Annotated in this window: 104 protein-coding genes and 5 pseudogenes (2 of these 109 only partly in view); 91 read left to right on the forward strand and 18 right to left on the reverse strand. The window is 48.8% G+C overall.

Annotation, left to right across the window (positions count from 1 at the left end):
• Positions 1-865, reverse strand: partial view of a M81 family metallopeptidase gene (locus tag J4772_RS12615; RefSeq protein WP_209075463.1) — the 5' portion only. 614 nt of this gene lie to the left of the window's left edge; 865 of the gene's 1,479 nt are visible here — the first part of the coding sequence; the start codon lies at positions 863-865; its stop codon lies beyond the left edge, outside the window.
• A complete protein-coding gene (locus J4772_RS12620) occupies positions 865-1,257 on the reverse strand; it encodes a RidA family protein (protein ID WP_209075464.1) in 393 nt (130 codons plus the stop codon). The genes J4772_RS12615 and J4772_RS12620 overlap by 1 nt, the downstream gene beginning before the upstream one ends.
• A 317-nt stretch (positions 1,258-1,574) precedes the next feature.
• Between J4772_RS12620 and J4772_RS12625 the strand changes: the two genes are divergently transcribed.
• From J4772_RS12625 to J4772_RS12700, 16 genes are all read left to right on the forward strand, one after another.
• A complete protein-coding gene (locus J4772_RS12625; RefSeq protein WP_209075465.1) occupies positions 1,575-1,904 on the forward strand; it encodes an ArsR/SmtB family transcription factor in 330 nt (109 codons plus the stop codon).
• The gene (locus J4772_RS12630) at positions 1,901-2,299 is read left to right on the forward strand and encodes an SRPBCC family protein (RefSeq protein WP_116061177.1); all 399 of its coding nucleotides are present in this window, start codon (positions 1,901-1,903) and stop codon (positions 2,297-2,299) included. The genes J4772_RS12625 and J4772_RS12630 overlap by 4 nt, the downstream gene beginning before the upstream one ends.
• Positions 2,300-2,426: 127 nt before the next feature.
• Positions 2,427-4,682 carry an ATP-binding cassette domain-containing protein gene (locus tag J4772_RS12635; RefSeq protein WP_209075466.1) on the forward strand — a complete coding sequence of 752 codons (2,256 nt, stop codon included), beginning with the start codon at positions 2,427-2,429 and terminating at the stop codon, positions 4,680-4,682.
• Between the two features lie 16 nt (positions 4,683-4,698).
• The gene (locus J4772_RS12640) at positions 4,699-5,406 is read left to right on the forward strand and encodes an FAD-dependent oxidoreductase (protein WP_209075467.1); all 708 of its coding nucleotides are present in this window, start codon (positions 4,699-4,701) and stop codon (positions 5,404-5,406) included.
• A gap of 50 nt (positions 5,407-5,456) precedes the next feature.
• Positions 5,457-6,599, forward strand: a complete 1,143-nt coding sequence (locus J4772_RS12645) for a cysteine desulfurase family protein (protein WP_247741078.1) — start codon at positions 5,457-5,459, stop codon at positions 6,597-6,599.
• A gap of 161 nt (positions 6,600-6,760) precedes the next feature.
• Positions 6,761-10,330, forward strand: a complete 3,570-nt coding sequence (locus tag J4772_RS12650) for an S-layer homology domain-containing protein (protein WP_209075469.1) — start codon at positions 6,761-6,763, stop codon at positions 10,328-10,330.
• 385 nt (positions 10,331-10,715) lie between these two features.
• Positions 10,716-12,542, forward strand: a complete 1,827-nt coding sequence (locus J4772_RS12655; RefSeq protein ID WP_209075470.1) for an APC family permease — start codon at positions 10,716-10,718, stop codon at positions 12,540-12,542.
• Between the two features lie 113 nt (positions 12,543-12,655).
• Entirely contained in the window at positions 12,656-13,246 is a 591-nt protein-coding gene (locus J4772_RS12660) for a YdeI/OmpD-associated family protein (RefSeq protein ID WP_209075471.1), read from the forward strand.
• Between the two features lie 146 nt (positions 13,247-13,392).
• Positions 13,393-14,040 carry a hypothetical protein gene (locus tag J4772_RS12665; protein ID WP_209075472.1) on the forward strand — a complete coding sequence of 216 codons (648 nt, stop codon included), beginning with the start codon at positions 13,393-13,395 and terminating at the stop codon, positions 14,038-14,040.
• 213 nt (positions 14,041-14,253) lie between these two features.
• Complete coding sequence (locus J4772_RS12670; RefSeq protein WP_116061185.1) at positions 14,254-14,478, forward strand: glutaredoxin family protein; 225 nt, start codon at positions 14,254-14,256, stop codon at positions 14,476-14,478.
• Positions 14,475-14,870: a class Ib ribonucleoside-diphosphate reductase assembly flavoprotein NrdI gene (nrdI, locus tag J4772_RS12675; RefSeq protein WP_116061186.1), complete on the forward strand. Its 396-nt coding sequence runs from the start codon at positions 14,475-14,477 to the stop codon at positions 14,868-14,870. Before J4772_RS12670 ends, nrdI begins: the two co-directional genes overlap by 4 nt.
• Positions 14,845-16,938 (forward strand): class 1b ribonucleoside-diphosphate reductase subunit alpha, encoded by a 2,094-nt coding sequence (gene nrdE, locus J4772_RS12680; RefSeq protein WP_116061187.1) that lies wholly within the window; start codon positions 14,845-14,847, stop codon positions 16,936-16,938. Before nrdI ends, nrdE begins: the two co-directional genes overlap by 26 nt.
• Positions 16,926-17,891: a class 1b ribonucleoside-diphosphate reductase subunit beta gene (nrdF, locus tag J4772_RS12685; RefSeq protein WP_181917681.1), complete on the forward strand. Its 966-nt coding sequence runs from the start codon at positions 16,926-16,928 to the stop codon at positions 17,889-17,891. Before nrdE ends, nrdF begins: the two co-directional genes overlap by 13 nt.
• A 145-nt stretch (positions 17,892-18,036) precedes the next feature.
• Positions 18,037-18,891: an ABC transporter ATP-binding protein gene (locus tag J4772_RS12690; RefSeq protein ID WP_209075473.1), complete on the forward strand. Its 855-nt coding sequence runs from the start codon at positions 18,037-18,039 to the stop codon at positions 18,889-18,891.
• Positions 18,884-19,540, forward strand: coding sequence for an ABC-2 transporter permease (locus J4772_RS12695; protein WP_209075474.1), 657 nt, complete (start codon positions 18,884-18,886; stop codon positions 19,538-19,540). The genes J4772_RS12690 and J4772_RS12695 overlap by 8 nt, the downstream gene beginning before the upstream one ends.
• Positions 19,537-19,902 carry a GntR family transcriptional regulator gene (locus J4772_RS12700; protein ID WP_209075475.1) on the forward strand — a complete coding sequence of 122 codons (366 nt, stop codon included), beginning with the start codon at positions 19,537-19,539 and terminating at the stop codon, positions 19,900-19,902. The genes J4772_RS12695 and J4772_RS12700 overlap by 4 nt, the downstream gene beginning before the upstream one ends.
• 236 nt (positions 19,903-20,138) lie before the next feature.
• Here J4772_RS12700 and J4772_RS12705 read toward each other — a convergent pair whose 3' ends face one another.
• Positions 20,139-21,482 carry a lytic polysaccharide monooxygenase gene (locus J4772_RS12705; RefSeq protein ID WP_247741079.1) on the reverse strand — a complete coding sequence of 448 codons (1,344 nt, stop codon included), beginning with the start codon at positions 21,480-21,482 and terminating at the stop codon, positions 20,139-20,141.
• 302 nt (positions 21,483-21,784) lie between these two features.
• On the opposite strand from J4772_RS12705, the gene J4772_RS12710 reads away from it, so the two are divergent.
• Together J4772_RS12710 and J4772_RS36980 are read left to right on the forward strand one after the other, a co-directional pair.
• Positions 21,785-22,987 carry an MFS transporter gene (locus J4772_RS12710; protein ID WP_209075477.1) on the forward strand — a complete coding sequence of 401 codons (1,203 nt, stop codon included), beginning with the start codon at positions 21,785-21,787 and terminating at the stop codon, positions 22,985-22,987.
• Between the two features lie 39 nt (positions 22,988-23,026).
• A pseudogene (locus J4772_RS36980) lies at positions 23,027-23,137 on the forward strand (glycosyltransferase); the annotation flags it as partial.
• Between the two features lie 55 nt (positions 23,138-23,192).
• On the opposite strand, the gene J4772_RS12715 reads toward J4772_RS36980, so the two are convergent.
• The gene (locus J4772_RS12715) at positions 23,193-23,951 is read right to left on the reverse strand and encodes an EcsC family protein (RefSeq protein WP_209075478.1); all 759 of its coding nucleotides are present in this window, start codon (positions 23,949-23,951) and stop codon (positions 23,193-23,195) included.
• 222 nt (positions 23,952-24,173) lie between these two features.
• Here J4772_RS12715 and J4772_RS12720 point away from each other — a divergent pair, with 222 nt between their 5' ends.
• The 10 genes and pseudogenes from J4772_RS12720 (at position 24,174) to J4772_RS12765 (ending at position 29,860) form a co-directional block, all read left to right on the forward strand.
• Positions 24,174-24,686, forward strand: coding sequence for a DUF3231 family protein (locus J4772_RS12720; protein ID WP_209075479.1), 513 nt, complete (start codon positions 24,174-24,176; stop codon positions 24,684-24,686).
• A gap of 151 nt (positions 24,687-24,837) precedes the next feature.
• The gene (locus tag J4772_RS12725; protein WP_209075480.1) at positions 24,838-25,254 is read left to right on the forward strand and encodes a MerR family transcriptional regulator; all 417 of its coding nucleotides are present in this window, start codon (positions 24,838-24,840) and stop codon (positions 25,252-25,254) included.
• The gene (locus J4772_RS12730; RefSeq protein WP_209075481.1) at positions 25,251-25,784 is read left to right on the forward strand and encodes a hypothetical protein; all 534 of its coding nucleotides are present in this window, start codon (positions 25,251-25,253) and stop codon (positions 25,782-25,784) included. Before J4772_RS12725 ends, J4772_RS12730 begins: the two co-directional genes overlap by 4 nt.
• 24 nt (positions 25,785-25,808) lie before the next feature.
• Positions 25,809-25,988, forward strand: coding sequence for a hypothetical protein (locus tag J4772_RS12735; protein ID WP_209075482.1), 180 nt, complete (start codon positions 25,809-25,811; stop codon positions 25,986-25,988).
• A gap of 174 nt (positions 25,989-26,162) precedes the next feature.
• Positions 26,163-27,038, forward strand: a complete 876-nt coding sequence (locus tag J4772_RS12740; protein WP_209075483.1) for a hypothetical protein — start codon at positions 26,163-26,165, stop codon at positions 27,036-27,038.
• Positions 27,039-27,069: 31 nt separating this feature from the next.
• A complete protein-coding gene (locus J4772_RS12745) occupies positions 27,070-27,726 on the forward strand; it encodes an NAD(P)/FAD-dependent oxidoreductase (protein WP_209075484.1) in 657 nt (218 codons plus the stop codon).
• Positions 27,710-27,949 (forward strand): glutaredoxin family protein, encoded by a 240-nt coding sequence (locus tag J4772_RS12750; RefSeq protein ID WP_209075485.1) that lies wholly within the window; start codon positions 27,710-27,712, stop codon positions 27,947-27,949. The genes J4772_RS12745 and J4772_RS12750 overlap by 17 nt, the downstream gene beginning before the upstream one ends.
• A 30-nt stretch (positions 27,950-27,979) precedes the next feature.
• Positions 27,980-28,120: pseudogene (locus tag J4772_RS12755) on the forward strand (RCC1 domain-containing protein); the annotation flags it as partial.
• A 182-nt stretch (positions 28,121-28,302) separates the two neighbouring features.
• Positions 28,303-29,178 carry a cation diffusion facilitator family transporter gene (locus J4772_RS12760; RefSeq protein WP_209075486.1) on the forward strand — a complete coding sequence of 292 codons (876 nt, stop codon included), beginning with the start codon at positions 28,303-28,305 and terminating at the stop codon, positions 29,176-29,178.
• A gap of 31 nt (positions 29,179-29,209) precedes the next feature.
• Positions 29,210-29,860 (forward strand): TVP38/TMEM64 family protein, encoded by a 651-nt coding sequence (locus J4772_RS12765; RefSeq protein ID WP_209075487.1) that lies wholly within the window; start codon positions 29,210-29,212, stop codon positions 29,858-29,860.
• A gap of 80 nt (positions 29,861-29,940) precedes the next feature.
• Here J4772_RS12765 and J4772_RS12770 read toward each other — a convergent pair whose 3' ends face one another.
• Complete coding sequence (locus J4772_RS12770) at positions 29,941-31,200, reverse strand: Nramp family divalent metal transporter (RefSeq protein ID WP_247741080.1); 1,260 nt, start codon at positions 31,198-31,200, stop codon at positions 29,941-29,943.
• A gap of 232 nt (positions 31,201-31,432) precedes the next feature.
• On the opposite strand from J4772_RS12770, the gene J4772_RS12775 reads away from it, so the two are divergent.
• From J4772_RS12775 to J4772_RS12810, 8 genes are all read left to right on the forward strand, one after another.
• Entirely contained in the window at positions 31,433-32,008 is a 576-nt protein-coding gene (locus J4772_RS12775; protein ID WP_209075489.1) for a sigma-70 family RNA polymerase sigma factor, read from the forward strand.
• Positions 31,998-32,822 (forward strand): hypothetical protein, encoded by an 825-nt coding sequence (locus tag J4772_RS12780; protein ID WP_209075490.1) that lies wholly within the window; start codon positions 31,998-32,000, stop codon positions 32,820-32,822. Before J4772_RS12775 ends, J4772_RS12780 begins: the two co-directional genes overlap by 11 nt.
• A complete protein-coding gene (locus J4772_RS12785; RefSeq protein ID WP_209075491.1) occupies positions 32,819-33,691 on the forward strand; it encodes a carbohydrate ABC transporter permease in 873 nt (290 codons plus the stop codon). Before J4772_RS12780 ends, J4772_RS12785 begins: the two co-directional genes overlap by 4 nt.
• 13 nt (positions 33,692-33,704) lie before the next feature.
• Complete coding sequence (locus J4772_RS12790) at positions 33,705-34,580, forward strand: carbohydrate ABC transporter permease (protein WP_209075492.1); 876 nt, start codon at positions 33,705-33,707, stop codon at positions 34,578-34,580.
• Positions 34,581-34,773: 193 nt separating this feature from the next.
• Positions 34,774-35,772 (forward strand): efflux RND transporter periplasmic adaptor subunit, encoded by a 999-nt coding sequence (locus J4772_RS12795; RefSeq protein ID WP_247741081.1) that lies wholly within the window; start codon positions 34,774-34,776, stop codon positions 35,770-35,772.
• 41 nt (positions 35,773-35,813) lie between these two features.
• Positions 35,814-36,836 (forward strand): ABC transporter substrate-binding protein, encoded by a 1,023-nt coding sequence (locus J4772_RS12800; RefSeq protein ID WP_247741082.1) that lies wholly within the window; start codon positions 35,814-35,816, stop codon positions 36,834-36,836.
• 3 nt (positions 36,837-36,839) lie between these two features.
• Positions 36,840-37,133, forward strand: coding sequence for a hypothetical protein (locus J4772_RS36985; protein ID WP_247741083.1), 294 nt, complete (start codon positions 36,840-36,842; stop codon positions 37,131-37,133).
• 815 nt (positions 37,134-37,948) lie between these two features.
• Positions 37,949-38,560, forward strand: a complete 612-nt coding sequence (locus tag J4772_RS12810) for an FMN-binding negative transcriptional regulator (RefSeq protein WP_209075493.1) — start codon at positions 37,949-37,951, stop codon at positions 38,558-38,560.
• Positions 38,561-38,645: 85 nt separating this feature from the next.
• Here the strand turns inward: J4772_RS12810 and J4772_RS12815 are convergent, their stop codons facing one another.
• Positions 38,646-39,536, reverse strand: coding sequence for a helix-turn-helix transcriptional regulator (locus tag J4772_RS12815; protein ID WP_209075494.1), 891 nt, complete (start codon positions 39,534-39,536; stop codon positions 38,646-38,648).
• A gap of 23 nt (positions 39,537-39,559) precedes the next feature.
• On the opposite strand from J4772_RS12815, the gene J4772_RS12820 reads away from it, so the two are divergent.
• From J4772_RS12820 to J4772_RS12845, 6 genes are all read left to right on the forward strand, one after another.
• Positions 39,560-41,482, forward strand: a complete 1,923-nt coding sequence (locus J4772_RS12820) for a glycoside hydrolase family 127 protein (RefSeq protein ID WP_209077127.1) — start codon at positions 39,560-39,562, stop codon at positions 41,480-41,482.
• A gap of 144 nt (positions 41,483-41,626) precedes the next feature.
• Positions 41,627-42,286: a CatB-related O-acetyltransferase gene (locus J4772_RS12825; protein ID WP_209075495.1), complete on the forward strand. Its 660-nt coding sequence runs from the start codon at positions 41,627-41,629 to the stop codon at positions 42,284-42,286.
• 296 nt (positions 42,287-42,582) lie between these two features.
• The gene (locus tag J4772_RS12830; protein ID WP_209075496.1) at positions 42,583-45,648 is read left to right on the forward strand and encodes an FAD-dependent oxidoreductase; all 3,066 of its coding nucleotides are present in this window, start codon (positions 42,583-42,585) and stop codon (positions 45,646-45,648) included.
• 291 nt (positions 45,649-45,939) lie between these two features.
• The gene (locus J4772_RS12835) at positions 45,940-47,385 is read left to right on the forward strand and encodes an MFS transporter (protein WP_209075497.1); all 1,446 of its coding nucleotides are present in this window, start codon (positions 45,940-45,942) and stop codon (positions 47,383-47,385) included.
• Between the two features lie 619 nt (positions 47,386-48,004).
• Positions 48,005-48,448: a cell wall hydrolase gene (locus tag J4772_RS12840; protein ID WP_116061233.1), complete on the forward strand. Its 444-nt coding sequence runs from the start codon at positions 48,005-48,007 to the stop codon at positions 48,446-48,448.
• Positions 48,449-48,625: 177 nt separating this feature from the next.
• The gene (locus J4772_RS12845) at positions 48,626-49,135 is read left to right on the forward strand and encodes a DinB family protein (RefSeq protein ID WP_209075498.1); all 510 of its coding nucleotides are present in this window, start codon (positions 48,626-48,628) and stop codon (positions 49,133-49,135) included.
• Between the two features lie 596 nt (positions 49,136-49,731).
• On the opposite strand, the gene J4772_RS12850 is transcribed toward J4772_RS12845, so the two are convergent.
• Entirely contained in the window at positions 49,732-50,160 is a 429-nt protein-coding gene (locus J4772_RS12850) for an SRPBCC family protein (protein ID WP_209075499.1), read from the reverse strand.
• A gap of 325 nt (positions 50,161-50,485) precedes the next feature.
• On the opposite strand from J4772_RS12850, the gene J4772_RS12855 reads away from it, so the two are divergent.
• The 11 genes and pseudogenes from J4772_RS12855 (at position 50,486) to J4772_RS12900 (ending at position 65,179) form a co-directional block, all read left to right on the forward strand.
• Positions 50,486-52,708, forward strand: a complete 2,223-nt coding sequence (locus tag J4772_RS12855) for an AraC family transcriptional regulator (RefSeq protein WP_209075500.1) — start codon at positions 50,486-50,488, stop codon at positions 52,706-52,708.
• 170 nt (positions 52,709-52,878) lie between these two features.
• Positions 52,879-53,814, forward strand: coding sequence for an ABC transporter permease (locus J4772_RS12860; RefSeq protein WP_209075501.1), 936 nt, complete (start codon positions 52,879-52,881; stop codon positions 53,812-53,814).
• A gap of 21 nt (positions 53,815-53,835) precedes the next feature.
• Positions 53,836-54,702 (forward strand): carbohydrate ABC transporter permease, encoded by an 867-nt coding sequence (locus tag J4772_RS12865; protein WP_209075502.1) that lies wholly within the window; start codon positions 53,836-53,838, stop codon positions 54,700-54,702.
• Positions 54,703-54,729: 27 nt separating this feature from the next.
• The gene (locus J4772_RS12870; RefSeq protein ID WP_209075503.1) at positions 54,730-56,286 is read left to right on the forward strand and encodes an extracellular solute-binding protein; all 1,557 of its coding nucleotides are present in this window, start codon (positions 54,730-54,732) and stop codon (positions 56,284-56,286) included.
• Between the two features lie 617 nt (positions 56,287-56,903).
• Positions 56,904-57,931, forward strand: a pseudogene (locus tag J4772_RS37530) (DUF4855 domain-containing protein); the annotation flags it as partial.
• 108 nt (positions 57,932-58,039) lie between these two features.
• Positions 58,040-58,834, forward strand: coding sequence for a discoidin domain-containing protein (locus tag J4772_RS37535; RefSeq protein ID WP_371822896.1), 795 nt, complete (start codon positions 58,040-58,042; stop codon positions 58,832-58,834).
• 182 nt (positions 58,835-59,016) lie between these two features.
• Entirely contained in the window at positions 59,017-59,682 is a 666-nt protein-coding gene (locus J4772_RS12880; RefSeq protein WP_209075504.1) for a GntR family transcriptional regulator, read from the forward strand.
• Positions 59,683-59,706: 24 nt separating this feature from the next.
• Complete coding sequence (gene ilvD, locus J4772_RS12885; protein WP_209075505.1) at positions 59,707-61,398, forward strand: dihydroxy-acid dehydratase; 1,692 nt, start codon at positions 59,707-59,709, stop codon at positions 61,396-61,398.
• Positions 61,399-61,868: 470 nt separating this feature from the next.
• Positions 61,869-62,756: a fructose bisphosphate aldolase gene (locus J4772_RS12890; RefSeq protein ID WP_209075506.1), complete on the forward strand. Its 888-nt coding sequence runs from the start codon at positions 61,869-61,871 to the stop codon at positions 62,754-62,756.
• Between the two features lie 337 nt (positions 62,757-63,093).
• Positions 63,094-63,303: a DUF6199 family natural product biosynthesis protein gene (locus tag J4772_RS12895; RefSeq protein WP_246016619.1), complete on the forward strand. Its 210-nt coding sequence runs from the start codon at positions 63,094-63,096 to the stop codon at positions 63,301-63,303.
• A gap of 1,435 nt (positions 63,304-64,738) precedes the next feature.
• Positions 64,739-65,179: a hypothetical protein gene (locus J4772_RS12900; protein WP_209075507.1), complete on the forward strand. Its 441-nt coding sequence runs from the start codon at positions 64,739-64,741 to the stop codon at positions 65,177-65,179.
• A gap of 88 nt (positions 65,180-65,267) precedes the next feature.
• On the opposite strand, the gene J4772_RS12905 is transcribed toward J4772_RS12900, so the two are convergent.
• Positions 65,268-66,878 (reverse strand): ABC transporter permease, encoded by a 1,611-nt coding sequence (locus J4772_RS12905; RefSeq protein WP_209075508.1) that lies wholly within the window; start codon positions 66,876-66,878, stop codon positions 65,268-65,270.
• Complete coding sequence (locus J4772_RS12910) at positions 66,875-67,795, reverse strand: ABC transporter ATP-binding protein (protein ID WP_209075509.1); 921 nt, start codon at positions 67,793-67,795, stop codon at positions 66,875-66,877. Before J4772_RS12910 ends, J4772_RS12905 begins: the two co-directional genes overlap by 4 nt.
• A gap of 186 nt (positions 67,796-67,981) precedes the next feature.
• Between J4772_RS12910 and J4772_RS12915 the strand changes: the two genes are divergently transcribed.
• Entirely contained in the window at positions 67,982-68,569 is a 588-nt protein-coding gene (locus tag J4772_RS12915; RefSeq protein WP_116062469.1) for a TetR/AcrR family transcriptional regulator, read from the forward strand.
• Positions 68,570-68,661: 92 nt separating this feature from the next.
• Here the strand turns inward: J4772_RS12915 and J4772_RS12920 are convergent, their stop codons facing one another.
• From J4772_RS12920 to J4772_RS12930, 3 genes are read right to left on the reverse strand one after another with little or no spacing between them, the layout of a single operon-like run.
• Positions 68,662-69,807, reverse strand: coding sequence for a Ger(x)C family spore germination protein (locus tag J4772_RS12920; protein ID WP_209075510.1), 1,146 nt, complete (start codon positions 69,805-69,807; stop codon positions 68,662-68,664).
• Position 69,808: 1 nt separating this feature from the next.
• Positions 69,809-71,290, reverse strand: a complete 1,482-nt coding sequence (locus tag J4772_RS12925) for a spore germination protein (RefSeq protein WP_209075511.1) — start codon at positions 71,288-71,290, stop codon at positions 69,809-69,811.
• Complete coding sequence (locus J4772_RS12930) at positions 71,287-72,375, reverse strand: GerAB/ArcD/ProY family transporter (protein ID WP_209075512.1); 1,089 nt, start codon at positions 72,373-72,375, stop codon at positions 71,287-71,289. Before J4772_RS12930 ends, J4772_RS12925 begins: the two co-directional genes overlap by 4 nt.
• A gap of 63 nt (positions 72,376-72,438) precedes the next feature.
• Between J4772_RS12930 and J4772_RS37540 the strand changes: the two are divergent.
• Positions 72,439-72,783: pseudogene (locus J4772_RS37540) on the forward strand (patatin-like phospholipase family protein); the annotation flags it as partial.
• A gap of 78 nt (positions 72,784-72,861) precedes the next feature.
• Positions 72,862-74,850, forward strand: a complete 1,989-nt coding sequence (locus J4772_RS12935; protein ID WP_371822897.1) for a patatin-like phospholipase family protein — start codon at positions 72,862-72,864, stop codon at positions 74,848-74,850.
• Between the two features lie 465 nt (positions 74,851-75,315).
• On the opposite strand, the gene J4772_RS12940 is transcribed toward J4772_RS12935, so the two are convergent.
• Complete coding sequence (locus tag J4772_RS12940) at positions 75,316-75,477, reverse strand: hypothetical protein (protein WP_181917820.1); 162 nt, start codon at positions 75,475-75,477, stop codon at positions 75,316-75,318.
• Positions 75,478-75,756: 279 nt separating this feature from the next.
• On the opposite strand from J4772_RS12940, the gene ppsA reads away from it, so the two are divergent.
• The 5 genes from ppsA (at position 75,757) to J4772_RS12965 (ending at position 82,631) form a co-directional block, all read left to right on the forward strand.
• Positions 75,757-78,351 (forward strand): phosphoenolpyruvate synthase, encoded by a 2,595-nt coding sequence (gene ppsA, locus J4772_RS12945; protein ID WP_209075514.1) that lies wholly within the window; start codon positions 75,757-75,759, stop codon positions 78,349-78,351.
• A 130-nt stretch (positions 78,352-78,481) separates the two neighbouring features.
• Positions 78,482-79,156, forward strand: coding sequence for a response regulator transcription factor (locus J4772_RS12950; RefSeq protein ID WP_209075515.1), 675 nt, complete (start codon positions 78,482-78,484; stop codon positions 79,154-79,156).
• Positions 79,153-80,520 carry a sensor histidine kinase gene (locus J4772_RS12955; RefSeq protein ID WP_209075516.1) on the forward strand — a complete coding sequence of 456 codons (1,368 nt, stop codon included), beginning with the start codon at positions 79,153-79,155 and terminating at the stop codon, positions 80,518-80,520. Before J4772_RS12950 ends, J4772_RS12955 begins: the two co-directional genes overlap by 4 nt.
• 180 nt (positions 80,521-80,700) lie before the next feature.
• Positions 80,701-81,672, forward strand: a complete 972-nt coding sequence (locus tag J4772_RS12960) for an alpha/beta hydrolase (protein ID WP_209075517.1) — start codon at positions 80,701-80,703, stop codon at positions 81,670-81,672.
• A 29-nt stretch (positions 81,673-81,701) separates the two neighbouring features.
• Positions 81,702-82,631, forward strand: a complete 930-nt coding sequence (locus J4772_RS12965) for a GNAT family N-acetyltransferase (RefSeq protein WP_209075518.1) — start codon at positions 81,702-81,704, stop codon at positions 82,629-82,631.
• A gap of 338 nt (positions 82,632-82,969) precedes the next feature.
• On the opposite strand, the gene J4772_RS12970 is transcribed toward J4772_RS12965, so the two are convergent.
• On the reverse strand, positions 82,970-83,431 hold the full coding sequence (locus J4772_RS12970) for an SDR family NAD(P)-dependent oxidoreductase (RefSeq protein ID WP_371822853.1): 462 nt from the start codon (positions 83,429-83,431) through the stop codon (positions 82,970-82,972).
• Here J4772_RS12970 and J4772_RS12975 point away from each other — a divergent pair.
• The 4 genes from J4772_RS12975 (at position 83,364) to J4772_RS12990 (ending at position 86,787) form a co-directional block, all read left to right on the forward strand.
• Complete coding sequence (locus tag J4772_RS12975) at positions 83,364-84,134, forward strand: Gmad2 immunoglobulin-like domain-containing protein (protein ID WP_209075519.1); 771 nt, start codon at positions 83,364-83,366, stop codon at positions 84,132-84,134. The two genes, J4772_RS12970 and J4772_RS12975, sit on opposite strands and share 68 nt — an antisense overlap.
• Before the next feature lie 106 nt (positions 84,135-84,240).
• Positions 84,241-84,759 (forward strand): sigma-70 family RNA polymerase sigma factor, encoded by a 519-nt coding sequence (locus J4772_RS12980; protein ID WP_209075520.1) that lies wholly within the window; start codon positions 84,241-84,243, stop codon positions 84,757-84,759.
• 13 nt (positions 84,760-84,772) lie between these two features.
• The gene (locus tag J4772_RS12985; RefSeq protein ID WP_247741084.1) at positions 84,773-85,699 is read left to right on the forward strand and encodes a DUF4179 domain-containing protein; all 927 of its coding nucleotides are present in this window, start codon (positions 84,773-84,775) and stop codon (positions 85,697-85,699) included.
• A gap of 440 nt (positions 85,700-86,139) precedes the next feature.
• Positions 86,140-86,787 (forward strand): DUF6630 family protein, encoded by a 648-nt coding sequence (locus tag J4772_RS12990; protein WP_209075522.1) that lies wholly within the window; start codon positions 86,140-86,142, stop codon positions 86,785-86,787.
• 30 nt (positions 86,788-86,817) lie between these two features.
• Here J4772_RS12990 and J4772_RS12995 read toward each other — a convergent pair whose 3' ends face one another.
• Positions 86,818-86,994: a hypothetical protein gene (locus J4772_RS12995; RefSeq protein WP_209075523.1), complete on the reverse strand. Its 177-nt coding sequence runs from the start codon at positions 86,992-86,994 to the stop codon at positions 86,818-86,820.
• A 230-nt stretch (positions 86,995-87,224) separates the two neighbouring features.
• On the opposite strand from J4772_RS12995, the gene J4772_RS13000 reads away from it, so the two are divergent.
• From J4772_RS13000 to J4772_RS13050, 11 genes are all read left to right on the forward strand, one after another.
• Positions 87,225-88,793, forward strand: coding sequence for a hypothetical protein (locus tag J4772_RS13000; RefSeq protein WP_209075524.1), 1,569 nt, complete (start codon positions 87,225-87,227; stop codon positions 88,791-88,793).
• A gap of 165 nt (positions 88,794-88,958) precedes the next feature.
• On the forward strand, positions 88,959-89,558 hold the full coding sequence (locus J4772_RS13005; RefSeq protein WP_209075525.1) for a TetR/AcrR family transcriptional regulator: 600 nt from the start codon (positions 88,959-88,961) through the stop codon (positions 89,556-89,558).
• Between the two features lie 21 nt (positions 89,559-89,579).
• The gene (locus J4772_RS13010) at positions 89,580-89,918 is read left to right on the forward strand and encodes a DUF1801 domain-containing protein (RefSeq protein ID WP_209077131.1); all 339 of its coding nucleotides are present in this window, start codon (positions 89,580-89,582) and stop codon (positions 89,916-89,918) included.
• Positions 89,919-89,976: 58 nt separating this feature from the next.
• Complete coding sequence (locus J4772_RS13015) at positions 89,977-90,489, forward strand: SRPBCC family protein (protein ID WP_209075526.1); 513 nt, start codon at positions 89,977-89,979, stop codon at positions 90,487-90,489.
• A 264-nt stretch (positions 90,490-90,753) separates the two neighbouring features.
• The gene (locus tag J4772_RS13020) at positions 90,754-91,113 is read left to right on the forward strand and encodes a HesB/IscA family protein (protein WP_342772501.1); all 360 of its coding nucleotides are present in this window, start codon (positions 90,754-90,756) and stop codon (positions 91,111-91,113) included.
• Positions 91,114-91,208: 95 nt separating this feature from the next.
• On the forward strand, positions 91,209-91,460 hold the full coding sequence (locus J4772_RS13025; protein WP_116062496.1) for a 4Fe-4S dicluster domain-containing protein: 252 nt from the start codon (positions 91,209-91,211) through the stop codon (positions 91,458-91,460).
• A gap of 37 nt (positions 91,461-91,497) precedes the next feature.
• Positions 91,498-91,776, forward strand: a complete 279-nt coding sequence (locus J4772_RS13030) for a HesB/YadR/YfhF family protein (RefSeq protein ID WP_209075527.1) — start codon at positions 91,498-91,500, stop codon at positions 91,774-91,776.
• Between the two features lie 97 nt (positions 91,777-91,873).
• Positions 91,874-92,503, forward strand: coding sequence for a copper resistance CopC family protein (locus J4772_RS13035; RefSeq protein WP_209075528.1), 630 nt, complete (start codon positions 91,874-91,876; stop codon positions 92,501-92,503).
• A 615-nt stretch (positions 92,504-93,118) separates the two neighbouring features.
• The gene (locus J4772_RS13040; RefSeq protein ID WP_247741085.1) at positions 93,119-93,340 is read left to right on the forward strand and encodes a ribbon-helix-helix domain-containing protein; all 222 of its coding nucleotides are present in this window, start codon (positions 93,119-93,121) and stop codon (positions 93,338-93,340) included.
• A 33-nt stretch (positions 93,341-93,373) separates the two neighbouring features.
• Positions 93,374-94,906 (forward strand): MutS-related protein, encoded by a 1,533-nt coding sequence (locus tag J4772_RS13045; RefSeq protein WP_209075530.1) that lies wholly within the window; start codon positions 93,374-93,376, stop codon positions 94,904-94,906.
• Positions 94,903-96,393, forward strand: coding sequence for a MutS-related protein (locus tag J4772_RS13050; RefSeq protein ID WP_209075531.1), 1,491 nt, complete (start codon positions 94,903-94,905; stop codon positions 96,391-96,393). The genes J4772_RS13045 and J4772_RS13050 overlap by 4 nt, the downstream gene beginning before the upstream one ends.
• Positions 96,394-97,006: 613 nt before the next feature.
• On the opposite strand, the gene map is transcribed toward J4772_RS13050, so the two are convergent.
• Together map and J4772_RS13060 are read right to left on the reverse strand one after the other, a co-directional pair.
• On the reverse strand, positions 97,007-97,753 hold the full coding sequence (map, locus tag J4772_RS13055; protein ID WP_209075532.1) for a type I methionyl aminopeptidase: 747 nt from the start codon (positions 97,751-97,753) through the stop codon (positions 97,007-97,009).
• A gap of 7 nt (positions 97,754-97,760) precedes the next feature.
• Positions 97,761-98,339: a TetR/AcrR family transcriptional regulator gene (locus J4772_RS13060; RefSeq protein ID WP_209075533.1), complete on the reverse strand. Its 579-nt coding sequence runs from the start codon at positions 98,337-98,339 to the stop codon at positions 97,761-97,763.
• Between the two features lie 252 nt (positions 98,340-98,591).
• Here J4772_RS13060 and J4772_RS13065 point away from each other — a divergent pair.
• Positions 98,592-99,083, forward strand: a pseudogene (locus tag J4772_RS13065) (DNA alkylation repair protein); the annotation flags it as partial.
• Positions 99,084-99,184: 101 nt separating this feature from the next.
• Here J4772_RS13065 and J4772_RS13070 read toward each other — a convergent pair.
• Positions 99,185-99,343 (reverse strand): hypothetical protein, encoded by a 159-nt coding sequence (locus tag J4772_RS13070; RefSeq protein WP_209075534.1) that lies wholly within the window; start codon positions 99,341-99,343, stop codon positions 99,185-99,187.
• Positions 99,344-99,484: 141 nt separating this feature from the next.
• Between J4772_RS13070 and J4772_RS13075 the strand changes: the two genes are divergently transcribed.
• The 14 genes from J4772_RS13075 to J4772_RS13140 form a co-directional block, all read left to right on the forward strand.
• Positions 99,485-99,634: a hypothetical protein gene (locus J4772_RS13075; RefSeq protein ID WP_209075535.1), complete on the forward strand. Its 150-nt coding sequence runs from the start codon at positions 99,485-99,487 to the stop codon at positions 99,632-99,634.
• 100 nt (positions 99,635-99,734) lie between these two features.
• On the forward strand, positions 99,735-99,986 hold the full coding sequence (locus J4772_RS13080; RefSeq protein WP_209075536.1) for a hypothetical protein: 252 nt from the start codon (positions 99,735-99,737) through the stop codon (positions 99,984-99,986).
• Positions 99,955-100,557: a malectin domain-containing carbohydrate-binding protein gene (locus J4772_RS13085; protein ID WP_209075537.1), complete on the forward strand. Its 603-nt coding sequence runs from the start codon at positions 99,955-99,957 to the stop codon at positions 100,555-100,557. The genes J4772_RS13080 and J4772_RS13085 overlap by 32 nt, the downstream gene beginning before the upstream one ends.
• Positions 100,558-100,697: 140 nt before the next feature.
• Positions 100,698-101,546: a VOC family protein gene (locus tag J4772_RS13090; protein ID WP_209075538.1), complete on the forward strand. Its 849-nt coding sequence runs from the start codon at positions 100,698-100,700 to the stop codon at positions 101,544-101,546.
• Positions 101,547-101,609: 63 nt separating this feature from the next.
• Positions 101,610-102,203, forward strand: coding sequence for an NADPH-dependent FMN reductase (locus J4772_RS13095; RefSeq protein WP_209075539.1), 594 nt, complete (start codon positions 101,610-101,612; stop codon positions 102,201-102,203).
• 156 nt (positions 102,204-102,359) lie between these two features.
• Positions 102,360-102,932, forward strand: a complete 573-nt coding sequence (locus J4772_RS13100; RefSeq protein ID WP_209075540.1) for a TetR/AcrR family transcriptional regulator — start codon at positions 102,360-102,362, stop codon at positions 102,930-102,932.
• Between the two features lie 62 nt (positions 102,933-102,994).
• The gene (locus J4772_RS13105) at positions 102,995-104,374 is read left to right on the forward strand and encodes an MFS transporter (RefSeq protein ID WP_209075541.1); all 1,380 of its coding nucleotides are present in this window, start codon (positions 102,995-102,997) and stop codon (positions 104,372-104,374) included.
• A gap of 163 nt (positions 104,375-104,537) precedes the next feature.
• Entirely contained in the window at positions 104,538-105,161 is a 624-nt protein-coding gene (locus tag J4772_RS13110) for a 2OG-Fe(II) oxygenase (protein ID WP_209075542.1), read from the forward strand.
• Positions 105,162-105,384: 223 nt separating this feature from the next.
• Positions 105,385-107,352: an AraC family transcriptional regulator gene (locus J4772_RS13115; RefSeq protein WP_209075543.1), complete on the forward strand. Its 1,968-nt coding sequence runs from the start codon at positions 105,385-105,387 to the stop codon at positions 107,350-107,352.
• Positions 107,353-107,719: 367 nt separating this feature from the next.
• On the forward strand, positions 107,720-109,360 hold the full coding sequence (locus J4772_RS13120; protein ID WP_209075544.1) for a P-loop domain-containing protein: 1,641 nt from the start codon (positions 107,720-107,722) through the stop codon (positions 109,358-109,360).
• A 62-nt stretch (positions 109,361-109,422) separates the two neighbouring features.
• Entirely contained in the window at positions 109,423-109,731 is a 309-nt protein-coding gene (locus J4772_RS13125) for a hypothetical protein (RefSeq protein WP_209075545.1), read from the forward strand.
• Between the two features lie 108 nt (positions 109,732-109,839).
• Positions 109,840-110,721 (forward strand): phosphotransferase family protein, encoded by an 882-nt coding sequence (locus tag J4772_RS13130; protein WP_209075546.1) that lies wholly within the window; start codon positions 109,840-109,842, stop codon positions 110,719-110,721.
• A 123-nt stretch (positions 110,722-110,844) separates the two neighbouring features.
• Complete coding sequence (locus tag J4772_RS13135; protein WP_209075547.1) at positions 110,845-113,964, forward strand: apiosidase-like domain-containing protein; 3,120 nt, start codon at positions 110,845-110,847, stop codon at positions 113,962-113,964.
• 31 nt (positions 113,965-113,995) lie between these two features.
• Positions 113,996-115,343, forward strand: partial view of an apiosidase-like domain-containing protein gene (locus J4772_RS13140; protein WP_209075548.1) — the 5' portion only. It continues 1,127 nt past the right edge of the window; only the first 1,348 of its 2,475 coding nucleotides appear in the window; its start codon is at positions 113,996-113,998; the stop codon falls past the right edge of the window.

Below are 115,343 nucleotides of genomic sequence, written 5' to 3' on the forward strand. Positions count from 1 at the left end.
CCGCGACCGCTTCCTTGGGCGGCAATTGCTCGATTGCAAAAGATTCTTTTCTATCTACAGCCATCCGTGCAAGCTCTGCCGCAAGTTGGTCCGCAAGCCGCTGATCGTTGTTCGTGGTCACGATAAAGGTCATGCCGGCATCGGCCACATCGCTATAGGGGAATCCGCCTATGACCGTTACGTTTAGAACGCGAGGGTCTTCCTCCAGCTTGAAAGCGCGCTCCATAATCAGCTTCATGCTGCCTTCCTCAGTCATCATCGCCTGCGGCACAATCAGCATGCCCGTATGTTTGCTGCTGCGAGTCGGGGTTATTTGGCCTCCGATCGTATCCGCAAGCAGGCCGAACGCTTCCACAGCTCTTTCGTACATATCGACATGCGGATAGGTATCGTAGCCCACGATAATATCTGCCAGGCGCGTCATATCTTCGCTGACATTAGCGTGCAGATCAAGCGTCATGGCAATCGGGAAGCGATCGCCGACCTTGGCGCGTAAGCGTCGAAGACATTCGCCTTCGAAGTCCGGGTACTGCTCGGAGACCATCGCTCCATGCATAATCAACACTAATCCGTCTATTTCTTGCGGCAGCGTTCGCAGCAAATCGTCGATTAATTTATCCGCTGTTTCCGCTTCAATCATGCCGCTAGGAGTTGTGGATGTATAGAGTCCGACTTTAAGCTCTGCGCCATGCTGCACCGCAGCGTCTATAACGCCGCCCATAGAAGTACGGGTATGCAAATAGCGTCGTTCGAACTCCTCGTTTGTCACGCTTCGCTCATTGTTGAAATGCTCAAGAAGAGTCAGTCCCGGGGCAAATGTATTCGTTTCATGCAAAAGTCCGGAGACGGCGATGCGTAATGCCATTAAGCTTCACCCCGTATGGATGGCGCAAAAGCAACGGCCTCGATTTCAACCAAGTATTGACCGATTCCGCATTGAATCGAGGAGCGGGCAGGGTAGGGTTGTTTGAACATTTCGGAGTAGATGCGGTTATAGCCGGCGAAATCCTCCGGCCTGCTTACAAAAGCATTCACTTTGATAACATGATCCAAAGTCAGTCCCGCCGCCTGCAAAATGATCTCGATGTTGCGCAAACATTGCGCGGTCTGTTCTTCAATCGTATCTCCGACGATCTCGCGCGTCTGCGGATCGACGCCAACTTGTCCGGACACATAAACGAAATCGCCTGCGCGCAGAGCTTGCGAGAAAGGAAGCGGAAATAATGGTGCTTGATCCGTATGAATTTGTTGGGACATGGGTCATAGACTCCTTTACGAATGGGATGAATGCTGTCGACTAATAGCTTGCAACAGGTCGTTTCGATGAATAAAACCTTGGTTTCATTTAATGTAGCATGATGGTTTAAACTTGTAAATGCTTTAATTGTAAGAAGCTGTCCAGAGGCGTATCGTAAGGTACATGTATGAAGAATGGACAGCCGTAGGAAAATACGTTGACACGACACCAAACGGTGTCCTATAATCAAAACGTCACCATAAGGTGTCCAATCAGTCAGGTCCAGTCGGAGAAATTGACGGCTGTTCCTTGGGAATACTGCGTAGGAGAGGGTGTTGTGAACGAGAACAATCCGCTGCGAGACGTATTCGACGCGATTGCAGACCCGACCAGAAGACGACTGATTCGTATGCTGGCAGAAGCTGAAGAGAAACCTCTTCACGAGCTGACTTCACAGTTCGATATGGGCCGGACGGCGGTATCCAAACACTTGACGATTCTCAAAGTGGCCGGACTGGTGCTTGATCGCAAAGTCGGCAGAGAAACGAGATATAGACTAAACGCAGCTCCGCTCAGAGAAGTTCACGATTGGCTGGATTTCTACAGGAAGTTCTGGAACATGAATATGTTTAACTTGAATCTGCTATTAGAGGAGGAAGAAGAATGAGTCTATCCTTATCCCTGGATTTTCAATATACGACGACGATCGAGAAGCTTTGGTCCGCCCTGACCGACTCCAAGCAGCTTGCCAAGTGGGTGTTGGAAAACGATTTTAAGCCCGTCGTAGGCCATCAATTTCAGTTTCGCGCCCAGCCGAACGAGTATTGGGACGGCATTATCGAGGGCGAAGTGCTTATCGTAGAACCGCCAAGCCGTTTATCCTATTCTTGGGCCAGCGGAGGGGAGAAGCATACGGTCGTCTGGACGCTGGAGGAGTTAAGCGACGGGAAGGTGAATCTCCATCTCGATCAAACCGGTTTCTCGAATCCGTATGGCGTACAAGGAGCAAAGCAGGGCTGGAGCGCATGGTGCGGAGAATTGGAGAAGCTGTTATCGCAATAATCGCAACGGGCAATTGCGGCGAAAGAACCAGGAATCATTCACAGGGGCGAGATGAACCGGCTGCGCGACGTAAGCAGCCGGTTCATCTCGGTTCGGACAATCCAACAGTAATGGAAGGGTGTTGCACATGAGCGAAATTAATCAGGAGTATATCGTCATATCCGGAGCCAGGGAAAACAATCTGAAGAACGTTTCTTTGCGGATTCCCAAGCGGAAGATCACGATCTTCACCGGGGTATCCGGATCCGGCAAATCTTCGATCGTCTTCGATACGATCGCCGCAGAATCCACGCGATTGCTGAACGAGAACTTCAGCATGTTTGTACGAACTTTCCTGCCCCGCGTTCCGCAGCCGGATACGGATGCGATCGAGAATCTGAGCATGGCCGTTATCGTCGATCAGAAGCGTCTAGGGGGCGGTTCGCATTCCACCATGGGGACGATTACCGATATCTCTCCCATTTTGCGTCTGCTATTCTCTCGAGTGGGCCAGCCTTATGTCGGTCATGTCAATATGTTCTCGTTCAACGATCCGCAAGGCATGTGTCCGGAATGCAACGGGATCGGCCGCAAGCTGGGCGTCGACATGAGCAAGGCAGTGGATATGTCGAAGTCGCTTAATGAAGGAGCTCTTATGCTGCCCGACTATTCGATAGGCGGCTGGGAATGGAACATGATCGTGCAGTCGGGAAATTTCGATTTCGATAAGAAGCTTAGCGATTACTCGGAGGAAGAGCTGGAACAGCTGCTGTACGCCAAGGCCAGGAAAGTCCAGATGGATTTCGCGGGCAAAGCTATGAATATTACGGTAGAAGGCGTCCTTGAGAAGTTCACTAACAAATATATTAAACAGGACTTGAAGGCGAAATCGGAGCGCACGCAAAAAACCGTTGCACCGTACATTTCCGAGGGACCTTGTCCTGGGTGCCGCGGGGCAAGGCTCAGCCCGGCTACGCTTAGCTGCAGAATCAACGGATTTAACATCGCGGAGCTGTCCGCCATGGAGGTCGGTCAGCTGATTCGAGTCGCCCGAGAGATCGACGATCCGGTCGCTGCGCCCATCGTCAAATCGCTGACGGACCGGTTGCAGCATCTGGTGGATATCGGACTTGACTACTTAACGCTGAATCGCGAGACGGATACGTTGTCCGGCGGAGAGTCGCAGCGGGTCAAGATGGTGAAGCATCTGAGCGGCAGCTTGGTGGACGTCACTTATATTTTCGATGAGCCCAGCGTCGGCTTACACCCCCGCGATGTACACCGGCTAAACGAATTGCTTCAAAAGCTGCGCGACAAGGGCAATACCGTCATTGTCGTCGAGCACGATCCCGATGTGATCAAGGTGGCGGATCATATCGTCGACGTAGGCCCTCATGCCGGCAGCCGAGGCGGCAACATCGTATACGAAGGTAGCTTCCAGGGCTTGCTGGAGGCGGCTACGTTAACCGGTACTCATATGAAGCGGCCGCTCCACCTGAAGCAAGAGAACAGGCAGCCAAGCGGCAAGCTTTCGATCAAAAACGCCGCTCTGCACAACTTGCGGAACGTAAGCGTAGATATTCCAACCGGGGTGCTGACGGTCGTTACGGGTGTGGCAGGCTCCGGCAAGAGCACGTTAATAAACGACGTATTCCTCAGCCAGCATCCCGACGCGATCGTTATCGACCAATCGGCGGTAGGCGTGTCCACGCGTTCGAATCCTGCGACCTACACGGGCATAATGGACGATGTGCGCAAAGCATTCGCATCCGCGAACAAGGTCAATCAGGGCTTGTTCAGCTTTAACTCCAAGGGAGCCTGCGAGAACTGCCAAGGCCAGGGCGTCGTGTCTATCGATCTTTCTTTCCTGGACAGTGTGGACCTGCCGTGCGAAGTTTGCGGAGGAAGACGCTTCAAGGAAGAGGTGCTTGCGTACAAGCTGAACGAGAAGTCGATCGCAGACGTGCTGGAGATGACCGTCGAGCAGGCATTGCAATTTTTCCAGCAAAAAGAAGTTGTGCGCAAGCTTCAGGCAATGAGCGACGTGGGTCTGAACTATATTACATTGGGGCAGCCGCTTAGCACGCTTTCGGGCGGAGAATGCCAGCGCATTAAATTGGCTAGCGAGCTGCATAAGAAGGGCAGTATCTACGTGATGGACGAGCCGACAACCGGCTTGCACATGTCCGATATCGGCCAACTCATGGGAATCATGAACAGCTTGGTAGATGCCGGCAATACAGTGATCGTAATCGAGCACAACCTCGAAGTGATCAGCCAAGCGGATTGGATCATCGATATGGGACCGGACGGCGGCAGCAAGGGAGGAGAAGTCGTATTCGAGGGTACGCCTTTGCAGGTCGTACATGCAGAGCAGTCGATTACAGGAAAATATTTGAAATAGAAAGGAGAAGACGGGAATGGGCTTTTTCGCGGATTTTATAGCCGTGCTAAAAAAGAGAGAATTAGTATTTATTGAAAACCGGAAGGAAACGGACGAGGTGTATTCGTTTCTGTTTGAAAAAGGGAAAGATTTGACCTGGAACCCGGGGCAGTACGGCTTGTTCAGCATTACCCACAAGAACGTTAAGAAGGCTACGCGACCATTCAGTCTGGCATCTGCTCCCGTTGAGGATGTCGTCAGAATAACAACGGTCATCCGTGACAATCCAAGCGAATTCAAGCAAGCTTTGCTGGAATTGACTCCGGGAATGAAAGTTAAAATGAGCGGGCCCTTAGGGGCTTTTTCTCTCCGGGATAACAGCCCTTCGCTCCTCATTGCCGGCGGTATCGGAATTACGCCTTTTCGGTCGATCCTCAAACAAATAGAGGCGGAAGGGAATAAAGGCGGGAACCAAATTCATCTGCTCTATATAGACAGCGGAAAATCGTATGTATTTAAAGATGAGCTTGACCGGGCAGCGAACAACGCTTCGATAAGCGTAACTTATCTGGATTCAAGAGACGACTTGCGTCAGGAGACGAATAAGTTTATCGGCTTGCACAAGAACAACGGTAAATATTTGATTGCCGGATCCAAGTCATTTGTAGATTCCACTACGACTTATTTGAAGAATAATGAGATTTCCAAACAGAACATTATGAAGGATTCCTTTTTCGGATATTAATTGGATTTAACATTCGCGCTACCGCATATCGGATGGAGGAGGAAATAGGAGTGGGGGGAGTATCATGCGATACATCAGTAAAACGATTATATTTGGACTACAATGCCAGTACACCCTTAGCCGCTGAAGCGTTTGAAGAAATGCTGCCCTATTTGCAGCAATTCTACGGCAATCCTTCTTCATCGCATTGGGCCTCGGAATCGCTCAAACCGGCAATCGAGCTGGCAAGATCCCGGGTAGCAGCCTCTTTGGGAGCCTCATCTGACGAAATTGTATTTACGAGCGGGGGAACGGAAGCCAACAACCACGCTCTAAAAGGGGTTTTCTATGCGTCCCCGCATCGAGGCCGTCATATCGTCACGACTGCCATAGAGCATCCGGCGATTCTGAACCCTTGCGCTTTTCTTCATACGGTTGGAGCGGAGGTCACTTACGTTCCGGTCGACGAAGTGGGCAGGGTATCGCCCGAAGCAATAGAACAGGCCATCCGAGAAGATACGATCCTAATATCCGTCATGCATGCCAATAGCGAAGTCGGCACGATTCAACCGATTAAAAAAATCTCCGATATCGCCAGACGTTACGGCATTCCTCTGCATACCGATGCTGCGCAGTCCTTTGGCAAAATTCGCGTGAATGTGGAGGAGCTGGGCGTCGATTTATTGTCTATTGCCGGCCACAAGCTGTATGCGCCCAAAGGCGTCGGAGCGCTGTACATTCGGGCAGGAACGAAAATCGAACCCTTCATGCATGGAGCAGGACATGAATCCGGTAGACGTGCGGGAACGGAAAACGTGCCCTATTTGGTTGGACTGGGCAAAGCTGCCGAACTGGCTGCGGAACAGGCGTTTTCCTCGGAGGTTCGCGTACTTAAAGAAATTTTAAGAGAAGGCTTACAAGATGTTTTCGGAGAGAAGATTCGCTTTAACGGCGATCCCGAACACAGTCTGCCCAATACGTTAAACGCGAGTTTTCTAGGCCGGAACGGTCAAGACATTTTAAGACAATTTCCGGAGATCGCCGCTTCCACCGGATCGGCTTGCCATTCCGGAAGCGCGACTCTTTCTCCCGTGTTGAGGGCAATGGGGATAAGCGAATATGAAGGGTTGGGAGCCATTCGGATTAGTTTAGGCCGCTATACGACGAAGGAAGAAATCCAGAGCGTAATTGCATTGTTCCGCCAGCGACTTTGAATAGGCGCCGCCCCGAGAAAATAGAAGTGTTGGAGGAAGCCGCGAAGCCTTGTGCTTTGCGGCTTTTGTCGATTTATTCGACATTCTTTTATTATTCTTTTATTCGCTTTCATTATACTGTCCCTAAGATAGGAAACAGAATTTCGAGGGGAGTATACGAGATGTTGGAAACGACAAGAAAAGCGAAAATCTGGCTGTTGACGCTGGCGCTGCTGTTCGCAGTGTTCAAAAACGGCTTCGGAGAAGGCAAAGCTTATGCAGCCGGAGGCGATTTTGCGGGAGGAACCGGAGCCCAAGTCGATCCGTATCTGATCGAAACGGCCGACCAGTTGGATAAGGTACGGGGTTCATATCTGGATACGGGAACTTATTTTAAGCTCATCTCCGACATTGATTTAGGCGGATATGCGGCTGCAGGATGGAATTCTATCGGGGACAGCGTTACCCCGTTTTACGGCCATTTCGATGGAGACGGCCATACCATCAGCAGGCTTACGAATCATAACGGGGACAGCCTAGGACTATTCGGGGCATTATCGACCGGAGGCTGGATCGGCAACCTTAAGCTGACTGACGTATCCATTGTCGGAGACAGTCTCGTGGGCGGGCTTGTAGGCGATAACTATCAGGGAACGATCGACAATGTTTCTGTATCGGGCGAGATTACCGGAGTCGACTTGCTCGGCGGTCTGGTCGGTTACAGCTACGACGGAACGATTTCCAATAGCTGCGCAGCGGTAAAGATTACCGGGGAAAAAAAGGTAGGCGGCCTTATCGGCGAATTCATGGGGGAGATGAACGACAGCTGCGCGACGGGAGAGATTAGCGGAGATCGAAATGTGGGCGGGTTGATCGGCTATGCCGAGGAAGGGCAAATCCAGCGCAGCTATGCTTCGGGGAAAGTGTACGGTACGGATGAGGTTGGAGGATTGATCGGCAGAATCGAGGAAGGCGACATTAGCTATAGTTACGCTACCGGAGACGTCAGCGGAAATATGGATGTCGGCGGATTAATTGGCACTCAGATCAAAGTGACAACGAGCTACAACCATGCTGCCGGTAACGTGAGCGGCGATGCTAACTGCACCTCCATCGGCGGACTGATCGGATACAGCAATGATAGCAAAATTTTGTTCAGTTATGCGTTAGGAGAGGTCAGCGGGCTAGAGGATAGCAATAATGTCGGAGGACTAGCCGGTGTAAACTCTTACTGGAGCTTCGGGGAGATAAGCCACAGCTACGCCTTGGGAAACGTGGATGGGGGAACGAACGGTTTTAATGTGGGCGGTCTGGTTGGAGTCAATATGAACGGCACGATCAGCAATAGCTTCGCTTCGGGCGACGTGAATCGGAATTCGGGAGAAACCGGTTATTACGCAGGCGGGCTTGTAGGGGATAACACCTACGGAACGATTCAAGACAGTTACGCTTCAGGAACGGTGAGAGGAAACTATATCGTTGGAGGTCTAGTCGGCAATAATCCAAGCGATTTGGGGGGAGAGATCGTTCGAAGCTTCGCCATTGGCGACGTTGAGGGCGGCGGTATCGACAACATGAACATCGGCGGTCTGGTCGGCGATAATTCCTGGGGGAAAATTGTGGACAGCTACGCGGCCGGTAAGGTGAGCGGAAACGATGTTGTTGGCGGGTTAGCCGGGGGGAGTGACTCGGCGGAGATTTGGACGAGTTATTCTTATGGCGAAGTTACGGGGAGTACAAACACGGGCGGTTTCGTGGGAAGCGGAAGCTCAGCGACCATTGTCAATAGCTTTTACGATACTGAGAAGAGCGGACTGAGCATATCGGAAGGCGGGGCTGGCCTTATTACTGCCCAGATGCAAAGTCAAAGCTCATATGAAGCGGATGCTGTAAATGCGTGGGATTTTACAGCAACTTGGGGAATTGATCCTGTAATGAACGGGGGCTATCCGTATCTCAAATCCAGCCTTGTCATTTTGCAGTATGAGGATAACGATAGCACAACCGGGACGGCTCCCGCTAGCCAATCCTACGTACCTGTAACAGAGGTCAGCTTGCCCGGGGCAATGGATCTCGTCAAGTCGGGTCATACCTTTGTCGGTTGGAACGAGAAAGCGGACGGAAGCGGCGTGGGTTACAGTCCGGGCGATTCTTATAAGGTAAGAAAAAATACATCGCTGTATGCCCAGTGGATCGCAGTGACACTCAGCAGCGATGCGACGCTAACCTCCTCAATCGGGACAGTGAGCACAAATGGAACAGCAAGCGAGACAATTACGGCTGTACCGTACGGCACTACATTGTCTGCGTTCAAAGCTGCGATTAGTCCGGCGACCAATGCGTCGTTTGAAGTTTATGAAGCGAACGGTCTGACCGTGGCGACTTCGTTAGCATCCAACTATAAGGTAATCGTCACTGCCGAGGATGGCACCACTCAAGTGACGTACACCGTTACGGTCGATCCGGCTCCGCCGAGCAGCGATGCGACGCTAACCTCCTCAATCGGGACAGTGAGCACAAATGGAACAGCAAGCGAGACAATTACGGCTGTACCGTACGGCACAACATTGTCTGCGTTCAAACTTGCGATCACTCCGGCTGCCAATGCAACATTTGAGGTGTACGAAGCAGATGGAGTGACTGTGGCGACTTCGTTAGCGTCCAGCTACAAAGTTATCGTCACTGCTCAAGACGGAACAACCCGGGTGACCTATACCGTCACAGTAAAGTCAGCTCCGTCTAACCCAACCGCAGGAGGGAACGGGGGAGGAAGCTATACTCCACCGAGCAACAAGTTGATTCTTCAGCCAGGCAAATCAGGAGAATTGAGCTTGCTTGGGGAGATCACCGTCACTGTTCCGGTTGACGCTTCTGACAAAGAAGTGATTATTACGATCAATAGGGAAACGGACCCGCAGAAGCTGCTTTCGGATCACGATGTGCTGCTAAGCTCAGTATTCGAGGTTCTAAAGAATTTTAAGGATGAATTCAAAAATCCAGTTACGATTACAATCAAGTTCAACTCTACCAAGCTTCCGGCTGGACAGACGCCCGCTATTTTTTTATACGATGAGGCTAAAAAGAGATGGATGGAAGTACCGAACGGCCAAGTAAGCGGAGATCGCGTTTCTGTCAAGGTGCGTTCATTGGCCAAATTCGCCGTTTTCGCAACCCAAAGCCCTGTTGATCAGGAGACAAACAAGGAGCCTTTAGTGAAGTTAACAGACATTGCCGGCCACTGGGCGGAATCGAGTATTTTACAAGCCGTAAGAGAAGGGATTGTCGCGGGATATTCGGACGGCTCGTTCAAACCGAATCGGATCGTCACCCGCGCAGAGTTCGCATTGATGCTGATGAACGCATTGAAGCGAACGAACCAGGGAGGCGAATTGCTGTTCACCGATTCAGCCAAGATTGGCCGTTGGGCGAAAAACGCCGTAGCGCTTGCCGTAGAAGCGGGATACATTAACGGCTATCGGGACGGAACATTCCGTCCGAACTCGGCGATCACCCGAGCGGAGATGGCGATTATGGTCGCCAAGGTTCTAGGTCTGTCATCGGAAAAGGGGCTCGCAACCGAATTCAAGGATGACTTAGCCATCCCTGAATGGGCGAAAGGAGCAATAGTCTCTATTCAAGCGAAAGAGATTATGAAAGGCAGCCCGAACGGCGAGTTTGCTCCGGCGGCTAAGGCGACGAGGGCTGAGGCGGTAACTGTTTTATTAAAATTACTGGAGGCGATGGGGAAGTAAGCATCGAATGACAGGCGGCCGATGAGAAAAACATAAAGCTGTCGCCCAACCCCGGTGCCGATCAGACGATTCTGGGGCAAGTGCATTATCGAAGAGTCCGCTTTTCCTACGTGAAAAGCGAGCTCTTTTTTTATTCAAATTTCCCTTAGTAAGCGTATACAACAGACTTTATTCATCTCAAGGTCTGTATCCCTGCGTTATACTTTCATTTGCTGTGTCCGAAAATGCACAACACCCGCTTACTTTGCCTCAAAACGGCGTTTGATTGCCTAATAAGCAAGGAATATACTGCAAAAGGATCAATTCCCGCAGTCTGATCGTCACGGCCGAATTGAAAGTGAAGTACCAGCGCATTTTATAAGAATAACAATCGGCGGTGGCGCAAATGGGATCTCAAGTGAAAAGATGGCTGCTAGGAAGGCCGCTGAAATCCAAGGAATTAGGGGAACAGAAGCTTAGGAAAACAAAGGCGTTGGCGATTCTCTCTTCGGATGCCTTGTCTTCCGTCGCTTATGGTCCCGAACAAATTTTGCTGGTGCTCGTCACGGTCGGCGCAACTGCATTCTGGTATTCCATCCCAATTGGGATTGGCGTGCTGATCTTATTAACCGCCCTCATCCTGTCGTATCGCCAGATCATCCATGCTTATCCGCATGGCGGCGGCGCTTATGTCGTGTCTAAAGAAAATTTAGGGATTTTCTCCGGATTGATCGCCGGCGGTTCCCTGTTAGTGGATTACATCTTAACCGTAGCGGTAAGCGTGTCCGCAGGTACGGATGCCATTACTTCCGCGTTCCCCTCATTACATGAGCATAAGGTCGTCATCGCCGTTGTGTTCGTCATTTTGATCACCATTCAGAATTTGCGTGGCGTAACGGAGTCCGCTTCCTTATTGGCTTATCCGGTATATTTGTTTGTATTGGCTCTTTTCATCCTGATCGGGGTAGGGCTTTATAACATTGCCACAGGCGCGGTCTCGCCCGACCTGCACGCCTCTATCGGCACGCCGGTGGCGGGGATCAGCCTGTTTCTGCTTCTGCGGGCGTTCGCTTCGGGAAGCTCGGCACTGACCGGGGTCGAAGCGATTTCCAATGCGATTCCCAACTTCAAGGAACCCGCTCCGCATAATGCGGCCAAAACATTGATGTCCATGGGAGTTTTGCTGGCACTTTTATTCTCGGGTATTGTGTTTCTAGCTTATTACTACGGAATTTCGCCGCATGCTCAGGTTACGGTTGTCTCCCAAATCGCCGAAACGACCTTCGGACGTCATTTCATGTACTTCTTTATCCAAGCGACAACCGCTTTGATTTTGATTCTTGCGGCGAATACGGGATATTCGGCTTTCCCGCTGCTCGCGGTTAATCTCGCCAAGGATAAGTTTATTCCGAGAATGTTCACCGTTAGAGGCGACAGATTGGGGTATTCCAACGGTATCATTATGCTTGGCGTCCTGTCGATCGTCCTAATCGTCGCATTCGGAGGTCAAACCGAACAGTTAATCCCGTTATACGCCGTTGGCGTGTTTATCCCTTTTACTCTGTCCCAGACTGGCATGATCCTGAAATGGATTCGGCAAAAGCCGAAGGGCTGGTTCCCTAGACTACTCATTAATGCCACCGGAGCGCTGATTAGCTTCACCGTCACTATGATGTTCTTTTTAACGAAGTTTGCTCAGGTTTGGGCTGTTCTGGTATTTCTGCCGTTAATTCTGCTTTTTTTCTACCGTATCAGAAAGCATTATGAAGCTGTAGGGGATCAGCTGCGTTTAGCTACATGCGAGCCCGTTCCTCCGATTAAAGGAAACGTGGTTATCGTGCCGGTATCGGGAATTACCCATGTTGTGGAACATTCCCTTAACTACGCCCAATCGCTTGCAGCCGATCAAATTATTGCTGTGTACGTTCCGTTTGAAAGGGAAGAGGAGGTACGGTTCTCGGAAAAATGGAAAAAGTGGAGGCCGGACATTCGATTGGTGAGCCTTCATTCTCCTTATAGAAGCATTATTCAGCCGTTAAGCCGATTTATCGACGCTGTACAGCATAAAGCCGGCGAATCGGGCTACCAGGTTACGGTCATTATTCCCCAGTTCATTCCGAAAAAGGGATGGCACAATATTTTGCATAACCAAACGAGCTTAATGATCCGCACCTACTTGCTCCACCGCAAAGATGTAATTGTGACAACCGTTCCTTATCACTTGAAAAAGTAATAGGCGGTTTACAAGAAATCGAAAGGTGTCATATAATCTAATGGTCACCAAATGGTGTCCCATTGATCGGTCCATTCGGAGGGACAGGAAAAGACAGGGGGGGTATCTCGATTATGAAAGGTGTAAAGAACTCAAAGATTGATCCCTTCTTCAGCAAGGCTAAACAGTGGAAAGACGAATTCCAGAAGCTTAGAGAGATCGTTCTAGATTGCGAGCTCACCGAAGACTTCAAGTGGATGCATCCTTGCTACACCTATAAGAATGATAATATCGTGCTCATTCACGGATTTAAAGAGTACTGCGCGCTGCTGTTTCATAAAGGCGCCTTGTTGAAGGATCCCCATAAGATCCTCATCCAACAAACGGAGAACGTGCAGGCGGCGCGTCAGCTTCGTTTTACCAGCGTGGAACAGATCGACGAGATGCAGCTTATTATTAAGACGTATATCGATGAAGCGATCGAGGTCGAAAAGGCCGGGCTGCAGGTCGAATTTAAAAAGAATACGGAATATGCCATTCCCGAAGAATTACAAAATAAATTCGTTGAAATTCCCGATCTGAAAGTCGCTTTCGAAGCGCTGACGCCGGGACGCCAAAGAGGGTACTTGCTTTATTTTTCGGGAGCCAAGCAGTCCAAAACTCGGGAATCCAGAATCGAAAAGTACTTGCCGCACATTCTCGATGGCAAAGGGATGGACGATTAGCCCCATTTTCACGGAATTCGCCAAAAATGAACTCCGCGCTGTCGCGGAGTTTTTTTATATGGAGCGTCGCTCGAGACTATGATAGGATATATATTGCCCATGTGGGAGCGATAGTTTCATAGAAAACGTAAAGCGAGGTCCGCCAGATGAGAAACACGGTCTCGACGTGTCTTCTGGGAATTGGCGTATTTTTATTTGCCGCCGGCTTTATTACAGGAATCGTTGCAGCGCAGGAGGGTGACGGAGGATTTCGGTTTATCGTCGCTTTATACTGGTGGCTATCGGCGATTATCGCGGGCTTTTTCTTTATCGGCTTGTCTGAAATCGTCCATCTCTTGCAAAGGATACTGGACAAAAGTGCCGCACCGTCGTCTGCGTCAGCGGAATCCTTGAAGCGTGAAGGAGAAATCAGCAGCGAAATAACTGGAACTAACGGAACGGCTGCATCTCGCGAAAAAACAGCCGCCACTTCGAACGCTTCTGAAGCTCAGCCGCCAAGTGAAGCGTCGGATGGGAAGATCAAGGATTTAACCCTTGTCCTCGATGGCGAACGCTTCAAAGGCCAGCTTTGGATCACCGCCTCCGAAGTCCAAGTCGTAAAGAGGTCCGCGTTCCAATCCGAGTCCGAAGCGCAGATCGTTAAGGTGATTAACAAGAGCGATCTTTCTTCTGATTATGAGCGGAATAAAGACTATTTTGTTTATAGTTTCAAAGAAGGAAGCCGCATTCAGAAATTAGAATTCAAAACTCATAATCTATACGATTACGAGCGAATAGTTAATATGCTAAAATAAATATCGCGCAGAAAAATCTAGATGTTGATTCAATTCAGAGATAAATGTGTCTATACATACTGTATCTTGGAATGTCGTTGCGCGTGTGCTACAATTGGTTTATTCAATTTCATAGAGTCGTTGCCGGAATTGAAGCTGCTATTCGGTAGAATACCCACGGAGACGGGGGTGTTCTTTTTCTTTGCAATATACATATCAAAGGAGACGAGAAAAATGAAGCTTTATACGAGAACGGTATGCCCGAAATGCATGTGGATCAAATCTGAACTGCAGCGCGCGGAAGTAGAGGTTGAGATCATTAACGTCGATCATGATACGGAAGCGTTCGAAAAGCTTGTCGCGGCCGGTGCGATGAGCGTTCCGGTATTGGAGGTAGACGGCGAGTTCATTTTCGATACGAACGAAATGGTTAAGCAGCTCGAGAGCCTGAGCGTATGATCGCTTTTGCGAGCCGTACAGGAAACGTGAGGTATATCGTTTCGCGGCTTCAATTGCCTGCAATCGAAATCGCCGAGGACATCAAGCTGGCGAAGCCTTTTTTGCTGTTCACCTACACGGACGGGTTTGGCGATGTGCCGCGGTCGGTGGCTCGATTTATGGAGCGGTGCGGCAAGCTTTGCCAGGGAGTAATCGTGAGCGGCAACAGCAACTTCGGCCATCGCGTATTCGGAGCGGCCGGCGACGCCCTTGCGAGACAGTGGCAGGTTCCGCTAGTCCGCAAAGTCGACATGCGAGGCTTTGCCGAAGACTACGAGGCGATCCGCCGTTATTACGAGCAATGTTTCCGGGAGGAGAGAAAGTCCGATGAAGTCTTACTTGAAGTTAAATAACGAGGTGCTTAATCAGTACAGCAGGACGGGCAAGCTCGACCTTGCGAAGGACAAAGAAGCGACGCGTCGCTACTTCCTGGAACACGTAAACGTAAAATTGCGCTATTTTATCGATACAGAAGAAAAAATCCGCTATCTCGTCGATGAAGGCTACTATGAGCCCGGCTTCCTGAAGCAATACCGGATGGAATTCATCGAGCATCTCTACGAGAAGGCGTATGCATACAAATTCCGTTTCCCTTCGTTCATGAGCGCCAGCAAGTTTTACGAGAGCTACGCGATGAAGAGCCGGGACGGCGAGGAAATTCTTGAGAAGTACGAGGATCGCATTGTGATCATCGCGCTGTACCTGGCCCAGGGAGACGAACAACTGGCCGAGCATGCGGTGGAAGCGATGATGTCGTCCTATCAGCCGGCGACGCCGACCGCCTTGAACAGCGGCAAGATGGCGCGCGGCGAGCTTGTAAGCTGCTTTAAGCTGACGATGGACGACTCGATGAACAGCATTTCCCAAAATATCGGCTATTGCCTGGAGCTTTCACGCTTGGGCGGAGGAGTCGGAGTTAACGTCACCGACCTGCGTCCGCTGGGCGATCCGATCAAGGGCATTCTCAACCGCGCAAGCGGCGTTATGCCGGTAGCCAAGCTGCTGGAAAACTCTTTCTCATACTCGAATCAGCTCGGTCAGCGGAACGGCTCCGGTGTGATTTACCTGAACGTTTTCCATGCCGACATCGAGAACTTTATTTCGGCCAAGAAGCCCAACGCCGACGACAAAATTCGGCTAGCGACGCTGTCGACGGGAATTATCGTGCCGGACATCTTCTTCGACCTGATGAAGCGCGACAAGGACATGGTGCTGTTCAGCCCGTACGATATTTACAAGGAATACGGCAAACGCATGTCCGAGATCAGCATCACCGAGATGTACTACGAGCTGTTGGACAACCCTAACATACGGAAAATCAAGCGGATCAACGCCCGCAGGCTATATACGGAAATCAAGAAAGCGCAGTTCGAATCGGGCTATCCTTTCGAAGTGTTCATCGACCATGTGAACGAAAATCATGCTTTGCGCAATATCGGCCGCGTGAAAATGTCGAACCTGTGCACAGAGATTTTGCAAGTACAGGAAACGAGCATCATTCACGATCACGGGACGGAGAACGAAATCGGCATGGACGTATCGTGCAACCTGGGATCCATCGACATTCATAACGCGACGAAGGAAGCGTCCTTCGAGCAATTGATCCAAACGTCGATGCGGCTGTTGACGAATGTGTCGAACATGACCGATATTCGCAATGTTCCGTCCGTCACAAAAGCGAACCGCAGCATGCACTCTGTTGGTCTCGGAGTGATGAACCTGCACGGACATTTGATCTCGCAAGGGCTGGAATACGGGTCGAAGGATTCCGTTCTCTTCATCGATACGTTCATGGAGGCGCTCAATTATTATTCGCTGCGCGCCTCGATGTTGATCGCCAAAGAAAGAAACGAGACGTTCTACGGCTTCGAGCAAAGCGATTACGCCAATGGAAGCTACTTTGATTCCTATGTCGTCAAAACGGTTGCGGAGCTGCCGGAGAAGGTCGCCGCAGCGCTAGGCAGCGTTCCGCAGATTACGGCGGAGATGTGGGCCGAACTGAAGGAGCAGGTCATGACGCACGGCCTGTTTAACGCTTACCGTCTGGCCATCGCGCCTACGGGAAGCATCTCCTATATTCGCAACAGTACGGCTTCGATTGCGCCTTGTACGGAGAAGGTCGAAATTCGGGACTATGCCGACAGCCGCACCATCTACCCGATGCCGTTCTTGAACGACGATAACATTTCGCTCTACAAGGAAGCTTACGAGATCGATCAATACCGCATGGTCGATTTGTATGCGGCTGCGCAGCGCCATATCGATCAAGGAATTTCGATGACGTTGTACGTGACGGATCAATGGACGACCGAGCAATTGGCGCGTCTGTACATCTATGCTTGGATGAAGGGAATCAAGACGGTGTACTATGTGCGCCAGCGTCTGCAGACCATCGAGGAGTGTGTATCGTGTTCGATCTAAAAGTGTTTGAAGCCGTCAACTGGAACCAGAGCCAGCAGGAGCTGACCAAGATCTTCTGGGATCAGCAGTGGAAGCAAATCTGGTTTCCCGAAGAAATCGCCGTCAGCAAAGATGTGAAGCAGTGGCAGGATTTCGCGCATCAGGATACGTATAAGAAGGTGTTCGGCGGCCTCACGCTGCTGGATACGATTCAGACCAATATCGGGATGAACGAGATTGCCCGCCACGCTCCGGATCTGCAGGAGAAGGCGCTCTATACGGTGTTTGCTTCGTTTGAAGCCATTCACGCGAAGTCGTACTCGTACATTTTCACCACGTTGTGCACCAACAGCGAGATCGATGCGATCTTCGAATGGGTGAAGCATAACGAATATTTGCAGTACAAGGCCAGACGGATCAGCGATGTCTATCTTGCGGTTGAAGAGGGCGATCCGGTCTCCTTGTGGAAGGCGATGTTCGCATCCGTTATGCTGGAGTCGTTCCTGTTCTATTCGGGCTTCTTCTTTCCGCTGTACTTGGGCGGGCAGGGCACGCTTCGGAACAGCGCCGAAGTAATCTCGCTGATTTTGCGGGACGAATCGATTCACGGCGTTGCGGTCGGCTATTTTGCGCAGCAGCGGTTTAAGCAATTTTCGGCCGAACAGAAGGAACAACTGACCGTATGGGCTTACGAGTATTTGTTGGACCTGTACCATAACGAGTTGAACTATACGAACGATTTGTATGCCGAAACCGGCCTAAGTCCAGACGTGAAAAGCTATGTTCGCTACAATGCGAACAAAGCGCTGATGAACATCGGCTTCGAGACGATGTTCCCGGACGAGGAAGTCAATCCGATCGTCATGAACGGTATTCGCAACGAAGGCTCGACCTACGATTTCTTCTCGCAAAAAGGCTCTACTTATGCGGTGGCGAAGGTGGCCCCGATTACGGACGATACGTTTCGTTTTTAAGAGCAGAAGATCGGCAGACGTCTTTCCCTATTGCAGGGAAAGGCGTTTTTTGTGTGCGGGCAGCACTGGAATGCAATTGACGTTACCCTCCGCTCGTGATATATTGTGCATACACAACATGCACAATTTGATAGGGAGGCACGCTATGCTGGCATTAGAAATTAGAAGCATAAATAAGAAATATGAAGGCTTTCAGCTCAAAGATGTATCGTTCCAACTGGAAAAGGGATATATTATGGGCTTTATCGGCGCCAATGGCGCGGGGAAAACAACCACGATTAAATCGATTCTGAACATGATTCATATCGATAGCGGCGAGGTCAGCATATTGGGCAAGAGCATGTCCGAGCACGAACTCGAATTGAAGCAAGACATCGGGTGCGCGTTTGGCGGCATCGATTTCTACACCCGCAGCAAAATCAAAACGTTAACTGAAGTAATTAAGAAATTTTATAAGAATTGGGACGATGGGACCTACAAAAGCTATCTGAGAAGATTCAAATTGGATGAGAACAAGAAGATTGCCGAATTGTCTACGGGGATGAAAGTAAAGTACGGCTTAGCCCTTGCCTTGTCTCATGGCGCCAAGCTGCTCGTTCTAGATGAGCCAACCAGCGGACTCGATCCGGTCGCAAGAGACGATCTGTTGGATGTTTTTCAAGAGCTTGTCGCTGGCGGAGAAATCAGCATTCTTTTTTCCACCCACATTACGTCCGATTTGGAGAAATGCGCGGATTTTATTACGTTTATCGCTAATGGCCAGATCGTCGGCAGCGCCGAGAAGAACGAATTTGTCGAGTCTTATCGCCTATTAAACGGTAGCGAAAGCCAACTGGACCAGGTGAAGGAGCGGCTGATTTCCTACAAAGTAAATTCGTTCGGCTTCACCGGGTTGATTCACTTCCGGGATTTCGTTCCCATTTCCGGAATTAAAGCCGTTACGCCAAGTCTTGAGGAAATTATGATATACTTCGCGAAAAAGGAGGATCTGCATGTATAACCTAGTCATGAAGGATTTGAAATTGGGACTAAGTCCTTTTTTCTTCTTTTTGCCCATTTTAACAGGTGCTTTAATGCTGATTCCCGGTTGGATCTATCTTCTAGTCCCCCTGTATTTTTGCTGGCTCACGATTCCGAATCTGTTTGCCGGACTTAAAGTTCAGAACGACTTGATCTTTACGACCATGATGCCCGTAACTAAGAAGGACATGGTAAAAGCAAGAGTAGCCGTTATCGTTCTTCTCGAATTATTGCATCTTGTCATTGCGATGATTTTCGGGACATTTACGCTTCGCCTGTATCCGGAAATGATCTATTATTTTTTCGCGCCGAATATGGGCTTCTGGGGAATATGCTTCGTTATGCTCGCGCTCTTTAACCTCACTTTTATACCGATATATTATAAAACAGCCTATAAGTACGGTAACGCGACGATCGCATCCATTACGGTCGCAATGTTATTTGCCTTAATCGCGCAATGGGTCGGAATCCAAAACTCCTATGTAGCTGATATCTTCGTGGGCAGCGGCATGAACGATACGGCGCTTCACGCCTCCATTTTCACTGCAGGAGTGCTTATCTTCATTGCTTCTACGATAGTTTCTTACCGAATTGGAGTCCGGCGCTTTCAGAAAGTGGAAGCCCAATGAATGTAGCGATTTCGAACACCTCCGAAAAACCGATCTACCAACAGCTTTTCGAACAAATCAGCGCCCAAATATTGAACGGCGAATTGGAGAGCGGCTACTGTCTGCCGCCGATCCGACAGGCGGCGCAAGAGCTTCGTATTAGCGTCATCACCGTTAAAAAAGCATGGGAAGAGCTGGAAAGATGCGGGCTGATTCATACGATAACGGGCAAAGGATGCTTTGTGGCGGAATTCTCGTCCGATGAGACGCGGCAAATACGCAATGAAATGATCTTAAAGCAAATGGAGAACGACGCTGCCTATTATAAATCGTTTGGCCTCACTCTGGATGAGGTTGTTGAGTTATTGAAGAAGATTTATTAGCGGGGGGACGAGGTGAGGAGTCCCAAAGGAGCTGTTCCATACTCGCTTCAAGTTGCTTTGAAAGATAATCAATAAACAAGATGCAAGGGGGATGTATCTCCCTCCGATGCTATACGCTCCTGAAATGGGAATGGGTAAACCCGTGATAAGGTGATTCAGGAGCGTATGAGGCAGGTCTCCGGGAGGTACATACCCCTTCTTTGTCTATCGATCATCGCAAGCAATTCTGCTTATAGTTAAGGAATCGCCTTCCACACAGTAGCGGCCGATGTGCCTGGTTTTTCGTTAAGCGTCCACCATTTCGCTTCATAATTGACGTTGTTGTAGGTGACTTTATCGCCCGCGACATAGACAGTTGTCGAGCTCCATGCCGGATAGGTGGTAGGCGCAGAAGGCGTTGTCACGTTCAGCGTATTGCTTGCCGCCGAAATATTGCCCGCATCGTCAACGGCTTTTACTGTGAAGGCGTACGCCGTATTGGGCGTCAAGTTCGTCACGGTATGCTGTACCGACGGTGCAGGCACCGTTGCTACGTAAGCGCCGCCATTAAAGATTTGATATTCCTTCACCCCGACATTGTCCGTCGATGCGGCCCACATCAGAGGAACAGAGGTGGAGGTGGTCGTACCCATCACATGAAGAACGGATGGGGCAGTAGGCGGTTCTAAGTCAGGCCCGATTACTGGCAGGGTTGTGAAGGTAACGGTATTGCTTGCAGTGGAAACATTGCCTGCGGCGTCGAACGCTTTAACCGTAAGGTTATAGGTCGTATTTGCCGTCAGATCGGTCAAATTCGCCACAAGCGCTCCGTTCGTTGTCGCGATTTGGTTAGAGCCGTTATAAACGCCGTAGCCGGTAACTCCGACATTGTCGGTGGAAGCTCCCCAAGATATCGTTGCCGTGGTTGTGTCGATATTGGATGCCGTAGCGTTCGATGGAGCGGAAGGAGCAATTGGATCAGGATTGTTAATAAAATTAACGTCGATGACATTGTAGAACGCATTATTGGTATCGTAGATTTCCCACACCGCTAAAATGACTTGGTATCCTGTACGGCTAGGAATGTTGCAAGTATTCGAATAAGTTCCTCCCGGCAGCGCCCCGCCGGAGTTTACGCTGCAGAATGGAGTGAGATCGAAGGAAGCGCGCGAGAGAGGAGCATTCGGGTCCCAGTCCTGCTTCGTAATATAGTATTTCCAACTGGTCGTGGCATGAGGGACTTTAATAGACCAGTTGAAGGTGTAGGACCCAGCGCTGATGTTTACTTTAGACCAGCGGGTGGCGGATTGTTGGTCGAGCTGCGTAAACCAAGTATTGGCGCTGGCAATCTTTCCGTCCGGAGGTCCTCCCGTGGGGAAGCCTTTGGGTCCTTCCAAGCTGTACGGTTCGTAGATGATTTGTCCGCAGTTCTGGTTTTGACCATTGGCGCAGAGCGCTGCCCGGCTGTTCGTTACGTTGCCGTGAGCGGCAGCTTTTTGCACAAACACCGCAGTCGACATTCCAAAAACAAGCGCGCAAAGAATACCGCTTACAAAGAAAAGCTTTACCTGCCTCAGAGAAGTCCAAGCTAAATTAAACAATCCCATTCCTCCTTTTTTCAATTCCCGACTGAACCGGAACAAAACCTCTACAAGGTTTTACACTAGAGAATGCTCACCCCCTCTAAAATTAGGACTGTTTGCTTCGCCATGTATAACATGACGTGAAAGAATATGAAACGAAGAAAAAAATTAGTACTTTAGGACTGTTATGGGACATACCAAGAAATAAAACATCATTAGAGAGCGGGGGAAATGTGTAGTAATAGCTCGTCTGTGGTAATTTTCCTCCGGCAGGCCATACTAACGAAAGCAATCGCGGAAATTGACTGGGAGGTCCCGTAATGGAATCCAAGAAGAAAAGGGACCTGGCGTCTATCGCGACGATCCCGTTGGGGATGACTCTGGCTAATTCCATGCTCATTCCGGTTATCCCGATGATGCAGAAAATATTAGGGATCAATTCGCTGCAGGCGAGCTTGATCATTACTTCGTATGCAGTGATTGCGATTTTTTTTATTCCCGTGACCGGATATCTCTCAGATCGGATAGGGAGAAAAAAGGTGATACTGCCTGGACTTCTTCTCGTCGCCGCAGCAGGGGTCCTTGCCGGCTGGGCGGCGACATTCTGCGACCATCCGTACCGTTTGATCCTATGGAGCAGATTGCTGCAAGGTCTTGGCGCAGCGGCATGCTTTCCCGTCGTTTTACCACTTGTCGGAGACCTGTTTCGCAACGAGGACGATGTTAGCAACGGGCTCGGGATCGTCGAGACGGCCAATACGTTCGGCAAAGTTCTCAGCCCGGTCTTAGGTTCGGCGTTAGCCTTGTGGGCATGGTACGTTCCTTTCTGGGCGATTCCGGCCATCAGCTTGATATCCTTCATTCTTGTTGCGGCCTGGGTGAAGGTTCCGAAGGAATCGAAACAGGCGATGCCCTTCAAGCCATTCGTCGACTCGATAAAGTCGATTTATCGCCAGAAGGGACGTTGGATTTGGGCGATTTACGCCGCGGGCGGAATCAGCATGTTCGTCCTGTTCGGCACCTTGTTCTTTTTGTCGGAAACGCTCGAGCAAAAAGGCATCGACGGGATCGGAAAAGGGGGGCTTCTTGCGATTCCTCTTGCCGGCTTATGTACGGTATCGTGGCTTGTCGGCAAATGGATTGGACAAAAAAAGCAGCTTATGAAATGGATCGGAGTTGCAGGCTTCTTGGTTGCCGCAGCCTGCTTACTCGGATTAGGACTGCTGAAAAAGGATTCGACGATCGTCATTATCGGCTTCCTATTCGCCGCATCCATCGGCCTGGGAGCAGCGCTTCCGTGCATTGACGCCTTGTTGACCGAAGGAATCGATAAGGAGCAGCGGGGAACGGTTATGTCTTTTTACAGCAGCATTCGTTTCCTTGGGGTAGCGGCCGGACCGCCGTTTACGGCTTGGATCATTTCGCGTTCGCCGTCGGTTTTTTACTTAACCCTTTTCGCATCTTGCTTTGTGGCATCGTTAGTCGCATGGTTTCTGATCAAGCCCGAACAGAGGAGCAGATGAATATGAAAGCCAAATGGTTGCTGGCGCTGTCGTTAACATGGGGACTGGAAAGCGGATATTGCAGCAACTGACAAAAACGAGACCCATATGATCCATTTTGCGGACTTCCTGACAGAGGGAATAGTTAAGCAGTTTCCCGCAAAATTTTAAGGCATTGATCACCTTCTTGTCAGAGTGAAATGGCGAGAAGGGGATTTTATTTGGTTTACGTTTTCTGAATGCTTCGTTTCTCTGCAGAGGCGTTTAATCGTCGCAAACGATAGGCGTTCGTTGCGGATTGGCCAAGCTCCTCTAGAATGGTGTAATTCGCCCAGGCTCCCGCGACAGCCCCGATCCCGGGCACCATCTGCAATAACTTGCGAAAATCGATTGCATCGCGATATTCCTTCTGGAACGTCTCCCAGTTCATATGTTCGGAGTATTCGGTTTCCGCGGACCACAATTCCTTTTCAGCATCCCAATTCTTGATCAACTTTAGCAAATTGGCGCGTTGTTCCGGACTGGAGAACGACATTTGGAAAACCTTAAGTATGAATACTCGTTCTGAGAAATGCTTCGTATCGTATCCGTAGTTATGAGCCAGTTCAAACAAGTATTTCATCTTGATCGCGATTAAGGCAGGAAAATCTACGACATTAAGCAGGATGCCGCCCGCTCCTGTGCCTGCGCCTTCGGCAACCGCGATCTTCTGATACAAGGAAAACAATTGTTTCGCTTCTTGATCGTTCAGCTCTAGATTAAGCGTGCGCTGCACAGGCCTCTGAGGGGTGTATTCCGCGCCGAATAGCGCCGTGCGCACGATCGACTTTATCGTGGTCGTAATGAGGTCTTGCGCTTTGGCAGGGATGAAATTGTTAATTCGATTACCAATCGCTTTTGAGGTTTTCTCCAGCCATCCGGGCGGCTTGAATAGTTGCTGCTCCCAAGCGGCGATTTCTGCGCGCGCTTTCTGTTCATAATTCATGGCCAATCGCTCCTCTAAAAGACTCGGCTATAGTATACCGGATAATATCGTTATGCAAAACAGACCGAAGGAGGTGAAGGGACCCGACGAAAGTCGTGGGGCGGCGTCCTAAGAGAGGCAGGCAAGGGCAGGCTCTGGACTTGTTATCCGGACCTTATGGATAATCTGGATCGAGCAGTGCCATACTACGTCGGAAAATATATACAGAAATGAGGATGGACCTTGGGAATTTTAAGCGGCAACCCGAAACACGAACCGATGCATTACGGAGAAATATTCGGCGTATGGGGAGCTTCCGCAGCGGCTAAAGGAGCAGTTTCGTGCTTCCAAATTTATCACAACCATGCTGGAGATCATGACTTAAAAGAGTTCATCTCCGATTACATCGATCAAGCCAAATCGGAGATCAAGGAATTGGATCGTCTCCTGGTTGATAATGGCATCACCCCTGCACCTGATATGGCAGAGAAACCTAGCGTGGAATTGGAGGACATTCCGGAAGGAGCACGCTTTGCGGACCAAGAGATCGCAGTCGCTCTCGGCGTGAACTTAGCCGGCGGTCTCGGGGCTTGCAGTGCGGCGATGAGTATTTGCATTAGAGAAGATATCGCAACCCTGTATTTAAAATACCATACGGAAAAAGTAGGGCTAGCCGCGAGAATGCTTAGAATGCAAAAAGATAAGGGCTGGCTAATACCGCCCCCGTTACAAATAAAAAGACCGGAGAATGACTAGAAGCAAGAAAGAAGAGCCCCGCGCGTCGGTGCTCTTCTTTTTGTTCGGTTTTTTTATTTGAATGATTATATTTTCTTGACCGGCGACTTATGTTACAGTAAACTGTACACAATACACTAAACTGTAATATATATTGATCGGAGTGTTTATTATGACGGGCTACACTGCGAAGCAGATCGCAGAGATTTTGCAGCAGGATGATCCCAAAATGAACTTACGAACGGTAAGATATTACACGCAAATCGGAATGGTGCCAGCCTTGGAGCTTCTCGGCAATAAAAGAGTATACACGAATCGGCATCTTCATTTTTTTCGAGCCATCGTCACCTTAACAAGAACCGGGGAAAGCTTAGCGTCCATACAAGAGAAGTTAATGTCGCTCATGCCGGAAGATATAGAGAAAATTGGTCGGCAGCTGTATCTGTATGATTCTAATCGGGTGCTGGAACACGAAACGCTCGCCATAAACGAGGATGTCGCAATCACGTTAAGTCCCCGAGTTTCCGCAGAATTGAAGCAAAAGGTCATTGAATCCGTTTCCCAACTCTTAAAGGAGGACACGAATTGATGCTTCGTCTGAGATTGGCTAAATCGATGATGGAGCGGGAAGAAGGGATGAATCATTTATGGATTCAACTCTTGCCTAAGGAAAATTCAACCGTTGAAAAAGCTGAAGTCCGCTTTCAGATGCCGACTGGACTTTATCGCTCTCCTAATCTAAATGGCCATGAAGAAAGCGAATCCGGCGGCATCCTCATTGATTGGGCGGCGCATAATAACGATGTGCTCCTGGAATTGTACACACAAACCGCAATTCGCTCTGATGAATCCTTCATAATAGTTACCGTAAGCTTCAAAGATAGCGAGGATCGATGGATAGAGATCAGCGAAATGATCGTCGTTCGCTTTGTTGCCGAAGAGGAGATGGAGGAGACTCTGGAGCTGGACCAACAGGTAATTAAACGTGTGAAAGAGCTAAGAAACGGTGCAGCAGAATGGCCCGATACAGATGACTTGGCGATAGCGCCTCCAAGGTCCTATGAATTAAGAAACAATAAATATGCCTATCTTGAACAATTGTACCGGGTGGATTTTTAAATAAAACGACGGGTGGGAACTGCAATGACGGATAACGAACAAACCGAATATACGGTAGAATATCAGGATCGCTACGGCGTTGTGTATTATCGGAATGTCCAAGCGACAGATATTGCCGAGGCCAAAGCAAGAATTCAACAAATGCTGCCTGACGTTACGATTCGCGCCGTTACAAATAATCCAACAATTGACGCAAATCCATGATTATTATGCAATAGCCTGTGAATAACCTCCGCAGCCGCGGGGGGTATTTGGCATGAGAAATACCCAAATAGGGGTGGGGGGTAAAAAAAGATTGATTATTTATAGGGTGGTGGGGTATTCTATGAGTGAGGAAAATAATTCGCCAAACATGACTTGAACAGGAGTGAATTTAAGATGAAGAAGAAAACGATGCTTATGTTAACGGGCGCTTTGGCTATCGGTGTGCTATCGGCTTGCGGAGGTTCAAAAGAAAACGCCCATTCGGACGGCCACGGCAGCACAAGTCATCAGGAAGAAAACTCCGCAACGCCAAGTGCGGGTCACGGCGACCACGGCGATCATGGAACGAGCGAACAATCGGCAAACTATAAAGCGTCGTTTTCGTTTTCGAAGGAATCGGTGAAAGCAAACGAAAACTCAGAACTGCATATTCAGATCACGGACTCCGACGGGGATGCAGTAAAAGAATTCGAATTAAACCATGAAAAATTGATGCATCTTATTGTCGTAAGCAAGGACCTTTCCTATTTCAACCATATCCATCCTAACGATCAGGGCGATGGTCAATTTTCAATCGGCATGTCGTTCCCAAATGGAGGAGAGTATAAGGCTTTTGCCGATTTTGTTCCGAAAGCAGGCACGAATACGACGCTCAGTCAGTGGGTAAAGGTAGAAGGTAATGCAAAGTCGCCAGAACCTGTTAAGGCTGATGCGCAGCTTACGAAAGCGATCGACGACAAAGAAATCGAGCTTACCTTAAGCAGTACGAAGGCAAATGAAGAAGTCACGCTTGTATTCAATATTTCTGACGCGCAGACAAAAGAAGGAATCCGCAATCTGGAGCAATATCTCGGCGCAGTCGGTCATGTCGTCATTTTATCGGAAGATGCGGAGCAATATCTCCATGTGCACCCCGTCGAAGAGAAGGCGACCGGTCCTAAGGCTGAATTCATGACGTCTTTCCCGAAAAGCGGCACCTATAAAATATGGGGTCAATTTCAACATCAAGGTAAGGTCTTCACTGTACCTTTCGTAGTAAACATTAGTTGATTTGATTATTCGGAATGGGAGGGCAACGCTTATGGGGGAGACAGTCAAAATTGCCATTAGCCCAGCGATTCAACTCGGAGGCAGCCTGTTCACTCCGAACCAACTTGCAGAAATCGGTCATGTCCTCGGCGCGGATGCCAAAGTGGAAGTAACCCCCTTCAAGCAGTTGTATGCAGAGGTGGCGCTTGAGCAACGGGATGCCGTCAAGGAAAAGCTTGAGCAAATCGGGCTTGACGTGAACCCGGCAGGTTTCGTAACGAAAAGTCTTATCGCTTGTAACTTCTGCAAAGGAGCCGAAGAAGCGGGGCTTGAGACCGCAGTTGCCTTAAATGAAGCAATAGCAGGCATTGCAACGCCTACACCTCTGAAAATCGGTTACGCCGGGTGTGCTTTAGGCACGAGCGAACCGCTAATTAAGGATATCGGCGTTGTCAAAATGCGCGACAAGTTTGACATTTACGTAGGCGGTGAGCCAAAGGGACTTAAAACCTCTTTCGCCAAGCTGCTTCGCTCCGTAGTGACGGAGAAGCAGCTTATTCCCACCGTTATTGCTCTTATCGATTTTTACAAGGAAAATGCAAAGGGCAAGGAAAAGTTCGGCAAATTCGTAGATCGTATCTCGCTAGACAGGCTAAAAGATATGACGCTAATGGGAAAGGAAGGTGACGGGCATGAAACAATCGATTAAAATCTATACGATTCCCACTTGCAGCGACTGCAATTATGCGAAGCGTTACTTCAAGGAACATGGGGTTCCCTACACGGATCTTAATTGCGAAGAAGACGCCAAGTATGCCGAGGAAGTCTGGAACCTTACTGGAAAGCAGATCGTCCCAACGATTGTGATTGGAGATCGCGTTTTCATTGGCTTTGCTGAAAATCTTGCTGAAATCGGCAAATTAATCGGTTAAATCTGAGGCTGCCTCATACGCTCCTGAAATGCGGCGGGTTACTTGCATACCGTCGGGCTTAAGTCGGATGGAACGGTGACGGCTGCAGGCTTGAATAAGCATGGTCAATGCGAGGTAAGCGACTGGCGGGGCATCCAGCTTCCCGGTAATATTAATCTGCCCAAGAGCTAACAAGTCGCGTAATCGCGGTTTCTTTTCGTGTCGTGAAGCTTCGGGATCATGTTGGCGTTCTGCAAACTTGTTAGGCGACGGCTATTTTTTGACTCCAGTGAAAAAACGTTTCTCTAGACCCACACGATTTGCGATTGATATCATGGATATCACGAAGCAATCGGAAGGGGGCGGCCGGCAAAATGGATCAGCAGCAAAGGTACGATAATTTGAAATTAGGCGAGCGAGGCGCCATAATAAGTATCCTTGCTTACATAGGGCTGTCGGCGCTGAAATTAATCGTGGGGAACTTATCCGGCTCGGAAGCATTAAGGGCGGACGGTCTAAACAATGCTACCGATATCGTCGCGTCGATTGCCGTTCTCATTGGTCTAAAATTAGCTCAGAAGCCGGCCGATAAGGATCATCCGTACGGGCACTGGAAATCGGAAACGATCGCTTCGTTAATCGCTTCTTTTATTATGATGGCCGTCGGGATCGAAGTTCTAATCAACGCTGTTAGGATCGTATTTCAAGGGAGCGAGCAGTCGCCTGATCCGATCTCCGCTTGGACCGGGGTGTTTTGCGCGGCCGTGATGTACGGTGTGTTCCGGTACAATAAAAGTCTTGCAATCAAAACAAAGAGCCAAGCCGTTATGGCTGCGGCCAAGGATAACATCTCGGATGCGTTAGTAAGCATCGGAACGGTCATCGGAATCGTCGGCTCCCAATTCAAGCTCCCTTGGTTAGATCCAGTTACTGCGGTGTTAATCGGGCTAATTATATGTAAAACGGCATTGGATATCTTCCGCGAAGCCTCCCATCATTTGTCCGATGGGTTCGATGAAACGACGATCCAGAAATTCAGAGAAAAGGTAAAGCAGGTGGAAGGGGTGGAAGACGTCAAGCAACTGCGCGCGAGATCATATGGCAGCAATGCTGTCGTTGACGTCGTCCTTTCGATCAGAACAGAAGCGAAATTCAGAGAAGCGCATGATATTGCTACAAGGGTAGAAGATGAATTAAAGAAATCGGCGGAAGTTATCGAGGTCCATGTTCATTATGAACCAGCGAAATAATGGAGATAACGCAGTGCGGGGGCATATAAAAATGATAAAAAAGGGGATAATCCTTCTACTTTATGTGGCTGGAATTGCGGCTATCCTGATATACAAACAGCCATTGCTTAGCTGGCTGGCACATAGCGATATGGAACGTCTCCCTTGGATGATCGGAGCTGCGATATTGCTGGCGGCAGTACCCGCCGTCCCTTTCGGGATCGTAGCCGGGATTATGGGAGCTCAATTCGGACCGGTGTGGGGTACTTTAATTAATGTTATGACCTCCGCAATAGCCGCAGCTCTTCAATTCCTTGCCGTTCGGGTGTTGTTACAGAAACAGGGGCGTCAGTTCTTATCGAAGTTCAAACGGATCGATCTTTTCATCTTATTTTTAGAGCGCAATGCCTTCCTCGCAGTAGTAACGGCTCGGCTCCTTCCTTTTGTGCCGGCTCCGGCGATTAATGCAGCCGCTGCGATTAGCCGTATGAGCTTCGGCAGCTTCTTCATTGCAACGATAATAGGCAAATTTCCGGTTATGGTGCTGTTTTCCGTAATGGGAGACAAGCTGTTGACGAGCGTTTCCGGTACAATGTGGCCGCTGATTATTTATACGCTTTTCCTTATAACCGTTTATGCGGGCTACCGCTGGCTTTACGTGCCGAAGCTTTCGACAACGCTTCGACTCCCGAAGGAGAAATAGATGTTCTAGTTCAATATAGAAGCCAGTTTTCGTTGTCTGTGAAAGCTGGCTTTTTAGTTGAAGAGGTCGTTGTACTCGTTTTAAATGCTGCTGAATGTTTGAACCAAGAGGAAAACATTTAACGAGATGATTATCATTGCAATCCCGACAGCCAAAATGTTTGTGAACCGACGATTTGCAAGATCGCCCATAATTCGTTTGCAGCTTGTAAATACGATCAGAGGAATTAGGGCAAAGGGGATGCCGAAAGACAGAATGATTTGGCTAATAACCAAAGCCGCAGTCGGATTGACTCCGATTGCAATAAACAAAATAGGCGGTATGACGGTAATGGCCCGCCTTAGATATAAAGATATTCGCCGCCTAATAAACCCTTGCATAATAATATCTCCAGACATTGTCCCAACGGCTGAGCTGGCCAAGCCGGAAGACAATAGACCAATGCCGAATAACAATGCAGAGACAGTTCCGGTAATTTCGCCAAACTGCTGGTATGCCACATCCAAATCCTGAACATTTAGACCGTTTTTATGAAAGAGAGCTGCCGCAACAATGAGCATGCTGGCATTGACGATTCCTGCTATCGACATCGCAATCAGGATATCAATAAATTCGAAACGGAATATCCTTTTGCGTTCAGCCTCGTTCCTCCCGACAATCCTTTTTTGAGTTAATGCAGAATGAAGATAAATGGCATGGGGCATTACTGTTGCACCTAAAATCCCCGCTGCCATCATTACGCTATCTGTGCCCTTGAACTGTGGTGTTATAAATCCTTGAAGTACTTCTGAATAGTTAGGCTGTGCAAAAATAACCTGCACTATAAATGCGATAACCACAATAAACACCATTGCGGCAATTACGGCTTCCAAAGGGCGAAATCCTCTGCGCTGTAGCTCAAGTATGGCGAAGGATCCTACTGCGGCGATAAGAGCTGCAGGTAATAAAGGAATGCCGAACAATAAATACAAGCCTAAGGCTGCTCCGATAAATTCGGCAAGATCAGTGGCCATAACGACGAGCTCCCCTTGAATCCAAAGACCGAACGAAACCGATTTGGGTAAGTTCTCACGGGCTACCTCTGGCAGATTCTTGCCCGTCGCTATCCCTAGCTTTGCAGATAGAACTTGAATCAGTATGGCCATTACGTTAGACACAAGCACTACCCAAAGCAGCATGTAGCCATATTGTGAACCGGAAGCAATGTTGGTGGCAATATTCCCTGGATCAATGTAGGCTACACCCGCAATAAAAGCGGGGCCGAGGAATGGCAATAGATTTCTAATTCCTTTAACACGCCCGGTTGACGACATCACTTGAGTATTTGACAGATCGCTCATCACGAACATCTCCATTCACATTTACTGCGTATTTTTGCCTGAGCCAAATACTTTTTCTGGACAGACAAAAAGTTTCCTCAGGTAAAAATGTATGCTCATATCATTGAAATAGCAACTAATCTTACAACTTAGCAACGGGGACATTTCCCAAAAAACTTTAGCTATAAATCGAACCTTTTCCAATGAAGGCGGCAATATAGATTGTAAGCTTACTAGGGAGGGCCCTTTTTTCGTGAAAGACATCCATATCGAGCACTGGATCAAACGGTTGAAGGAGGGGGATCCTTCTGCATTTCAAGTAATTTACGAATGGACTTTCCCCGAAATCTACCGCTCCGTCGTCTTTCTGATGACGGACAAGCATGAAATCGAAGATGTAATGAACGAGATTTATTTTCAGTTGTGGCGGTCCATCGACAATTACGATGCAAATCGTCCTTTCCGATTGTGGCTGTACGGCATCGCAATGAAACAAATACAGAAGTGGAGAACCAAAAGCTGGAGGAGATTTCGGATTTTCAAGAAGAAGCGGCTGTTGGAGGTGGAAGAGCATCTTTTCTCGGATCGTCGCGCTCTTGAGAACGAAACTCACGGGGAAATGCTGGCACTCGTTCATCAATTATCGGACAAGCTTCGTACGGTGATTATTTTGCGCTACTATCACGACTTTACTTTCGACGAAATTGCGGAATTGCTGAATATTCCCGCAGGCACGGCCAAATCCCGACATCACGCCGCGCTAAAGAAGCTGCGCGAGCTTAGCCCGTATCTTGAACCGGAAAAGGAGCAACGACTTTATGTCCATTGAACAACAACTGCGCGATAGGCTGCAGGATTGTGCGGAAGCAATGGAACATCCATCCGAAATGCAGAAGCGCATTAAAGAAACTTCCTTCACGCGTTATCGCAATGACAAATTTAAATCAAGCTCGAATCTTAAAGTTCGCATTGCGGCAGGTGTGCTTGCGGTTATACTCCTAACGCCGGTTGTCATTTATACCGTCCCCGCCGTAGCGGCGCAAATTCGGGCGCTGCTTAATCTATCGGGGACAGAACCTTTGCGCAGCTTCGTCACCAAAGATGAGGATTCGAACTATACCACCACGAACCTGTATGCAGATGAGATTACCGGTAACAAGACGGCGCAAGAAGTGCTTGAGCTCATTTACCGCGGGTTCCCTGAGACGAAGGAATTCGACATCGCGAGTGCGCAAATTGCCAAAGGAATCCATGGAGGAGAACGGATCCATCTATTTAATGTCGTTCTGATCGAGAAAGGAAAGACATTCGAGGAGCCGCATAAAGAGGTTGTCGCCAATGTCGATGCGGAGACAGACCAGCTTCGTTTTGTGCAGACAATTGGCATAGAACCGTTAGCGAAGCCTGCATCGCAGCTGCGTGAGGGAGACGCGATCTCTATAGCTACTGCCTTCTTGAAGCGATTGGAGGTAAGCACGGATGGGTACCAGCCTGAATTGGCAGGTGCTGCTGAGGATGAAGCGCAGGAAGCAAGCCCGCGCATCGTTATCTACAAGGCTGCGGAGGATGGCAGGACGATGCTTCAAGTGAACCTTCAAGAAGGAAGTACAAGCGTTGCATTTCTCACTCCGGAGAAGTCATGACGCGGAATCCTCTTAATTATAGAGAGGGCAGAGTGGCTTTGACGTTCCTGTTGCCTAGCGTCATTGGCTTTGCATTATTCTATCTAATACCGTTCGCAATGGGGCTCGTCTACTCGGTACTTGATCGAACGATTGGCGGTTCATTTGTTGGATTTTCGAATTACATGGAACTGCTGAGTAGCGATTCCTTTCGTAAAGCCGTCTTGAACACGTTTTGGTTCATGGCGGCGAACGTTCCCTTGATGCTTATGCTGTCACTTGGGATCGCACTCGTATTGAATCGGAATCTCTATTTGCGTCAGTTTCTTCGGATGGCTTTTGTCTTGCCGTTAGTTGTGCCCGTAGCCTCCGTCGTGATGGTGTGGCAAGCGCTCTTTGATTGGAATGGAACATTCAACGCTTGGCTGCATGCTGCCGGGCTTGAACGGATAGATTGGATGAAGTCGGTCTGGGCGAGAAGCGTAATCTCCTTGTTTTACCTATGGAAGCATATCGGCTACAACATGATCTTATTGCTCGCCGGCCTGCAGAGCATTCCGCGAGATTACTATGAAACGGCCGAACTGGAGGGGGCGGGCAAGTGGTTCCAATGCTATCGGATTACGCTTGTCTATTTGACGCCAACGATGGTTTTTGTCGTCCTGATGTCGGTGATGAATACGTTCAAAATATTTCGCGAAACGTACCTGATCGCAGGAGATTATCCGCATGACAGCATTTATACGCTTCAACACTATATGAACAATATGTTCCTCGCGCTGGATGTGCAGAAGCTGTCGGCGGCGGCAACGCTTATGGTGATAGGTATCTTCATCCTTGTGACCGCATTGCTGCGCTTAGAGAAACGATACACGCAATTTATGGAATGATGCGGGAGGATGAATGAAGAAGAGTTTAACTCGAATATTACCGCTCACACTGGCGATGGCATGCATCGGGCTCTTGATGCTCTCTCCATTTGTGATTACTTTCACAAATTCATTTATGACAGAGCGTGAAAATCTCGGGAATTACGGACTGTTGGGGACGATGCCAGTCTTTATGCAAGGGGAGCCTGCTGTATTCGTAAATCTGAAGCTTATTCCGGATTGGCTGAGCTTCGAACAATACAGGAAAGTGTTGCTAGAGTCGCCAACGTATTTGTTTATGTTTTGGAATTCCGCCGCGATGGTTGCGGCCATAATTGCAGGACAGACGATTGTAAGCGCGCTGGCAGCCTATGCTTTTGCCAAGCTCCGGTTTAAGGGAAGAGAGGGTTGGTTTCGGGTTTACTTAATGACGATGCTGATGCCCTTCCAAGTGACCTTGGTTCCGAATTACCTTATCGCTGACAAATTAGGTTTGTTGAATACAGCCGGCGCGATTATTTTGCCAGGGATATTCGCAGCGTTCGGTGTGTTTATGCTGAGGCAATTTATGCTCTCGATTCCCTATGCGCTTGTTGAAGCGGCACAGCTCGACGGTGCCGGCCACTACCGGATTTTCTATCGAATTATGCTTCCTTTAATGAAGCCGGGAATTGCGGCGCTTATCATTTTGCTGTTCGTTGATTATTGGAATATGGTCGAACAGCCCTTGATTTTCTTGAAGGATGCATTTAAGCAGCCCTTATCGCTTTATTTGTCCACCCTTCATAAGGAAGCCCAAGGCATTGGCTTTGCCGCATCGCTGATCTATATGGCGCCGATGGTCCTCCTGTTTTTATATGCGGAAGCTTATTTTATCGAAGGGGTTCAAATGTCGGGGATTAAAGGGTAGCCCTGAGAGCGAGAGGGGGGATAGAATGACTGCTGCGCCCACAGAGGATCTAAATGTAAGGAAAAAACGAAAAATCGTGTGGTTCTCCGGTCTGTTGTTCGGCTCGCTCCTTTTTCTTACCCTCGCAAGCAACACGTTGTTGACATTCAACCTCCCCAAGGTAAGAACAGAACTAGGGAGAGAAGGAGCGCTAGTGACAACATGGCATGGTACAGCCCGGCTGATGCCTCGGCAGCGCATCGATTTATCGAACAAGGCGGAATGGTCCGTTAAGAAAGTTCATGTGAAAGAAGGGGACCGGGTAGCCAAGGGGAAGACGTTAGTCACCTATGAGAATCCTGCCGCCGAGCAGGACATTCTTGATTTGCAAGATGACCTCGCGCAGCAGCGACTAACGTTGGCCGGGTTGCAGGATGCCTATATTGAAGCCGTTCAAAATAACGACGAGATGCAAGTGCGCCGCTCGAAGCGGGAGCTGGAACGCGCGCAATTGGCCATTGGAGTTCAGGAGCGAAAACTGAGAACGATGCAGTCTGAGACGGGCGCTCGCGAACGTATCCTTGCGCCTTTTGACGGGGTTGTGACGCAAGTTCGGGCGACGGCGCAGCTGCCTTCGGGGAGCGGAGGCCCGGATATCAGCGTAGTGAATAGTCAGCAAGGGTATCAATTCGAAATAGTCGTACCGGATGTCTGGGGGAGGAAGCTGCGTCCCGAGGAGAAGTTGAACGTTCAAATCGAACATGAGGGAGCGGCGGTTGCGGTTGAAGGGATCATAATCGAAATTCGAGCAATCGCAACTGCAGCAGAAACTGAAGAAGCTTCCCTCCAAGAAGGAGGGAGAGGGAATCCCCATCCATTGGCATCCAGTCACCAAGTCGTTGTGAAGGTCCAACATCCGAATGTTCAAGCGAATGAACTCGTGAACGTGGAGTTGACACAAACGGAGAAAACCGATGGCGGCATGCTTATAACGAACGCAGCGCTTCGTCAGGAAGGGAAAAACAGCTACGTGCTTGTCATCGAAGAGCGTTTAGGTCCGTTAGGCAATACTTTTATCGTTCGTAAGGCGCCCGTCCGTCTTGGCGGGACGAATGGCCAAGAAACTCTGGTGTTACAAGGGGTTTACCTGAAAGATCGCATCGTCGTCGAGAGCAGCGAGCCGCTAACAGAAGGTCAGCGCGTAAGAGTCTAATAGTTCGGAGTCGCATCGATTCCATAAAGGAGAGGTTTAATATGAAAAAAAGTGGCGTATTTAGTTTGATTGTTGCCCTAATGACGGCGTTGTCAGCATGCGCCGGCGGACAGGCCGGCAAGACGAACCAATTCGAGCAGGAGGGACAAGCCAGGAAGACAATCGTCTTATCCGTATTCCAAGCGCATCCTGTGTACTCCATTGCTGCGAAAAAATATGGAGAGCGGCATCCCGATGTAGACATTCAAATTCAGGAATACAGTCAGGACGAAGGCTCCGATCTTGAAGGCGAACTCGAGAAATATGTGAATATCACCAATACAGAGCTATTGTCTGGCAAGGGAGCCGATTTAATCTCCCTGGATGTGAGCGGCTTCCCGGTTGGGAAATACGTAGACAGACAAGCGTTAGCGGACTTAAGCGAATGGATGGAGCGGGACCCCGACTTTGATCCTCGATCGTATGAAATGAACATTCTGGACGGGGCCAGGATGAGAGGCGGGCTCTATACGCTGCCCCTTCGGTTTTTCCTGGACAGTCTTATGGGCGATGTAAAAGCGATCGAGCAATCCGGCGTGAAATTCGACGACCGTACATGGACATGGAGAGAATTCACAACAGTGGGTCACGGCCTGGCAGCATCAGGAATCCACGAGTATTCGATGGGGAATACGCCGCCCGAGCTGATGCTGAACAATCTGTTCGTCGATAACTATACACGCATTGTCCATACAGAGAAGCACCCTGCCAGCTTCGATGCCCATGCATTCGTTGAGCTGATGGAGCAGGTGAGGACGATGTATGCGGACAAGGTGATCACGGATGCCGAAGTGAGCGCGGGAGATTATTTCTTTGCACCTGCTCTGATCCTGTCGCCTGAAGATTATTTTATTGGGCCGGCGATGTTCTATGAGCAGGGGAAGATTTATTATAAGCCGCTCGCTGCAGGGCAACAGGCCGGAGGCGCTTTTGTCATGAATATGACCTTGGGGATGAATAAAAATTCGAAGGTACAGGCGGAAGCGTGGGATTTCATGAAGTACTTAATGTCTGACGAGATCTAGACGATGCCTGATCTGCAAGGGTTCTCCGTCAATAAATCAGTAAATGAGAAAATGTTCAAGGAGCTTGAGGACAAAGGCGCCGTCGAGTCGCCAATGGGGTCCGCGATCCCGGTTCAGAAGGCAGACGGCGATAGGCTCAGGCAGATGGTATCGCAGGCGGTCACGCCGCAACAAAATGATTCGAAGATTCAAGCTATCATCGAAGAGGAAGCAAAGGCTTTCTACAGCGGTCAGAAATCGGCTCAAGCGGTTGCCGATTTGGTCGCGAACCGTGTGACGACTTATTTGAATGAGTAGACGGCAACAGAAGATCGGGCTCCAGTTCCTGTTGGAAAAGCCAATGCCGATGCTAACACGCTCACATAAAGTAATAGCATGTACCGACAACGCAGACAAAGTAAAAGGAAGTTGATTATTTATGTCTTGTCATATCGGAAGGGGTGTTATTGTGAAAAACGAAGGTACGGTTATTTTCGGAAATGTACGCAATAATTCCCCAAGCAGCGCGTCGAATGACGACGGAGGATCAACCGAAAGCGACACCGACGAGGTCTCAGTTGATGACATGCGATTCAGCGCGTCGATCCCGATCAGTCCGAACGTTCCTGATGTCACGATGTCGAAGTCGCAAACAAAAAATAAACAGCGCAGCACGGTACGAGGCACAAATGTTAAAAGCGGCCATCGCCGATAAGGGTACATCCGCAAAAAAAAAACCGCGACTCTTATTGCATCGCGGGTTTGAACGCTATTTATTAGTAGCCAGCTCTTAAGATTATTACCAAGAGTATGAAGAGTACAAGTACAAAAGCAGCAGCCTGCATACCACCATAAACTCCGCTCAAAGTATTCACCACCGATTTGTTTATTTGTGATTATTCATCACACCGTTAGCTTATGTACGACTGACTAAACGGTTCAGTACAATCACCCAAAGTAAACAAATCTCAGCGAATGCCTATTAAATAAAAAAAGATACCGGCTTGGCCGCATGACCGAGAAGCGATTGCTGCATGTTACCAGAGAAATTGGCATAGTGGAATGGATGGAAATTGGAGCTTTTGCAGGTCCGCTTATTTGCTTATTATTTAGGAACAGGAGGGAGACTCATTATGTATACACCAACACATTTTATGATTACCGATATCTCAGTCGCTCATCAGATTATAAGGGAACACAGCTTCGCTACATTATTCTCACAGCATGACGGAGAACCTTATGCGACCCATTTGCCCTTAATTTTAGATGGGGATCGTTTGTACTTGTATGGGCATTTTGCTCGTTCAAATCCTCATTGGAAAGAGATAAGGAATCAAGTTGTGTTGGCCGTTTTCCATGGTCCGCATTGCTATATTTCTCCCTCCTGGTACGAAACCAACAAAGCGGTACCAACATGGAACTATGTGACCGTTCACGTATATGGAGAAGTCGAATTTATAGATGACGAGATTGAATTGATGGACTCCTTGAGTGATATGGTATCCAAGTATGAAGCCGTTAATAGCTCTTACAGGTTGCAGGATATAGATCCTGATTTTCTGAGCGCCATGAATAAAGGTGTACAAGCTTTTAAAATGAAAATAAACAGGGTGGAAGGAAAAGCCAAGTTAAGCCAAAATCATTCCGTACAACGTCAGGAATTCGTTGTTCAACAGCTAGAGAAGATCCCAAGCACCGATGAGCAAAAAATCGCTTTGCTTATGAAACACAACTTGGCTCGTTAAATTAACGGGGAATATAAAGACATGCGGCAGCCGTTCTTTCGGCTGCCTTTTTATAATTCAGCGTGAAAGGCTCCTGCGACTGCAATTAACGCTTCAATGCAAATTTTCTGCGAAAGCCTGTGGGAGAGAGGCCTTCTTTCTTGGAAAATAAGGCGGAATAATACGAGACATGCTGGAAGCCTACCTCTTCGGCGATCCGGGCAATCGACAAGGGAGTTTGCAGCAGCAGGCGTTTGGATTGTTCGAGACGGTAATATTGGAGATACGTTATGGGGGTCATCCCATAGACCTTTAGCATTGCCTTAGCCAAATAGTTGGGGTGGTAGTTCATTTTTTCTTGCAATACCGAATTCGTAATATCGCTAGCGTAGTTTTGTCGGATGAACAGTTCGATTCGGTCAGCTATCCTAATCGCAGTGTCGTTCATGGGAGATGCAAATTCACGGTCCAGATGCTGAAGGAACAATTGGAAGGAGGCTTGTCTTTTCCAGTTTCGAAGCGATTGCGGCTCGTTCTCCTGCTGAAAGAAGGTTTCCAGCACCTCCAGAGCTTTCGGCGACAGCTTCATATGTTTGGGAATGAAGATGGAAGAAACATCGGCATGGTGGAGATACGCCAGCTTTTTGTGTTCTTCGATTAACTCCATCTGTTTTCCCAAGCATTCGTTCATGTCGCAGCAGATTTGCCAACTGCCGAAGGTTTGAAAATGAATCCAAATGATTTCCGTATCCATCGTACAGGGAACGTCGCCGTAGTGGTGTCCGTCCGGCAGCAGTATGAATCCTTCACCCTCGTTAATTTCCCAGGAACAACCGTTCTCTCCAATCGAAAGCATCCCTTTTCGGACAACAATGAGATCGAATACATGGATGCAATTTCTTTCGATATGGGAATCTCCTACTCCGTAATAGGCATAACCGCAGTCTACGAAATAGGGAATGGGTGGAGAAATGAAGTGTAAAATCGCAGAATCCATACTCGTTCCTCCCTCAAGTCCGTATAGAAGATCCGTACTGGTCTGAATATATTCGGCTTGTTCGAGAGGTCATTGTACCTTACCAGTGGGAAGCGCTGAACGATCGTATTCTCGGGGTAGAGCCCAGCTCCGCGGTGCGAAACTTCAAGATTGCGGCGGGAGAAGAAAACGGCGAGTACTGGGGCATGGTGTTTCAGGATAGCGATGTAGCTAAATGGCTTGAGGCAGTCGGGTACTTACTCGCGACGCAGCCCGATCCGGAGCTTGAGCGGATCGCGGACGAAGTGATCGATATTATTGCCAAAGCCCAACAGCAGGACGGTTATCTGAACACTTATTTTACATTAAAAGAACCGGATCGCCGCTGGACCAATCTGGCAGAATGCCATGAACTCTACTGCGCGGGTCATATGATCGAAGCGGCCGTTTCCTATTATAACGCGACGGGTAAACGCAAAATTCTGGATGTCGTCTGCAAGTTTGCGGATTATATGGATACCGTATTCGGGTCGGAGCCTGGTCAATTGCACGGGTATGACGGCCACCAAGAAATCGAGCTTGCGCTGGTCAAGCTATATCGGGCGACCGGCAACGAGAAGTACCTGGAGCTTAGCCGGTATTTCCTCGATCAGCGCGGCGAGCAGCCCCATTTTTATTTGGAGGAATTCGAGAAGAGAAACGGGACCGTTCATTTCCCGCATTTGGACATGGCTCACGACCATGCCTATAGCCAGGCGCATCAGCCGATACGTCAGCAAGAGAAAGCGGAGGGACATGCCGTCCGCGTCGTCTATATGACGACAGCGATGGCAGATGTTGCCGCCCTTACAGGGGACACAGAGCTGTTGGAAGCTTGCCGTAAGCTATGGCCCAATATCGTCTCCAAACGAATGTATATTACGGGCGGCATCGGATCGATGGCTCAAGGAGAGGCGTTTTCGCTCGATTACGATCTGCCTGGCGATACGGCATATGCGGAAACGTGCGCCTCGATCGGGCTTATCTTCTTTGCCCGGCGAATGTTAGAGATCGAGCCGAACGGCGAATACGCCGATGTGCTGGAGCGAGCGCTGTACAACACCGTAGTCAGCGGGATGTCGCGCGACGGTAAGAAGTTCTTCTATGTAAATCCGCTGGAAGTTCATCCGGACGCCTGCGGCAAAAACCATATCTACGATCACGTGAAGCCGGAGCGCCAGGGCTGGTTCGGATGCGCATGCTGCCCGCCGAACATCGCGAGATTGCTCGCTTCCTTGGGCGAGTACATCTATACCGTTCGAGATGAGACGGTCTACACGCATCTGTACATTGGCGGGCAGGCTAATCTCGAACTGAACGGTCAGAAGGTGCGTCTCGAACAGCAATCGGCCTATGCATGGGACGGGATTACGCGAATGACGGTCAAGACGGATGCGCCGTTGCGGTTCGCGCTGGCGTTTCGTATCCCTTCCTGGTCCGGCGGCCAGGCAACCCTGCAGTTGAACGGGCAAACCTTCACCTATGACGATGCGGATCTCAAGGCAGGCTACTTAATCATTGACCGTGTCTGGTCGAATGATGATGCGGTGGATCTTGTTTTCGATATGCAAGTCCGACGGATGAAAGGCCATCCGCACGTGCGGGATACATTTGGAAAAGTAGCTTTGCAGCACGGCCCATTCGTCTATTGCATGGAGGAAGCGGATAACGGTCGGAACTTGCACCAATTATATCTTGCGAGAGGGAATAAATTTTCCGTTCGCTTCATTCCTGATCTGTTAGGTGGCGTGAAGGTCATCGAGACGACAGTACATCGAGTTGCCTCTGACGAATGGCAGGAAAATCTATACCTTGAGGATTCCCACGCGGGACTGAAAACCGAGTCGTTCATAGGGCGATTCATTCCGTATTTCGCCTGGGCCAATCGAAACGTCGGCGAGATGGCCGTGTGGGTTCGCGATTGTTAATCGGGAAATATGTTATGATAGAGGCTGTAACCTATAGAAAGGATGAGGATATTGGCTCGTCGTTTGAAAATGCTCAAAAATGTCGCTGTTCGCTGCAGCTTCTAAGTTCCTACCCCAAACTTAGAAGCGAGGTATCAATATAAGATGAACAATCCTTTATTTCACCATTGGTCGGAGATCAAGTATTTGAAGGACCTTGTGTCCAATCCGCTTATTGAAGTGGGAGAATATTCGTATTACTCCGGCTACTATGGGAATCAGAATTTTGAAAATGGCTGCGTACGATATTTGTGGGGAGATATCGAGTCGCGAAAACTATTTAATCCCATTAAACAATTCGGCTGGAAGCTCGATAAACTGATGATCGGCAACTATGTTTGCATTGCCAGCGGAGCCGTCATCCTGATGGGAGGCAATCATAATCACCATCCCGAATGGATTACGGTCTATCCCTTTGCCGAGCAGATAGAACAATCTTACGAGCCCAAGGGCGACACAGTCATCCAAAGCGATGCCTGGATCGGCATGAACGCGATGATTATGCCCGGCGTTACCATCGGCGAAGGAGCTATCGTTGCAGCTGGCTCGGTCGTGTCCAAGAACGTGCCGCCTTATACGATAGTTGGCGGAAACCCAGCAAAGGAGATCAGAAAACGATTCCGCGAATCTGAAATCGATATGCTGCTGGAGATGCGTTGGTTCGATTGGGATCGTTCCTGGGTTGAAAAGGCGATTCCGCTTCTATCCAGCTCCTCAATCGAACGATTGTATGCTTTCTATAAGCAGGAGGTCGTTGGTGGATAAGTTAAGGATTCGCGTCGCGGAACGTAACACTCCGATATGCCCAGATAGTTAATAGGGTTAATTAAAACCGCAAGGCCATTAGGCTTTGCGGTTTTTTGTCGATTTAACGCTGAACAATTCAATGAGACTAAGACGGATAATGGATGGCATGGAGCCGTGTTCGGCCAATGGAGCTTGCGAAATCTATTCAGTTTTTAAGCATTTCTTAAGCGGACCCAAAGCTATGAGTACCCAAATCGGTAAGAACTTCTCTCTATACTGGCCTTACTTTACATCTTAGAGGGAGGCTTGAGCTTGTGAACACGAATGCTTTACGCGACCAAGATCGCATACCGGAGCTGCAGCTTGTGCGCGCGCTTGCTATTTTATGCGTACTGACCGTGCATGCCAGTGCATCCGCAACGATCGCGATGCAAAACTCCGGCTATTACTGGATCTACAATTTTATCAACGTCTTTATGAGAGTCGGAACGCCCACGTTTATTTTTCTAAGCAGCTTCGTCCTATTTTATAGCTATTATCGGAGACCTTTAGATCGTAAACTAATAAGTTCTTTTTACAAAAAGAGACTGCTGTACATTCTCGTGCCCTATGCTATTTTCTCGGCGATTTACTTCGTCGTGGTGCGTTACGGCGCGAATCAGGCTTTATTCGATGCTGAAGCCTTGGCCACCTTCTGGAAAAAGCTGCTCACCGGAAAAGCATACGCTCATCTTTACTTCATCTTCATCAGCATTCAGTTTTATGCCTTGTTCCCTGTACTGCTATGGGCAACGAAACGCTGGACGCGATTGGTGCATTTTCTCATACCGCTCGGCCTTGTCGTTCAATGGGGCTTCGTTCTTCTGAATAAGCACTACTGGCTTGTGACGAATAAAGGAAGCTGGTCGCTGTCTTATTTCTCGTTCTTTTTTCTCGGGGCGGCGCTGGGCATTTATTATCCGAAAATCAAAAATTGGATTGTCGTCTCCAAAGCGAACGCGAGCTTGACCCGCGTATCGGCATGGGCGCTTTTGTGGATGGCCTGGCTAACCGTCGCTCTGGCTCACGTCTCGGTTTATTATCAAGCTCGCGCCAATGGCGTTCGCTTTAACTCTACGCTGTACGAGTTTCTGTGGAACTTCCATTCCCTAACGTCGGCGCTGGCGATCGTTCAGGCGGCCTTCTACATCTATCGCCGCTTTCCGAATTCGCTATCCAAGCTATTGCAGCCGATAGGCCGATATTCGTTCGGCATTTACTTAATTCATTTATTGTTCCTGAATATTTACGATCGGTTCATGCCGGACTATGGCATATCCTGGATGTCACACTTTAAGTATTTGGGCAGTTGGGCAGTTATGCTATCGGCCTCCTTGGCTGTCGTCGCGTTCTTGGCCAAATTCCTTCCGGGGGCCTGGATGTTGTTCGGCCGTCTCCCGGATCATGCGGGGAGTCGCCGTAACGTCTCTATTCGAAAATTCGCTGCAGCCGGCACAGCGGCCGTGCTGGCGGTGGCTATTGTAGCCATCGGAATTTGGGTGAAAAAAGAGGAAGAAATTCGCAATCCAAACGTTCAGCAAGCGGAGGTGTCTCTAAACACGACGGACAAACTCACCGAATCGTACGATGTCGTCGTTGTTGGAACAGACCCGGAAGGCGTGGCCGCGGCGGTGTCGGCTGCCCGCAACGGGCTAAGCGTCCTGCTTGTCGAGGGCCGCAATCGCACGATGTTAGGCGGCTTAATGACTCACGGCGGCCTTAATTCGATCGATCTGATCTATGCGCCGGGAAGCTCGACCTCGCGTAACAACCCTGTGTTTTTGAATAAAGGGATTTTTCAGGAATTTTACGAACAGATCGAGGGTTCCTCGTTCGACTTGACGACCGCCGCCAATGCATTCGCCAGAATGGTCAATGACGAGCCGAATGTCGATCTGGTCATGAACGCTCGGGAACTGAAGCCTTTAACCGAGAAAGACGACAACGGACAAATTAAAGTAACCGGCGTCTCTTTTAAGACGGACAAAGGAGCCGAACGGACCATCTCCTCATCCGCGGTCATCGATGCGACGCAGGATGCCGATATCGCGGCTGCCGCCGGTGCGCCTTTTACGTTCGGAAGAGAAGACCTTGGCGAGCCCGACGCGAAGATGGCCGTCACGCTCGTGTTCAAGATAAGCGGCGTGACCCCGTCGGTCTGGAATTCATTTTCCCGACACCCGAATACGGGCGTTGACGCCATGAGTGCCTGGGGCTTCTCGGAAGCCAAAAATTACGTTTCCGATACGCCGGAACGCGTTCGAATGCGGGGGCTCAATATCGGCAGGCAGAACGACGATACGATGCTCATTAACGCCATGCACATTTTTAACGTCGATCCGCTTGATCCTTCCTCGGTTGAGAAAGCTATGGCCACGGGTAAAGCCGAAGCCCCGAAGATTGTTGATTATCTGACGAAAAATATTAAGGAGTTCAAAAATCTGAAATTTGCCGGTACGGCCGACGAGCTGTACGTCAGGGAAACGAGACACCTTCTCGGGGAATATCGCCTGACCTTGGCGGACGTGATGGACAATCGCGATCACTGGGACGCGATCGCCTACGGCTCCTACGACCTGGACGTTCAGAGCACCGATCATACGAATGCCGGCTACATTCTCATGTCGCCATACCAGTACGGCATTCCGTTCCGAACGCTTGTGCCGCTTCAGGTCGATAACTTGCTCGTCGTCGGCCGTTCGGCCAGCTATGACTCGCTTCCGCACAGCAGTGCGCGGGTGATCCCCGTCGGCATGGCTACTGGGCAAGCCGCAAGCGTTGCGGTAAAGATAGCGAAGGAGCACGGGATCACCGTTCGCGAACTGTCGCGTTCGAAGGATTTGATTGCCAGGCTTCGTTCCGACTTGACGGGGCAAGGCGTGGATCTCACTGTCCACGAATTTAAGAAGCCCGCATATTCAGAGCACAAAGCTTATAGAGGCTTGCTGGCCGCGGCGAGCTTGCTCATGACAAGCGGTTCGTCGAATAACAAGGAGTTTAAGCTCGACGATCCTTCCAACGCGCAAAGATACGCCTATCAACTGACGCGATTGAACAAGGCTCATCCGAAGGCTTTTCCCGGAAAAGCGGTAGAAGCGATGAAGGGATTGGACAAGCCCGGCGAAATCCCGCTTTCCCTCGAGCAAGCCGTTCGTACGATCTCGCTGGCCATCTCGGACGATCCGAACGAAGCAGTTGATCTCGATCAAATGCTTCAGCGCGGATGGATTAAACCGAATACGTTAGATGCCATTGAGAACAGAGAAAGTCTGACGAACGGCGAAGCTTTCCTATTGATGCGAGATGTTCTGGAATACTATGCCGGCATCGTGTATGACTAGTATCGTGCGATCTGCAAAGGAATGAATCTTGACAAGAAAAATAGTCCCCTAAGAAGCCGCGTAAATTGCGGCTTTTTTGTTTTGTGGGCAGATGGGAGGGAGAGAAGGAGCGGGGTAATTGAATTTTCAGCTTAAAATCACTCTTTACAATAGGGTAGGGGGCTATACAATAATCTAATTGAACTCTACAGTGGAATCCGTTCCCAGTAACTCTCGTTTATGACGGCCGTCACGAGCGCTTAAGGGAAGCAGAAAACCATCGGAGAATTCCGATCAGATGGAGGTATACTCATGTCAACGCAATCCCAGGCATTTTCACAAGCCGATCCTAAACGCTGGAAAGCATTGGCTTTACTTTGCCTTGCGAATTTTACGGTCATTATGGATACATCGATTATCGGAGTAGCGCTGCCGGCGATCAAGGAATCGCTGGGGTATACGCAGGAAAGCTTGCAATGGGTGTTTAACGCTTACGTCATATTCTTTGGCGGTTTGCTACTGCTTGGAGGCCGCTTATCGGATCTCTTCGGTCAGCGAAGTATATTTATGTGGGGATTTTCGATCCTGACGCTGGCCTCTCTGCTTGCGGGCTTTGCTTGGAGCGACGAGGCGCTGAATGTGGGTCGCGCACTGCAGGGATTTGGTTCCGCTCTGATCGCTCCTTCAGCACTTACGATCGTCATGATGCTGTTCAACGGAAACCCTAAGGAACTGGGAAAGGCTCTTGGATTCTGGGGGGCGTCGGCAGCGGCTGGCGGATCGGCTGGCGTTTTTCTCGGGGGCGTTATTACCGAATGGCTGAGCTGGAAATGGACGTTTTTAATTAATGTTCCGGTCGGGATTGTCGCTTTGCTCGTTGCGCCTAGCCTATTGTCGAAAGGGATACGCAGAAAAGGGAGCATTGACATCCTCGGCGCCGTCTTCGTTACAACTGCATTAGTCCTGCTCGTGTATGGCATCGTGACAGCTGAACACAACGGTTGGGGATCGTCTTCCACCCTATGGACTATCCTTTCGGGAGCCGCACTTTTTGTTCTCTTCCTGATCATTCAAGCGGTGAAAAAGGATCCGCTTGTACCGCTTCGGATTTTTAGAGCTCCTAATTTGGCCGCAGGCAATATCGCGCTTATCCTGCTGTCCGGAGGATGGATACCGCTGTGGTATTTTCTTAATCTTAACATGCAGCAGGTATTGAAGTTTTCCGCTTTCGCCGGCGGAGTAGCATTGCTTCCGATGACGGTTCTGATTGCGATCTTCATGATGTTTATAACGGGGAAATTGATCGGAAGGTTCGGGTTAAAAGCCAGCTTGGTCGTCGGATTGATTGCGCTCGGACTGTCTATGCTTCTGTTCTCGGGAAATACGCCGATCGACGGTACATTCGTAGGGAATGTACTGCCTGCTTCATTGTTGGGGGCGCTAGGGATGTCGCTTGCTTATATCCCGGCAACGATGGCATCGATGTCAGGCGCCAAGCCGGAAGAGGCGGGGCTGGCATCCGGTCTTGCCAATTCAAGTTACCAGATTGGCTCAGCTATCAGTTTGGCTATCATGGTTGCGATCGCTGCCTCCACAACAGCGTCCAAAGCGGTAGCTGATTCTATAGAAGCTTTGAATGCCGGATTTCATCAAGCCTTTTTCTGGTCCAGTATGGTTGCTTTTGCAGGAGCGATTTTAGCGCTGCTCTTTATTCGTTCGCCTAAGCAAGGGGAATCAAGCGCCACTGCGGCGATGTAGCGTGAGTGCTCTCGAGTCGAAGAAAAGCCGAACTTTGTCCCTACGTGACGGGTTCGGTTTTTGTTTTTTATTTAGTCCAATCCTTCGGGCAATGAGTGCATCTAATAAGTAGAAAAGACGAAGGGAGAATAAACAGGACAATGGGTACTTCGGCGAACAGTAAAGCAAGAAGAGTCGTGTATACGACAGGCATTCTGAGGAAAAGTCCGCTGATGCGGTTTGCGCTCGTAGACGCAGTCAATCTTACGGGATTGTCACAGGATATTACCGTTCAGGTGATAGATTGGTCTAGCGGCTCCCCCGTTCACTTAAAAGTAAGTCCCTGCAATAGGACAAAATGCATGCAAGGGGTAGGGCCCAACAAGTCTGTGTTTTTGTATGCAGACATAAGCAAAGTAGAGTTCAAATATGAAGTTCGAATTACCCAGCCAGTTAACCGTCGTTTCGTAACCAACGTATTTGGCGTAACGAGGTCTCCGTTTAAGCCGCTTCAAGGCGGTACCGTACTCCAACACGAACTGGTCAGGATCGGAAAATAATATCGCCCTCTATTTTGCCAGAGTAACACTTCCGCTTCGCCTACAATATGATGAGTCTAGAAATCCAAAGAGGTGAGGCAATGGCAGTCGTAAAGGCCAGGCAGCAGGATATTGATATGTTGGCAAGGTTGCTTCGAGCCGAGGCCGAGACCGAAGGCGAAATGGGCATGCTCCTTGTTGGAAATGTCGGCATTAATCGAGTAAGAGCGAATTGCTCGGATTTTAAGGGACTCCGGACTATTCCCCAAATGATTAACCAGCCGCATGCGTTCGAAGCCTTGCAGCACGGGATGTTCTATCAAAGCGCAAGAGATAGGGAACGCCGCCTGGCGCAACGGGCCGTGAATGGGGAGCGGAACTGGCCCGCCAAATACTCCCTGTGGTATTTCCGTCCGGGTTCGTTCGAAAATCCCGGCCCCTGTCCGCCAACCTGGTATAATCAGCCGTTCGTAGGACGATGGAAGAAGCACTGTTTTTATGAACCGACCGCAGAGGAATGTGAAAATGTATATAATACGTTTTAATTCAGTGCCGCGTAAATCGCGGCTTCTTTCATTTACATAGCGTAGCGGCATAGGTCTTATTTTCATTTTCCAGAAATATCATTTTTTGATAAGATGGAAGGGCAGAGGAACTGACGATATTTCTCAAAAACGAATGCAACCCAATTGGCGACAAGCTTAAAGAAAGGGAGTTTTATAATGGAGCTTCAAGAAATTAAGCACAATTTAACAGAGACCCGAGGCCAATTACTCGAAATTCTTGCCGGATTGAGTGAAGATCAATTAAACAAGCAGGAAGATTCGAACAGTTGGAGGATCGGTCAGGTATGTCAACATCTATTTAAGACAGAAGAATTGTATGTCGTAGCAATAAAGAAAGGATTAAAGGGCGAGGAAGATTCGCTTCTAGAAAATAAACCCGTAGAATTTCTACTCGATAGAAGTAAAAAATGGAATGCTCCTGACATCGCTAAACCAACGAATGAACTTATGGAACGCCAAGAAATCGTAGAGAAACTAAACCTTTCAAGAAAGAAGCTGCTTGAGCTATTAAATACGATAGAAGACCCGTCAATACTGAGCAGAAGATATTTTACACACCCGGTCTTTAAGGAGATGCTATTAATTGATTGGGTTAAGTCACTGTATTTGCATGAACAAAGGCATATGAAACAAATAAATGAAATTATAGATAGCATCAGTGATTGAGTTGCTTATTCGGAGAAGAAGGATAGGGCCTATAATGCCTTTTCACATATCTACTTAAGTATGGTAGGCGGATGAGGCGAACTGAACCTTTGGCAACAAGATGCTGAGGAGGGATGTTTTCCTCAAGGTCCATTGGCAGGTAAAGTTGGTGATTGTATATTAAGTGTACATAGAAACCGTTCCTTTCATAAATGGTGGGTCGCACCCCCATTGCCAAAGGACGGTTTCTTTTGCGTTTTTCGTAGTCTCGATGAAAAGAAGAGGAGGGGATCCAACGTTGTCAGGTTAGGCGAACTATGAGCGATCGCGTCCGTTGGAGGGGCATTTAGGCACTTTTTTGGCCTTCACTCCGCAGCTCAGGTTGGCAACATTGGGATGTATCTCCTGGAGGAGCGGTGTATCGTGAAATCTCCTTGTTACGAGTTAACCTATTCCGATTTCATGAGTCCAACCGGGTTCCCCGCAAAGTAATTGAATTACTTTGTGGGATGGAGCAGGCAACCGGAAGGAGATACATCCCCACAAAACATTAATCGATAAAGCGAGGCTGCTCATAAGTCAATTATGAGACAGCCCTGACGGTACAACATAAAATGTTAAAACTTACGTTTATGATAGGGGATACCTTCGCCATCTTCACAATAGCATTTTAGACTATAAAGGAAAAAAGCCCAGTTGTAGTTACAGGAGCGATAAAATGGCGTTACTTCTTTCCAGTTCATATGACGCAAAGTAATAAAAGACTTCCCGTTCTTCTCTACAATATCGAAGGAAATCATCGTACCAATCCATTCCGCATCTGAATCTATACAATGCCAAACGACTTTTTTATTAGGGATCAATTCCTCTATTTTCATCTTAGTTACATCATCGCTGCCGAATCGAAATTCATTAATAAAGCCAATCTGGTTATTAACGATGAGTTCGTTGGTCCATATTTCCGACAGTCCTTCAGCGGTGGTTAGCGTTTCATACACCTTCGATGCTGGAGCGTGTACAGTTTGCAAGTGCTCGATATTTGCCATGCCTTACCCCTTTCTAACTGGAATAATTTATGTATGATGCTTATGATAACATAAATTAAATATAATAGTTTCTTTTGGATTGCTATGTTGCAGATATTGCAATTGTTTTCTCAAAATCTGCCTCGAACTGAAACCGCTTCACATGCGAGACCCATTGAACCCCCATGCCTTACCTTATCGTTCTCTCTCAGAACAGGGCATAAACGGAAAACCAGAACTTGACGGACAAATGAGGACTAGGCAAACCCGAAAAGGGTGCTCTAAGATAGAACGTACCAGTCAAAAGAGAACCTTTAACGACGAAGAGGGAGAGGGGTTAACAGCTATGTTCAGATCGACATCCTGGCGTATATTTGTATTCAGCGGCATTTTCTTCGCCATTACGATTATTCCGTTTTCGTTGTTTCTGGCTAACCGATTTTCTCACTTCGCATACTCACAAATGGGAACGTTTAATCAGGACCGCATCGATGAAATGGCAGAGCGAACGCAGTTTATGCTGGACAAGCTGAAATGGTACAGCCTGAATATGTACGAAGACCAGGCCGTTCAAAGCTGGATCTATGCGTCCGCCGATAATCTGCTGCAAAATGCCGGTACGATGCGGGTTTTGACCAAATACTTATCCAATGAGCCCTTTATTGAATCCGCTTACTTATTCAGCGTGCGCAAACGAGAGGTTATCGACTCCAAAGTCGGACTGCTCCCGTTCGGGGAGTTTGTCGATCAGCCGATGCTGCAGAGAATCGAGCGCAATCCCGGGTCCTTCCTCCGCTACTTTGATCATCGGATAGGGGAGAACTCGTATTTGGCGCTCCAGCTTCCTTCGACTCCCATACTGAAAAATCGCGACGGGTATCTTGTCGTCTTGTTCAACAAGAAGGAGCTGCAAAAGCATTTGATCTCGGGCGGCGGAAGGGCGGATGCGCTGCTCTCGATTGTAGACGACCAGGGCAGGCTGATTCTGGGGGAATCGGATGAGCGGCTCGAGGAGAGCATCCGTAACATCCGGACAGATTCGAAGCGGGGATCCTTCGAGCTGAACCGTGCCGGAGGGGAGACGTTCGTCAATTATGCTCGTCTTGAATCGCTGGGATGGACTCTTGTATCCGTAACGGAGATGAAGCAATTCCGGGAGAAGGCCGATGCGTTCAAAACCGTCATTATTGCCTGTTCGCTGCTGCTGCTTGCGGCGCTTCTCCTGATCGCCTATTGGAATTCGCGCCGTTTCGTCGGGCCATTCCGCCGGCTGGCAGACCAATTGCAGCGGATGCTGGGCGTGAAGGGGGAGAACGATTACGGCGTCATTGAAAAGGGCGTCGTCTTGCTTCGCGATCATTATCCGCTAATCAAGACCGAATACTTGCGGCAGTGGCTGCTGCAGGGCAGGCTTACCGATAGCGCCAGAGCGGCGATTGTCCGCGAGTCCGGTCTGCTGAACTACGAATGGATCCGATTGGTCGTTGTCAAAATCGATTCCTATTACGAGCTGTCCGAGCAGTACGATTTTGTCTCGCGCAAGCTGCTCAAATATGCCATCGGCAATATCGCGGAGGAACTGCTGGGCCGGCCGGAACGGTCGATCGAGGTCGTCGATTTCGGCTCCGACCATCTCGTTGTGATCGTTGGCTCGGCAAGTTCTTCGCCTGATCCCGAATTGACCCAAGAACTGAAAGAGCTGCGTCGGCAAGTGGCCGCCTACGTCAAATTGGACGTCACGATCGCGGAAAGCGAGGCCCGCCGCGTGCATGACGATTTGCGCAAAGTATACGACGATATGAATGAATTGACTTTGTTCAAGTTTGTTAGCGGCGACGACAAAATCTATATCGAACAGGACTTTGAACGCTATGCCGATCTGCAGGCTCCGATCGAGGAGGCTGTGCACGAAAGCCTGATCCAGACCATTCGCGGCGGCAAGGAGGAGAAGGCGCTGACGATGCTGGACGAGTTGTTCGTGCGCTTGCAGACGATGAAATATACCGAGTGCCAATTCCAGCTAAAGCTGCTGCTGTTCGCGATTGTCAAATCGTTCAGCAAAATGACGTCCATCCAGAGCGTCGAAGGGATCGAACACCACTTGAGGCAGTTTTCCACGCTGGCCGATGTCAGGGAATGGCTGAAGGAGGAGACAGGCCGGATCATTCGGCTGCTTAGCGACAGAAAGGGCTTCAACCGCAAGGAAAAGCTGATCGAGGAGATCATCGAATACGTTCGTTACCATATTCATGACCCGATGCTGTCCGTGGAAGAGATCGCGGATCATGTTGCGTTGACGGGCAAATATGTTCGCCACTTATTTCACGAGCAATACGGCATGCCGTTATCGAATTATATTTTGAATGAGCGGATCGGCAAGGTCAAAGAGCTGCTGGAGCAGACGAGCCTGCAAGTCACTGATATAGCAGAGCAATCCGGGTTTCAGACGAAAAGCCACTTCTTTACTGCCTTTAAAAAAGCGACCGGCATGACGCCGACCCAATACCGCGACAGCATGGCAGGAGGGCGGACGGAACTGGGGCGGACGGCCGATAACTCGGCGAATTAGCGTGCTGCGGTCGATTACGAACTTGACGGTCAAATGATAACCTGCCCAATTCCGCAAATCGGCGGGTCGAGAACCGAATAAGGCCAATGAGAACTAGGCGGATTCTCATTGCGAATGCTACGATGACGTCGTTCGAAACCAATAAGCCAACAAGAAAGGAGGAACGCTGTTTGAAGCAACGGAGAAGGTTAGGCGGGGCGTTCGTGCACGAGCTGTCGCGAAACAGATATTTGTATCTGCTGGCGCTGCCCGGCATCGCGTTTCTGGTCGTATTCGCGTATTTGCCGATGCTCGGGCACCTGCTCGCCTTCCAGAATTACCGGCTGTCGGATGGAATATGGGGAAGCGAATGGGTTGGACTTAAAAACTTCGAGTTTTTCTTTAACGGGAAAGATTGGCTGCGCGTGACGCTGAACACCGTATTTCTCAATGCGCTGTTTCTCGTGTCCGGCCTGGGCAGCGCTGTGGTGCTGGCCGTCTTTCTGAACGAAGTCCGGAACAGGCTGTTCAAGCGAATCGCACAATCGTTTATTTTTTTACCCTACTTTATTTCATGGCTTGTCGTCAGCATGATGGCGCTAACGCTGTTCAGCACATCGGAAGGGCTCATTAACCGCACGCTTGCCGCTGTCGGCTTCGAAGACGTGGACTGGTATCTCACGCCCGGCGTATGGCCGTATATCCTGACCGTAATCAGTGCCTGGAAGATTGCGGGATACAATTCCATTATTTTCATGGCGGTCATTACGGGCATCTCCGCGGAATATTACGAGAGCGCGCGACTCGAAGGCGCAAGCCGGCTGCAGCAGATGCTCTACATTACGCTGCCGCTCATGCGGCCGATCGTGATGGTATTGGCGCTGCTTGGCGTCGGCCGCATTTTCTACGGCGATTTCGGCATGATTTACGCGATTATCGGAGATAACGGCGTGCTGTTTCCGACGACGGATGTCATCGATTCGTATGCGTACCGTGCATTGCGGCAGCTGGGCAATTTCAGCATGTCCTCCGCCGTCGTCGTCTACCAATCCTGCATGGGCTTGGTCACGATTCTGATCTTCAATGCGATTGCGCGCAAGGTGGACGCGGATTCAAGACTATTCTAGAGGATTTAAGGTGTGATCGATATGAGAGAACGTTTGTTTCTTGTCTTGATGTACGCGGTGCTGATCGCGTTTGCGCTATTTTGCTTCATTCCGTTCTGGATCGTGTTCATCAACTCGTTCGCAGATGAATCGCTTCTTCAAACGGCGGGCTATCAGCTGCTGCCGGACAAATTCAGCCTTCAGGCGTACGAATTTCTGCTCTCCGGCAAACAGGTGTTCCGCAGCTACGGCATTACGATTATGGTAACGGCCGTCGGCACGGCGATGGGGGTCCTGGTGACAGCCGCCTATGCCTATACGCTGAGCCATCGGAGGGTGAAGTACCGCAACATTTTATCGTTTTTGACCTTCTTGACGATGCTGTTCGGCGCCGGGCTTGTCGGCTTCTATATGCTGATCGCCAACTGGCTGCATCTGAAAGACTCGATATGGGCGCTCATTTTGCCTTATCTGCTTAATCCGTTCTACGCTTTCATTCTCATCTCTTTCTACCGGACGCTTCCGTATGAATTGAATGAAGCCGCGACGGTGGACGGCGCCAATGATTTCTCTATTTTCTTTCGCATTATTTGGCCGATCTCGCTGCCTGCCATCGCTACAGTGAGTCTGTTCTATGCGCTGCAATATTGGAACGACTGGTACTTGTCGCTGCTATTTATCGATAATTACAAAATGCTGCCGCTGCAGATGATGATTCGCCAACTGATGTCCAACTTGAACGTGATGGCTTATGTGAGCGGCAGCCAGACACAGTACAATGCCGTCGTGCCAACCTATGGCATACAGCTGGCGATCGTCTGCGTGACCATCGGCCCGATCGTGTTCGTCTATCCGTTCATTCAGCGCTTCTTCATTAAAGGCTTGACGCTTGGATCGGTAAAAGGGTAGGAAAACAATACACAGGGGGAATCAAGCATGAAAAGACGAATGTCCGCTGCGCTCGCGCTATTGATCGCGCTTGTCGCGCTCGCAGGCTGCGCTGGCAAGAATGAAGGGGAAGGGAAGCCATCGGAACCATCCGTCAAGGCCGAAAACAGTGCCGGCCTCAGCAGCAACGCCAAGCTGGAGGAGGTCACGCTGAAAATTATGATTCCCGGCGACCGCCCGCCGGATATGGATTTGGTCATCGCCGAGGCGGAGAAACGAATGAAGGACACGATCAATGTCAAGCTCGACGTCGTGTTCGTGCCTTGGTCGGATTTGGCGCAAAAGACGCAGGTGACGCTCGCTTCCGGCGAAAACATCGACCTGATCTTCGACGCGCCATGGCTGCACATCAATCAGATGATTGCAAGCGGTTTCTATGAACCGCTCGACGATCTGTTGGCCGAGTACGGCAAGACGGTGCTGGACAAACGGCCGCAACAAATGTGGGACTACAACAAGTACGGCGGCAAAATTATGGCCGTTCCGCTTGGCGTCAGCTATATGTCCGGCAACTCTTACATTTTGCGCAAAGACATTCGCGAGAAGCTAGGCGTTCCGCCGATCTACACCTATGAAGATTTGATCGCATTCGCCTACAAGGTGAAAGAGCAGGAGAATGGCATCATCCCGATGACCGCCGGCTCCGCCACGTATTCATTTGTCGCCCACCATGCGCTGAACGATTACGAAACCTATGTCAGACCGACCCACGCGCTGGGCAACAGCCTGATGCTCTACTACACGAACAATGACGGCAAAGTTCACAACTTGCTGGAGGAGAGGGAGCCTGTCGGCACGTGGTTGGCTAATGCAAACAAATGGTTTAAAGACGGACTGATTTTCAAGGATATTTTGACGACGAAGGATTTTCAGCAGCCGATCTCGGCAGGCAAAGTGGCAATCGTGACGAACGGCGCGTTCGGCATCTCGGACTTCCACAAGAACACGATCAAGAACAATGTGCCGAACGGCGAGCTGGAAACGGTCACCTTTTTTAATCCGGACAAGGGCGCGAACATCACCAATTTTAAACAGTGGAATTTCCTCGCTATTCCGAAGGTGAGCAAACACAAGGAACGGGCGATGATGTTCCTGAACTGGGCGAATGAGAAGGAAAACTACGACCTGCTCTCTTACGGCATCGAAGGCAAGCATTGGGAAGCGGTAGGAGAGGACAAAATGAAAAACCTGGATACGACCGGCTACTATGCATTCGGCTATGTCTGGCTGTGGAATCCGGTCGATGAGCGCACTGTTGTAGGAGGCAATCCGAAGAACGATGAACTGGATGCCGTGCTTCGCAATGCCGATATGTTCACGACAGATATTTTGGCCGGCTTCGAATTCGACAGTACCCCGGTGCAAAACGAGGTCAGCCAGTACAACATCGTCGATGGGCAATATTATACTGCGCTATTCAACGGAGTGATGGATACCGAGGACACCTTGAAGAAATTCGAAGCGGAGGCCGGTCCCGCACTCCAAAAAATTCAGCAGGAGCTGCAAAGGCAAATCGACGTGTTTCTGGCGGCTAAGGGGAAATAGAACGGAATCGTTTAAAAAAGGAGCTGATCAAGATGATTTCGACCAAAAAATGGAGATCGATCCTGATGGCAGCAGCTTTGGCGATAACTCCGGTTTCTGCGATCCAGGCGAATTCTCCGTCTGCAGCTGCGGCCGCGAATCAGGAGGAGGCGCCATCGGCAGAGGAGCAGACGAATTTCCGCAATCTTGCGGCCGGTCTCCCGTATGAATGGTCCGAAGCGCCGGAAGCTTCTCATCCCGATGACGGCTACAAGCTTACAGATGGAGTATACGCCGCATTGGATAAGAACGACCCGGCTTGGGTGGGGCATCTGCGCGGCAAGACGCGCGAAGTCGTATTCGATTTGGGGCAGGAAAAGTCGGTCGGGAGGATAACCGCTCATTTTTTTCAAGATTATCCCGCTAACTCGATTCTCGTGCCTTTGTCGGTATCCATGTATGTCTCCGACGACAAGGAAAATTGGGGACTGCTTTCCCATAACGCTACGCAGCTGCTATGGGGAGGAGGACCGCCCAGGCAGGAGACCTTTGAATGGGAGGGCAGCCGGGACGGCATCAAAGGCGGGAATACGGATGGCACGTTGGCTTATGCCCGCTATGTGAAGGTCGCTTTTACGATGCATCATTCGCTAGCGGAATATATTGACGAAATCGAAATTATCGGTACGGACGGCAAGATTGAAGGAGCGGTAAAGGTTCAAGCCGAGCAGCCGCAATTTTTGGAGCCGGGGGAAGCTACGGCCGGTATCCGGAATCTGAATCTGTTCTATAACGGTCAATACGCTAATGGATTGGGCAATTGGAACAAAGAACGGATTATCCCTAACATCAGCTATGTGAATAAAGACGGCGAGCCGGTCGATTGGCTTTTTGACGGCATTCTCTATCTCGGAATAGCTTCGCCGGCCGGCCGCGATTTCGGTCTGGGGCAAACCAACCTGGACGACTGGAATTGGTATTTGGATAAAACGTTTGCTGCCACAGGGGATATGCAGCAGTTAAATGAGGCGGCCAAGGAAGTCGGAGCCAAGCTGAACGAGCCCGCTCATCGTGTCAAGGTTGTGTTAATGATTCCAAATCCCGGGGAATTTTTAACCGATTTCGGCGACATCGACGGCAGTGGTTCCTTAAATTTTAACGACTCCGCCGTAGGCGAAGAACGAGCGTTTGCCAACAGGAAAAAAGCGGTGCAGTGGTGGCTGGATCAGGTCCAGCAAAGATGGCAGACGCCGCTTACTCCAATCTTGAGCTTGTCGGCATGTACTGGATGCCGGAGCAAATCGAGATATCCGAATCGGGACCGGATATGATTCGCGCAGTGACGGAAAAGGTGCATGCCATGAACTTGAAGGTTTTCTGGATTCCTCACTCCTTAGCGTACAAAATGTTTATGTGGAAAGACGTCGGAGTGGACGCCGCCGCCTACCAGCCGAATTACTTCTTCGGCGGAATGGATCCGGACCGTCTGGAAGACGCTGCGGACAATGCGAAGCGGTACGGGATGGGAGAAGAAATCGAGTTCGATGACGGGATGCTGACGGACCCCATCCTGCGCCATCGTTTTATCGAATATTTGGACAGCGGCGTCAGAAGCGGCCTGATGCAAAACGGGTTCAGAGCTTATTATCAAGGCAACAATGCGGTATACAATCTAGGCGTAAGCAAGGATCCGGATTTGCGTCTCATGTACGACTGGCTGTACCAGTACTTAAATGGAAAGTATGCTACCGACAACAACCCGACGCCCGAGACGATGGCAGGACTTGTCGGGGATTACGTCTCTTCGAACGAAATCCAATCAGTTTTCGGCAATGAGTTGTCGTACCGTCTGCAGATTATCCAGATTCTTCTGGACCAAAACAAGCCGAAGGACGCCGTTGCGTATATGCAGGATTTTCTCGCGCACATTCATGACCCGGCCGTGCAGGCGCAAGGATTGATCTCGGCTTCGGCGGCAACGCTGCTTGATAGTTATGCCCAAGTTCTCATCCAAACTTGGTCCGACGGCTGGGGCCTTGGCAACCTGGTTCTCGGTCATAGCTATACCCTATCAAGGCCGCCTAACGCCAACTATCCCGATTCCGGGAATGAACTTACGAACGGCCTGTTCGGAGGGACGGATTACGGCAACGGGCAGTGGCAGGGCCATGCGGGAAGCGATTACCCTGCGGAGCGAAGCCGCACAATCACATTTGATTTGGGCAGCAACAAATCGATCGGACTAATAAGAGCCCATTTTCTTCAGGATACAGGGCCCGGCATCTATTTCCCGCAGAACGCCGCTTTTTCAGTTTCGACTAACGGTCAAACTTGGAGCTCGCTAGCCACCGTTTCTCCGTCGTCGGCTCCGAATACCGCCACGGCCCAGTTCGTGAGATGGAACGGGATAACCGACGGTGTGCCGGGGAAAGCGGGAGCGGACAAAGTGTACGCTCGTTACGTCAAAGTTGAATTCCCGGTCAACGTCTGGGTTTTCCTTGATGAGATCGAAGTTCTCGGCGTTGACGGCAAGGCAGCCGGAGCTGCGGTATTGCCGACTGCACCGTAAACCGTACTACAACCCTTATTTCCGGATTGGCGAGCGAAAATCGGCTCGGCAACAGGAATAAGGGCTTTTTTAGCTTGACTCTAATGGGGAGGTTTTAGGAAGTAAGAAAATCTTTTTCCTTGTCAAATGCATATTGCATGCGATATATTGCATACATAACCTTAATTGAGGAATGATTAAAGATGCCGATCCCTAGAAACTTTAGTTCTCCCGTCCGTCTGACTGCCAAGGAGCGTGCGCTTGCCCAAATTCAACGCTGGATTATAGAGGGGACGCTTGAACCGGGCGAAAAGCTTATTGATTCCGAGTTGGCGGAATCGCTGGCCGTCAGCAGAACGCCCATCCGGGAAGCTCTGCAGCTGCTGGAGATTCAAGGGCTGGTCGCGATGCATCCAGGCAAAGAAACTCGTGTCACCCTGATCAGGAAAGATGATATTCTGCACCTCTATTCCACATTAGCTTCGTTGCATGCCCTGGCTGCGGAGACCGCCGCATCCCGCGTAACGGCAGAGCAGCTTGAACTGTTATCGTCTCTTAATGTCCAGTTTGCCGCAGCGATCGAAGGGGGGCAGCCTTATCGTGCGATGGAACTCGACGAACAGTTCCACGGTCTTATTGTCGAGGCTGCGGACAACCCGTATGTCGCCTCTTTCAGTTCTTCCCTGCAGGTCCATATCAGAAGGTTCAAGTATGTGTTTCTCCGTCAGCCGGTCGCCGGAACGCGCGCATCGGTGGAAGAGCATTCCGCCATTATTGCGGCGTTAGAGAAGCGGGACGGAGAGGCTGCCGGCACTATGATGAAACAAAACCTGATACGGCCGATGAACGAACTCTATGCAGTACTCTAAAAAATTCGGAAAGGATGAAACGAGATGACAGACAAAAAAGACTTGCGAATCCGCAGTCATGTGATCAGCGAGGGCGCGAATAGGGCACCGAATCGGGCGATGCTGCGCGCAGTGGGCTTCAAGGACGAGGATTTTAAAAAACCGATGATTGGCGTCGCGAGCACATGGAGCGAAGTAACGCCCTGTAACATGCACATTGATCAGCTTGCCTTGGCGGCTAAGCAAGGGTTACGCTCCGCGGGCGGCGCCCCGCTTATTTTTAATACGATTACAGTATCGGACGGCATATCGATGGGGCATGCCGGCATGTCGTTCTCGCTGCCCAGTCGGGAAGCGATTGCGGACTCCATTGAGATCGTTACGAATGCGGAACGGTTTGACGGACTGGTCGCGATCGGCGGCTGCGACAAAAATACGCCGGCCTGCCTGATGGCGATCGGCCGATTGAACCTGCCGGCCGTATATGTCTACGGCGGGACAATTCAGCCAGGTTATCTGGACGGCAAACAAGTGGATATCGTCAGTGCGTTTGAAGCGGTCGGACAATTTCACGATGGCCGGATCACGGAAGAGCAGCTTCACAAAGTCGAATGCACTGCCTGTCCAGGACCGGGTGCATGCGGCGGTATGTACACCGCAAACACGATGGCCGCGGCCGCAGAGGCAATGGGAATGAGCCTTCCCGGCTCCTCGTCGACGCCCGCCATATCAAAGCTGAAAGCGGAGGAATGTGCGCAAGCCGGCGAACGGGTATTGGATTTGTTGGAGAAGGGGATCTTCCCAAGCGATATCATGACAAAACGGGCATTCGAGAATGCGATTACGGTTGTAATGGCGCTTGGCGGTTCCACAAACGCTTTTCTTCATCTGATTGCCATTGCGCATTCGGTCGGTGTCGATCTTTCCTACGACGATTTTGAGAGGATTCGTTTGAACGTGCCGCACTTAGCCGACTTGAAGCCGAGCGGAGCTCACGTTATGCAGGATCTCAACGACGTGGGCGGAGTGCACGGCGTGATGAAAATGCTGCTCGACCAAGGATATCTGCACGGGGATTGCCTCACCGTTACCGGTCGGACGCTGGCCGAAAATCTGGCTCAAGTGGATCCGCTGCATCCGGAGCAGACGATTATCCGCCCGCTGGACCGGCCCCTCAAGCCGACAGGCCCGCTGGTCGTTCTGCGGGGCAACCTGGCGCCCGAAGGCGCGATTGCCAAAATGTCCGGCATGAAGAATTCGCGCTTCAGCGGGCCGGCACGCGTATACGACAGCGAAGAGGCGGCAACGGAAGCGATCATGCGAGACGAGATCCGGGAAGGCGACGTGCTGGTGATACGCTATTGCGGCCCGAAGGGCGGACCCGGCATGCCGGAAATGCTTTCGGTAACGGCTTTAATCGTAGGCAAAGGATTGGGAGGCAAAGTCGCTTTGCTGACAGACGGTCGTTTTTCGGGTGGGTCGCATGGATTTGTCGTCGGCCATGCCGCACCGGAGGCACAGGTTGGAGGGCCGATCGCGCTGTTGCGCGAAGGCGATATCATTACGATCGATAGCGACGCGCAGGACCTTTCATTTGCCGTTTCAACAGAAGAACTAATGAGAAGGGAAGAAGCTTGGCAAGCTCCTCCTTTGAAGTACAATTCCGGAGTTTTGGCTAAATATGCACGACTGGTTTCCTCCTCAGCCAAAGGAGCGGTTACTGATCTATTCGAATAAGACCAATCGCTTATTACTAACGGGACAGCTAAGACTAGACAGCTGTCCCGTTTTTTCTTTAGGCGACGACCGGATAATCTTATTATTCGTCGATTTGCCCTCCGGATTAAAGACTCCTGTTATAATGAGGGTGGTAAAAATGTAAAAATTTATTGGGGGGAAGATCGCAAAGCGAAATTGTCAGCGGAAACTTTTATCAAAATTCCGATCACTGGGAGCAGTCGATGAAGAAGATTTTCATAGGGATAAGTATTCTGGTTAATTTTATTAGGGTTTATTGTTGGCTATTACTTATGAACCCATCAAATTGGTCCCTTTTGAGAGAGCGAGGCAGTGTCGGAGGCAAGTTGGTAATTTGCCGTTTATTTGACAGGCAGGAGCGCTAATCTTTATACTTTTCTTAATCCCTTTAGGGGGAATTCGACTCAGTAACCTAACCAAATCAATCATGGAAGGACTGACGGTTTCTAATGAATAATGAACAACTGGAACGAATTCGTGTTGGCCAAGGATTCATTGCTGCATTGGATCAAAGCGGAGGCAGCACACCACAAGCGTTGCTTCGATACGGTATCCAGGAATCCGGCTATTCGAACGAAGAAGAGATGTATAAGTTAGTTCATGACATGAGGACGCGAATAATCACTTGCCCTGTATTCGATTCGAAATACATTCTAGGTGCCATCTTGTTCGAGAATACGATGAATCGAACCATTGACGGTCTATATACGGCGGATTATCTCTGGGAGAAGAAGGGCATCGTACCTTTCCTAAAGATTGACGAAGGACTCGCCGGTCTAGAGAACGGCGTACAGCTTATGAAGCCCATGGCGGGATTGGACGAACGCTTGGCTCAAGCTGTCGATAAGAATATTTTCGGAACGAAGATGCGATCCGTCATTAAGGAAGCGAATCCGGCCGGCATTAGAAGTCTCGTCGAGCAGCAGTTCGACCTTGCGAAGCGTATATTCGCAGCAGGTCTTGTTCCTATCGTAGAGCCCGAAGTAGACATCAACAGCACGGATAAGGTTGAATCGGAGAGTCTGCTTAAAGAGATGATTCTGGAACAATTGTCGCGTCTCGAATCGAATGTAAAGATTATGTTGAAGCTTACCATTCCGTCCGTCGACAACTTCTATGAAGATCTGATTGGAAATCCCCACGTCGTCCGAGTTGTCGCTTTGTCAGGAGGATACGAAATGGAGGACGCCAATGCAAGGCTTGCTCGTAATCGCGGGCTGATTGCCAGCTTCTCACGCGCATTGGCAGAGGGGTTGACCTCCCAGCAAACAGATTCCCAATTTGAAGAGCGGCTTGTCGACACCATTCAATCCATTTTCCAAGCTTCCATTACTTAATAGCCAGCCTACCCTGAAAGGGGCTGCCTCTAAGCGCTTCAAGTTGCTTTCAAAGATGATCCATACTAAAAGTCCAAGGGGTATGTACCTCCTTCCGATGCGATATGCTCCCGAAATCTGAATGGGCAAACCCGTTACAGAGCAATTTCAGGAGCGTATGAGGCAATCTGCAGGAGAGGCATACCCCTTACTTTGTGTGTATCGATCATCTCAGGCGACTTGGCTTATGGGAACAGCAAGGAATCGAAACGAATAGGGCAAGCCAATGAAACTTATACTCAATTTCAGCGTCTAATAATTGGAACATTCTGTATAATGGTATAGGGAGGTGAGATCTATGTTCCTGTTCACATTGATCCCGATTCTTTTCATCATAATGGGGGCAATCGGAGTATTCTTTCCAAGGATTTCTTGGTACTTGAGCGTAGGCTGGCAGTTCAAAAATGCCGAACCGAGTACGGCAGCCCTTGTATCGGCACGAATAGGCGGTATTTTTGCAATTGTTGCGGGGATTTTCATTCTTACTTCCGGCATTTTTCCAAAATGATGATAAAGGTATGAGAGACATGATTACTTTGTTTTTCTGGCCTGCTATGATTGCATCAATAATTTGTTCTATTTTAGGAATATTGATTAGAAGCCCTCGCAGTTTATACGTCTCTGCTGTTCTAATAATACCCTTGTCTATTTATCTTGCGGTATCGCCAAGGTTTCATATTTGGGGCTTAATATTCCCTTTGTTTTATCTAGGGTCTTCAATATTAATAAGAAAGAACAAATACACATTGGCATTTCTAGTAAATACACCAGTATATCTTGTTATTGGTTGGTTAGGCTATGTGGTTTTGAATCAATGAATTTAAGACCGACAAATGCTAAAAAGAAAGGAGAGCAGTAGCCATGCGAAGATCAATTTTAGGTTTTGCATTTTCTTCGCTCATATATATTTTATTAACAGGCTGTAATTCGGAACCTCAAGTCAAATCATCAGACATAGATCAAATAAAAATTGAATTAATAGAAACATCTATCATGCCTCAAGGAATAGCTTATTCGCTCAAACTAAAGAATTTGTCGCAATTCACAATTGCACAAAATAATGTATACATAAGTTACCCAATAAAAACGTCAACTGGATCTAAGAGCAATCCATTTAAAATAGAAGCTACGAACAATAAATTACAAAGATTATTTTGGCTGCTTTTGCACCAATTGAAGTATACGAAGAGAATCCTAAATTATATACAGAAAACTTCAATGTAGAAATCGTGGGATATATAGAAGAACTTAAGGAGACAAGACGTTTTCTTTAAATAGTTATTTTGTAGGATTGGGGGGCGCAAAATGAGGATCGAAGATCGGTTTGATTCTTTTCCCATTTTAGAAACGAAGAGATCCATATTAAGACCAATAACATTTTCAGATCTCGATGATATTGCCAGTTACTGCTCCATACCGGAAGTGTCACAATATACGTTACCTTGAACTCGTTCGAATTGAAGCACGATGTCTTCCTGAGAATTTGGGTTCATCAAGAGTAATGGAGAAGACGGGAATGAAATTTGAAGGGGTATTAAGAAAGCACATTTGGGCAAAAAACGATTTTCAGGATTTAAAGCTATATTCGATAGTAAGAGAAGATTTCGAGAGCAGGATTGAGTATTAAGGAAGGGTGAGCAAACTTGCAACGAGCAATTATTGTTTACTTCTTGACTAGAAGGGGCTACGATGAAACGTTATTATATAATCCTTATAGTATCCCTATTTTTAATTGGCCTTACTGTCTATCAGTTCTGGTCGATTCAACAGCCAAGAATCGGCCCAGTCGGAGATGGATCTATTTCTCGTTTTGTTTATATTCCTATTATCTTAGGGTTTATCGTCGGAGTGTCTTGGTTGATTAGAAGTATTTATTTAATTATCAAATTACGCAAAAAATAGTTCCTAACCTTGGCAAGTCGTTCAACTCAGGGAGTGATTAAATGAGAGGTATAAAAACAATTCGATCTTTAATATTTTTCATCATAATTTGTACCCTTCCGATTAGTGCGTGCAGCAAGAGCAGCCAAGCTGACGTTGTGAACGACGGTCTAGTTATAAATGCAATTTCATTTGGTCTTGGTGGAGAACCCAACAAAACGCTCGTAACTTATAACTTTAATATTTGGAACAAAACGAGGAATACAGTCCTTATAAGATCTATTGAACCCGTTTTAAGCGATGCTCTTCAGCAAAGATTAATAGATAATGAAATGATAAATGAAGTGAATAGGACGATTAATGGAAGTGCTTCAGAAATATTTACCGGATCATTTGAATTAAATACTCAAGGCTTAGATAAGCAAGCGATAGAAAAACTGAATATCAAATTAGATAAGTTTAGAATAATAACTGAGCAAGAATTGAGGCTAGAAACACATTGATAAATATGTCATTAATTCAAGAGAGCTTGCATTACAGCAACGGGCAAGCGTAATCAGGCTGACACAACCGTACAACAACACTTACAAACTACCCAGGCACGTCACGTTGCCGGAATCCCCGTAACCCAGTCCATGCGAGAGCCACAGCAACCATCGTTAGAAGCAGCAGCGGCGTCCATTCGAATGAGGCGGCGGGCAGCCTTGGAACATGGTGAAGCGGGGAGAGGCTCATCATCCACTCAGGCAGCTGCAATATTCCCCCAAGGTAGACCGCAATAAAAGCGTAAACCACAATAATCCAACTCAGTGCTGCGGCCCTCGGGAGCCAGCCTATCAGAGCGGCAGCCAGGCCGACGGAAACCCACAACGCTGGTACAAAGTTTAATCCCGCAAAAATCAGTTCAGACAAATACCTGGAGTCGTTCATGCTTTGGCTTCCCGTTAGTCCCATTCCCAGGCCTGCCATAAACATCATTGCAACACTGCCTGCTGCAGCGAGGAGGAGATAGCTGCCGAGCAGCCGAGAGCGAGACAGCGCTCCTGACAAAAGCGCATCCACACGTCCTGCATTTTCTTCGCTGCGCAGCTTTAGGATACTCTGCAGAACAGGAATCGTTGCCAGGATGGCAGTCACGGTCATAAACATGCCGGCAATATTATCGGCAAACGAAGCCCCGCCTGCCTCCGGGAGCATTTCATTGAGCGCACCGCCGATGGAATCCATCATTTCCTCGGCTTCTCCGATAAAGGAGCCGTAGGACATTCCAAACAACAACATGGCCAAACACCATACGATCAGATTCAATCTTTGAAGACGAAAAGCAAGTCCGATCGGCGTCGTCAGGCTGCTGGAGGCTTCACTGCGGCCACGCCCGGGGCGCACCAGACCGGCTCCGACATCGCGCCTCACGCTCATCGGATAGGCGATGACGACAAGAAGCGCAGTCAACCCCGCTCCAAGTAGAAGAGGCGTCCATTTATTGTCAACAAAAGCGGAAGTCTGCTGGGCCCATCCGATTGGCGACAGCCACGAAAGCGAGCTATCTCCGATATCGCCGACCGCCCGCAGACAGTATGCGGCAACGAGAACACCGGCGCTCAAGCCGGTTGCGCCGCGTGCATGCTCCATCAACTGACCCAGTACAGCAGCGGTTGCCGCAAAGACGATTCCGACGGAAGCAAGGGCGGCGGCGAACAGAAAGGAGCCTTCCCAGGTGACGGACTCGATCCCCATTACTCCCATTCCCAGAGCAAGGAGAAGGGCAAGTGTTACGTTAACGCCGCCGACAAGCAGCAACGCTGCGGTTGTGTTGGCATGACGTCCTGTAACCGATGCGCGAACCAATTCCATGCGCCCGGTTTCCTCTTCCTTGCGCGTGTGGCGCACAATAAGCATGATACTCATCAAGGCAACGGCAATCCCGGTCATGCCAAGCATTTGATGTGAGATCATTGCCCCGATCGTATAATTTTCCAAGTAAAACTCCGGACCCGTGAGGGCGATCCCGGCGGGATTAACCATTGTCGCTGCCATCGACTGGCGAGCCGTCTCGGTCGGATACAATTCGTCGAAGCTGCTGAGTGTTGCCAGTACGATAAAAAGAATGCTCAGCACCCATGCGGGAATCGCGATCCGATCCATCCGCAACATAAAACGCAGCAATGTCCCCGTTCCCGTCAAAGTCCGCTCCCGTTTCACTTCCGTACACCCCCAGCCGATACTGTCGTATTATCGCTGTTGTCATAGTGCCGCATAAAAAGTTCTTCCAAAGTCGGTGGAGTGCTCGTCAGCGCTTGAATATCAAAGGCGCTCAATATTTGCAGCACATTTCCCAGATGAGAGCTGTCGATCTGAAACTGAGCTTTATTCCCGTTTAATTGGAGAGCATGCACCCCTGCCAGGCCATCAAGCCCGGTTATATTCCGTGCGGTTTCCACAGCGATAAAAGAATGGGTCAAATGCCGCAGCTGGTCAAGGGAGCCGGATTCTACAATGCTGCCGTCGCGGATTATGGCGACACGGTCGCAAAGCTTCTCCACCTCGGCCAGAATATGGCTGGATAGCAGCACGGTTTTCCCTTGAGCCTTTACTTCCGCCACGCACTCCTGAAAGACAGTTTCCATGAGCGGATCCAACCCGGATGTCGGTTCATCCAGAATGAAGAGCTCGGTTTTAGAGGAGGAAAAAGCGGAAACCAAAGCCACTTTTTGCCGATTGCCTTTGGAATAGGTGCGGCATTTTTTAGCAGGGTCCAAATTAAACTTTTCCAACAAGGCCTGACGACGCTTGCGATCCATATCCCCCCGCAGACGTCCGAAGAGGTCGATCGCTTCGCCGCCCGTCAATGTGGGCCATAGATTGACGTCTCCGGGCACGTAGCTAATCCGGCGATGCAGTTCAACCGCGTTTTTCCAAGGGTCTTGACCGAAGAGCCGGACTTCGCCGCTTGTTTTGCGCAGTAACCCCAACAAAATACGAATCGTGGTGGATTTTCCCGCACCGTTTGGACCGATGAAACCAAGAACTTCGCCTTCGCGCGCCTCCAGATTCAAACCGTCCAATGCTCTGACTTGGCCATAATATTTGGTTAACTGATTGGCTTGAATAACCGACATGGCTACACCCCCAATTTTGATTCTTTACCTTACAGCACTCCAAATTGGATATAATAATAAAATTGTGTAACGTGATTGAATTCAGTTACATAATATTTCACGAGCAATTTGCTGTCAATAAAAAAATAACGATAGGTTGTTTTGTTACATAATTTAAATGTAAAATGAATGACGGAGGGATAGAGAATGAATGGATTCCAAAAACGAAGAGAGCAGAAAAAGCAGCAAATTCTTCGTTCTTTGCACAATATGATTATGAATCGCAACTTTCAAGAAATCGGCGTACGGGAAATCGCGAAGGAAGCTGGCGTTTCGCCCGCTTCCATCTATAACTTTTTTGGCAGCAAAGAGGAGCTGGCCAAACAAATTTTTTATCATCTCATGGAAGAAGAAGGGGAAGCCTTCCAGAAGATGATGGAAGCCGACATCCCTTTCGAAGAAAAAATGGAAAACATGTACGCGTTGTCGATCAGTAATCAGGAAACCTTAAACAACGACGGTTTAAAAAACTTCATGTTTGAGGATCCCGTATTTACCGAGCATATTGAACAATATTCACGAACAGTTGTCATTCCAGCCATTATGAAGCTGATCGAGCAAGGCAAGCAGGAACAGAAAATATCCGGAGGCGTATCTTCGGAGGCGATTCTGTTTTTTATGAATGTCATTATGCAGATGCTCGGCAGCTCTTCTGTACGGGACAAATTGAATGTGGAGATGCGAAAGGAAATCGGCCATCTGTTTTTTTACGGCATCTTCGGGAAAAAGCCCTAATAAGCATAAGGGGCCAACCCTTCTCAACGGGCTGACCTCCTAATAGGAACGGGCTATTGCTCCATGAATTATCCGAATTTCCATATCACCATTTATTTTAGCGGATAGACCTTCATTCCGGTCTGATTAATATTTACTTTAACCGTGATCGAAGAGATGGAGCTTTCGTTTAATAATAAGTCGTTTGTACGTTTTAATTGCTTCCAAGCAGTTGGCTTTTGTCGAAATAGGAGATGTTCCAAGCTATATATATCTGATTTAATCTCCAGGCCGTTCCTGAACGTATTCATCACCTCATTTCTAACCACATCCTCGGCTTTACTTTCTATCTCGCTTCTGGTTAGCTCATCCAAGGTTTCAATGATGTCGCCATTGAGCTTGATGTGGAAATGATAATTCGGAGTCCCGTTATTGAAACTGAGAGACAGTCGGACACTGGGACTCCCAAGAGACACTACTGCAGCATCTTCTCCATGACTTGTGATGACAATCGGCGATCGAGTCGTATTTTTATCTAGCCATCTTAAGCCCAATAATTTATTATTCTCCAGCTTTCCAAGAAGTTTCCCTTCCTCTATCACGTATGCACCGTCAATATACATTTTGGGATCTATTTTCTCGTTTTTCTTCCAGGTCGTCGAGTCGATCGAGAGCGTGGGCAATAGGACGGTAGTTCCAGGCTCCCATAGTCGAGACAGAAATTTCAAATAGCGAACGGGTTCGATTAACGATCTCTGATCATAGGCTTCTAAAGGTTCTTGAGCCAGCGTATTCCTTTGGGAAAAATTAAAAAATGCCGGAACGGAGAGCAAACGTTCTATCGGTTCGCGAGTGCCGAAGATCCATGGCGTTAGCCGGATTTCCCAAAATCGGCCGATCAAATCGTCGGTTTTGAGAAAATTGGATTTTATAGCATTTTCTCCGACGATAATGCTTGAAACATGACTCCATGAAGTCAATTCTTGGGCAGTCGAATAGAGTTCGTTCATGGCCAGTTTCAACGTCTTTCCTTTTGCTTTGCCTATCCATGTCTGGGGTCTCTTTCCGGATTTCCCCGACTCGGTCTTCGCTATGAAAGTGAAGTCGAGCATCTGAGCATATAAGACGAAGGAATTGTCGATATAATCAATTCCGATGGACGTTACATAATTCACGTTTTCAATCTCTTTAATGTCCCAGCAACCGTAGGTCATCCCTAACGTTAGGACGACGCAAATTAGCTTGAAGAAAGTCCTCATCTCATTCGTTGTCCCTTCCTTGACGAGTCGTATCCACCGTATTCAACATACTCGGTCTCTTTTTGTAGAAGGACCACGGTTTCGCAAGCAAGCCGGCCACCACGTCCTTCCACACAAGTGGCGATACCGGGGATAAGTAAGGAAGTCCGAACGATTTCAGAACGGACAGGTAGGCAAGCAAGCTCATCATCCCGATAAAAAAACCAAACATCCCAAGGATAGAAGCCCAGAGCAGAACATAGATCCGAATAAGGCTGACCGTTCCGGTCAAGGTCTGATTAACCAAAGTGAACGTGGCTACCGCAGTAGTTGCCGATACGACCAGCATGGTCGGCGACGTCATTCCGGCCCGTATTGCCGCATCGCCGATGATTAATCCGCCCAAGACGGCTATCGTCTGACCGACCGCTTTCGGCAGTCGAATGCCGGCCTCCCTGAACAACTCGAACATGGCTAGCATGAGCAAAAGTTCCATTGGAGTCGAGAAGGGGAGCCCGAATCTGGAAGTCGTAATCGTTGCCAGCAAGGGGAACGGAATTTGATCCAAATCGTAGGAGGTTAAAGCGATCCAAAACCCTGGTAAGAAGATCGCGATGAACAAGCCGAGCAATCGAAGCATTCGTTCGAATATGACAAAGTAATACGGAAAATAAGCATCTTCAGGCGTTTTCAACAATTCTAACAAATTGCAGGGAGCGATGAGCGCCATAGGAGATCCGTCGACCAAAATGATAAACCTGCCTCTAAGTAGACATGTCGATGCAAAATCGGGCCTTCCGATGTAATCCAGTAACGGAAAAATCGAAAGCGATGAATCCGAAAGGGCTTCTTCAAGTTGATTGCTTGCAATCAACGCATCGACTTCAATCCGTTTCAACCGATTTCTTGCTTCGTCGATGATCTGCGGCTGAATAATATCCGAAATGTATAACAGGGAAATTTTCGTACTGCTTCTTGTGCCGATTACGTACCGTTCGTTATGAAGCGAACAGGTAGGCAGCCTTTTACGAATTAAAGCAACGTTGGTGTTGATATCTTCCGTAAACGCATCCCGAGCCCCTTTGATCGAAATTTCGGTACTCGACTCTTCGGGCTGCCTTTGCGGCAATTGCGAGATATCCATGGAAAAAAAGCAACCCTGTAAGGCAAAAAAGGCGATCAAATGACCGGCGAAAAGAAGGGTCTCCACCTCGGAGCGCTTGTCCAGCTTCTTCCATTCCATCGACTGTTCCATGGCCACAACGAGTTCGTCCCACTGCTCACTCTCATCGATCAAGCGTTCCAAATTCGGCAACGCGTGCTGATTGAGGAGTTGGCCATCAATCATTCCTTCGCAGTAGAGGACTAGACCCGATATTGGATTTTGCCCCTTTGGAGGAAGTTCTCGCAAAACTACGTCAACGGAATGGGCAAATAGCGATTTCAATCGATCTTTATCTAAAACCTCGCCGTCAACGAGGTTATTTCTGTTTGTTGGATTCATGCATTTTCCTCTCCGCTCCGGAATTTAAATGAGGCAAGCGTCAAGATTAACGTCAACGCCGAGAAAAACACGAGAGAGACCAGGGAGTATCCCCCAAAAAGAAATGATTCGATTTGCTTATCGACGAAAGCGTTTAGCGATAACCCGAACAATAGTGCGCCGATAATAATCAAGGTTGTCAAACGCCTTTTTTTGCTTTTGAACGGGGGAGTATCCGTGATTAGAAACAAGAAAAGGGTAATCCGAATCAGAGCCCCGGACATCCATTGATACAAGGCCAAAAAATCCAAGTGATTAATATATTTAGTGACTACGACAAGTTTCCATTGATCGAAGGCCGGATAACGAGCTTGGGCGGCCACTACCGGTCCGAAATTTGCAATGGCTCCTATTAGCGGACCAAGCGTAAGTCCGGCTAGCAGGATCGCCATGATGCTAATCGAGAAATAACTTACCGGTTTGGCCAGATGGTGCTGAATAAAGACAAGCACGATCAATTCCAGAAACCCACCGCCGGCTACGATCATACTTCTTAAAATAGGCTCGTAGCCTTCAACGAATAACGGCGTTAACAACGAATATTCCTTATATCGCAGATTGGCAATGGCAACAAAATTGCCCAAAACCCAAACGACAGGTAAAAGGACGCCCGACATGATCGCAATAGAGCGTATTCCGTTGTAGGCGATGATAACGCATAGAGAGAGAAGGATGAACACGACGACCCCTTTGGGTGTCTGAGGTAAGTAGGAGACCTTGATCCACTTTACCGTTTCACGAAGTATAATTAATGCCATTAAGAAGAAAAAGGAAGAGGTAAAGATAAGCAAGAACCAACTAATAAAAGGACCATATCGTTCCTTCAGCCAGGTGAAAATAGGCTTTCGATGGGTTCGCCTGATAATAAAGGAGATCAAGTATACCCAGAACACGCTTATTATCAGAGTCAAAACAATTCCGAGCCATGCATCCCTTTTGGCCGTATGCAGGAGGAGCGGAATCATAATGACATGATTTGTAATCCCTAAAGAGAGGAGAAGGATGAAATAGGCATCTCGCACAGAGATCCTGGAGGTTGATGTCATTTATGCTCCACCTTTTTATTTCGACAACTGGTACTCACCAGTATTCTCCATTCGAATGAATTTATGTATCGCGGACTATTACTGAACCTGTTGAGAGTAACCCTCCGGCTAGAAGCCGCATATACCTGGCGCTCCCGACAGCACAGGGAAAATCGTTCCCGAAAAATTCCTTTTCTGCCCGGGAATGTGTCTCTTGAGAGCGGGATATGCGGAATATTACGATATAGCCGAAGCCAAAAAACATTGGAGGGAATTCATGTGACAGTCGGTTTTGTACTAAGCGGAGGCGGAGCGCGCGGCAACTTTCAAGTCGGGGCAGCGCGCTACCTCTATGAGAGAAACGTTAGACCTACAGTCATTACGGGAACGTCCGTCGGGGCCATTAATGCGGTCAAACTCGCGGAAGGAGAGGGGGATGGCCATGACGAAACCCGAGGACTCCGTGGATTAATTCGCATCTGGCGAGATCTGCAAACGACGTCGGATATGTGGGTGGAAGAGAATTGGTATATTAATGTTAAAAATAATAAAATTATAAAACATTTAGAGAGTAAAGATGTTCGTAAAGAAAAGTTTCAAGTTGCAGGGGCCAGCGTGGCGATATTCGGAACGCTTGGACTCATGTATCACATTAATGAGGCATACGATTCTGCCGAAGATCTAATCAATCAAATTAAAGAGGTGCTAAACGGCCAGTCTCAATCGCTATACAATTTGGGTCCCATTTACTCGAAACTGAACGATCAATCCAAACTCGATCCTGTAAAAGTGTGGCATAGCGGCATTAAATTACGCATGAGCATTGTCGCCCTTGAAAGCGGCACATTGCGATATGTGACGGAAAAGGGTAATGTGCTGGAGCGGGACTGCGTCACCTATGTGCAGACATTACCTCCGTACGCTCCGGAATGTTTACCGATTGCCGTCAAAATCAAAGAGCTAGAGCAGCAGCGAGCCTATCTCTACTCTGAATTGGAGATGGCTGCGCCAAGAGATAAAGCGGGTATAATAGAGAAAATTCGCGAAAAGAACGGAGAAATTTCGTACCAAAATCAGCTGATGACGAGTTGCAAAATCTCTTATCCACCTCAGTCCGTCCCTTTAAGCATCGCATTGAGCGGCGGGACGTTGGCGTCCGCCTCGATTCCGCTGGCATTTTCTCCAATTAAAATAGGCAATGAGCATTATGTAGACGGCGGCGTTCGTGAGCTTGTGCCGATTCAGGCCGCTATTCAGGCGGGAGCAACTGAAATTTATGCGCTATTGGCCTCGGATAACTCTTTGGAACCGGCGCGAAGCCTTTTAAACGGAAAACTGGTTGAGACCTATGCCAAAGGTTCCGCAAACTTGATCGACGTGGCGAATCGTGCGACAAGCGATATTATGGCTAATGAAGTGGGATTAAGTGAGATAGAGCCCTATATTTCAAACGTAAACCCGAACGTAAACGTGATGATCATCCAGCCCGATCACGACATTCATGACATAATGACCATAGATCCCGGACTTATCGATATTCGAATGGCCTACGGTTATATGAAAGCGGACGATACTTATCAGGCGAGGCAAGCCGATCCGGCAAACTACAGGCAATTGGCGAACCAGTACTCGCAGGAACGAAATACGGATTTGATCTATCGCATGCGTTATGAGATCTGGAAATTGGAATACGAGGCGACCGGTTATAGGTTCGAATTCGACGATAAAGGCCGACCAAAGTATCCTCCTCAATGGATTGGACACAATCTCGATGCGATTCGACAAGTCCGGGATCTTAAAAACCGACTGAGCGACCTTGTGCATGACAGAAGAAGAAAAGGGGGATACGTTCCGGCGGAGGCCCAGGATTGGTCCAACACCTGGGAGCGTCATCCATGGACGCCCGATCGCGGACTGTGGCTTCCTAACGCCCCCGCAGCACAGGGCAGCGTTGTCCGACCGGGAGAAACTTTAGGCATCGATCAGGCCATCCATTCGCCAAACGGGCTATACTCGCTGGTTTTTCAAGGAGACGGAAATCTCGTTCTCTATAAAATAACTAAAACGACAGGCAGGGTAGCCCAGGAGTGCCGTCCTATTCAAGCTGAAGTTAACCAACTACAAAATCAATTAGCAAGTCTGCAAGCGCAGTTGGCTACTGCATCTCCGAGAGAGAAAGCGGTAATCATGGAGCAGATTCAGGAACTGAAAGCGGTCATCGATCTCAGACAAGGGGATTTGACCGCGTGCAATGCAACATACCCTCCTGAAGTATTGATCACGAGGAATGCAGCTTGGGCGACAGGAACTACGGCGACGGCAGGGGCATGTTATTTGGATCACGATGGGAACTTGTACATTTTCGATGAAGGCAAGCAGATCGTCTGGTTCACCAATAAATGCAGGAATCCGAATAGTCATCTCGCTGTCCAGGACGACGGCAATATTGTCATCTATCGTCCGGACGGAAGCGTAGTCTGGTCGATGAAAGGCTAACGGCAAAATCGCTGCTGTTCCGGCAATAAGGAGTAGCAGCGATTAACCGTCAGGACAAGCCTGACGGTTTGTCTTACAGTCTGCGCTGGTTTATTCCGGAATCGAAATCGAGAAGGAGCCAGTGGCGCTGGCTCCGCTTAAATTCAGAAGACCGATAGTCTGAATCTGATTGATACTTACCCCGTATTCCAGCCCGCCATTCACATCCAGTTCAAAGGGAGGCAGCCCATTGTAGCGAGTAATGACCAGCCGAACAGGGCCCGTCAAACTGTCCGTGCTAAGCGTTACAAGTCCGGTAGCGCCTGGAGGATCGACCGCGGAATAGTAGGCTGCATATCTGCATGATAACGATTAACGCCCTGCTCCAAATACGTCATTCAGTTCGACGTCAAGGAGGCAGGGCGTATATTTTGAATATCGGGTTTCAACCTTATGTTAGGCACTGAACGGTTCACGACATCGTTCTCAGAACTTGGGCAGAATATATTTGACCAGGAAGTACATGATGCCGAAAAAAATGATAAGGTAAGCTGCATACTTGATGAATGTAGCCGTCACTCGGCTGGAATCCGATCTCTTCTCGATATGGCGCTCCTCAACCTGAATGTTGCGCTGATCGGTTGTCATGCGAATCACCCTCTCTTCCTATGTTGCTATTTCTTACCCCAAGCGAGGGATGGCCAATCAGTGATAGTAAATAAACCAGAGGGAAAATAAGAAAAGAACCTGGCACGGCTGCCCAGGTTCTTTATATATATTGCACATAAACAAACAGGGTGGTATAATCAAATGCCAACCGTTTTAATCATTATGTACACAAATATCTTATCTTACATTTTAATCGTATCACTTCGGCAAGCTCTTGTCAATTGCTTTTCTCAAATTAAGGGTGAGGAGAGATGTGGGATGAATGCACTAGTTCTCGATTTTCAGGAAATGGAAAAAGGGCAGCTTGGGCTCGTTGGCGGAAAAGGGTTGAATTTGGGGGAATTATCAAAAATTCAAGGAATACACGTACCGGACGGATTTTGTGTAACAACGTCGGGATTCCAACAAGCCATCGAACAAAACGAAACGTATCATGATTTGCTGGATCAATTAACTACATTGAATATTGAGGGCCGTGACCAAATTCGCGAAATCAGCGGGAAGATTCGTCAAACCCTCACAGAAGTACAAATCCCTTCCGATGTTGCGAAAGCCGTTGCTCGCTATCTCGCCCAACATGGCGAAGAACATGGTTACGCAGTACGTTCCAGCGCAACTGCCGAAGATTTGCCGTTTGCTTCTTTTGCCGGTCAACAAGATACCTATTTAAATATCATCGGCAAAGACGCGATCTTGCAGCACATCGGCAAATGTTGGGCTTCCCTGTTCACGGAGCGCGCGGTCATCTACCGTATGCAGAACGGTTTCGATCACAGGCAGGTTTATTTATCCGTCATCGTTCAAAAGATGGTTTTCCCGCAGGCTTCAGGCATTTTATTTACCGCCGATCCCGTTACTTCCAACCGCAAATTGCTATCCATCGAAGCCGGCTTTGGACTTGGAGAAGCTTTGGTCTCGGGGGTGGCATCTGCGGATTGTTATCAAGTGCGGGAGGAGGAAATCGTCGAGAAGAGGATCGCAACCAAAAAGCTGGCTATCTATGGAAGAACAGAAGGCGGAACGGAGACGATGCAGATCGATCTCGATCGGCAAAGGTCTCAGACCCTCACGGAGCAACAAATTTTACAGCTGGCACGCATCGGAAGACAGATCGAGGCTTATTTCGGTTGTCCCAAAGATATCGAATGGTGTTTGGCCGATGATACATTTTATATTGTCCAAAGTCGACCTATCACAACTTTATACCCGATCCCGGAAGCGAACGATCAAGCAAATCACGTTTATCTATCCGTCGGTCATCAACAAATGATGACAGATCCGATAAAGCCGTTGGGCTTGTCTTTTTACCTGATGATCACTCCCGCACCTATGCGTAAAGCCGGAGGGAGGCTGTTCGTTGATGTTGCATCTAGTCTGTCTACGCCAGTCGGCCGGGAAAATTTATTAAATGCCGTGGGCTCCGATCCGCTCACTAAAGGCGCACTCATGACCGTCATAGAGCGAGATTTTATAAAACGGTTACCCCATGATCAGCCAGCGCCGATTCCGCACAGAAGCCTTATAGATAGGGGAACACAATTCGAGAACGATCCGGCGATCGTTTCCGATTTGATTAAGCGCAGCCAAATCTCGATAGAAGAGCTAAAGCAGAACATCCAAACGAAATCGGGAACGGATTTGTTTGATTTTATTCTGGAAGATATCCAGCAATTAAAGAAGATCTTATTTGACCCCCAAAGTACGGCTGTATTTATGGCGGCTATAAATGCGACATCATGGATCAATGAAAAAATTAACGACTGGTTGGGCGAAAAAAACGCAGCAGATACTCTTTCTCAATCTGTGCCCCACAATATTACTTCGGAAATGGGACTGGCGCTATTGGATGTCGCAGACGCGATTCGCCCTTACCCGGAAGTGATTGATTATTTGCAGCATGCAAAGGAAGATAATTTTCTGGATGGGCTGGTTAAGCTTAATGGGGGAAGGGAAGCCAGAGACGCTATCCATGATTATCTCAACAAATACGGAATGCGATGTGCCGGAGAGATCGATATTACGAGAACCCGTTGGAGTGAAAAACCGATTACGCTTATCCCCCTGATTCTTGGTCATATCAAGAGCTTCGAGCCTAATGCCGGTCATCGAAAGTTTGAGCAAGGACGCCAGGAGGCATTGGATAAGGAGCAAGAGTTATTAGGCCGACTGAGACAATTACCGGACGGTGAACAAAAAGCCAAAGAAACAAAACGAAAAATCGACCTCATCCGGAATTTCATTGGCTATCGGGAATATCCAAAATACGGAAAGATAAGCCGCTACTTCGTTTATAAGCAGGCTTTATTGAAGGAAGCCAAACAACTCGTTCAAGCCGGCGTTATCCGTGACACAGAAGAGATCTACTATCTAACTTTTGAAGAATTTCACGAAGTTGTCCGCACCAACAAGCTTGATAATCAGATCGTTAACCAACGTAAAGAGGATTACAAGCTTTTCGAGAAACTAACTCCCCCGCGCGTCATTACGTCCGAAGGTGAAATCATTGCAGGCGAGTATAATCGAGAAAATTTGCCGGCTAACGCGATCGTAGGTCTACCTGTCTCTTCCGGAACGATAGAAGGGAGAGCGCGTGTTATTTTAGACATGGAAAGTGCCGATCTGGAGGACGGAGATATATTGGTCACCGCCTTTACCGATCCTGGCTGGACACCCTTGTTTATATCCATTAAAGGTCTTGTCACCGAGGTTGGCGGACTGATGACCCATGGAGCAGTGATCGCGCGTGAGTATGGCTTGCCGGCAGTTGTTGGGGTGGAAAATGCCACGAGACTGATCCAAGACGGGCAACGAATTCGCGTGAACGGAACCGAAGGGTACATTGAAATATTGTAAGGATTGAATAGTTGTAAACCGCACGGACAACAGAGGCGATTCGTCCATATTTCCGAGCTTGGGATTTCCGTTTTGTATCGGATATAGGTATACTTCAACATGAGACGGAAACAAGGAAAAGAGGGAAGAGATGCCGACGATTCTGGTGGCCGACGACGATACGAACATTCGCGAACTCGTCTGTCTATTTCTGCGCAACGACGGATTCGCAACGGTTGAAGCCGCGGATGGCAAGGAAGCGCTGGCCGTCTATGCTTCAACGCATGTCGATCTTGTCGTGCTCGATATTATGATGCCGATTATGGACGGCTGGACGTTATGCAAGGAGCTCAGAAGAGCCAATCCCGATCTTCCGTTGCTTATGCTGACCGCGAGAGGCGAAACATGGGAGAAAGTGAAGGCCTTCGATCTCGGAACGGACGATTATTTGACGAAACCGTTCGATCCGCTGGAGATGACGGCCCGTGTCAAGGCCTTGCTGAAACGATACCGGATTGGCACCACGCAGATGATCCAGTTCGGCAACGTCACCTTGGACCGACAGACTTATAAGGTAATGCGAGGAACAGAGTCGCTTACGCTGCCGCTCAAGGAGTTCGAATTGCTGTATAAGCTGGCCGGAACACCCGGACAAGTCTATACGCGCGAGCAACTGATCGATCAGGTATGGGGGATCGATTATGCGGGAGACAGCCGAACGATAGACGTCCATATTAAACGTCTGCGCGAACGGTTCGCTGACACGTCCGATTTTCGTATCGAGACGGTGCGCGGACTTGGCTACCGGCTTGAGGTTTGCGAATGATTAAATCCATATATACACGAGTCGTCCTGACATTTTTAGTTTCCGTAATCGGGGGCACGGTGCTTTCCTTTTTTGTGGCAACTTGGGTGTTTAGAGACAAATTAAATGAAAATTTGCAAATCCCCTTGCTTTATTTCGGCCAGGACATTGCCCGGATTTACAAGAAGCTCCCGTTACCTGAAGCGGATGCATTCGTAAGCGAAATGAACCAGCTCAAATCCTATCATCTTCGTATTTACGAAGCACCGGGCCAGTTCCAGTCTTATGGAACGGTCAACGGACATAAGCCTGCCACTGTGACGATGGAACAAGTGAAAAAAGTATTGGCCGGGGAAATTGTTCAAATCAATCCGAGCGGGATCTCGACTACTCTGTTAGGGTTGCCGTTTACAACAGATACGGGTACGAAAGCCATGTTTATAGAACCGATCGGCCCTCCTTCGGCCCCTTTTATCATTAAGTGGATTTGGAACTTTTTGATCTTCGCGTTGGTTACGGGAAGTTTATTGATTCTGGTTGCTGCCATGTTCTTGGTCAGACCGATCAAAAAGCTGACAAAAGCGACCAGGCAAGTCGCAGGCGGCGATTTCAACGTTAAGCTGAACATTAAGCAAAAGGGCGAGCTGGGCACATTGGCTCAAAGCTTCGAAGAAATGATGCACGATCTGCAGCAGCTTGAGCGGATGCGCAGGGAATTTGTGTCGAACGTATCGCACGAAGTCCAATCGCCGCTTACTTCGATATCCGGTTATGCTCTGGCGCTCAAACAAGCAGGCATTACCGACGATCAGCGAAGCCGTTATCTCGATATCATCATCGCCGAAGCAGACCGGATGTCCAAGATGAGCGACAGTCTGCTCAAGCTGAGTTTGCTGGAATCGCAGTCGCAGCAGCTGCAGTTGGCCACGTTCAGCCTGGATGAACAGATCAGGCGAGTCATCGTCGCGATTCAGCCGCAATGGTCGGCTCGCAGCATCCGTTTCGAGCTCAATTTGAAGGCCGTTCGAATAATGGCCGATCATGATCAATTAAACCAGGTATGGACGAACATACTCGGCAATAGCGTAAAATTTTCCGCGGATGGCGGTATGATTAGCGTCAACATGAAACAAGATATCAAAAACGTGACCGTCCAAATAACCGACACGGGTATCGGTATTTCTCCCGAGGATCAGAAGCGTATCTTCGAGAGGTTCTTTAAGGCTGACCGCTCCCATAGCCGCAAGTATGGCGGCAGCGGCATGGGTCTGGCTATCGTGAAACAGATCGTATCGCTTCATCAAGGCGATATCCGAGTGGAGAGCGAACCCGGAAGAGGGACGACCGTCATTGTCACCTTGCCCATTACAACTCCGGCAGAGTAATTCATTCTTAACTTCACGGCATCATGTGCAAGCTTTTGTACGTGTATGGCCGTAATTTTTTTTGCTTGTTCATACTGCGTTCATATTACCGTCATGGGCCGTACATTTTCGTCGTGTAAACTCTCCTTATCAGCCGATAAGATAGCCGGAACTAACCGGCGAGAACAGGAGAAGATACGCATGGAACTTAAAGAAGAGGTAACGAAAAAGAGGATGAGCAAGCCGCTTCGCATTATCCTTAAATCTCTGGCAGCTATAGCTGGCGCAATTTTACTTTTTATAGCCATTGTTTTTATCGTTGATAAGATCAGCAGCAAAATAGAGCAAGGAAAAATTCAAGCCTATGGCCAGTTAGTGCCTGTGGATGGGAAAAAAATGAATGTTCTGATTCAAGGGAACGGCGAAGAAACCGTCGTGCTCCTGCCCGGTTACGGAACAGCCGCACCGGTTCTTGATTTTAAGCAGCTCATCGACAAGCTCTCGCTCGATTTCAAGGTCGTCGCGATCGAGCCTTTCGGTTATGGACTCAGCGATCGAACGAATAAGGAGCGGAACACGGACAATATTGTAAGTGAAATTCATGAAGCCTTACAACAGCTTAATATTGACCGCTACACATTAATGGGCCATTCTATTGCAGGCATTTACGGGATGGCTTACGCGAACAAATATCCGGACGAGGTGCGTGCATTTGCTGGAATCGACAGCAGTGTTCCTACGCAAGGGGGTATGGATGTCACATTCCCTATAACAACGTTTAAGTTACTGAAGCAATCGGGCTTCGGCAGATTGCTGCTGAAATTAGGTTCCGACCCTTATGCCGAACTGCCGTTTGACGAAGAAGCCAAGGAACAAATGAGGATGATTACGCTTAAAAACATGTATAATAAATCTGTCCTGAATGAAATGGAGAATATTTCTTCTAACTTTAATGGGGCTCAACATTCAGAATTCCCCAAAGAGCTTCCCCTTATTTTGTTTGTAGATGCGGGTAACACAAGTAATGAGGGATGGATACCGCTTCATGAGGAGCAAGCCAATCATTCCGTACAGGGAAAAATGATGACATTCGAAGGAGGCCATTATTTACACCATCTTCGGTCAAAAGAAATCGCCGAAAACTTCAAACAATTTATGCAAGAATTAAAATAAGTGCGTTTATCGAGCCAATGAGGTGTCCTATGAAGACTATTCGCAATCCGTGGTTGAAGCTCAGAGAGGGGCTTTGCCAAGAAGACTTTGACTTGATCAATAGACTCCAAGAGCAGTGTATCCGCGAAGATCGGACGACGCTGAAGCTCGAGTTGGACTACAAGCTTCGCGCATATTCAGAGAAAGAATGCGTGGGGACCCGCCCAATCAATGAATTCATGTACTTCGATGGGCATGAGTTAATTGGCTACATGGGGATTTGTGAATTCGGCGGCGCAGATGCGCCGCTCGAAGTAAACGGCATGGTGAATCCGGACTATAGGCGTCAAGGCGTCTTCGGGACATTATATAAGCTTGTTGTGGCAGAGGGGAGGCATAGATCCCCCGAAAGCATGCTTCTCCTAAGCGATCGGAAATCGGAAGCCGGGCAAGCGTTCGTCCAAGGCACCGGAGCAAAGTACCGACATTCGGAGTATGAGATGTATTACCGGGGGAACCGGCCGGAGATAAGCAATGACCTAGAAGGCATTACATTTCGTAAGGCGACGAATGCCGACGCGCGGGAAATTCACCGGCAGAATGCGATATACTTTGGCGACAAGCTAGGAGAAGAGGGGACAAGCGAGCAAGAGGAGGGGATGATCCTGCCTGAGGAGGAAGAAAAGCGGGGCATGATTATCTATCTTGCCGAAGCTGACCGACAAATCATTGGAAAGGTCCATATCCAGTTGTCTTCCGACATCGGAGGCATCTATGGGCTTGGCGTATTGCCGGAGTATCGCGGCAAGGGATACGGAAGAGCGACACTCTTAAAGGCAATAGATAAGTTGAAGGAAGCGAACGCAGGGGACATTATGCTGCAAGTGGCCGTGGAGAACGCCAATGCACTGCGGCTCTACCAATCCTGCGGTTTCGTGGAGACCTCGACGATGGATTATTATGAGCTATTTAATCAGTAAGAGCGAGCCTTTGCTTTATCTTGATTAATGTTTTTGTGGAGATGTATCCCCCCCTTTTTTTATCGAGATTAACCTTTGAAAAACGCAAAAAGAAACCGTTCTTTCATAATAAAATGGAGGTACCACCCAACCATTTTCGAAAGGAACGGTTTCTTTGTATTTCAACGTCCGGACTTTCCCACCATCAACCGCTTCCGCTCCAAGCGCATGAAAGACGCGCTCGAGACCTGTCTTCACGGCTGTCCTTAAATTTGTCCATAAATTTGCTCAAGAAGGTCGCAGTAGACCTCAAATACGAAATGACGGCGCGGGGTTAGCACCCTTAACACCGTCATTTTTCAATTAGGTACCAATACATCAATGGAGCCAAATTCCGATTTCGCAGCCTGTATGGCTTGTTTTAAGGCAGCCAAGTCGTTAACATCCGCGGCAAAAGCGCGCGCCTCGATATGCAGTTCCTGGAGTTCCTTTTCCATAGCGGATAATCTTTCTTGGTTACGAGCGACAAGGGCAACCTTAAATCCGTTCGCTCCGAATTTCTTAGCTAGAGACAGCCCCAGTCCCGGTCCTGCTCCTATAATGGAGCGCCATGGAAAGTCATCGCAAGTGCGCCGTTCCTCGCAGCAAAAAATTCCCAACCGATTTATTGCGTCTTTTCGAACAACCTCTGCGTCTAACGAATGTAACTTCATGAAGCTGCGAAAAATATCACAATATAAGGAGTACACAACCATGAATAAAAAAATCATTGCATTGAGCACGGCTGTCGTTATCGGAGGCTCCGCCTTTTTCGGAGTCATGAACACGTCCTGGGCGCAGAAATTTTCGCAACAATTCGACCAAAGCTTCCTTAAGCCTGCCGTAAAAGCCGCCGAAGAAACGGCCAAAGAAGAAGCTTTCCGCAACGTCAAAGTATCGGATCGCATCGTGCAGTATATCGTATCCGGCAAAGCTCGAGTCCATGAAGGCACCTACAACTACACTGTGAAGCAAAGCGGGGAGGTCGTTGCGGAAGGCTTCGGTACAGCATCGATGGGCGCTCCGGAATGGGGGACGTTCACTCAGGAAGTTTCGATTCCCGCGAATAAGCTGTCCGACGATCAAGCTCTGACGATGGAACTGTTTCAGATCGACATGGAATCCGGCGATGCCGTGAACAAAACGAATTTCGAGTTGAATAAGGAATCTGCCGTAAGTACGAGGAAAGCGGCTAAAACGTTCCGCAGCATAAAAGTGTCCGATTCCAACGTTCAATATACGGTGACGGGCAAAGCGCGGGTCCATGAAGGCACCTACAATTACGCCGTGAAACAAGACGACGTCGTCGTTGCGGAAGGCTTCGGTACAGCATCGATGGGCGCTCCGGAATGGGGGACGTTCACTCAGGAAGTTTCGATTCCCGCAAGCAAGCTGTCCGGCGATCAGCCGTTGACGTTCGAGCTGTACGAAATCGACATGGAATCCGGCGATGCGGTTAATAAAGTCGTATACGAACTAAAATAAGTTTTTTCAATGGATATCTCCCCTCGGCATTGCGGCATGCGAACGACGCGGGGAGTCACACGGTTAAACGCGTCTTTCCGAATTCTGGCGACGGGAGGTTGGTGCAATGGAAGAAGCGGAGCTGGCGAGAAAAGCGATAGCCGGCGATGAAAATAGCTTCACGATCTTGATCCAGTCCAAGAGAGAGCGACTGTACCGTATGGCTTATACGTACGTAAGAAACAGGGAGGATGCGCTCGAAGTCGTGCAGGAGACCGTATATCGCGCTTTCCTGGCCGTCCATAAGCTGCAGCAGCCGCAATACTTCAATACATGGTTAACGAAAATTGCGATTAACAGCGCTTTGGATTTCGTACGCAAATCGAAAAAAGTCGTATACGCGGAACCGGGAGCCGAAGGCAGCTATGAACCGAACCATAACGAAGAAGCGATGGATTTGCGCAAAGCGTTGGGCAGTCTCGACGAGAAATCCAGAACGGCTATTCTGTTAAGGTATTTCGAGGACATGCAGCTCAAGGACATTGCGGACGTGCTTGATACGCCGCTCAGTTCGGTGAAATCGATCATCTACCGGGGGCTGGAGCGGTTGAAAATCAAGCTGGAGGAGAGTGAGTCCATTGGATGAGAGGCTCAAACGAATGAAGCAAGCTTACGACGAGATCGACATTCCCGATGAGTTGTCAATAGCCGTTGTCAAAGGAATAGAGAGAGGAAAACAGCAGCGGGTTCAACCGAATGCGAGACGGCGCAGCCGGCGGTGGATCGGACGGGTAAGCGCCAGCGCGGCAGCTTTGCTCATCGTTTTTACAATCGGCATCAATACGGTTCCGACGTTCGCGAATAGCTTGCAAGAGGTTCCCGGACTGGGCACACTGGTGAAAATTCTACAGTTCAGCAAAGGGAGCGCAGGGGGAGGAACGATCCAGGACGCGACGGACGTTAACTTTATAACGGTGAAGGAGCAGGGGAACAAGGAAAGCATCATTTTGAACTTCGCGCAGAACGGCGAGGCGCAGCAGGTGGCCAGCTCCTTCCACGTCTCGTTCTCGGAGTATCCTCATACGATGACTTTTACGGTCGGCGGCGCCAGGAAATTTTCCGCAGTTAAAGATTTCGCCGCGTTAAAGAAGAGCAAACGGATCGAGGACGCATACGAGCTCATTACTTTGGACGATTCGATGGTTCGGTTTAACGTAACGTTCAAAGAAGCGGTAACTTACGAAGTCCATGAGTACAAGGAGCCCGCACAGGTGGTCATTACAATCGCTTCGGATCCGGAGCGCAATATAGATCGACCTCCGGTATATTCCGTGCGTACGGCATCCTTCCCTTTCGGAGAGTCTGTTGGGATCGCGGAAGAAATGCTGTTCGGCGTTGAGAACATGCGTGTTCTTAAAGATAAAAAAGGCTTATACTTCGTCGAGGCGGGGATTTACGACACGGAAGCCGAAGCGAAGGCGCAGATGAACGAGATTAAGACAAAGCTCGGATACATGGATCCGCTATTCGTCGAAAAGAGAGAAGACCGGAGCATACCGGAATCCATTCAGGCACCTGCCCAATAGACGGCGTCTTTGTGAGTGTGGAATGTTTATTAAAAGAAAAAAACGTGCTGTCAGCCCAAGGATCGTCATCCAAGGCCGGCAACACGTTTTATTTTGCAGCTCTAAAAAACTTCGATTTCAGACAGGCCTTTGTAGAGCGCCATTAAGCGTCGGGATCGGCCGAAGAAGTTTCCACTAGATTGGCTGCAGCAGCTTGTTGCCGCTTACGACTAGACCTACCTCATATTTCAGCAATTGATCCAGCAGATATTTTCCTGCTACGTTCTCCCTAGGACCAAATTAGTCGATTGGAAGGATAGAAGAGGGTTTCGTCATATAGTAACATAGGATGCGAGAACGTTTGTTTGGCAGGTTGCCCAATTCTTCTCATGTTGACCGCAACATAATCGGCTTCGCTGACCGCTTCAACTGCCATTTTGAAACGAGGAGAGACTCGACATATGAAACAAATAAAACTTGCCCAAACGTTGCCGCTCATCATGACGGCAGACGAACTGGAGACAATGCAGCGTCAACTGCCTATAACCGATCCGGCGTCTCAAGCGGAGGAGCAGTTGCAAACGCTGATCCGAAACGGTCTGTTGCTGCAGATCGATTGGTCCGGCGAAGAGGAGCAGCACCAGATCAGCCGGTTTTTGCAAACGCGTGCAGCCGCACTCGCCAAAGGGGATATCACGCTGCAATTGGAAGAACAACGGGCATATGCCGCCGCAGAGAACGAAGATTTGGAACGCGGCGATCATGTTCCCTATTTGCTCCGTTTTTTCGACAAGCGGCTTAAAAAGCACGGCTACACGATCAGCCTGCTGGATTGCGGCAACGATGCTTACTATGTGGTGTTGACGACGGTCGAGCAAGCCAAGCCGCTTCGGAAAACCGCATGCGAGTTCGGACCGTTCCTTTCCTTGCAAGCTAAAAAGACGAAAGCGCTCTTCACGATCTACTGTCCGAGTTGCAGAAACATGAGCGTATGGGAACTGCCGATCAACGCCCCGTTTCCAGCTGACGAGCAGTGCGAGGAATGCGGGACGATATTTTCCGACGCAGACGGCAACTTACTCGTTTCCTATGAGAAAGATTTGTGCTAGTGTATTGCACCCCGAATCATTCGAATGTCTTCAGACGCGCGCAAGCTTCAGCAGCCAACTGGAAGTATGGTCCAGAGTACGTGTATTTCGCGCGCTGTTGATGACGGCAATGTTTAGGTAGATCCGGACCCCGTCTCCGGTCCGGTTGTTGTTCGGTTGCAAATCGCCGGCACCGCCGCGAACGGTAAACGTTCCGGTTGAGGGCAATGCCTCCACCTTGAAAATAAATGCATCGTTAGACAGTAGGAAATTCAGGCTTTTCAACACGAGCTTTTTTCGGTTAGGCACGTCAATGACCGGGTTTTTATTTTCCCGAAAAAATAGCTCTCATTTAATAAAAGTGATGGTATAGTAGTAATATCCGTCTATATGGAATCGATACCAGACGGATCGTGGACAACTTTTCCTAGAGACAAATCACGATGTTGGAGGTACTTATGACCCAGATTATGTTTAATGGAACGATTAGTCGCGACACGCTGGAAAGCTACCTTTCGCGAGCGGTTACGGCCGCGGATCTGGTCAACAGCACGACGTTGAATGACGATTTGAGAATGATAGGCCGCATCGGCGCCAAGTTTCTCGGCCGCGCCTCGGGCGTGTGGCTGCTGGAACCGGATGACGACGCTCATTTCCGAAACTCGCGGACGCTTGCGGAACGCGTGCATGAGGTCGACCCGGACATTATGTTGCAGACTTGCATTTTTGAAGCCGTTTACAGCGGCGTGGAAAACATTGAAATACCGGCTTTGGTTTTCGAGGCGTTTCAATTGCCGGTGGAACGGCGTAAGTTCCGTTATGCGGACATGCTGTTTGATTCGAAGCCGCAGGGGTTCGTATGGGATGAGGACGGCGGCATTCCGAACTTGAATAAGCTGGAGACGCAGCTATGGTTCTACTACAGGGCGGTTCGTTATATCGATGCCGGGTATGAAGCGATCCATATGGGACAAGTTCATTTATATACTGCTGAAGACAACGGGTTTAAGAAAACGGCCGCTTTGTTCCGGAAGATCAGGGATTACGCCAGAAACCATGCCAGACGAGGCATCGTGCTGCTTGATGCGCATACGCACGGGGTGAATATTAACGGCACGCTTTTGTTCGATTTTCATTCGATGCCTTATTCGCGGATGCCGATCTTGGATCGGACAGGAGAGAAGCTCGCACTGGTGCAAGAGGGATTCAGCGAGGGCGGCGTAACGCCAAGCGGCTGGACTTGCGATACTTTGCCGATGTTGATGGAGCTCGATAATTGGGGAGGGAAGTTCTTCAGCGAAAACGACGGCATTCCGTATGAGCGCCGAGCCTGGAAGGAGTGGTGGGGCTACGATCAAATTGCGTGGTTTGCCTCGCAGGATTCGGAGAGCCGCGATCAATTTTTGGACTATGCCTTCAAATGGACGGCCGTGAACAACCTCCATGCTTATTTGCAAATGCCGATCCGCAGAACATTAGGCAGCTGCCAAATCCCGATGCCGACAAGCGGCGAAGGCGAAGCGGTATCCGACGTTTATCAAGCCAATCAGGCAAGCGACGGCTGTCCGCTCGGATTCGGTCAGGAAGAGATGATCAAGCGGCTGTGGCAGGCGGAGCATAATCTCCGAGGCCGAGCAAGCAACCCGCTCCCAAATGCATCCTTTGGCGCGGCAAACGACTTTGATCCGGAGACCGGCGTCAAGCTTCCGGCCCGCGTTATCCTTTACGGCAGCTTCCAGCACCAGGTCGGTGCGATCAATAACGATTCCAACAGCGAGACAACGCGCATGTACTATGCGGGAAATGGCCTTTATAGGCGTACGTTCGTATTTCCGTTCCGAGGCACGTTCGATTATGCCGTAGCTCCTTATGGAACGTTGTCTCAGACGTTTTCGATCGACAGTTACCCTCGAAGCGGGTCTTCGACAAAGTCGACGTTGACAGTAGAACGGGATAACGAAGTCGTGGAATTCGTCTTCGACTTCGCCAATCGGCAACTTACCGCTCATGTAGTCGAAACTTACTGATTGGATAGAAAAGCCGAAGCAACTGATCGTAACGATCGGTTGCTTTTTCATTTATAAACGAGAAAGCTGGAGAATTTGTGGGCTTGACGGGAGGATAATTTTGGATTACCATAATGTCAGTCACCACTGACAGACATTATGCAATCTACAGAAAGGGAGTTGATCATGCGTCAAACCAAGCTGGGGAGCACGGAGAAATTGTTACGGGCTGCGATCGACTTAATTTCGGAGAGAGGTTACCATGGCGTCACGACGCAGGAAATCGCTTCATGTGCCGGGTTAAGCGAAAAGACACTTTTCCGACATTTCGGAAGTAAGCAAAAGTTGCTGGAAGCCGCCCTTGAACGATTTCAGTATGCCGAAGAAATGCGAGTACTCTTCAGCGAACAGATTGTGTGGGAGTTAGAAGTCGACCTACTAACCATCAGCAAAAAATATCATGAAATCATGAATCGAGACCGAAAGCTGATTCTGATCGCCTTAAAAGATGAGGTCCATATCCCGGGCTTTAAAGAACGTCGACTACAGCATCCTCGCCAACTGTTGACGTTTCTGACAGATTACTTCATTACAATGAGAGAGAGAGAACAAGTAGCTTGTACGAATCCCACCATGCAGGCGTTTACATTCATGATGGCTCAATATGGCGCGTTCATTAACGATTTGAAATCTGGATACAATTATCCAGGTATCAGTCTCGATCAATTCATACAAGAGAACGTGAAAATCTTTGTCAATTCGCTAAGTCTTTCCAAAACAAACTGAAAAGGAGTTGCAACAGAAATGATGAATCAGGAAGTTTCAGCATTTATCGAGAACCTTGGTCAACCGTGGCAAATTGAGGTCAGCAACCAACTGCGCGAGATGGTACATCAGGTTATTCCGGAAGCTGAAGAACGTATTCAATACAAGAAGCCCCATTTTCTGAAACATGGACATTATGCAGCGGTTATATCACCATCTAAGGATGCCATTGCATTCATGATCATGAATGCTTCAGGACTTACGTTTCCAAAAGGATTTGAAGGACCAGACGAGAGGAAATGGCTAAAAATTCGTAAAGAGGATACACCCGATTACGGTCTCCTGGCCAACCTGCTGGATCAGGCTTCTAGTACACTGTAGCAAACTTTTACATTTATCGCTGGGCATAGTTTCGCTTTAAAATAAAAGGAGGATTCTCATGGATAACAATTTGAATCAATCGTTTGAAATTGCTTTTACACGTGTTTTCGATGCCCCTCGTGAACTTGTATTTAAAGCATGGACAGAGCCGGGACAATTCGCGAAATGGTGGGGACCAAAGGGGTTCTACCTCGAAGTCGTTAAAATGGACGCTCGATCAGGTGGCAGCTTTTTTGGTTTTCAGAGGTCTCTTGACGGAAATCACGTAATGTGGGGGAAATTTGTATACCAAGAGGTTGTCGAACCTGAAAAAGTGGCTTTTATCCAATCCTTTTCCGATGAACAAGGCAATATTATCCGAGCGCCTTTTAGCGCGAACTGGCCTCTTGAAATTTTGAATATCATCACGCTAGAAGATGATGAAGGTAAAACGGTACTAACACTGAAAGGTGGACCGGTGAACGCATCTTCTGAGGAACAAGAAGCCTACAACAGTATGGCCCCAATGCTTCAACAGGGTCTTGAGGGTACTTTCGATCAACTTGCCGACTATCTTGTCTCCCTGAAGTAAAAAGCGTAAGAAAAATAAATAGTCTAAAATTAACCTCATCAAAGCAGCGACAGTCTAGGACTTTTTCCAATCCAAGGCTGTCGCTCTTTCTATTTTAACCCAGTTTAATCCTTATTTCTATGACATGATGATTTCTGAGCACGTTGATTCAGCTATTTATTTTACAAGTAACATTGACTTAAACGAAGAACTCGGTCTATATTCTTTAGTATACATTGTAAACTACATTGTATAAAAAATGAAAGACTAATAAAATGAGTCGAGGTGGGAAAATTGATAGATATTAGCGAGTTTGCTTCCAAGCAAATTAAAGAAATGCTGGCCCAGAACGATGATAACTTATTCCTGCGAGTAGGTGTCGTTGATGGAGGGTGCAGCGGTTTGTCGTATGATTTAAAACTTGACGATATCCAAACAGAAGATGATTTGTATTTAGAAATAAGAGAAGTTAAAGTACTTGTCGATTCGAGGAGCATTGAGTTTCTCGAGGGCCTGAAGATCGACTACTTGGTCCAAGGGATGACAGGAGGATTCACAATGGACAATCCTAACGTTAAAGCAAGTTGCGGCTGTGGCGCGAGTTTCCGGACGGCAACATACAGAGGAAAAGCGCAAAAGTGCTGATTAACTCTCGCAACAGATGAATTAATCGATTGGGATAGTCGTTTTGTAACATAAATTAGCAGCGATTTTTATTTTATACGATAGGAGTACGAATAATGGCTTATATCATTACATCTGCTTGTATTGAAGAGACGGCAGGGGAATGCACTCTCGTTTGCCCTGTTGATTGTATAACGGAAGGTACGTCGGTTGACGGCGAACATATGTATTTTATAGATCCGGAAATCTGTATTTCTTGCGGAGCCTGTGAAGCGGTTTGTCCTGTTGGCGCAATTTATTACGAAGACGACATTCCGGCATCGGAGCATGCGTATATCGAAAAAAATAGATTGTTTTACCATAAATAAGCTTTGATCCGAAAAGATAGAGGAGGGAGAAATGATCATGTCATTTCTGGTTACAGGCGAAGCGATTCGTACCTTCAAAGAAGAATGGGGCTTGCAAAATGGGCAATACGTACGGATCTATGCAAAGTATGCCGGAGGAGGAAACAATCCTTTTTCAGTCGGTATTAATGCGAGTGCTGAGCCGGTAGATCCCGCAATTATTGTGCCTCTTGGCGGTTACCGTTTTTTCGTTGAGAAGAGCGATGAATGGATTGTAAATGATTTAAAACTTGACATTGACAGTGATAAGGATGGTATTTTCTTTAGAACAGAATAGTTCACCTTGCAGTTGGTCACAACGACTTAGCTCTTAAGAGTCATGTTGAAACATTCCTTTTATGATAGAATACAATTTTCATGAAGGGGGAAGAAAATTGAAAATCTTAAAAACAGCAACAATCGCATTTTTATTATCCATAATATGGACCGTTCCGAATGTCGCTTTTGCTCATTCGGCGCTTGTGTCGGCTGTGCCTGACAATACTGTGGATACTGAAGTATCCGAGCTAAAACTGACGTTTAATGAAGAGATCGAACCGCTCAGCAAAGTGGAAGTCACCAACGAAGCAGGCGAGGAACAGACCCTAAGCGATATTAAAGTGAAGGGCAAAGTAATGACCGTTACATTCGAGACACCTTTAACCAATGGTGTTTATACAGTGAATTGGAAAATCATAAGCGCTGATGGACATCCTTTAGAAGGTAGTTACGCCATGGAAGTCAAGATCGTTGAACCGATACCATCGCCTTCTAGCGCCGCTTCGGAATCCCCCGCTGCGAGGGCTCCATCTCCATCACAATCTAACGAAATGGTAGATAACAGTACTCCTAACCCATCAGAAATGCCGGAAACGCCTTCTCCTAGCGCCCAGGCAAGCGAAGAAGTAGACGAATCTAAAAGCAATTCAAACAAATTTGACGTCACGACATGGATTATTATAGCTGGTGCGTTACTGTTAGTTGTTGCTGCTGCGAGCGCTATTCTGAAAAAGAAAAAAGGATAAATGTTACGTCTACAAAGCATCGATCTCGTTCTGCAACGAATCGATGTATTTTGTTATGTGTAATTCCATCATGACGATCTGCCGATTTTGGAGTCACGAAGATGAAGACGATGGAATATGCAAACCTGAGATCATGTTTAGAAGACCACGTGTGGACTACAGAATTAGTGAATATATTTGGTCCTTTTTTTGCAACAAAACAGTAAGGCGATAACCTTGTTTATGGGGTCGATAAAGAGGAAGAATGTGATGAGTTAAAAGGCAGGCTCGATTATGGTGGCAGAGCTGTAAATGGAGTTGTGGATGATTAGGCTGTCCCCTACAATTATCGCGAAGCCTACATTAACCAGTTTGGATAATTACAAACGACAATCGCGGGATCGTCGCAAACTTCAAGGCACAGCTTCATGAACTCGAATGGACCATAAACGGATAACAAGTCGCGTAAATCGCGGCTTATTTGTTGTATAGGACCATCGTCCCCGCAAAGCTTCTCCGTCGTCAGAGGACGTCGAAGGTTTTTGCTTGTCTCGCCGGATGTCATTCAAGTTTGATTTAGGTAGCATAAATTGATTTATTGCTGAGATCCCATCAAAATAAATAGAGGTGATGAATATGGGGAGCAAAAATGTACAGCCTGAATCGAGCGTCACAAAAGGCGGTAACCGATTAGGAGCAGGACGTAAAGCGATCGGTATTACCCGGAAGATATCGCTGACTTTACCAGAGAAGGATTGGGCGGAGATCGATCGGCGCTGCGGCAAGGGAGACTATTCCGTATCCGAGATCCTGCGCTCTATCGTAGAAGACTATCTTAGGGATGTGGACCAGCTATAGGATCTATTAACACGGGCGGAAGGAGAGCTTTAAATGGAATATCCGAGCATCCTGTTCGATCACTTGCAGCCATCGACGATTGAGCAAGAGCGTCATTCCTCCGATTTTCTCCAAGATATTCATATGGATAAGATCATCCAAGATATCGTGAAGGGGAAAGAGGAGTACGGGGTGGAGCCCTTGTTTTATCGAAAGCTCGAATCTATTGAGTCTATTCGCTATCGTATCGCGATCATGAAGGAAATCGACCGCTCCGTTTCGGTCCATTCGATGGAAGCTTTCTCTAGGAGCATGCTGAAGGTTCGGGAATATGCCCAATATAGCCGGTCGTTCGCGGATAGAGACCAGCGGATGAAGTGGCTGCTGGATGCCGCTCACCTCTATTGCGAGGCGGTTATGGAATTGCATCATACTTTGGGGGCAGTCGAATTGCAGTCCAAAGGGCTTAAACGTTTCCAAGAATGGCTTACGTACTACATTCATACTTCGTACTTCAGTGCTCTGTTCAAGGCGACGTGCGAGTTACAACAAGTCTTCAGCGGAATTCGGTTCAGCATGGCCTTTGCAGGAGGCAAAATTAAAATAGTTATTGACGATGACGACCAGGAGGACTATTGCCGAGCGTTAAGCCGCGTTTTCCTGCAAGGGCAAGGGAACGAGGAGATCGTCGAGATGCACCTGTCCGGCGGTCTACAGCTTACAGAAGCGGAGACGACCCTGCTGAACGCCATCAAGAAGGAGCATCCCGAACCCTTTCGGAAGCTGCAAACGTATTATGCCAGGCACATGGACTTTATTGAATCCTCCCTTATGGTTTTCGATCGGGAAATCCAATTTTACGTCGCTTGCCTGCAGTACTTCCAAGCCTTGAGAAAGAGAGGTTTGGCCTATAATTATCCGAAAATCTCCGACACGAACGATCTCCGTATCCGTGGGGGATATGACCTTTCTTTGGCATCCTCCGCATTTAACTCAGACCAAGCCATAATCGGTAATCACTTGGATTTGGAGGCTCAGGAAAGGATATGCGTGCTGACCGGCCCGAATCAGGGCGGCAAGACGACGTTCGTCCGCTCGATCGGTCAAATTTTTCACTTAAGCTCCATCGGTTGCCCAGTTCCGTGCGAGGAGGCCGTTCTATTTGATTTTGATCGCATCTTCACGCACTTTCCCTCGCAGGAGCTTCCGGGCGATCAATCGGGGAAGCTTAAGGACGAGCTGCACCGGCTTAAGCCTATTTTAGAGGAGTCCACCGGCAGAAGCGTTATCCTATTAAACGAGTTGTTCTTCACGACGACGACTCACGATGCCTATGCCATGGGGAGCAGCGTTCTGCGGCATTTGTTGCGGAAAGGCTCCATGTGCCTGTATGTCACGCACGTCTTCGAACTCGCGGCCGCTCATGATCGGATCGTAAGCTTGGTTGCGGTAACTGAGGACTACAACCCGGCTAAGCGAACCTTCCGAATCCGGAGACAGCGTGCCGATGGCCTTGTTCACGCCTCTTCCATCGCCGGTAAATATGGTTTGACGAGACAAAGACTGAAGGAACGGATTCAACTATGAAACCTAATTTGCTGCATGAATCCCAGGAGCTCAACCTCGAGCTGCCAGTAAACGAACAACCGCTCTTGCAGGATTTACATATCGAACCGATCTTAAGCGCCATGTCCCGTCAAGACCCGTTCGTATATAGGACGATGAAGATGCTCCTTCTGAACCCTCTGACCGACGAGAATACGATTTTGTACAGACAGCGAATTCTTGGGGACATCCTTCCTGATCCGTCCCTTATCCACCGCCTATATTTTATCGCATCCGATATTGAGCGACAGTCGGAAGCTTATCGGACGCTAATGAAACCGAGCTTCTCGCGCAACGTTCCGATAAGGGAAAAGCTAAAAACCGCAACCGATTTTCTTCCCGTCCTCTTGGTCAAGCTTCGGGAACTTCGGGATCTTGGCAGGGCCGTGCTTCCGAGCTGTAGTTCAACGGGGTTGACGTCCTTATTCCGGCAATTGGAACAGGCTTATACGGACGCCTTTATGGCGGATGCCCGCACTCATCATGAATGTCTTCGACAAGCCGTTGGAGAAGGACAATTGATCATCGGCGGAAAGATCGGGAACGGGCTCAAAGGGACAGGCTATACGCTTCGAAGGATAGAGGCGGCTTCGAGCCTTTCGTTAAAGAGATTAAAACTGGGGAATTCCGGATCCTTTCTTCTCGCGCATAGCTTGAAAGAAATCGAAGAGAGCGCCTTGTCCAACTTGCTTCGGATCGTGAGACGTTTTATCGATAAGACTTTAGTTTTCACGGATTTATTGCGCTTCGAGAGCAGCTTCTACTTGGGATGTACGCAATTGCATGATGAATTGACCAAGCGGGGATGCGAGGCGGCTTTTCCGTTGCCGATAGCGTCCGAAGATAGAAGTCTTTCTTTTACCGGTCTATACGACCCCGGCATGGCCATCCGTATCGGTCGGCAACCGTTCACGAACGATTTGCAAGCCGACGGAATGCGCGTGCTTATGATTACCGGAGCGAACCAAGGAGGGAAAACAACCTTCTTGCGAAGCGTGGGGCTTGCGCAGTTGATGATGCAATGCGGAATGTTCGTGCCCGCCGCCTCTTTCCGAGCCCAGCCATGCGATCATATCTTCACCCACTTCACCAGGGAAGAGGATGATACGATGCGAAGCGGTAAGTTGGATGAGGAATTGGCGCGGCTCGACCGGATCGTCGATCAACTGACATCTCGTTCCCTGCTGCTGATGAATGAGCCTTTTGCTTCCACTACGGAGCGCGAAGGGGCGGCCATTGCGATGGACCTGCTTGCTGTCGGCCATGATTTAAGTCTGAGAATCTATATCGTGACGCATTTCTACGAACTGGCAAGCTGGGCGCAGGGGCAATTGAAGCATGCGGTATTCCTGTCGCCCGTGCGGTCCCAAATAGGGCTGCATTCTTATAAGCTTATTAAACAGGAGCCTACGCCTACAAGCTATGGAGATGCTCTGTATCGGGAGATAATCGGCGGATATTTTGATTGAGCAGGAAATGGAGTAGCTATCTATTTTAATATTTAAGTTCCTTCTATTTTGTCTTTCCAGAATGGAGAGCGTTAAATAATACTAGGCCGCTACGTATAAAGGTAGGGGCTGTCTCATAAGCGGAGTTGTTTTAGGTAATCGATAGACAAAAAAGGGGGATGTACTTCCCGGAGACCTAATTATGACCCACATCGTTTCCAATTTATTGGATATTTAACTTTTACGACGGATCTATTTGCACACATGAGCTTACGCAGGGAAGTTTAGTCGGAAATTCGTACAATGCAGCTCGAACCAGGCTTAAACGCCGAACGCTTGTAGGAAAAACCGCACAAAGCAACTCAGCTCAGACTCAAACGACAAACGTTTGTGGGGAAAATCGTATAAATCAACCAAGATCAGGGATTGTATGCCACTAAAGCATCTTCGATAATTATACGAATAACTTCTGGGGATTATCTGGAAGTGTTGTGGGTCAAGCGTAGTCCGGAGACTGCCTCATACGCTCCTGGAATCACCTTTTCACGGGTTTCCCCATTTCCATTTCAGGAGCGTATAGCATCGAAGAGAGGGGCAGCCCCTTGGTTGGCTTAAGTGGCAGCCTCTAATTCCTCTATTGCGCGGTCAGGATTTGCGGACCTTCAGCCGTGACGGCGATCGTATGCTCGTATTGGGCGGCGAGCTTGCGGTCCAGCGTTCGTGCGGTCCAGCCGTCCGAATCGATCGTCATGTGGAAGGTGCCTTCGGTGATCATCGGCTCGATGGTGAACACCATGCCTTCCTTGATGCGGAGACCTTTGCCGGGCTTGCCTATATGCATATAATTCGGCTCCTCGTGCAGGTTCCGGCCGATGCCGTGCGCGAGAAGATTGCGGACGACGCCAAAGCCGTTTGATTCGGCATGCCGCTGGATCGCGTTCGTCACGTCGCCGAGCCGATTGCCGGGCAGCGCCTGCGCGATGCCGAGGTCGAGGCATTCCTTAGTGACGCGCATCAGCTTCTCGGCCATCGGCGAGATTTTCCCTACTGCATAGCTCCAGGCCGAATCGCCGAGCCAGCCGTCGAGCTCCGCGACCGTGTCGATCGTTACAATATCGCCTTCCTCAAGCGGCTTATCGCTAGGGAAGCCATGCGCGATTACATCGTTGACGGAGGCACAGGTTGCATATCGATAGCCCTTGTAGCCTTTCGTGTAGGGCTTGGCGCCGTGCTTCAAGATAAGGTCCTCGAAGATGCGTTCGATCTCGTTTGTCGTGATTCCCGGTTTGATAAGAAGGGCGATCGTACGGTGGCATTCGGCCACCACTTGGCATGCCTTACGGATGGCTTCAATTTCCTGTTTGCTTTTTAAGATGACCATGTTTGTATCAGGACTCCTTTGTAATAGCTTGCATCGCGAGCTTGGCGATTCGATCGGCGTCCAGCCCAGTAGTACCCGCATAGTAATATAGCCCGCAGCAGCCGACCAGCACGGCAAGCAGATGGTCGACGCTGTCGTCTTCGCACTGGGAGATCGATTGGAGCGGAACGTACAGCCGTTCCATAAACCTTCTCTTGGCGGGGCGCCGATCCTTGTCAGGGAGGCCTACATAATGCTCCGCCGCCATTTTGTAGACGAGATATGCGCGGGCGTCCGACTGCCACAGCCGGAGCAGTGCCTTGCAATACGTCAACAGTTGCCTGTCATCCGGGCTTCCGCTGCTTGCCCATTCTGTCAGAGCTTGCTCGCATCGCTCGAAGCCGCTTCCCAACACATCTTCTATTAATAAATGCCTGTTGGGGTAATAGTGGTATACCGTGCCGTAACCGAGCTCGGCCTCCCGGGCGACGTCCCGAATATCGAAGCTTCCGCCTGTGCGGAAGTAGGCGCGCGCGGCGGCGTCCAGAATCTGTTCCCTGCGCTGCAGGCGGATGAGCTCGTTTTGTTCTTTGCTACGGGGGCACATAGGCGTGTGAACCTCCTTTTTTAGACCTGCAAATTTGTCGATATAAACATCGTAACTCATAAGGCGAGGATATGCAAATAGACCAACGCTACTTCCCGCCGGATGTCCAGAGCAGTACCAGCGCTATAGCGGGCAGCTTATGCAAGCCTGGAGCAAGATCTAATGCGATGGTATTGGTTTATAAAATGTCCAAGCAGAATTAGGTGTTCAGGAGCGTGAACGATAGATGACCTATGAAGAAGTCATGCAGGCAATCCGAAAACGATCACCAAAAAACAACAGCAGCAGTGAATGGCAGGAGCCAATTGGCATGCGCCCGCCGAGTATACGGTAGCGAGAGTGGCTGCGGAAAGTCCTTATGCGCGTGAGCTGGCGCTGGAGTGGATTGATTCGCCGGAGGAATTGATTGCATTGAGCGGATGGAGCACGTATGCCAATTATGTATCGATTGCGCAAGACGATGCGCTCGAGATAGAGGAGATACGCGGTTATTTGGCAAGAGCGCGCGATACCATCCACGACGAGCGCAACTGGGTCCGCTATGTTATGAATACTTTCGTTATTTTCGGTTGGCGCATACGTTGAGCCGTTAACGGAGGAAGCGAAGACAGTCGCCAAGGCGATCGGTAAAGTAGATGTAGATGTCGGCAATACGGCTTGCAAAGTGCCGCTAGCAGCGGAATACATAGCAAGATCGAGACGATGGGCCGAAACGGCAGCAAGAAAAAGACCTGCATTTGTTAACAGAATTGCCGGAAAACTTGCCGCCTATGGAGCGGTTGTTCACGCAGAGTACACCGTTCGCGTGTACTCTCGAATAAGCGAATTATGGGAAGGAGCGCCGACTAAAGGCGTTCTTTTCTTATAGAAGAAAATATTTTTACTATTATTTTGTCAAAGAAATCACTTAAATATTTTTGGACTAGAAAACCTACCACAGAAAAGAATAATGAAATAACTATTATAAACGCAAATAGTTTCAGTCCTGTTCCTATAGCTTCCACTAGATATAACGCCTCCTTCACTTTACCATTATATACTCAACCCCAGGTTTTAACATGGGGCTCTTTTTTGTTTTTGATGGAAGTAAGCGTTTTCATTGAAATGATTGCAGTAATCCATCCGCAAGTTATGAGGAGGATAAAATGATGAGATTCCGCGCTTTGATTCGCTCGCTAGTCGTTTTCCTGTTGTTTGTCGGTACCTTGCAAGGGATTGTTAACCAAGCCGGACCTAAGCTCTATATTCGCGACTATCAGCATGGCGTGCCGATCATAAGGATCACGAATGCATAGATGGCCTCGATGGGGGATTACTGGTTTGAGAAGTTCCGTCAGCCCGGACAATGGTTAAGCGAGATGACGGTAATTGAGATCTCTAGTGTTGACGAATTGATTGCCGAGTTCGCTTCGGAACTATCGACTGGCGACGCTGACGAACAACAACTTTAAGATTGTGAATTCAAGAGACGGCGGAGAGGACACAGCTGCGAACAACCAGCGGGTATACTTAAACGGGGAAGATGTCAGTGGTATCGGCCAGCGCAAGCAATTCGATTTTACGATCGTCGCGCCGTCGACGCCCGGCAGCTACATGTTGGAGTTGCGCATGGTGCATGACGGAGTCGACTCTTTGGCGATATATTGACACTACCAATTACGGTTACGACGGGGTATTCGCAGCGCGTCAACGTTGGCGGAGGAGCCTAACCGATTCGAACGGCAACGCATGGTCAGCGGATGCTGCCTATTCTTCGAGCACTGGTTGGGGGTATTTCGGCATGACAATCACCGCCAGCACGACGGCTGCGATATTGTCCAGGGATTCAAGCTCGGCACTGGACGTCCAAACGTTCAAGACAGCCCGCAAAGGATCTGAATTTGCTTATCAATTTGACGTCGCCAACGGCAAATATCGCGTGACTCTCGGTTTTGCGGAGCTCGTCAAAACAGCACAAGACCAAAGGCTGTTCAGAGTGGAAGCGGAGGGGCAGCAATTGATCTCGGGATACGACATGTTCAAAATTCTTCGCGGCCGCTTCTTCAGTTTCCCTTATTCATTTGAAGTCATTGTGACGGACGGACAAATGAATTTGAACTTCGCGGGTCAAGTCGATCAAGCATCGGTAAATGCGATCTGGGTGTATTTCTTAAGGAAGTTCGAGCTACAGATACGGGGGACACTTTGTATTGAATGTTTAATTACTTTTTTATTGTAACTATCTTGACTAGTTGCTATTCTGTGTTGTAGAATTACTTACATAAAGTAACTAACTATTTAATATACAGTTACTTCGCGAAAATTCGCTCTAGACCAGCTGATTTTCGCTTCAAATAACAAAATTAGCGGAGGTGACAAATGAACTTCCATCGCAAGCCTTACACGTACATCGGTCAAGTCAATCTCAAAGTAACGGATCTGAACCGTTCTCTGGAATTTTACCAACAGATCATCGGTTTCCAGGTACTCAATCAGACCGAGAAATCCGCAGAGTTAACCGCCAACGGACGGACCGTCCTGTTAACGATCGAGCAGCCGGATGGCGTTGTAGCCAAACAAGGAAGAACAACCGGACTGTATCATTTCGCCTTGCTTCTTCCTTCGCGCTCCGATCTGGCGCAGTTTGTCGTGCATCTTTCCGAACGGAACATCCCGATCGGTTCGGCCGATCATCTGGTCAGCGAGGCGCTGTACTTGTCGGACCCGGACGGGAACGGGATTGAAGTCTATCGGGATCGCGATCCTTCGGAGTGGACATGGAATAACGACGAGGTAGCGATGTCTACGGACCCATTGGATTTCCGAGGTCTGCTTGCGGGCGTAAGAGAGCGGACCTGGAACGGTCTGCCGTCCGATACCGTCATGGGTCATATCCATTTGCACGTTTCCGATTTGAACCAAGTCAAACCATTCTATCTTGAGGGACTAGGGTTTGAGCTAATTTTACGTTTCGGCGGGCAAGCGCTGTTTATTGCCAACGGCAAGTACCATCACCATATCGGTCTTAATACATGGAACGGGGTTGGCGCGCCCCAACCGTCTGAAAACAGCGTCGGCCTTAAAGCGTATACCGTCGTCTATCCGAACGTCGAGGCTCGGGCGCAAGCCGTTGCGAATTTACAACGGATCGGCGCCTCCGTATCGGAAGAGGGCGAAGAGTTCCTGACTGCCGACCCGTCGGGAAATCGCATTCGCTTAGTGATTTAACCAAGGTAAGGGATTCGGAAAGAAACAAGCAAATCAGGGTAACATAATAGGTGGTGCGAGAACATGGGATTGTGGGATAAATTATTCGGCAAAACAACCAGGGAGGGTCATGGAATGACTAAGCTTAATATCGGAATTATTTTAGGAAGCACGCGCGAAGGGCGCGTAAGTCCGCAAGTAGGGGAATGGGTAAAGGGGATCGCCGATAAACGCGGGGATGCGAATTACGAGATTGTGGATATCGCCGATTATAAATTACCGTTCTTAGGTACAACCGATGGTACGGAACCGGGGATTGCAGCCTGGAATGGGAAGCTTGCAAGCTTGGACGGCTTCGTATTTATCGTGCAAGAATACAATCACAGCATTTCGGGCGCATTAAAGAACGCGCTCGACTTCGCCCGGGATGCATGGAACAACAAATCGGCGGGAATCGTAAGTTACGGATCGACGGGCGGAGCTCGCGCGGCCGAACATCTGCGAGGAATTATGGGCGAATTAATGATTGCGGACGTTCGCGTGCATCCGACACTCTCCTTGTTTACGGATTTCGAGAACGGCACAGTGTTCAAACCGAATGATCTGCACCTTAACAACGTCAATGCGATGCTCGACCAAGTGATCTCTTGGGGCGGCGCTCTGAAAACATTGAGATAAAAGTAATGAAATAAGGGGCTGTCCCATAAGCGCTTCAAGTTGCTCTCTCAAGCGACTTGGCTTATGGGACAGCCTCTTTTCGGTTCTTGACATGATCACAAAAGTGAAATAGACTAATGATGCAAGTAAGTACTTGCATTAAGGCGGGATGGAATAATGAGCAACAATCAAAGCACCGGCGATAAAATCCTGCTAGCGGCAATCGATCTCATGGCTGACAAGGGATACGATTCTACAACGACCAAGGAAATCGCTAGCGCGGCCGGCGTAAATGAAGTCACGTTATTTCGCCATTTCGGCACGAAACAGAAGCTCCTTCAGGCCGCGGTTAGCCGCTACCATTATGCCGAAGAGATGACGAAGCTTTTTAACGGAACGCTGAAGGGGGAGCTGCATTCAGACCTCCTCACGATCAGTAGAACGTATCACAAGATCATGAATCGAAACCGAAAATTGTTGTTAATCGTTCAGAAGGGAGGAAGCAATCTTCCTGAGGAAGTCTATGAGGAGGCCGGGCGCCACCCGCAACAGCTGAAAAATCTGTTAACGAAATATTTGATCGACATGTCGGATCAACATAAGGTGTTGAAGACGTCGAATCCCGAAATGCAGGCTTTATCTTTCATGTGGATGAATCGCGGCGCATTCAACGGCAACCTAAACGAAGAAAGATTGAACGAGTTTATCGAGGAAAGCGTACGGTTATTCGCTAGGGCTTTAACTCCCTAGTTTTTTATTCCCCACAATGCAAGTATGTACTTGCATACATCCATTAAAAGAGGTGTCTAAACATGAATTCCGATTCGCGTCAGCAAAAAGGCCCGGTATTAATGCGTCTAATGATGTTTACGGTTATGGTCTCGTCGATGAGCGCTCTTATGTTTAACGTTGTGCTTCCGCAAATAAGCGAGGAATTTCACCTTAATCTTGCCGAGGCGAGTTGGCTGTCCTCGGCCTATACGTTAATCTATGCATTCGGAACCGTGGTTTACGGGAAGCTGGCGGACAGATTCCAACTGAAGAGTCTTCTGACGTTCGGTCTATCGCTGTTTGCGGCGGGGTCGCTCATTGGACTCGTTTCTCACAGCTTTTGGATGGCTCTCCTCGGAAGGTGTTTGCAATCCGCGGGAGCCTCGGCTGTTCCGGCCATTGCGCTGATTATCCCTATACGGTATTTTGCGCCGGAGAAGAGAGGTTCGGCCTTAAGCATGACAGCCGTGGGGCTTGCGCTTGGAGGCGCTCTTGCGCCCGTCATATCCGCGATTGTCGTCAGCTTTGCGAACTGGAGGTGGCTATTCCTGCCCTCTCTGTTGATTCTGCTGCTGCTTCCGTTTTATAGAAAATATCTGGAATACGAAACGAAGGAAGCTCCTCGTAAATTCGATTGGCTGGGCGGAAGCCTGCTTGCCGTTACCTTATCGCTTCTTTTACTCGGGGTCACCAACCGAAACTGGATGATCGCGGTTGTCGGATTAGCGGCATTAATCCTCTTCATCGTGCGCATACGAACGGCTAAAGAAGCTTTTATCCAACCGCGATTGTTCCATAACAAGCAGTATGCCGTCGGACTGGCGCTGGCTTTTCTCATCAGCGGCATAGGTATATCTTTATTTTTCTTAACTCCGATTCTGCTTTCCGAAGTTTATCGTCTGGATGTCAAATGGATCGGATTCGCCATGGTTCCCGCGGCGGTAGCCTCCTCGATTCTAGGAAGAAAAGGCGGGAAGCTGGCGGATCTGAAAGGAAATGCATTTCTGTTCTCTGTGGCTTCCGGATCTTTAATCATTTGTTTTGCTTTATTGTCCGTCTTTACGGGGATTTCTCCGTTATGGATTTCGCTTTTTCTTGTCTTCGGCAATGTGGGCCAATCCTTCATCCAGGTCGCCATGTCCAATTCGATATCGAGATCGTTGCCCAAGGACCAGATTGGCGTAGGCATGGGGCTGTTCTCGATGGCCGGCTTCATTGCCCAAGGAATGGCTGCAGGCGTCTACGGCATGATCGTGGCGCAGGGTTCGTCTTTCCAATGGAATCCGCTTCATGTCGATCCGGGCAGCGATCATCTATTTAGCAACATTTATCTCGTTCTTGCCGCCCTGCATATAGGAATCTTGTGGTTCTACCGCTTGAAATTCCGTGCAAAGATTTCAAGCGTTGCGATAGAACAATGAATTTGTAACCGATATGAACGGCGAATTTGCGATGGAGGAGAGCTGTATAGTGCAAATAGTATAAAGATTATGTAGAAAATTACATTCATTAATGGAAGCTATTTTTTTATTCTATAGGTATTTAGTGGAAAATGTCCGTATTCGAATTGTGGAGGCCGACTCTGTGATTTCGGAAATTTCTATTGTACCTATTCAATCATCTTATAGCCTCGACAATCGTATCATTACCGCTGCAGTTCTGAACAAAGAACCTTTGGTTATGAAATTCGAGCAAGTATTGAGCGATGACGAATGCCAAGCCTTAATCGAATCGGCTTCGTCTCGTTTGACGAGATCGAAATTAGCAAACAAAGAAGTCAGCCAAATACGCACGAGCAGCAGCATGTTTTTTGACGCAAACGAAAGTCCGTTCATTGTTGCGATTGAAAACCGTATTGCGAGTTTGATGCATGTACCTCGTTCTCACAGTGAAGGATTACAAATCCTGCATTACGAGCCCGGGCAAGAATTTAAGCCGCATCACGACTATTTCGGACCCCAACATCCCTCTAGTCGTAACAATCGAATAAGCACGTTGATCATGTACTTGAACGATGTGGAAGAGGGAGGGGAAACCACCTTTCCTCGCTTAGGGATTGCCGTCAAACCGACAAAAGGCTCCGCCTTATACTTCGAATACTTCTATGACGATCCCCGAATCAATGAACTAACGCTGCATAGCGGCGAACCCGTTATCCGAGGCGTTAAATGGGTAGCTACGCAATGGATGCACAGGCAACCTATATAGACTCTACGCATGAATAGGTCGACCAGAGAAATTCTGGTTGGCCTATTTTTATACACTGCGCTCTGCGCTTTTAAAACGCTGATCGGACATCCGTACAGTTGACTGATATTTGGATTACCTTTTATTCTGATAATATAGATCACCGCTCGTTGGTAGTTTACAACGGAACAAGGCTTTACTCTAGATGATCTGTAACCTCAACATAAGAAGTGGAGATGCTGTCATGATGCTGCGCCTGGACGAGCACATCCGACTGTGGGACATGGCCCGTATCCGGCATATTGAAGTTCGTAAGATTACCCTGAAACCCGGAGAGCGCGATTCATTCACCTTCCGATCCGGCAGTTTCCTCTGCATCAGCAAAGGCAATGCCTTGATTATATTGAATCGGCGCACCTATTCGGCGAATAACCTGCAAATTTTCCATGTGCCGAATAAAAGCTATTGCGAAGTGAACGCAGGGGTAGAAGGAGTGGAGTACAATATCGTGGACTACGAGGCCGACCTGGGGGAGTCTCTATCCCACGATCTGTTATCCTTGCTGGACAAATGGAATCCTTTCGATTCGGTCTACTATGCGATTCCTTATCAACCGGTGATCCTCTATGATCTTCTCGCGAATATGCTTGAATTAAGCAAGCTCCCGCAACAAGCGGTATCCTTGCAGCTAAAAGGAGTTTTCTACCAATGGCTGTCTCAGGTCATCGAACAATATCATTCCGGGCCTCCGTCGTCCCTAACGGCAAGTCCGGCCGACTTGGTCACAATGACTCTGGAGTATATGCTTAAGCATTATTCCGAGCCTCATACGCTGGATACGCTGGCGCTTGCGGTTAACAGAAGCCCCGGCTATCTGTCGAACTGTTTCAAACAGGTGCTCAATCGCGGTCCGATCGATTGTCTTATTCGCTTGCGAATGAACAAGGCATGCGCGTTACTCGCCGAAACCAAGCTTCCGTTGCGTACGATCGCAGCTGCGATTGGATATCAGGATACTTATTACTTCAGCAATGCCTTTAAAAAACACAAGGGGATATCCCCGCAGCGTTATCGCAAGCTCCTCGAAGAGGAGGATGTTACATTATCTGCAGGGAGAAATTCCATTGTTGCCCCCGAGCAGTCGTGCTATATTCCTATTTGTGATAATGAGAATCATTGTCAATATAGGAATGGAGGGTCTACAAACATGTTCAAACATTCAATGAAGGTACCGACCAGCCTGTTGCTGGCTTTTGGTCTGCTTCTTGGAGGTTGCAGCACCAACGCCGTTAACGATGCCACACCCAGCGCTTCTCTAAGCGCATCCCCGTCCCAGCCGGTTCCAGAAGCGACCGGTTCTGCGAGCAGCGATACGTCCAGTCAATCAAGTACGCGGCTTGTCACAACGCCGTCGGGAGAGCTTGAGGTTCCGACCGATCCCCAGCGAGTCGTTACCGATTTCTATCTGGGCTATTTGTTGGCATTGAATGTCAAGCCTGTGGGAACCAATCGTATGTTTTTGGAAAATCCTTATTTGGAGGATCAAGTAGCGGGCATCGTTGACATATCCGATAACTTGGAGGCGATCGTGGCACTCAATCCCGATCTTATTGTGACAGGGGATGCCAACAAATATGAAGCCTATTCCAAGATTGCCCCTACCTTCTTCCTTGAAAATAACTCCAATGTCCGCGAACAAGTGGAAAAATTGGGCGAGGTTCTAGGCAAACAGTCGGAAGCTTCGGCCTGGCTGTCGATGTTCGAGGAGAAGCTGGCTCGAGCGAAGGAAAGAGTGGGAGCCCACATCAAAGAAGGGGAGACGGTCACTGTATTTGACGGAGGCATCCTCAAGGAAATCACGCTTTACGGAAGCGCCTATACCGGCAAAACCATTCACGGAGAACTGGGTATGCCGATGAATGAGAATGTCATACAGAACATTGATCCGAAGGTGGGCTGGCTGAGCATTTCCAGCGAAGTGGTGGACAAGTATGCCGGAGACCATATTTTCATGGCGGTGAATGCCAAGACCGAGACGTTCGATTATGCCAACGACTCAATCTGGGGAACATTGCCTGCAGTCAAAAACAATGAATTATACGAGATCGACGGGTATCGCTTCTATTTCTCCGATCCAATCTCAGTAATGGGACAAATCGAGGATATTGCCGACATGATGGACGAGCGGGCGCAGGCAAATGCCGCGCGATGATAGTTAGATTGACAATAGGGGAACGGTAGAAGTCATAGGCTTTGAGTTCATTATAATTAATCTTTCCCTTTATTGTGAGTCAACTCTATGTTATGATTCTGTTGCTCTAAAAATTAATCGTAACGAGGTGAGGACAATGAAAACAAAAACAAAATATACGTCCTATCCTCATATTGCTTTTTAGTTGTTTTTTACGGATACATTAGGCTCTGAGGGGAGGATTCACCCTCAGGGCTTTTATATTTAGGCAGAAGAAACGTTTAGGTTTCTTGCCGGTCTATGACAGCCACTTATGGAGTGGCTGTTATTTTTATTATTAGGGGGGTGATCCGGTGATCCGCTTCGGCGTTGACAGTCATCTTACAATATGATTTATGAAGGTTCTTACTATGATGAAGGGGGGACGATAAGTGATCCAACCTATTGGCATAATGATGTTGCTTATTACATTGAACGGACACATAAACTCACACTCGATATCCCCTGTATCACCATAAAAATACCTTTTGACCGTCTCGGCTTAGATGAAAATAGGGATCAGGTTGTTCTTTCAGATTTTGTCTTAAGAGAATGGGTTAGTCATATTGAGGCATTAAATGAATTGATTTATAACCGGTCGCGTTCAAGTAAAGAAAACGGTGCTTTTTATTGTTTTCGTCCAACCAACGTGGTGTTGCAACGTAATGCAGCCTTTGTCGAGGTCATCTCGGAAAAATGGTATCTATGCCTAATGATTACAGTTCAACTTCCCTATAAGAATAATGATAAAGCTATGCGTATGCTCTGCAAAATGCTTCCAAAAGAAGTGGAGGAGTTGATAGTCAACTTTGATCTTGGCAAATTAAATGCTGCCTGTGAGTTGGCTAAAAAACAAAATAGGATACGCGAATGGCTGAAATCCAGTGATTATTGTGCGTTTATTGCGAATGGCAGCATTTTTCCAAGAAATACAAACAACAACGGACCACTCGAAGGTGCCTTTCCTTTTGCATCCCCGGAAGATGTTGAAGTTGAAATTTGCGGATTGCGAGGGATGGGAATAAAAAAGGGCGTAACGGTCATCACGGGCGGTGGTTACTCGGGTAAAAGCACCTTGTTGGATGCGCTAAATTCGGGAATTTACAATCACTGCATAGGCGACGGACGAGAATTTGTAATTACGGATCAAAGTGCAATGGAAATATCCGCAGAGGAAGGCCGGTCCATAAAAAACATCAATATTACCCCATTCATAAAATGGATACCCCATAGTTCGACTGAATCGTTTTCGACGGACTACGCCTCAGGTTCCACATCTCAAGCCGCAAATATAATGGAGGCAATCAACTACGGGAGTAAGCTTCTTCTTATTGATGAAGACAGAAGTGCGACGAATTTCATGATTCAAGACATCAAAATGCGTTCATTGATCAAGCATGAGCCCATTACGCCTTTTACGGAGCGTGTCAGGGAGCTTTATGAGGCTGTTGGCGTATCTTCCGTTCTTGTTATTGGAGGTAGCGGTGAATTTTTGTCGGTTGCCGATCAAATCATCCTGATGGACAATTTTGTGCCACAAAACGCAACCCAGGAAGCAAAAAAATTATGTGAACACGACGAACCGCGCGAACGTATTCCCTTTGCAAAATGGGAGATAGAGAGAAAAATAACCACCGATCACTTTTCGAGCTATCCGAGCGGCAGTGGAAGAGAAAAGCTGAAAGTTTCAACCATGGGGTACATTCTGATTGGTGATGAACAAATTGATATCAGAGGGCTTTATAATATGACATCACCCGCCCAGCTTGCAGCTATTGCCTTTTTAATTCGCAAAATCGCCATAAGCAATCAGGATCGCCTCATCGTTCTTCATGAAAAAATCAAAAAAGGTCTCGAAGATATGGAGAGAGAAGGAGTGGATATGGTATTTTCCTCCTCTTTTCCCGGTTTCGAAAGATGGCTTGAATTACCAAGAATTAATGAAGTATTATCTGTCATAAACCGAATGAAGCATTTGAATTTTATTTAGCGTGAGCAGTCTGAACGCCTCTAAAGGCCAAGAATTTATTAGACGTTTAAGGGAGATAGAAAATGAATGTTTATTTGGCAGAAGTGACGCCCGGTAATTTCGATCAGATTATTAATTTGAAATCCAGTATTGAACAAGAGCAAATGATTCAAATTTTTGAAAGATGGGTGGGGTCGAATGCTTTCTTCCTTGCTGTTTGTCAAGTTTACATATTCACTCCAAAGGCAATATATGACTCTGAGACCTTAATCGGTTTTACTTGTCATGGATATAATCCAGAAACCGATGAAAAAATAGGATTTTTTCCAACGGGAGAAATTGAAAAAGCTTTTCATGAAGAACATGTATTTAAATTAATTTTAGAAGAATAGAGGAATCACGATAAGTAGAATAGGACTGGTCTATCGCGCAATCTCGTATTCAAGTAAATGCGCTTCTGGCGGTACTTCGCTTTTATGATCTGAAACAGGAGGTAGCACATGAGTTCTATTCTTAAGGTTATAGAAAAGCTAAAGTTGAACGCTTTGAACATTGAAGACGTTCCAGAATCATTTAGTTCAGATGTATACAAACTTACTCTTGCCGGTGGAGAAACCGTTTTTGTAAAAATCCCATTTAACAAGGATAAACTATTCCGTGAATTTCAGATGCTTGAAACATTAAAGGATATAATACCTGTTCCTAAGGTATTGGACATTTGGTACGGGGATGAAATTACGACTGGGGCATTGCTTCTTTCGTCAATTCAAGGTATGCCGTGTACAGGAGAAGTTGATAAAAAACTCTCTTATGAAATTGGCGTGTACCATGCTATGCTCCATGAGGTTAAAGCTTCCGGGTATGGTTACCATGTAACCGATGGTTTTAAGTTACTTGACCAAAATAATTGGAGATTGCATATCAAAAGTAATTTTGAAAAGTGGAAAGAGCCATGTAAACAGATTCTCGACTCAAAATTGTATGAAAAGTGTATTCGACACTTTGACGGGGTTTTCTCTGCTTTACCGGATCCTGATGGACCCTGCGTTGTTCACATGGATTTTAGACCAGGTAATATATGGGTGAACGGTAACGAGATTGCGGGCATTATTGACTTCGAGAGTGCTCGTGGTGGGTCGTCGGAAATCGATTTTACAAAAGTCAATCGATACATTTGGGAAGTCGATCCGAGAACAAAGATACCGTTTATTGAAGGTTATAAATCGATTCGACCTATGTTGGCTCTGGAAAAAGTGCTGCCTTTTTATGATTTTTACGATGCTTTCTGCGCAGTTGTTTGGTGTAAAAACAGAGGAATTGAAAAAAATCAAACTTTCCTTCAGGAAAATATTGTTACTTTAAGGAATACGGTGGACTATTGAAGCGGATTGAAGAGAAAAATAGAGAATAGTTTTTTTAAAACAAACACATGTTCATAAAGCTCTTATTCCCTTAATCTATTTTTGAAAGCGCTTCATAGATCATACAGGGAGGATAAGTTAGCGATGAAAAGAAAAGCAACGCTGTTAACGGCTTCGATGGTCCTGTTTTTTTCAATGGTTGCGGGGCAGTTGATGATTTCGGTTCCGAGAGCGCACGCCGCCTATACTACCGAATCGTGGAAAGCGGTAGACATTACCTTGCACAGCTCGAAGAGCTACGCCAATCCTTATATGGACGTGGAGTTAAATGCCACGTTTGTCGGACCCGGAGGAGTAAGCCTGACCTTGCCCGGTTTTTGGGATGGCGGGAATACGTGGAAAATTCGCTTCGCGCCTACGATTGCCGGGAATTGGTCGTTTACGACCGCCTCTTCCGATCCGACGGATACGGGGCTGCACGGACAAACCGGGACTGTACAGAGTCAACCGTATTCCGGCTCCTTAAGCATCTACAAACACGGATTCTTAAAGTCGGATTCGTCCAATCGCTTCCTGACCTACAACGACGGGACCCCTTTTTATTGGCTGGCGGACACCCATTGGATGGGGCTGTCTTATCGGGAAAGATGGGATACCTCCAACGATTCGAGATGGCCTTCTCAATATAAGGGAATGGTGGACAAACGGGTTAAACAAGGCTATTCGGTCTACCAGATGAACTTTTTCGCTTTCGAACAGGGCGACGTAAGTTCAAGCGGGACTTACAATGAAGGCGGTCATGTATGGAACTACAACCGAGTCGACGCAAACGCATCGAGCTTTATTACCTCCAGCAGCCTGTACGACAGTTACGTGGCTCATCCTTCCAAAGCTCTGGACGACCGGGAAGGGACGATGTGGAAGGCCGACTCGAACGTTTATCCGCAGTGGCTATCCATCGATCTTAAAGCGAATACGGCGATTAGCTCAATCGAAACCTTATTCGGGGAAAACGACGTTTGGAATTACAAAATCGAAGGCTCCGCGGATAACGTCTCTTATACAACGATAATAGACCGCACTGCCGGAGCAGCGGGAGATTCCTTCACCGATTCCGTAACGGCGACGGCCAGGTACGTGCGGATTTCGATTATGGGAGCGGCGGGAGGAAGCGTTCCGTCCATCCGGGAATTCAAGGTACGCAGCGCGACGAACGACCTGTTGAACTGGAACGGTTTCGCTTCGGACCTAAACCCCGGCTTCTGGCAAAATAGCGATCTTCGCATTCAGTATGCCGTGGATCAGGGACTGGTCGTGGCGCTCGGCATCGATTGGGGGCGTCTTCTGGACAGCGGCAACGAAGAGGATTATAAGAGGATGGCCCGATATATCGTCGCCAGGTACGGCGCTTATCCGACGGTCTGGACGGGCGGCGGAGAATACGGCCAAGGAAGCGCGGCCAGTTGGAAAAGCGTGCTCGATTACACTTACTCGATAGACGCATACAAGAGGGCCAATACGCTTCATAACGATTTCACGAACACGATTGCGTTTCGCGACGACGACGCCTATCATTTCGATTTTCTGCAGAGTGGACACGGGGCGTTACGGGACAAGAGCTACTGGCTGGAGCATTACAATGCGACGCCGACCAAGGTCGTCATCGAAGGCGAAGCCAATTACGAGAATATTAACGGAATTCCGTCCTCTGACACGAGGGAAACGGCATGGAATGCGAATATGGCGGGCAGCGCGGGCTTCTCCTACGGCGCCGAAGGATTATGGCAGGCCACTTGGGACAGCTCCGATACCTGGCAAGTGTGGGGCGGGGATCCGACTCCTTGGAACTTGGCCATCGACAAGCCGGCCGGAGAACAGATGCGGTATATGAAGGATTTCTTCGAAGCCGCCAATTGGTGGACGCTGGAACCGAATGCTTCCGCGATTTCTTGGAGCGGCGCTCCTTCCGGAACCCAAAGCCCAGCCGTCAAAACGAATTCGGATCGCTCGACGGTCGTGGCGTACTTGCCTTCGGCTATAACGACCTACAGCGGGATTCTGAACGGATTAAACGCTGCGGACACCTATTCGGCAAAATGGTTAAATCCGCGTACCGGAAAATATACGACGATCAGTCCGGGATTCTCCCCGAACGCGTCGGGGCAATGGAGCATTCCCGTCCAACCCTCCGCGGAAGATTGGACGTTATGGGTGTCCAAGGTCACGGATGCGACGAACCCTCCCGTGATGAGCACGGGCGGAGGCACTTACGATTCGATGCTTGGCGTAGCGATGACATCGACAACTAGCGGCGCAACGATTCACTACACGACCGACGGAACGACGCCGACGACGGCAAGTCCGATCTACACAAGTCCGTTGCTCATCACGTCGCCTTCTCCGGAGACCCTTGTCCTGAAAGCCATTGCGGTAAAGAGCGGGATGGCAAGCAGTCCGCAATCGATCGAGTACTACAAGCTCTTGTCGGAGAATGCAGCTCTTAACCGTACCTACAGCAGCTCATCGCAATACGATGCCAACCAGACTGCCGCCAAAGCCTTCGACGGCGCGGCCACTAACTGGCAAGCGGCATCGGGACGTTACGCCAATGAATGGCTGCAAGTCGATTTCGGAGGCCAAACGACCTTTAACACCGCCGTTATAAGCGAATACGGGAACCGTACGACGGGATTCCGGATCGAATACTGGAACGGATCGGGGTGGGCCGCGGCCTATACCGGAACGACTATCGGCGACTACGGCTCTCCTCTGACGGTTACTTTTCCGTCCGTAACCGCGAGTAAAGCAAGGCTCTATTTTACGGGCGGCACCGGTTTCCAGCCTATTATTTACGAGCTGGAGCTCTTAAATCGAAACCACGCCAGCCATAAGCCGACATCGAGTTATGCCGGCTCATCGCAATATGATGCCGGTCAATCCGCCGATCGCGCGTTTGACGGGTCGCTGGCCACCAACTGGCAGGCAGGCCATCATTTGTTCTCGGGGCAATGGCTTTCGGTGGACTTCGGACAACCGGCAACTTTCAGCAAAGCGGTCATTACGGAGTACGGAAACCGCACGACAGGCTACCGAATCGACTATTGGAACGGCTCCGCATGGGCGACGGCCTATACGGGAACGACCATCGGCGATGCGAATACGCCAAGAACCGTTACTTTCCCCGCGGTCACGGGAAGCAAAGCCCGACTCTATTTTACTTCCGGGTCGGAGCAGCCTATCATCTACGAGCTTGCGATCTATTAAAACGAAATCGGAATAAGGGGGAAGCCGACGAATGAATAGAAGTAGAAGACGGCCGGTCCAAATCGCGGCGTGCTTGCTTGCGATCGCACTGTGGCTCGGAGCGACCGCTCCGGAGAGTTTCGCGAGCTCGTCGCCTTCGGGTCTGAAGGTCGAGCAGTGGAAGGTCGCGGAAATTAAATTGACCAGTAAAAAAAGCTATGCGGACCCGTTCAAGGACGTTGAAGTAACGGCGGTCTTCGTAGGTCCGGATCGTACGGTCATCACCCGACCCGCCTATTGGGACGGCGGGAATACATGGAAGATCCGGTTCGCGCCGACCCGACCGGGGACGTGGACCTATCGGATTACCGCTTCCGATCCGTCCAATAAAGGGCTTCACGGTCAGACCGGCAAAGTGCTCAGTCAAAAATACAAAGGCGATCTGGCGATTTACAAGCACGGATTTCTGAAGGTCGGCGACGGCGGCAAGTACTTGAGCTACGCGGACGGCACACCGTTCTTTTACTTAGGGGACACGCATTGGATCCTGCCCCATGAGCGGTTCTCGTCGTCCAACGCGCCCGGAGTCGCTTCTCAGTTCAAGTACACGGTCGATAAACGCAAGGACCAAGGATTCACCGTATACCAATCGGAGCCGATCTGGCAACCGCACGGCGGAACGCACGACGGAGCGGACGAGGAGAAAACGGCGAATTTAAACGACGGCTTTACCGCGGCCGATTTGGAGGGCTTTCGAAATCTGGACCGCAAGTTCAAATATATCGCGGACAACGGACTCGTTCATGCGAACGCGCAAGTGACCTGGGCGCTGGACCCGGCGAACAATCCGATCTATACCGAGGACTACATGTCTCGAATCGCGAAATATTGGGTGGCCCGGTACGGCGCTTACCCGGTGATCTGGACGATCGCCCAAGAGATCGACAAAAACATGTACGGAAACTACGATGAAAAGTCGATGGGCAAGTGGTATGCGGTAGGACAGAGCTTATCCGACAACGACGCTTACGGACATCCGATCCTACCGCATATGGAGAGTACCAATTCGACTCTCCCGGCGAGTTCCAGTTGGGCCGACAAACCGTATCATGACGGCTGGGCGGTTCAATGGCAGGGCAATCTCTCCGGCATGAGAGTAGCCAAGTCCTTCTGGGAGGCTTCCTCGTCCAAACCGGCGGTGTTATACGAAAGCGGCTACGATCAGTTTTGGACCGATAGCAGAGGAGCTCTAGGCGCGGCATACAAAGCGTTTCAGTACGGGATGTACGGATACGGATATGGGGCTGCGGGCGTATGGAACGATATTTATTCCAAAAAGGGGCAGCCGGGCGACTTCGGAACGGCTTCCGAAATGCCCGACCGGTACTTCTGGTGGTATG

Source organism: Cohnella sp. LGH (assembly GCF_017671885.1).
Classification (GTDB): domain Bacteria; phylum Bacillota; class Bacilli; order Paenibacillales; family Paenibacillaceae; genus Cohnella; species Cohnella phaseoli.

Coding starts and splice junctions, on each gene's coding strand:
- J4772_RS13075 (WP_209075535.1), top strand. CDS start 99,485: ATGATGAGATTCCGCGCTTTGATTCGCTCGCTAGTCGTTTTCCTGTTG.
- J4772_RS12985 (WP_247741084.1), top strand. CDS start 84,773: ATGAAGCAAGCTTACGACGAGATCGACATTCCCGATGAGTTGTCAATA.
- J4772_RS12960 (WP_209075517.1), top strand. CDS start 80,701: ATGGAACTTAAAGAAGAGGTAACGAAAAAGAGGATGAGCAAGCCGCTT.
- J4772_RS12635 (WP_209075466.1), top strand. CDS start 2,427: ATGAGCGAAATTAATCAGGAGTATATCGTCATATCCGGAGCCAGGGAA.
- J4772_RS12700 (WP_209075475.1), top strand. CDS start 19,537: ATGAATGTAGCGATTTCGAACACCTCCGAAAAACCGATCTACCAACAG.
- J4772_RS12760 (WP_209075486.1), top strand. CDS start 28,303: ATGGATCAGCAGCAAAGGTACGATAATTTGAAATTAGGCGAGCGAGGC.
- J4772_RS13010 (WP_209077131.1), top strand. CDS start 89,580: ATGAATCAGGAAGTTTCAGCATTTATCGAGAACCTTGGTCAACCGTGG.
- J4772_RS12870 (WP_209075503.1), top strand. CDS start 54,730: ATGAAAAGACGAATGTCCGCTGCGCTCGCGCTATTGATCGCGCTTGTC.
- J4772_RS12780 (WP_209075490.1), top strand. CDS start 31,998: ATGTCCATTGAACAACAACTGCGCGATAGGCTGCAGGATTGTGCGGAA.
- J4772_RS13100 (WP_209075540.1), top strand. CDS start 102,360: ATGAGCAACAATCAAAGCACCGGCGATAAAATCCTGCTAGCGGCAATC.
- J4772_RS12710 (WP_209075477.1), top strand. CDS start 21,785: ATGGAATCCAAGAAGAAAAGGGACCTGGCGTCTATCGCGACGATCCCG.
- ppsA (WP_209075514.1), top strand. CDS start 75,757: ATGAATGCACTAGTTCTCGATTTTCAGGAAATGGAAAAAGGGCAGCTT.
- J4772_RS12895 (WP_246016619.1), top strand. CDS start 63,094: ATGTTCCTGTTCACATTGATCCCGATTCTTTTCATCATAATGGGGGCA.
- J4772_RS13060 (WP_209075533.1), bottom strand. CDS start 98,339: ATGTGCCCCCGTAGCAAAGAACAAAACGAGCTCATCCGCCTGCAGCGC.
- J4772_RS12850 (WP_209075499.1), bottom strand. CDS start 50,160: ATGGCAAATATCGAGCACTTGCAAACTGTACACGCTCCAGCATCGAAG.
- nrdE (WP_116061187.1), top strand. CDS start 14,845: ATGAAGTCTTACTTGAAGTTAAATAACGAGGTGCTTAATCAGTACAGC.
- J4772_RS12965 (WP_209075518.1), top strand. CDS start 81,702: ATGAAGACTATTCGCAATCCGTGGTTGAAGCTCAGAGAGGGGCTTTGC.
- nrdI (WP_116061186.1), top strand. CDS start 14,475: ATGATCGCTTTTGCGAGCCGTACAGGAAACGTGAGGTATATCGTTTCG.
- J4772_RS12920 (WP_209075510.1), bottom strand. CDS start 69,807: ATGAGGACTTTCTTCAAGCTAATTTGCGTCGTCCTAACGTTAGGGATG.
- J4772_RS12725 (WP_209075480.1), top strand. CDS start 24,838: ATGACGGGCTACACTGCGAAGCAGATCGCAGAGATTTTGCAGCAGGAT.
- J4772_RS12765 (WP_209075487.1), top strand. CDS start 29,210: ATGATAAAAAAGGGGATAATCCTTCTACTTTATGTGGCTGGAATTGCG.
- J4772_RS12815 (WP_209075494.1), bottom strand. CDS start 39,536: ATGGATTCTGCGATTTTACACTTCATTTCTCCACCCATTCCCTATTTC.
- J4772_RS12910 (WP_209075509.1), bottom strand. CDS start 67,795: ATGTCGGTTATTCAAGCCAATCAGTTAACCAAATATTATGGCCAAGTC.
- J4772_RS37535 (WP_371822896.1), top strand. CDS start 58,040: ATGGCAGGACTTGTCGGGGATTACGTCTCTTCGAACGAAATCCAATCA.
- J4772_RS12660 (WP_209075471.1), top strand. CDS start 12,656: ATGAAAGGTGTAAAGAACTCAAAGATTGATCCCTTCTTCAGCAAGGCT.
- J4772_RS13095 (WP_209075539.1), top strand. CDS start 101,610: ATGGGATTGTGGGATAAATTATTCGGCAAAACAACCAGGGAGGGTCAT.
- J4772_RS12785 (WP_209075491.1), top strand. CDS start 32,819: ATGACGCGGAATCCTCTTAATTATAGAGAGGGCAGAGTGGCTTTGACG.
- J4772_RS13120 (WP_209075544.1), top strand. CDS start 107,720: ATGATTTATGAAGGTTCTTACTATGATGAAGGGGGGACGATAAGTGAT.
- J4772_RS12835 (WP_209075497.1), top strand. CDS start 45,940: ATGTCAACGCAATCCCAGGCATTTTCACAAGCCGATCCTAAACGCTGG.
- J4772_RS36985 (WP_247741083.1), top strand. CDS start 36,840: ATGCCTGATCTGCAAGGGTTCTCCGTCAATAAATCAGTAAATGAGAAA.
- J4772_RS12880 (WP_209075504.1), top strand. CDS start 59,017: ATGCCGATCCCTAGAAACTTTAGTTCTCCCGTCCGTCTGACTGCCAAG.
- J4772_RS12740 (WP_209075483.1), top strand. CDS start 26,163: ATGAAGAAGAAAACGATGCTTATGTTAACGGGCGCTTTGGCTATCGGT.
- J4772_RS12980 (WP_209075520.1), top strand. CDS start 84,241: ATGGAAGAAGCGGAGCTGGCGAGAAAAGCGATAGCCGGCGATGAAAAT.
- J4772_RS12930 (WP_209075512.1), bottom strand. CDS start 72,375: ATGACATCAACCTCCAGGATCTCTGTGCGAGATGCCTATTTCATCCTT.
- J4772_RS12925 (WP_209075511.1), bottom strand. CDS start 71,290: ATGAATCCAACAAACAGAAATAACCTCGTTGACGGCGAGGTTTTAGAT.
- J4772_RS12935 (WP_371822897.1), top strand. CDS start 72,862: ATGTGGGTGGAAGAGAATTGGTATATTAATGTTAAAAATAATAAAATT.
- J4772_RS13115 (WP_209075543.1), top strand. CDS start 105,385: ATGATGCTGCGCCTGGACGAGCACATCCGACTGTGGGACATGGCCCGT.
- J4772_RS12690 (WP_209075473.1), top strand. CDS start 18,037: ATGCTGGCATTAGAAATTAGAAGCATAAATAAGAAATATGAAGGCTTT.
- J4772_RS12650 (WP_209075469.1), top strand. CDS start 6,761: ATGTTGGAAACGACAAGAAAAGCGAAAATCTGGCTGTTGACGCTGGCG.
- J4772_RS12990 (WP_209075522.1), top strand. CDS start 86,140: ATGAAACAAATAAAACTTGCCCAAACGTTGCCGCTCATCATGACGGCA.
- J4772_RS12845 (WP_209075498.1), top strand. CDS start 48,626: ATGGAGCTTCAAGAAATTAAGCACAATTTAACAGAGACCCGAGGCCAA.
- J4772_RS12670 (WP_116061185.1), top strand. CDS start 14,254: ATGAAGCTTTATACGAGAACGGTATGCCCGAAATGCATGTGGATCAAA.
- J4772_RS12630 (WP_116061177.1), top strand. CDS start 1,901: ATGAGTCTATCCTTATCCCTGGATTTTCAATATACGACGACGATCGAG.
- J4772_RS13130 (WP_209075546.1), top strand. CDS start 109,840: ATGAGTTCTATTCTTAAGGTTATAGAAAAGCTAAAGTTGAACGCTTTG.
- J4772_RS13025 (WP_116062496.1), top strand. CDS start 91,209: ATGGCTTATATCATTACATCTGCTTGTATTGAAGAGACGGCAGGGGAA.
- J4772_RS12970 (WP_371822853.1), bottom strand. CDS start 83,431: ATGACTCCGAAAAAGGCGGAGCCTCCGATAACGACAGCCGTGCTCAAT.
- J4772_RS12750 (WP_209075485.1), top strand. CDS start 27,710: ATGAAACAATCGATTAAAATCTATACGATTCCCACTTGCAGCGACTGC.
- J4772_RS12940 (WP_181917820.1), bottom strand. CDS start 75,477: ATGACAACCGATCAGCGCAACATTCAGGTTGAGGAGCGCCATATCGAG.
- J4772_RS12715 (WP_209075478.1), bottom strand. CDS start 23,951: ATGAATTATGAACAGAAAGCGCGCGCAGAAATCGCCGCTTGGGAGCAG.
- J4772_RS13090 (WP_209075538.1), top strand. CDS start 100,698: ATGAACTTCCATCGCAAGCCTTACACGTACATCGGTCAAGTCAATCTC.
- J4772_RS13030 (WP_209075527.1), top strand. CDS start 91,498: ATGTCATTTCTGGTTACAGGCGAAGCGATTCGTACCTTCAAAGAAGAA.
- J4772_RS13050 (WP_209075531.1), top strand. CDS start 94,903: ATGAAACCTAATTTGCTGCATGAATCCCAGGAGCTCAACCTCGAGCTG.
- J4772_RS12790 (WP_209075492.1), top strand. CDS start 33,705: ATGAAGAAGAGTTTAACTCGAATATTACCGCTCACACTGGCGATGGCA.
- map (WP_209075532.1), bottom strand. CDS start 97,753: ATGGTCATCTTAAAAAGCAAACAGGAAATTGAAGCCATCCGTAAGGCA.
- J4772_RS12640 (WP_209075467.1), top strand. CDS start 4,699: ATGGGCTTTTTCGCGGATTTTATAGCCGTGCTAAAAAAGAGAGAATTA.
- J4772_RS13125 (WP_209075545.1), top strand. CDS start 109,423: ATGAATGTTTATTTGGCAGAAGTGACGCCCGGTAATTTCGATCAGATT.
- J4772_RS12865 (WP_209075502.1), top strand. CDS start 53,836: ATGAGAGAACGTTTGTTTCTTGTCTTGATGTACGCGGTGCTGATCGCG.
- J4772_RS12950 (WP_209075515.1), top strand. CDS start 78,482: ATGCCGACGATTCTGGTGGCCGACGACGATACGAACATTCGCGAACTC.
- J4772_RS12810 (WP_209075493.1), top strand. CDS start 37,949: ATGTATACACCAACACATTTTATGATTACCGATATCTCAGTCGCTCAT.
- ilvD (WP_209075505.1), top strand. CDS start 59,707: ATGACAGACAAAAAAGACTTGCGAATCCGCAGTCATGTGATCAGCGAG.
- J4772_RS12915 (WP_116062469.1), top strand. CDS start 67,982: ATGAATGGATTCCAAAAACGAAGAGAGCAGAAAAAGCAGCAAATTCTT.
- J4772_RS12655 (WP_209075470.1), top strand. CDS start 10,716: ATGGGATCTCAAGTGAAAAGATGGCTGCTAGGAAGGCCGCTGAAATCC.
- J4772_RS12800 (WP_247741082.1), top strand. CDS start 35,814: ATGAAAAAAAGTGGCGTATTTAGTTTGATTGTTGCCCTAATGACGGCG.
- J4772_RS12695 (WP_209075474.1), top strand. CDS start 18,884: ATGTATAACCTAGTCATGAAGGATTTGAAATTGGGACTAAGTCCTTTT.
- J4772_RS12855 (WP_209075500.1), top strand. CDS start 50,486: ATGTTCAGATCGACATCCTGGCGTATATTTGTATTCAGCGGCATTTTC.
- J4772_RS13000 (WP_209075524.1), top strand. CDS start 87,225: ATGACCCAGATTATGTTTAATGGAACGATTAGTCGCGACACGCTGGAA.
- J4772_RS12620 (WP_209075464.1), bottom strand. CDS start 1,257: ATGTCCCAACAAATTCATACGGATCAAGCACCATTATTTCCGCTTCCT.
- J4772_RS13085 (WP_209075537.1), top strand. CDS start 99,955: ATGACGGAGTCGACTCTTTGGCGATATATTGACACTACCAATTACGGT.
- J4772_RS12770 (WP_247741080.1), bottom strand. CDS start 31,200: ATGAGCGATCTGTCAAATACTCAAGTGATGTCGTCAACCGGGCGTGTT.
- J4772_RS13005 (WP_209075525.1), top strand. CDS start 88,959: ATGCGTCAAACCAAGCTGGGGAGCACGGAGAAATTGTTACGGGCTGCG.
- J4772_RS13135 (WP_209075547.1), top strand. CDS start 110,845: ATGAAAAGAAAAGCAACGCTGTTAACGGCTTCGATGGTCCTGTTTTTT.
- J4772_RS13045 (WP_209075530.1), top strand. CDS start 93,374: ATGGAATATCCGAGCATCCTGTTCGATCACTTGCAGCCATCGACGATT.
- J4772_RS13015 (WP_209075526.1), top strand. CDS start 89,977: ATGGATAACAATTTGAATCAATCGTTTGAAATTGCTTTTACACGTGTT.
- J4772_RS13040 (WP_247741085.1), top strand. CDS start 93,119: ATGGGGAGCAAAAATGTACAGCCTGAATCGAGCGTCACAAAAGGCGGT.
- J4772_RS12955 (WP_209075516.1), top strand. CDS start 79,153: ATGATTAAATCCATATATACACGAGTCGTCCTGACATTTTTAGTTTCC.
- J4772_RS12840 (WP_116061233.1), top strand. CDS start 48,005: ATGGCAGTCGTAAAGGCCAGGCAGCAGGATATTGATATGTTGGCAAGG.
- J4772_RS13105 (WP_209075541.1), top strand. CDS start 102,995: ATGAATTCCGATTCGCGTCAGCAAAAAGGCCCGGTATTAATGCGTCTA.
- J4772_RS12735 (WP_209075482.1), top strand. CDS start 25,809: ATGACGGATAACGAACAAACCGAATATACGGTAGAATATCAGGATCGC.
- J4772_RS12665 (WP_209075472.1), top strand. CDS start 13,393: ATGAGAAACACGGTCTCGACGTGTCTTCTGGGAATTGGCGTATTTTTA.
- J4772_RS12890 (WP_209075506.1), top strand. CDS start 61,869: ATGAATAATGAACAACTGGAACGAATTCGTGTTGGCCAAGGATTCATT.
- J4772_RS12975 (WP_209075519.1), top strand. CDS start 83,364: ATGAATAAAAAAATCATTGCATTGAGCACGGCTGTCGTTATCGGAGGC.
- J4772_RS12900 (WP_209075507.1), top strand. CDS start 64,739: ATGAGAGGTATAAAAACAATTCGATCTTTAATATTTTTCATCATAATT.
- J4772_RS12825 (WP_209075495.1), top strand. CDS start 41,627: ATGAACAATCCTTTATTTCACCATTGGTCGGAGATCAAGTATTTGAAG.
- J4772_RS12745 (WP_209075484.1), top strand. CDS start 27,070: ATGGGGGAGACAGTCAAAATTGCCATTAGCCCAGCGATTCAACTCGGA.